Genomic DNA, 114,315 nt, shown 5'->3' with positions numbered 1-114,315 from the left:
GTCTGAAGGTGCAAGAACTGCGACCGACAGGAGTGGAACCGTGGAACCGCATACCGGCACGGCCGGACTCTGCACGGCCGGACCCTGCGCGGCCGAGCCCGAATGGGACGAGGGGCGACGGCGGTTCTCCGCCGACCTGCTGCCCGGCGCGGACGGGCCGGACGCGGCCCTGATGTCCTTCCGGACGGTGGTGTGGGTCGGGTTCGGCGCGTCCGGAGCGGTCACCTCGGTCGACGTTCACGACATCCCGGCCCGGCTCTCCGACCGGATCCCCCGGGTGGAGGGCGACGACGTCCTCGGGCGCTCGGTCGTCGACACCCAGTGGCTCTGGGTGCCGTTCGGCAAGGAGCCGACGGCCCGCCGGCACGCGGGCACCGCCGAGGTGGCGGCCGTGGTGACCGGCGCGGGCCTGGCCCGGCTCACCCTGACCTTCGTCCCGGAAACCCCGGAGGGCTGACCATGGCCGACGGCTACCGCCTGCTCGCCTGCGACCTCGACGGCACCCTGCTGGACTCCGCCGGCGCGCTCCCCGGCGCGGTGTCGGACGCGCTCGGTCGGGCGGTCGCGGCCGGCCTCACCGTCGCGGTGATCACCGCCCGCCCCCCGCGCGACGTGCCGGCCGCGATCCGGGCGGGCATCCCGCCCTCGGCCTACTGGGCGCACGGCAACGGGGCGTTGGTGTTCCGGCCGGGCGAACACCGGCCGAGCCGGCAACTGGTCTTCGACCCGGCGGTGCCGCACCGGCTCTCGGCCGCCCTCGGGGAGGCGTGGCCGGACTGGGCGCTGGCCTTCGACCTGCTGGACGGGACGGTCGTCCAGCCCGGCTTCCCGGAGGAACTGGCCCGGCACTGGAACGGGGTCGAGTGGCGCGGCGGCGTGGAGTCGGCGCGGCCGGTGGTGAAGCTGCTGGCCTGCCCGTTCGCCCCGTTCGGCGTCGAACTCGTGCGCACGGTACAGGAGTTGGTGGGCATCGACGCCGAAGTCACCGCCTCCGGACCGCACTTCCTGGAGCTCGGTCCGCGCGGCACCGGCAAGCACGGGGTGCTGGCCTGGATCGCGGCCGACCTCGGCCTGGACCTCGCCCAGACCGCCGCCGTCGGCGACGGCCTGAACGACTGCGGGATGATCCGGCTCGCGGGCCTCGGCGCCGCCCCGGCCAACGCCCCCGAGGCCGTCCGGAGCGCCGCCGACCGGCTGCTGCCGAGCAACGACGAGCACGCGGTGGCCCACCTGGTGGACCAACTGCTGGGCTGAGCCGGCGGCGGGAGCTCTCAGCAGTCCGGGACGGGATCGGTCTCACTGGAGATGTCGGTGTCCTTCACGAAGCCGAGCCGCCCGTTGTCCGCGACGGTCATCAGCCAGCGGGTCGGGTGCGGGCCGCCGACCCAGGCCTGGTTGTCCTCCTTGCAGTAGAACCAGCTGGGGTCGGTGTTCAGGTAGCCGACGACGGTGTTCGGGTCCGGGTAGAGGTGGTTGTCGCCGACGGTGCCGTAGACCGCGGCGCCGGGCACGTTGTGGCAGTACCACCGGTTGCTCTCCCCGGGCCAGCAGTTGTCGGCCGCCGAGGCGGCGGGCGCGGCCACCACGCCCAGGCTCACGGCGAGGGCGGTGGCGGCAGCGGCGGCGGTGATCCGGGCGGCGCGGACGGTGCTGAACATCTCTCACTCCTGGCGTCGTGCCTGCGAGTCGGTCCGGCCGCAGGGTGCCCGGCGCCCCCGGCGTGTCACACCTGCGCCTCCGGCCGCGCCCCGAACTGTCCGGACTCCGACGGTTCGTGGCCGAACCCCTTCGCTCGCCCGCGCGGACCCCCGGGCGGGTGTTCACCCGCGGCGCCCCAGCGCTCCGGCTCAGCACTTCGCCTCAGTGCTCCGCCTCGGTACTCCGGCTCAGTGCTCCGACGCGCCCTCGGCCGGGTCCAGGGCGAAGGCGACCATCTCCCGGTAGACCGGGGCCGGTGCGTCGTCGGCGGAGTACCAGTCGCCGGGGCCGGTGCGCTCCTCCCAGGCCGACTGCGCGGCGGCGAGCGCGTCCACCAGCTCGGCGGCCAGCCGGCCGGCCTCGTAGAGGTCCTGGTCGGTCGACTGCGAGCTGGCGCCGACGATCTGGCCGCGGATCGCGGCCGAGTGCCCGTAGCGGAACCCGCCGGTGCCGCACAGGTGGGGGTCGGTCAGCACCGCCTCGCCGTAGTTGCGCCCCAGCCGGCGGTGGCCCGCCGCCTTGGCCGCCGCCCGGGGCAGGAAGCGCCGGGCGTCCTCACCGACGGTGATCACCGCCATCACCGAGCGCCCCTCGGGCACCCACGGGCCGGCCGTCGGGTCCAGCAGGACGAAGCCCATGCTCGCCCGGGGGTACGGGTCGCGCGGTGCGGCGGCGGGCGCGGCGGTGTGGTTGCGCCAGACGCTGGCGGCCCGGCGCAGCCCGAGGCCGAGCAGCAGGGCGGCGAACTCCGCGTCGTCGAAGAGGTGTCGGTACGGGTTGTGCCGGTGCTGGGCGCGCACGGCCAGGCCGTGCTCCGAGACGCTCTCCCGGGTGGTCACATCGGCTCCTTCGGCGGGGGTCGGGGCGGTGGACGAGGTCGCGACCGTGGTCGAGTACATCCGTAGCACTCGCAACGTCTCGAAGGTCGCCTTCATCGGCTGGTCGGCGGCCGCGTTCGCGATGGGACCGTACGCGATCAAGAATCCGGGGAAGGTGGACAGCCTGTTCCTCCTCGCCCCGATCTTCCCGCCGCTCGGCCCGCCGAACCCGCCGACCCTGCCGGCGCCGGGCTTCCCCACTCATGTGCTCACCTTGGCGGGCTTCGACCAGGCCTGGCGCAACGAGGTGCACTGCGCGGACCAGCGCGAGCCCGACATGGTCGACGTCGTGTGGAGCGCCCTGATGGACAACGACCCCATCGGCCGCACCTGGGGGCCGGTCGACCCGTCGTCCGGAAAGCCGGTGGGCGCCAGCCGGTACCGGAACTTCGTCACGTGGGGCTGGAACAACACCACGGCGGGGCAGGGGGGCGTGCTCGGCGGGAGCGTGCCCGTGCTGATCGTGCACGGCGAGTTCGACAAGACGGCCAACACGACACCGCCCAGCTCCAACCCGGCACTCGACTTCCACGTCCCCGCGCTCTACGACGCCATCACGGGACCTCAGAAGATCCTGGTCACGGTGAAGTGCGCGGGCCACTCGATGCCCTGGGAGGTCCAGCACGACAACCTGCACAACCTGTCCAAACACTGGCTCGACCAGACCAAGGTCGACGGCAAGACGGAGGGCCGCTTCGAGATGGACGAGAACGGCACCATCAGCCCGGCGCCATGACCCCGCGCAGCGGGGCGTCGGTCCGGCACCCAGCGAGGGCGTAGATGATCCGTCAGGTCAACGCCTCGATGTAGTCCGGTGCGGTGAGGGGGCCGAGCAGGACGGCTCGGGGCGTCTCCATCAGGTCGACGAGTTCCCCGGCCCGGGGGAGCAGCCGTCGGCACTGCTCGGCGAGACGGTCGGGCAGGGCGCGGACCTGCGTGGGGGTCAGCAGTGCCTCGGTCAGGAACCAGCCGGTGTGGGCGAGGGTCTCTTCCAGGCAGAAGAGCAGGCCGAGGTCGCGCAGCAGTGCTCCTCTCGGTCCGCCGTGGCGCCGCTCCTCGGCCTGGAGGGCCTCGGCGGTGGTGCGGGCCAGGTGGGCGTCGGCGAGGAGCAGCGCCAGGTCGTGGTGGTCGTCCCAGGCCAGGGCCGTCGCGGAGTCCTCGCACTCTTTCAGACGGACCGTCAGTTGAGCGTGCAGCAGCCGTTCGCGTGCCCGGAACAGGGCGCCGAACCGGTCCTCGTCCCGGGCGGGGCCGGGTGGTTCCTCGGGAGGGCGGTAGGCGGTGCCTTCGGCCATCGTGCGTGCGGCGTCGAGGGAGATGAGCCGGTTGTCGCCGCACGCCGACTGGAAGGCCGTGGTGAGTGCCTGGTAGTCGATCAGCCGGTTCTCGGAGAAGAAGCCGAGCGCGCCGGCCGCCGAACGGCAGTGGGTCACCGCCTGGTCGGCGAGCCGGTCGACCGCCACCTTGGCCAGGGCGAGTCGGCGCAACACGGCGGGCGGCGGGCCGCTGCCCCGGCCGCCGCCGGCCGGGATGTGCCAGCAGGCGGCGGTCGCCTCGCGGGCCAGCACGGTGGCTGCGTGCGCGGCGGCGGCCGCGCCGAACAACAGCCGTTGCTGGTGGAGCAGTTCGATGGCCGGGCGGTCGCCGGCCCGGCGGTCGGTGGTGACCCGGCGCCGGGCGTGCGGGACGGAGATGGCGACGGCCGCCCGGGCGGCTGCGGCCAGCCCGGCGGTGACCGCGCCGCAGGCGAAGCGGCTCATCGCCAGGCTTCGGCGGGTACGCTCCTCCGGTCCTGCGGCCGGGTCGTGGAAGGCGCCGTCCGCTGCGAGGTGGGCGCCGTCGGCCAGCCAGCGGTGGTGCGGCACCCGGACGCCGTCGAACCGCACCGTGGCGTAGTCCAGCGGCAGTAGGGCGGTGGGCGGTCGGAGCCGGACGGTCACCCCGGCTGCCGGCCCGTGCTCGTCGCTGAGGGCGACGAGGAAGAGGAACACTCCCCGGTCGATGCCGTCCACCAGCAACCGGGCGCTGACCACGGCGAGGCGGGCGAGTCCCTCCTGCCCGACGTTGGCCGGGTACTTCGCGGCCCCGGCGTCGGGGGTGTGCAGGACGAACTCGCCGCTCTCCCGGTCGAGGACGGCTTCGGTCCGGATGCCGGCGCTGCTGTTGCCCCGGCCCAGCTCTGTCATCAGGGCCGCGCCGATCGAGCGGCCGTGGGCGAGTTCGGCGATGTCGGTGTCTGCCGCGCCGTAGTCCAGCGCGGGGCCGATGGTCATGCAGTGGTGCAGGAACATCACGTGGAACAGCCGGGGATCGGCGGCGGCGGTGACTTCGAGCAGTGCTCGCAGCCGGGGCTGGTCGGCCAACAGGGCTTCGCCGCCGCCGAGTTCGGCGGTGATCCGGCGCAGGGCCGGATAGGGCGAGTCGCCCAGCCGTCCGGCGCCGGCTCGCAGGACGGCCTCGGCCAGGGCGTCATGGTCAGGGACGGCAGTCACGTAGAAGGCTCCTCGTCGGCAACGGGACCGGTTGGCGGCCCGGCGGGGGCCCAGGAGTCGATCGCCCGGGCCACCTCGGCGGCGTCATCGGTCAGCATGGTGAAGTGGTCGCCCTGGACGTCCGCCGAGGTGTGCGCGAGCGCCCAGCGGGCGAGGGCGCCGATCCCGTCCAGCGGCTTCCGGGCCCGGACCAGGAGGGTCGGTGCGGCGAGGTCGCCAGGGGTGAGGTCCTCCAGCAGCCGTAGGTAGGCCCCGGTCGCGGTCAGCCGGTTGGGGGTGACCGGTTCGGCCGCGAGCGGCCCGGGCCGGTCGGCCAGCAGGACGAGGACGGCGGGCAGGGTGTCGGTGAGCAGCCGGCGGTCCGGCCAGGCGGTGTCGAGCAGGACGACGCCGGCCGCCGGCCTGCCGAGCCGCTCCAGGTGCTCTCCGAGGGCATGGGCGAGCAGCCCGCCGGAGGAGTGGCCGCACAGCAGGACGGGCGCGGTGCCCGCGTACCGCCGCACGCTCTCCGCGTGCGCGGTGACCAGTGCGTCCACGTCCTGCGGCAGTGGCTCGCCGGCGGCGAAGCCCGGCAGCGGCAGCACCGCCGTCTCCCGGCCGCCGAGGTGGCGGGCCAGCTCCGCGTATTCGTGCGGCCCTCCGGTGGGGAGCACCGACGGCAGGCAGATCAGTGCCGGCCGCTGCCGGTCCGCTCCGGCCGCACGGCCGGGCAGCCGGACGGCGTCCGGCACTGATCCGGGTGCGGCGTCGGCCGGGAAGGACCGCCTCAGCCGTGCGGCGGCCCGCAGCAGCTCGACGGCGACCTCGCCGGCGCCGCTGCGGCAGGCGTGCCGGTACAGGCCGTCCAGACCGTCGGGCAGTTCGCCGTCGTAGTGCTGCCCGCCGCTTCCTTGGCGCAGGGCCTCCAGGCGGGCGGCGAGCAGCCTGGGGGTGGGGTGGTCGAAGACGGCGGTGGCGGGCAGGGGCAGCCCCAGGTCCTGGCTCAGCCGGCCCCGCAGTTCGACGGCGGCCATCGAACCCGCGCCCAGTTCCTGGAAGGTGCTGTCTGCGGGCAGGTGTCGGCTCCCGGTGTGGCCGAGTACGGCGGCCGTGTGCGCCAGGACGACGGCCAGTACGTCCTGCTCGCGTCCGCCCGGATCGGCCGGGGCCTTCGCCGATGCCGCTTGACCATCGGCCTCGTGCGGGGCTTGCCCGCTTCGGCGGGCGCGCGGTTCTGCCGTCAGCCAGTAGTGCTGCCGCTGGAACGGGTAGGTCGGCAGCTCGACCGGGCCCGGCTGGGCGGCGTCGAAGGCCGCGTTCCAGTCGACCGGTGTGCCATCGGCGTACAGCTCCGCCGCCGAGAGCAGGAACCGCTGGGGCCCGTCGGTGTCCCGGCGCAGGGTGGCGACCGTCGTGACGGCGATGCCGGCGGCCTGTGCCGTCTCCTCGACGGCCTGGCCGAGCACCGGGTGGGGGCCGACCTCGACGAACCGGCTGTGGCCCTGCTCCAGCAGGGCCCTGACCGCGCCGTCGAAGCCGACGGTCCGCCGGAGGTTGCGGTACCAGTACCGGGCGTCCAGTCGGGTGGTGTCCAGCGGGCCCGGCTCGACCGTGGAGAAGAACGCCACGGTGCCCGAGCGCGGGGCGATCCCCGCCAAGCGCCCCGTCAGGGCCTCCTGCAGAGGCTCGACCGCCGCGGAGTGCGAGGCGTAGCCGACCGGGAGCAGCCGGGCCCGGAGGCCCTGCCCGGTGAGCTCGGCGACGAGCCCCTCGACGGCGTCGACGCCGCCGGCCACCACCGTGGACCGCGGCGAGTTCTCCGCCGCCACCGCCAGGTCCGCCCGCCCCGCCAGCCGGGCGGCGAGCTCTCGGGCGGGCAGCGCCACCGCGGCCATCCGCCCGGGTGCCAGGCGTCGCACTGCCCGCGCGCGGACCGCCACCACCTTGGCCGCGTCCGTCAGGGACAGCGCCCCGCACACGTGGGCGGCGGCGATCTCACCCTGGCTGTGCCCCACCACCGCGTCCGGGTGGACGCCGAAGGAGCGCCAGAGCGCGGTCAGCGCGACCATGACGGCGAACAGGGCCGGCTGGGCGACGTCGTCGCGCTCCAGCGGGGGCGCCCCCGGCTCGGCGCGGAGCACGGCTTCGAGGGAGAAGTCGACGTGCGGGGCGAGGGCCTGCTCGCAGTCGGCGACGGACCGGGCGAAGACCGGGAAGGCGTCCAGCAGGTCGGCCGCCATGCCGGGCCACTGTGCGCCCTGGCCGGGGAAGACGAAGACCGTCGGCCCCTTCGCCGATGCCCGGCCCCGTACGGTGTCCGCCGACCACCGCCCGGACGCGACGGCGGCCAGGCCGGCCCGCAGACCGTCGCGGTCGTGTCCGACGACGACGGCCCGGTGGCCGAAGGAGGGCCGTGAGCGGGCCAGCGCGGACCCGACGGCGGTCACGTCCGTCCAGGTGGCGCAGTCCGTACCGGCCGCCCCGGCGAGGCGCTGCGCCGTGGCGCGCAGCGCCGGCTCCGTGCGCGCCGACAAGGCCCAGGGAACGGCCCGGCCCGGCGGCAGCCGGACACCGCCCGAGGGCTCCGGCGGGTCGGACGGTTCGGGCGGCTCGGCGAGGATGACGTGGGCGTTGGTGCCGCTGATCCCGAAGGCCGAGACGCCGGCGCGCCGCGGGCGGCCTGAGCGCGGCCAGGGCTGCTCCGTGTGCAACAGCCGGACGGCCTGGGACGCGTCGGCGCCGGGCGGGTCCGCCGGGAGGGCAGGGCCCTGGACGTGGAGGGTGCGCGGCAGCACCCCGTGCCGCAGCGCGAGCACCGTCTTGATCACTCCGGCGACCCCGGCCGCCGCCTGGGTGTGGCCGAGGTTCGACTTCACCGAGCCGAGGTGCAGCGGCTGTCCGCACGACCGGTCCGGGCCGAAGACGGCGGCCAGCGCTCCCGCCTCGACGCGGTCCCCCAGCGGGGTTCCGGTGCCGTGCGCCTCCACGGCGTCGATCTGGTCCGGTGCCAGGCCGGCGTCGGCCAGGGCCCGTTGGATCACCTGCTGCTGGGCGGGCCCGCTGGGTGCGGTGAGCCCGTTGCTGGCGCCGTCCTGGTTGACGGCCGTACCGGCGACCACCGCGAGCACCGGGTGGCCGTGCGCCCGGGCGTCGGAGAGCCGTTCCAGGACGAGCACGGCCACTCCCTCGCCCCAGCCGGCGCCGTCGGCCGAGGCGGCGAAGGCCTTGCAGCGCCCGTCCGGTGCCAGGGCCCGCTGCCGGGCGAAGTCGACGAAGGAGGCCGGGGTGGCCATCACGGTGGCACCGCCGGCGAGGGCGAGGTCCACCTCGCCGCGGCGCAGGGCTTGGACGGCGAGGTGGAGAGCGACCAGGGAGGAGGAGCAGGCGGTGTCCACCGTGAGTGCCGGCCCGGTCAGCCCCAGGTGGTGGGCGAGCCGTCCGGACGCCACGCTCGCGGCGTTGCCGGTGAGCAGGTGGCCGTCGTAGAGCTCGGGGGCCTCGCTGAACCTGGGCGCGTAGTCGGCTCCCATCAGGCCCAGGTACACGCCGCCGCGGGCTCCGCGCAGGGTCGTGGGGGCGGTCCCCGATCGTTCGAGTGCTTCCCAGCCGGTCTCCAGTAGCAGGCGCTGCTGCGGGTCCATGCCCAGGGCCTCGCGGGGGGAGATGCCGAAGAACGCGGCGTCGAAGGCTCCGGCCCCGTGGAGGAAGCTGCCGCCTTGTGCGGTGGTCCGGCCGGGTCGGCCCGGGTCGGGGTGGTAGAGCCGGTCGAGGTCCCAGCCACGGTCGGCGGGGAAGCCGCCGACCGTCTCCCGGCCCTCGCGAAGCAGCTCCCAGAGGTCCTCCGGCGAGTCGACCCCGCCGGGAAAGCGGCAGCCGATCCCGGTGATCACCACCGGATCGTCGGCGGACTTCGCGCTCAGGGGCGGCAGCGCATCCACCGCAGGGGCCGTGCCGACGGCGATCCGCCGCGCCAGCTCCCGGGGGGACGGGTGGTCGAACGCCGCTGTGCTGGACAGCTGCTGCCCCGTCAGCGCCGAGAGTCGCGCCGCCAGCCGGACCGCCCCGGCGGAGTCGAGTCCCCGCGCCCGGAAGGACGTCCGGGAGTCCGCGCCGGGCGCCGCCGTGCCGGTGAGGGCGGCGGTCTCGGCCTCGACCAGTGCGAGTGTCTCGTCGAGGCTCAGCGGGCCCGGCTGGGACGGCCGTTCGCCGGTACGGTGTTCCAGCAGCGGTGCGAGTCGGCCACGTGCCACCTTGCCGGTCGGTGTCACCGGGACTTCGTCGACGATCAGCAGCTCCAGCGGCCACTTGTAGGGGGCGACCCCGGCGCGGGCGAGGTGGGCGTGCACCTGGGCGAGCTCCAGTGTCCGCCCGTCCCGCAGTTCGGCCAGCAGGACGGGGTACTCGCCGAGTCTGGCGTCGGCCCGGCCGGCTACCGCGAGGGCCCTGGGCTGGGGCAGGCCGGCGAGCACCGTCTCCACCTCCGAGGCGGTGAACTTCAGGCCGCCGACGTTGACGAGTTCGGCGTGCCGGCCCCGGAAGGAGAGGGAGCCGTCGGGGTTGCGCAGGGCGCGGTCACCGGTACGCAGCCAGCCGTCCGGTGTGCAGGCCGCCCGGGTCGCCGCCGGGTCGCCGAGATAGCCCCGGAAGGAGTACGGGCCCCGGTACTGGAGCTCGCCGGTCTCGCCGTCGGCACACGGTGTGCCGTCCGGTGCGGCCACCCGGGCCCGGGCGCCGGGAACGGGCCGTCCGATGGTGCGGGCCACGGTCTCCGGCGGGTCGTCCGGCCCGGTGGTGGTGCCCGCGCCCAGCTCGGACATGCCCCACTGCACGACGGTGGCCGCGCCGAGCACCTGGCGGACCCGGGCGGCCAACTCGGCGGGCACGGCGGCTCCGCCGGTCCTGACCTCGCGCAACGCGACCGGGGCGGTGCCGGCCCGGTCGCCGTGCACGAGGTCGCGCAGCTGCGCGGGAACGGCGAACAGGACGCTCGCCCCGCTCTCCCGGGCGGTGCGCTCGAAGGCGTCCGGGCTCCACCGGGGCAGCAGGGCCTGCCGCCCGCCCGTGTGCAGGCTGAGATGGACGGAGAGCAGACCGAAGAGGTGGCTGAACGGGCTCGCGCTGATCAGCGTGTCCGTCGCGGCGGCGCGCCCGTGCCCGGCGACCGCCTCGGCGTTGGCGAGCAGGCCCCCGTGCGCGTGCAGGCAGAGCTTGGGCCGCTCGGAGGTGGTGCCCGAGGACGGCATCAGCATGAACGGGGTGTCCGGTGTCACCGTGGCCGGCCCCGGCCGCCGCCCGGTGTGCCGGCGCACCAGCGCCGCGAAGTCCCCGCCACCGGCGTCCGGGCCGACGAGCAGCAGCCGTTCGAGGTCCGTGGCCCGGGCCGGCCGGGCCCGGTCGGCACCGGTGCCCGGCTGCCCGGCCTGCCGCACCAGGACGCGGGCCCGGGCCCGGGCCAGCAGCGATTCGGCCTCCCGCTCCCCGAGTGCCAGGTGCAGCGGGAGCAGCACCGCACCGAGCTCCGCCACGGCCACGTGCGTGACCAGGAACTCCCAGCAGTTCGGCAGTTGGACGGCCACCACGTCGCCGGCGCCGACGCCGCCCTCCTGGAGTCCGGCGGCCAGCGCCCACGACTGGGCCCGCCAGTGCGACCAGGTGCGGGTGCGCCCTGAGTCGAACACCGCGACCGCGTCGGGGCGTCGTGCGGCCGCCGCGTCGAGCAACCCGGGCAGGGTGTGGCGGTGCGCAGCGCCCTCGGGGGGTTCGACGAGGTAGTCCTCCGTGGTCACGCTCACGCGTCGGCCTTCCGCTCGTGCGGGCGGGCCCCGCCCGGTGCCCGGCGGGCGCGGAGCAGGGAGCCGTCCAGCGGCAGTGGGCTGACGGCCGTCAGGCACAGGTCCGCGGATTCCAGCGGCCCCTCGTTCCCTTCGGCCCGCTCCCGCTCGGCGATCCGGTCGAGCCCGGCGCCCTCCGGCACCGTCACCGCGAAGATCTCCACCTCCCGCCCGCTCCCGTCCGTCGCCGTCACCGGGGCCCGCAGGATTCCGACGTCCAGCCGCTCCGGGGCCGAGCGGATGAACCCGGCGGCTCGCGCGACCAGCGCGAGGTCCACCGGGTCGATCGCCGACCGGTCGACCGTCTGAGTTGACATGCCAATCATCCGTTTCTGTCCTGTCGTTGATCACGGCTATCGGTCGCACGACGGCGGTCCCCTCCGCGCCGCTTCCGAGATCGCGCCGGCCTTCGCTACCGCACACCGCTCGGGTCGGTGGAGGGCGGGCCGAGTACGTCGTCGACGGTCAGGTAGTGGCCCGAGCGATGGTCCGCGGCGCCCCCGGCGAGAGCTGTCACCGCCTCCACCGTGCGCTCGACCGGTGTCCCCCGGCCGTCCCGCAGTTGCTGCCGCAGCCAGTCCCGCTGGCGTGCGTACCACGGGGTGAGGGGGGCGTTGTCCGAGAGGGCCGTCGTGGTCAGTCCGGCTGCGACGATGCCGGGGTGGAGGCTGAAGGCGCTGACCCCGTGGCCGCGTGCCTCGGCGGCGATGTTCTCCATGCACTTGATTCCTGCGGCCTTGGCGACCGAGTACGCCGAGAGCGTGGGCCAGCGGTGCCGGCCGGCCGCGCTGCTGATGCTGATGATGCGTCCGCCGCCCTGCACGACCATGAAGGGCAGGACCGCGTGGGACGCGGCGGCGGTGCTCATCACATTGGCGCGCACGGCGTCCCACCACTGGTCGAGGTCCCCTTCCCAGAACGGGCCGATGGGGCCCTCGGTCCCGGCGTTGTCGATCAGGACGTCGATGCGGCCGAAGCCGTCGACGAGACGTCCGGCCACCGCTGCCGCCGCCCCCGGATCGGAGATGTCCCCGGGCAGGGGCAGCACCTCGGCCCCCTCGGCCCGCAGCTTCTCGGCGAGCTCCAGCACCGCCGGAGCGGTGCGGGCCGTGAGCCCCAGACGGGCCCCGGAAGCGGCGAACGCGGCGGCGAACGCCCTGCCGAGGCCGCCGGTGGCCCCGGTGAGCAGAACCACCGGCCCCTCGGACAATCGAGCGCCGGACGGTGCAGCGGCCGGGGCGGCGGGCAGGAGGGTGAGAGGCGCGGGGTTCAGCTCCTTACGGACTCCGGCGGTCGCCGGCTGCTCACGCAGCGCGGCGCGGTCGAGCTTTCCGCTGGCCAGGACGGGCAGTCGGGGGACGAAGTCCACGCTCCGAGGCACCTTGTAGCGGGCGAGCCGGTCACGGCAGTGGGCCAGCAACTCCTCGGCCGGGACCGGACGGTCCTGGTGGGTGACGATGACGGCGTGCGGGATCTCGCCACGCTTGGGATCGGGGCGGCCCACCACCACCGCCTCGGCCACGCCGGGGTGTTCGCGCAGCGCCTCTTCGACCTCGGCGGGGTACACGGTGTAGCCGTGAGTGAGGATCACATCCTTGCTGCGTCCGGTGAGCGTCACGCAGCCGTGTGCGTCCCGGCGGGCCAGGTCCCCGGTATGCAGCCAGCCAAGGCTGTCGCAGACCGGCACGATGTTCCAGGTACTGACCCGGTGACCCGGGGTGACCTGCGGCCCGCGCACCCACAACTCACCCACCTCGCCGTCCTCCACGGCGTTGCCCTCCGGCCCCGAGACGATCTTCGTCTCCAATCCGGGGACGGGCCTTCCAGCACTGCCCGGGCAGGTTCCCGGGCCGGGGCCCAGGCCCGGGCCCGACAGTTCGGTCATGCCCCAGCTCTCCAGCAGCGGTACGCCGGTCCGCTCCTGCCAGGACCGCCGCAGTTCCGCCGGCGTCTGCTGCCCGCCGGTCAGGCAACGCCGCAGCTGATCGGTGGCGGATCGGGGCGCGGGGGCGGCGAGCAGACTCGCGTACACGGTGGGTACCGCCTCCATGACGGTGACCCGGTGCCGGGCCATCCGCTCGGCCCACCGCTGCGGGTCGAACGCCTCCGGGGTGACGACCAGCGCGGCCCCGGCGAGCAGTGTCGAAGCTGCGACCAGATGACCGTAGGCGTGCGCCATGGGGATGGGCAGCGCGACCACGTCGTCGGCCGTCCGATGCCGGTGCCGCCAGTACTCGGTGGTCAGCCCCAGCGCCAGTTCGGTCAGCAGAAGCGCCTTGGGCCGGCCCGTCGTCCCCGAGGTGTGCATCACCAGACAGGGCGTCTGCGGCCCGCGGGCCGCACCGAGTCGGACCAGCACCTCGGCGGGGCGGTTCGCGGCCGCAGGCGCGGCGGCGGCGACCGGCAGCACCTGGGGCCGACGCTGCGCCGGTCCGTCCACCAGGCGCAGCATGCCCTCCTCACGCTCGGGGGGACAGAGCACGACCCGGGGCCGGGTCCGTTCCAGGACACGGCCGATCTCGGTGTCGGTGAGCGCCGGGTTGAGCGGCACGGCCACCAGGCCGGCCTTGAGCACTGCCAGGTAGGCCGCCAGCCAGGCCGCGCCGTTCGGCAGCAGCAGCGCCGCGTACTGCTCCTCCGACGACGGCCGCTCGACGACCTCCCCGGCCAGCGCGGCCGCCCACGCGTCGAGTTGCGCGTACGAAACGGTCGCGAGGTCGTCGATCACGGCCGGGCGCCCGCCGCCTGATCCGACTGCGGAAAGCAGTGCCTGCCGGAATACGGCCATGGTCAATCGTCCTGTCTGGATTCGGGGATGTCGGTGGCTCGGGGAGCGACCGGCAATGAGGGCGGCCGTATCCCGCCGTTCGACGTGATGGAACGTCAGGGAGTCTCCTTGGCACCGGAGTTATGGCCAGGCACCCGGGCACGTCCAGAGCCGGCCGGGGCCGGTGCCCGCGCTCGTGGCCCTTCCCGGACGGTGTCGCCCATCGATCGCCGACGTGCCTCAACGGTTGGTTTCGGGGCCTCGGTCGATGATCCGGTCGTTGTTCGCGCCCACGTCTTCGATGAGGGTGATCTCCGCGAACTCCGAGACGACATGGATGGGGTAGGTGGGGCCCGCGTCACGGTAGGCGCGCATGCGGTCCAGGTGGTCGTTCTGGAAGAGCACAGTGCGCTCGGGGTGCTCCTCGACCCAGCGCGGGAAGAAGATCACGCCGTGGGAGACGCCCTTGGCCGGCACCAGGGTGACGCAGACGGATGTGCCGGTGGGCTCGGTCCAGGAGATCTTGTAGACGCCGTCGGTGAGGGTCACGAGATCGACCTTCTGGTCCTTGACCCAGCGGCCGCCGACCATGCCGCTGTGGATGCGGTAGTCGATGGTCGTCGCATTCTTGACGTACATCTCGTAGCGCCAGCCGTTGGCGTAGGTGTACTCGAGTCGGCGCCCGACGATTCCGTCGACTGCCGCTGTCTCGGCGCCGGAACGTGTCGCATGCTCTGTCACGGGCTGTCTCCAATGTGGCTCTCTGAGGAGGTCCCAGGGCTGTGCCCTGGAATCGATGACGCTCCGGCGACCGGCTGCACAGCCGATCGGTTGCGTCAGATCTCGGGGAGGTAGGTGTCGCCGAGGTCGTCGAGAAGCGCGGCGGCGCGGCGCACGTCGACGTCCAGGGGCCGGTCCGGGTCGACCGGTGGGATCTCGTCGCTGATCCGGGCGAGGACTTCGGCGCACAGCGGCGCCGTCGGCCGACGAGCTCCCACATGGACCGCCTGACGCAGGGCCACGGCCAGGGATCCGTGCAGCAGCCGCAGCAGTGCTGCGGTGTCCAGGGCGTTGAACGCGGCCTGGGTGCCGAACGGGATCACGTCCTGGTTGTGCAGATTCGTCGGCAGGCTCTGGATCGAGGCCGGTGTCGCGGTGCGGCGCATCGACGCGATGAGCGCCGTGGCCGCCAACTGCACGCCCTGCACGGCGTGCTGACGTCCCGGCTCGGGGGCCAGCATGGGTGGCAGGCCGCCGTTGCGATGAGGGTCGATCAGCAGGTCGAGCTGCCGCTCGGCCAGGTTGCCCAGCTGCACGCCGGCCAGGTTGAGCAGGTCGGCGCTGAACGCGGCCGGCTGGCCGAAGAAGTTGCCACCGTGGGCGACCAGGTCCTGCTCCGCGAAGAACAGCGGGTTGTCACTGATGGCGTTGATGTCGTCCTGCATCACCGCGGCGCAGTGCTCCATCGAGGCGGCGGCCGCGCCGATCAGCTGAGGAGTGCAGCGGATGCTGTACGGCTCCTGCAAGGCGCGCGTGCCCGCAGGAACGTTTCCCTGGAGCAGGTGGCGAAGGTGCTCGCCGACCAGGGCCGTGTGCCGGTGCCCGAAGGCGGCGAGCAGGCTCGGGTCGAGGAAGGCCGCCGAACTGCCCAGGACGTCCACGAGCATGGCCGCGAGGAGCAGCGCACCGCGCAGTGACCGCCGCATGGCCAGGACGGCCAGGGCACCTGCGGCGGCCGTCAGGGACGTGCCGTTGACCAGTGCCAGGGCGTCGCGCCCGTCGAGCTGTACCGGTTCCAGGCCCAGCCGCGCGAGGGCCGCGTCAGCGGTGAGCCGCTCCCCGCCGGTGTAGGCGTGGCCACGGCCCTGTAACGCACGGGCGACATAGGCGAGCGGAATCAGATCGCCACTGGCACCCAGCGAACCCATCCGGGGCACCGCCGGCGCGAAATCCGTGGCCAAGGCGCGGGCCAGAGCCTCCACCGCGTTGAGGGACACGCCGGATCGGCCCTGGCACAGCGAATGCAGCCGCACTCGCATCGCCGCCCGCACCACCGAGGGCTCCAAGTCGGGGCCCTGGCCGGCGATGAGGTGGTTGAGCAGGTTCTCGCACTGCTCTGCCGCGCTGTCCCGTCCGGGGAAGGCGACCAGCGGGCCGAAGCCGGTGGTCGCCCCGTACACGGGCCGACCGCTGTCCAGACAACGGAGCAGGAACTCGCTGCACGACTGGACACGGTCACGCGTGGCGTCGTCGATCGCGATCCGCACCGGCTCACGCGCCTGCTCCACGTCGTGGAGTCGGAGCAGCGGGCCGGGGGGCATCGGCAGTGCCGGGCAGGACTTGTCAGCTACCGAGGTCACGCAGAAGCCTTCCTGTGGGGCGAAGAGCGAGGACTCCCCGAGGCCCCCGGGGACACCCCGGGGCACCGAGCGTCGGACCGGCGCCAGGTTGCGTTTCGGCGCCCGGCGCGACCGGTCCGTAAGCGCGGACGGTTCGGAGGTCGGTCGTCCTGTACCGGTCGTCCTGTACGGGTCGACGACGCTGCCTTTGGGGGGCAGCGCACAGTGATGCCATGCAGGTGGTCGGGGTGACCAGGCGACTCAACGGCTGGTCACCAGTTGCCGTGCGGCGAGCACGGTGATGCGGAGCGCGGAAGATCGAATGGTCATGCGCTCAGGCTAGGAGGCCGCTCCGCCCAACTGATGGCCCGTCATTCCGCTTCACTCGAAGGGGTGAACGGTTCGGGAGGCCGGAGACATCGGCCGAGCCGTTCGACCTGCTCCGCCGCCCGCGCGCCCGGTGGCCACCGCCCCGTGCCGCCGCCGATCACGGGACAGCGCCGAAGCGCCGACACTCCCTAACGGAGCGGCTCGTCGCCCTGGCCGACGAGTACCCACCGAAGGCAGCACCCGTCGACCTGCAGGCTGGGATCGGGGGTTCCGGGCTTCGTGAGGGCGAGTTCGACGAGCTTCTCGATGTGGGTGAGGCGTGACCGCGCCTCGGGAGGTGAACCTCCGATGTGTGCGGGATGAGGCCGAAGAAGCCGGATGCGTCGGGCAGGGCTGCAGCTGAAGGGGGGCCCTGCCGTGCGGCAGGGCCCCCCTTCCAGTAGCTCGGGCGGTTCAGTCGTCCAGGTCGTACGCCACCGTGACCGGGGCGTGGTCGCTCCACCGCTCCGCGTGGGTGTCGGCGCGTTCCACGCGGGCGTCGGTGGCGCGGGCGGCGAGGGCGGGGGTGGTGACCTGGAGGTCGATGCGCCAGCCGGAGTCGTTGTCGAAGGCGCGGCCGCGGTAGGACCACCAGGTGTAGGGGCCGGTGCGGTCGGGGTGGAGGGCGCGGACGACGTCGACGTAGCCGGCCTCGTCGTAGACGCGGGAGAGCCAGGCGCGTTCCTCGGGGAGGAAGCCGGCGGACTTCTGGTTGGCCTTCCAGTTCTTGAGGTCCTCGGGGCGGTGGGCGATGTTCCAGTCGCCGCAGACCACGACCTCGCGGCCGTCGGCGGCGGCGCGGGCGCGCAGGGCGGTGAGGTGGACGAGGAATTCCGCCATGAAGCGTTCCTTCTCGTCCTGGCGCTCGGTGCCGACTTCGCCGGAGGGCAGGTAGAGGCTGGCGACGGTGAGGCCCGGCAGGTCGATTTCCAGGTACCTGCCCGAATTGTCGAATTCCTCGGAGCCGAATCCGATCGTGCTGCGCTGCGGCTCCCGGCGGGACAGGATGGCGACGCCGGCCCGGCCCTTGGCGACCGACGGGGCCCAGAGCGCGTGCCAGCCGTCCAGGTCACGCAGTTCGACGGGCAGCTGCCCGGGTTCGGAGCGCACCTCCTGGAGGCAGATCACGTCCGCCTCGGTGCCGGCCAGCCACTCCACGAAGCCCTTCTTGGCGGCCGCCCGGATTCCGTTCACATTCACACTCGTCACCACGATCACCCGGGCAGCCTACCCATTGGCCGAGGCCGCCCCGCAGCGTGACGCGCGGCCGCGGGCCGTCCCGAAGGGCTGTCGTGAACGTGGCATGAATGTTCGCGACGGTCGCACCAAGCCCTGTCATTGGTCTTGACCATCTCCGGACGGAACACCTAGGGTCGCTTACTGCAAGGACCTTTAATAAAGAAGGACGGATAAAGGCCCGCTCTCCCACCTGCCGCAACAGCGGGCAGCGGGCCCGGGATCCGCCCTCCTTGTCGTAGGGCGGACAAGACCAGGTGGAGGACACGGTGGGGACGACAGGACAGCTTTCGGCGGTGCCGGAACCGAAGTACTGGCACCTGCGCACGGTGCTGCTGCGGGCCATCGACACGGAGTTCTCCACCGGCCAGGTCCTGCCCAACGAGCGCGAGCTGTCCGCCCGCTTCGGGGTGGCCCGGGCGACGCTGCGGCAGGCCCTGGACCAGCTGGAGCTGGAGGGCCGGCTGGTCCGCCGCCGGGGGATCGGCACCCTGATCGCCGCCCCGCGGGTCGGCGTCCCGGTGAACCGGCAGGAGGAGGGCTGGCCCGGCGCCGGCCGCAGCCAGTCCTGGCGCACGGTCGACTGCACCACCGCCCCCGCGTCCGCGCAGCTGGCCAAGGGCCTCGGCATCGCCGAGGGCGCCACCGTGCACACCGTCCGCCGGGTCCGGCTGGTCGAGGGCCGCGCGATGGCCAGCGAGTCGCTGCACGTTCCGGCCTCCGCCCTGCCGCACCTGCCCGGCTTCCGTGCCGAGGGCGACCGCGCCCGCTCGGTGCTGCGCCAGCTGGAGCGCCTGGAGGTCGACGGTGAGTCCCGGGCCGTCGAGCTGGGCGTCGCCGAGGCCGACGAGGCCGTGCTGCTGGAGCGCCCCCCGGGCACCCCGGTGCTGGTCATGACCACCCAGTACGCCGCCGCCGGCCGTCTGGTGGCGCTCGCCGTCTCCACCTACCGCGCGGACACCTGCAAGCTGACCTTCGGCGAGACCGGCCTGGTCGAGGTCACCCCGGTCGGCGCGACCACCGAGGTCCGCACCGCCTCCTGAACCATTTCGCACCCACCCTCAGACAGTGGCCCGGACGCCCGACTGGCGTCCGGGCCACTGTCGTCGACGGCTGAGCCGCACCAGCGGCCGCACCGGCCCGTACCACCCGCCCGCTGGGCGGTACGCCTCACACCCGGGGCGGGTCGACCGCGAAGAGCTGGTCCTCGACGTGGTCCAGGGCGACTCGCAGGGCGCCCATCGAGACGACCTCGGAGCCGAGGGCGGCCAGCGCCACCTCGGGGGCGCGGAGGGTGAACTGGGCGAGGCGTTCGCGCAGCGGTTCGAGCACGCCGTCCAGGCCGGCCGCCCAGCCGCCGATGACCACCAGCTGGGGGTCGATGGCCAGGACCAGGGCCGCGACGCCCTGGACGAGCCGGGTGAGGAAGCGGTCCATGGCGACCTTGGCGACCTCGTCGCCCTCCCGGGCCAGCCGCAGGACCCGGGCGACGGCGGCCTCGTCCAGCGGGTTGAGCGGCTTGCCGGTGGTGGAGAGCAGCCGCTCGGGGGTGACCTCCTGGCCGAGCAGGTGCAGGGCGCCGATCTCGCCGGCGGCGCCGCCGTAGCCGCGGTGCAGTCTGCCGTTGATCAGGGAGCCGGCACCGGGGCTGAGGCCGGCCATCACGAAGACCACGTCGTCGGCGCCGACCGCCGCGCCCTGCCAGTGTTCGGCGATGGCGGCGAGGTTGGCGTCGTTCTCGATCAGGACGGGGCAGCGGAAGGAGCGGCGCAGCCGGGCGCCGAGGTCGAGGCCGGTCCAGCCGGGCATCGCGGTGCCGAGCCGGATGGTGCCCTCGCGGTCGACGATGCCGGGGGTGCCGATGCCGACGGCCCACAGGTTGTCCCGGGAGATGCCCGCCTTGCGCAGCACCTCGGCGACGGCGGTGCGGACGGCGGTGAGCCGGTCCTCGGCCTCCAGGGTCTCGTCGACCGGCTTGAAGTGACTGCCCACCACCTCGCCGGTGAGGTCGGCGAGGATGACCCGGATGTCGTGGACACCGATCTCGATGCCGAGGATGTGCCCGGCCTCGGCGCGGAAGCGGAACCAGCGGGCCGGGCGGCCGCGGCGGCCGGTGCCCTGCTGGCCGTCCTCCCGGGGCTGCTCGACCTCGGCGACGAGGCCGGTCTCGACCAGGCCCTCGATCACGCCCTCGACGGTGGGCCGGGAGAGCCCGGTCTCGCCGACGAGTTGGGTGAGGGTCACCGAGTGGCCGGTCCGCAGCGCCCGAAGCGTGACCGCGGCGTTGATCCGCCGCAGCAGCGAGGAGTCTCCTCCGGTGAGCCGATCCGCCAATGCGATGCCCTTCGCCGTTCGCGCGACTGCCCTGGCGCGCGGTGTCGAGTGCGCGGAGCCCACCGAATGGCCCGCGGGGGTCTGCCCCCGACGTGCGGTACGGGCGACGCTGGGCCGCCTGCACCAGGGCCGGGGGAAGCAGTGGGGAGCCTACCCGGGGACCGTGCCGGGCGGCGAGGATTCCCGCAGCTCACCCGGGCTTCGGTATCGAAATGGTACGGATCGGGTGGCGGTACGTGACCCGGGGCTTCACCCCTCGGGCACGGATGGCCCGCACACCGGGCGCAGCCCCCGTACGGCCCAGCGGGAGCGCACCGACAGCAGCGAGCCGACGCTCAGCCAGGAGCACGCCGAGAACGCGCTGACCACCGAGCCGGCCGAACCGATGGACAGCACGCTGCCGACCGAGCCGATCGAGAGGACGGAGCCGACCGAGCCGATGGACAGCAGCGAGCCGATGGAGCCGAGGGAGGCGATGGAACCGAGCGAGGCCCGGGAGCGGATCGAGCGCACGGGAGCGGGAGCGGCCATGTGCCCGATCGTAGCGCCGGTGCCGGCAGCCCACCCGTGGTCAGGCCACCCGGTGGCAGCCCATCCGCTGTCAGCCCACCCGTGGTCAGGCCACCCGGTGGCAGCCCACCCGCGGTCAGGCCACCCACCGGCAGCCCATCCGCCGTCAGTCCACCCGCCGTCAGTCCACCCGCGCGACGAACAGCCCCTGCCCGAGCAGCCCCATCGGGTGCCCGTCCGCCGGGAGGGTGAGCACCGTCGGGCAGCCCGCGGCGGTGAGGGCGGCCCGCCACTGCGGGGCCGGGTGGCCGGTGAAGCCCCGGGGGTCGCCGGTGATCAGCAGGTCGAGCTGTTCGGCGACGGGGGCGAGCAGCAGCAGCCGGCCGCCGGGGGCGAGCTGGTCGACCAGCGCCGGGGCCTCCTCCTCGGGTCGGCCGGCGGCGGTGGCGACGACGATGTCGTAGCGTCCGCCGTCGGGGGCGAGGTGGTGTTCGGCGTTCTGCCGGGGGCGGGCGGCGAGGGCGCGGGCGACGGCCGTCTCGGTGCCGTCGCGGTCGAGTTCGAGGATCCGCGGTGGCTGCGGCCCGGGGTGGGCCTCGACGGTGGCGCGGACGAGGGATCCGAGGGCGGTGCCGAGGTAGCCGCGGGCGGCGGACCAGCGGACCGGGGCGGCGGCCGGGCGGGGGGCCTCCTCGCCGGTGAGCAGCTTGGGCAGCCGCAGGGCGCCGCGCCGGACCCGGTCGAGGACGGCGGCGGTGCCGAGGCCGTCGGTCCAGCTGTCGACGGCGGGCCGCCAGGCCTCCCGGACCTCGGCGGAGCTGAGTTCGGGGGCGCCGTGGTAGATCGGGCCCTGGGCGCCGCCGTCCCGGCGGGCGATCAGGCCGTGCCGGGCGAGGGCGTCGAGCCAGTGGCCGACCCGGGGGCGCTGGGCGGGGGTGACCAGGGCGGTGGCGAGGAGTTCGGCCTCGGAGCGGCCGTGCCCGGGGTCGGTGAGCACTCCGGCCTGCTGGAGGGTGTGCAGCAGCGCGGTGAGGACGGCCCGGTCGAGGTGGGCGCCGAACTCGGTGAGCTGCCCGGCGGTGATGCCGATGCTGTGCTTCCAGGCGGCGGCGGTGGCGGCCTCGGTGTCGGCGCGCAGCCGGCGGTCGGCGGCTTCGGACCGGCTGTCGGGGGCGCGCAGGTGGGCGAGGACGGCGCCGAGGGCGTCGACGGCGGCGTAGACGTCGTCCTGCCGGGGTTCGGGGCCGACGTGCAGGACGAGCCGGAGGGCGCCGAGGTCGTGGTCGGCGAGGCCGGGTTGCCGGCTGAGCCGCCAGAGCAGGGCGGAGGGCAGGCTGAGGTGGGTGGTGCCGTTGGCGGCGAGGGCGGTGAGCTGCTCGTCGGGCCGCTGGTCGGGGTCGGCGCAGTGCACGGTGCCGCCGGCCAGCAGGGTGGCCAGGGCGAGTTCGACGGCGAGGTCGGTGGCGGGGTGCAGCACGGTGTGCCGGATGGGCGGCGGGCCGAGGACGCCGGCCCAGTGCCGGAGCCGTTCCTCGGCGGCGCGGGCGCTGGAGGGCGGCAGGGCGGCGTGTTCGGCGACGCGCTCGGCGAGGGCCCGGGGCAGGCCGCCCGGCGGGGAGACGCCGAGCAGCAGGCCGATGCCGCTGATCGCGCGTCCGTCGGCGACGACGGCGGGCCGGTCGCCGAACTCGCGCAGCGCGCTGACCAGCGCAGGGGTCGGGGCCAAGGTGATCACTCCGGGGTGCGGGGGAGAAGCCGCACCACTGAACCATGGGTCCGGGCCGGTGAGCGGGGCCTACGGGTAATAATTCCGTAATGATTTTCATATCGGCCAGCCAAGCGGTGGGCGCGATCCCGGCACGAACGCGCCGGAACTGCACATTCCGGAACCGCTGCGCGATCCCTTGACAGGTGGTTCGGGTGCTGGATTACTTGGCCTGGGCTTGCCCTGACCGAACGATCGGTTGGGCCCCGAGCCTCGGCCGACCTGCGGAGGAGCGACGATGACCGGCAGCGCACCCGACCCGGACCGACGCCTGGGCGAGCCGATTCCGCCCGCCCTGCTGGACGCCGGCGAGCGGATGAGCGTCGACGAACTGCGGGCCCACCAGCTCGACCGGCTGCGGGCCACCCTGCGGCACGCCTACGACCACGTCGAGCTCTACCGCCGCAAGTTCGACGCCGCCGGGGTGCACCCGGAGGACTGCCGCACCCTGGCGGACCTCGCCCGCTTCCCCTTCACCACCAAGGCCGACCTGCGCGAGGGCTACCCCTTCGGCATGTTCGCCGTCCCGATGGAGCAGGTCCGCCGGATCCACGCCTCCAGCGGCACCACCGGGCGCCCGACCGTGGTCGGCTACACCGAGAACGACCTCTCCATGTGGGCCGACGTGGTCGCCCGCTCGATCCGCGCCGCCGGCGGCCGACCCGGCCACAAGGTGCACATCGCCTACGGCTACGGGCTGTTCACCGGCGGCCTGGGCGCCCACTACGGCGCCGAGCGGGCCGGCTGCACCGTCATCCCGGCGTCCGGCGGGATGACCGCCCGCCAGGTGCAGCTGATCCAGGACTTCCGCCCCGAGATCATCATGGTCACCCCGTCCTACCTGCTGACCCTGCTGGACGAGTTCGAGAGGCAGGGCCTGGACCCGCGCGCCAGCTCGCTGCGGATCGGCATCTTCGGCGCCGAGCCCTGGACGGAGGAGATGCGGCGCGAGATCGAGGAGCGGCTCGACCTGCACGCCGTCGACATCTACGGCCTCTCCGAGGTGGTCGGCCCCGGCATCGCCCAGGAGTGCGTGGAGACCAAGGACGGGCTGCACATCTGGGAGGACCACTTCTACCCGGAGGTGGTGGACCCGTTCACGGATGACGTGCTGCCCGAGGGGGAGGGCGGCGAACTGGTCTTCACCTCGCTCACCAAGGAGGCCCTGCCGGTCATCCGCTACCGCACCCGCGACCTCAGCCGGCTGCTGCCGGGCACCGCGCGGCCGGCCTTCCGGCGGATGGAGAAGGTGACCGGGCGCAGCGACGACATGATCATCCTGCGCGGGGTGAACCTCTTCCCGACCCAGATCGAGGAGATCCTGCTGCGCACCCCGGGCGTCGCCCCGCACTTCCAGCTGCGGCTGACCCGGGAGGGGCGGCTGGACCGGCTGGCCGTCCGGGTGGAGGCCCGCCCGGAGGCGTCCGCCGAACTGCGCGAGGCGGCCCGGACGGAGATCGTCCGGGCGGTGAAGGACGGGGTGGGCGTGACGGTCGCGGTCGAGGTGGTGGACCCGTACACGCTGGAGCGCTCGGTCGGGAAGATCAAGCGGGTGGTGGACGAGCGGCCGCGCTGAGGCGAGCGCGTTGAGCGCTTGGCCGCGCTGAGGCGACCGCGTTGAGCCCTCGGCCGGGCTGAGGGACGGCGGAGGCGCACGGCTGTCCGGGGGGTGATGCCGTACGCCTCCGCCGTCTACAGAAATGTAGACGCTCAGTGGGCGGTGAGTCCAGCCGTCCGGCGGTGCGCCCGCGCGGACAGCGCCAGCGCCACCCCCATCAGCACCGCGAGCGCCAGGCTGACCGGGCCGGTGCCCAGGCCGATGCCGCCGCGGTCGGCGCCGACGCCCAGCCAGTCCGCGAACGAGGCGCCCAGCGGGCGGGTCAGCACGTACGCCCACCAGAACCCGGCCACCGGGCCCACCCAGCGGGCCCGCGAGGCCACCGCCGGGATCGAGATCAGCACCGCGAAGCCCAGCCCGGCCACCAGGTAGCCCAGGTGCAGGGTGGCCGCCGTCAGGTCGCCCAGCGCCGTGCCCAGCGCGAAGGTCAGCAGCACGGCCGCCCAGTAGAACAGCTCCCGGCGCAGCCCGGTCACCCGGTCGATCGCCAGCGAGCCCTCCACCCGGTGCCAGAGCAGGAACAGCGCCGCCAGCGCCACCGCCAGCGAGCCCGCCGACAGCGCGTACGGGACGCCCAGCGCCACGTGCGCCACGTCGGCGACCATCGTGCCGAACACGCTGACCATGACCACCACGGCCCAGTACAGCCCGGTCACGCAGCGGCGGGTCCGCAGCTGGACCAGGAGGGTCACGGCGAGCAGCAGCCCGGCGGCGGCCACCGCCAGCACGGGGTCGAAGGTCTTGGCGAGGAAGTCGGAGAGGGTCTCGCCCATGCCGGTGGTCAGCACCTTCACCAGCCAGAACCAGCCGTCCACGGACGGGACCTTGCTGGCGCCGGAAGGGGTGGTGCGACCGGGGGCGGGGCGGGTCGTCGTCGCGTGCGCCATGTCAGCCCTCGGAGCCGTCGGAGGTGTCGGAGCCTGCCGAGGAGCCGGCCGAGGCGCGGGCCGGGCCGGTGGTGTTGGACGTCAGCTCGCCGCTGGTGCCGTCCACCGTCACCAGGTGGCGCACGCCGTCCTGGCCGACGACCGTCACGGCCCAGGCGGCGCCACCGCCCTGCTCGGTGACCCGGCGCAGCGACTCGGCGCGGCCGCCGGGGACGGCGGCCTGGGCCTTCTCCAGGGCGGCGGAGGCGCCCAGCGACGGCAGCGCGGCCGGGGCCACACCGCGCCCCTGACCCTGCCCGTGCTGACGGTCGTGCCCGTGCCCCTGCCCCTGCTCGCGCCCCTTCCCGTCCGCGTGCCGGGACCCGTCCGCCTGCCCGTACCCGTGGCCGTCCTCGGACCGGGCCGCCGCCTCGCGGTGCCCGCGCCCGCTCTCCCCGTGCCCCTCATGGGCCACCGCGGCGACCGCCAGCCCGCCCGCACCGAGCAGCGCCACCGTCACCACCCCGGCCGTCAGCCGGCGCTCCCGCCCGGCCGCCCAGGCCCGCAGCCGTGCCGCGCGACGGCGCCGGGGCGTCAGCGGCGGCACCTCGGGGAGTTCCGGCTCCTCGCCGGTCGACGGGGTGACGGGAGACAGGGGATCGGTCATCGGGCGTACTCCTTGCCTGGGAAGTGCTGCGCTGCGCTCCGCGCCCGGCGATCATGGCGGACCGTACCTGAACCCCCGCTTAAGACCGACCGGCACATGGTGAGCAGCGTCGCGACGCCGGTGCACGCACCCCAACGCCGCTCCTTCACCCACTCACCATGTGCCGGTCGGTCTAAGCCCGACCGGCGATCCGAGCCCGGACAAGATCGCTCACGATCACCTGGCACCCTGAACGGATGCACATACTCGTCGTGGAGGACGAACAGCGGATGGCCACCGCGCTGCGGCGCGGCCTGGAGGCCGACGGCCACACCGTCGACACCGCCCACAACGGCCCCGAGGGACTCGCCCTCGCCGAGCGCCACCCCTATGACGTGATCGTCCTCGACATCATGCTGCCCGGCCTCAACGGCTACCGGGTCTGCGCCCGGCTGCGCGCGGGCGGCTGCCGGGCCGGCATCCTGATGCTCACCGCCAAGGACGGCGAGTGGGACGAGGCCGAGGCCCTGGACACCGGCGCCGACGACTACCTCTCCAAGCCGTTCTCCTTCGTCGTCCTGCTCGCCCGGCTGCGCGCCCTGCACCGGCGGATCGACCAGCAGCGCCCCCGGCTGCACACCCTCGGCGACCTCGTGCTGGACGCCAACGCCCGCACCTGCACCCGGGCCGGCACCCCCACCCACCTGACCGCCCGCGAGTTCGCGATCCTGGAGCACCTGGCCGCCCGCGCCGGGACGGTCGTCTCCAAGCGCGAGATCCTCGACCACGTCTGGGACGCCGGCCACGACGCCGACCCGAGCATCGTCGAGGTGCACGTCCACGCCCTGCGCCGCAAGATCGACGCCCCCTTCGGCCGCTCCGCCCTGCAGACCATGCGCGGCGCCGGCTACCGGCTCGACCCGGACGGCGGCTGAGATGCGCCGACTCCCGCACTGGGCGAGCCGGTTCGTGCCCCGTACGGTGCGCGCCCGGGCCACCGCGGCTGCGGGTACGGTGCTGGCCGCCGCGCTCACCCTGGCCGGGGCCGGGCTGCTCGCCGCCGTCCACGCCGACCTGGTCGCCTCGGCCGCCTCCGCCACCCGCCAGCAGGCCGACTCGGTCGCCCAACTCGCCCTCCAGGGACGGCTGCCGGCCGTCCTGCACACCGGGCACGGCACCGACTTCCTCCAGGTCGTCGACGCCCGCGGCACCGTGCTGGCCGCCAGCCCCAACCTGGTCGGCCGCGCCGCCCTCGCCACCGAACCGCGCACCGGCTCGCTCACCACCGACCAGGTCGACCCGCTCTACGACCACCACCGCCAGCGGCTCACCGTCGTCGTCGCCGACACCCCCGGCGGGCCGGTCACCGTCTACGCGGGCGCCTCGCTGCGCGCCGCCGACGAGGCGATGGACATCACCCAGGCCGGGCTGGCCGTCGCCTGCCCGCTGCTGCTGCTCACCGGCGTGGTGGTCACCTGGAAGGTCACCGGGCAGGCGCTGCGGCCGGTGGAGGCGATCCGCGCCGAGGTCGACGCCATTACCGGCCAGGACCTGCACCGGCGCGTCCCCGAACCCGGCACCGCCGACGAGATCGCCCGGCTCGCCGCCACCATGAACGCGATGCTCGACCGGCTGGAGGCCTCCGGCCGCCGGCAGCGGCAGTTCATCGCCGACGCCTCGCACGAACTGCGCAGCCCGCTCGCGGTGCTGCGCACCCAGCTGGAGGTCGCCGACACCCACCCCGACCAGGCCGTCCGCGCCGAACTGGTGCACGGCGCCCTGGCCGACACCGACCGGCTGCAGAACCTCGCCACCGACCTGCTGCTGCTCGCCCGCCTCGACGCCGGCGGCGCCGACGAGCGCCCCCGTCAGCGGATCGACCTCACCGACCTGGTCGCCACCACCGTGCCGGCCCGCCCCTGCGGCCCGCACCGCCGCACCACCGACCTCGCCCCGGACGTCACCGTCGAGGGCATCCCGCTCTGGCTCGGCCGGCTGCTCACCAACCTGCTGGACAACGCCGAGCGGCACGCGGCCGGCACCGTGCACGTCCGGCTGTCCACCGACCCGGCGCGCGGCCTGGCCCTGCTGGACGTCGAGGACGACGGCCCCGGCATCCCGCCCGCCGACCGGGAGCGCGTCTTCGAACGCTTCACCCGGCTGGACGACGCCCGCTCCCGCGACCACGGCGGCACCGGCCTGGGCCTGTCGATCGCCCGCGACATCGCCCGCCACCACCACGGCACACTCACCGTCACCCCCACCCCGGTCGGCGCCCGGCTCACCGCCGCGATCCCCCTTGCGGCCGACCCGGCGGCGGACGCCTGAGCGGCCCTCCGGCGGCCGGTGCCCGAACGGCTGACGCCCGAGCGGCCGATGCCCGAACGACCGACGCCCGAGCGGCCCCGGGACCCGTTCGGCGCAGCAGGGATCGTGGTGACGGCCGATGCTTCCCAGACTCGGAGGACGAGGGGGTGGACTCGACCGGAGAGGCATCCTCATGAGCATCGGGCTTCGTCGCATCCTCGCGGTGACCGCAGTGGTCTCCCTCGGCCTGGGCGCCGCGTCCTGCGGCAGCGCCAAGCAGTCCTCGTCGGGCGGCGGTTCGTCGGGCTCCGCCGCCGGGGGCGCCGGGGCGAGCGGCACCGTGGCGGTGGGGGCGGTGCGGATCGGCCTGCTGCTGCCCGAGAGCAAGACCACCCGCTACGAGCAGTTCGACCGCCCGCTGATCGAGCAGAAGATCAAGCAGCTGGCGCCCCAGGCGCAGATCGACTACTACAACGCCAACCAGGACGCGACCCTCCAGCAGACCCAGGTGGACACCGCCCTCACCAAGGGCGACAAGGTGCTGATCCTGGACGCGGTGGACGCCAAGTCGATCCAGTCCTCCGTCCAGAAGGCCCACGACGCGGGCGTCAAGGTGCTGGCCTACGACCGGCTCGCCCAGGGCCCGGCCGACGCGTACGTGTCCTTCGACAACCACAAGGTCGGTGAACTCCAGGGCCAGGCCCTGGTGGCGGCGGTCGGCGGCAAGTCGGGCGCGGGCGAGATCTTCATGATCAACGGCTCGCCCACCGACCCCAACGCGGCCGACTTCAAGGCCGGCGCGCACAGCGCGATCGACGGCAAGCTGAAGATCGGCAAGGAGTACGACACCCCCCAGTGGGACCCGAACACCGCCAACCAGGAGGCCGCCGCCGCCATCACCGCGATCGGCGGGAGCAATGTGGTCGGCGCCTACTCGGCCAACGACGGCATGGCGGCGGGCGTCGCGACCGCTCTCAAGGCGGCCGGCCTGAGCGTCCCGCTGACCGGCCAGGACGCCCAGATCGACGGCATCCAGCGGATCGTGGCCGGCACCCAGACCATGACGATCTACAAGCCGTTCAAGCCGGAGACCGACACCGCCGGGCAGATGGCCGTCGCGCTGGCCGCCGGCAAGACCCTGGACTCCACCCTGGCGCCGACCACGGTCACCAACGGCAGCGGCAACAAGATGCCGGCCAACCTGATCACCCCGGTCGTCGTCGACAAGAACAACATCAAGACCACCGTGGTCCAGGACGGCCTCTACACCGTCGCCCAGATCTGCACGCCGGACTACGCCGACGCCTGCAAGAGCGCCGGCCTCCAGTAGCCGGCCGCACCGCGACAGCCGGCGGCACCCTCCGAAGCCGGCAGCACCGTCCGAAGCCGGCAGCACCCTCCGAAGCCGAACGGCCCCGCCCCACCATCGGGGCGGGGCAAGGAAGTTGGTCACTGTGGCAGGTGAGACCGTACTGGCCCTGCGCGGGGTCTCCAAACGGTTCGGCGCCGTCCAGGCGCTCACCGACATCGAACTGGAGGTGCACACCGGCGAGGTGCTGGCCCTGGTGGGCGACAACGGCGCCGGCAAGTCCACCCTGGTCAAGGCGATCGCCGGGGTGCACCAGCCCGACGAGGGCGCCATCGAGTGGCAGGGCCGTCCGGTGGGCATCCACCGGCCGCAGGACGCCCAGCAGTTGGGCATCGCCACGGTCTACCAGGACCTCGCGCTGTGCGACAACCTCGACGTGGTCGGGAACCTCTTCCTCGGCCGCGAGATCCGCCGCTTCGGCATCCTCGACGAGGTCGCGATGGAGAAGCGCTCCCGGGCGCTGCTGGACACCCTCTCCATCCGCATCCCCAGCGTGCGGATCCCGGTCGCCTCGCTCTCCGGCGGCCAGCGGCAGGTCGTCGCGATCGCCCGCGCGCTGATCGGCTCGCCCAAGGTCGTGATGCTGGACGAGCCGACCGCGGCCCTGGGCGTCGAACAGACCGCCCAGGTGCTCGACCTGGTCGAGCGGCTGCGCGAGCAGGACCACGGCGTGATCCTGATCAGCCACAACATGGCGGACGTGATGGCCGTCGCGGACACCGTCGCGGTGCTGCGCCTCGGCCGCAACAACGGCGTCTTCGACAAGCGCCACACCAACCAGGAAGAGATCATCTCGGCCATCACCGGCGCCACGGACAACGCCGTGACCCGCCGCAGGGCCCGCGGCCAGGAGGGTTCCCAGTGAGCGACCACAATCCCGGGAGCCTCCCCGGCGACGAACCCGGACGCCACCGCCGCCCGCCGCTGCCCGAGGAGAGCATGCCCACCGGCGGCGTCAACGCGCCCGTCCCGGTGGCCCCGGAGGCCACCCCCGCGGTCGACCCCCGGCTGATCGTCCGCCAGGAGGGCGTCAAGGGCTACCTGGGCGAGTTCCGCCGCCGGATGAGCAGCGGCGAACTGGGCTCGCTGCCCGTGGTGCTGGCGCTGATCGTGATCTGGGCGGTGTTCGGCAGCCTCAACAGCAGCTTCCTGTCCGCCCAGAACCTCTCCAACCTGTCCCAGCAGATCGTCGGCACCGGCATGATCGCGATCGGCGTGGTCTTCGTGCTGCTGCTCGGCGAGATCGACCTCTCGGTCGGCTCGGTCAGCGGACTGTGCGCGGCGATCTTCGCCGTGCTGAACGTCAGCAACGGCGTCAACCAGTGGGTCGCCCTGATCACCGCGATCGTCGGCGGCGCGATCGTCGGCACGATCCACGGCTTCTTCTTCGCCAAGGTCGGCGTCCCCGCCTTCGTCGTCACCCTGGCCGGCAACCTCGGCTGGAACGGCCTGATGCTCCAGGTGCTCGGCGCCAGCGGCACCGTCAACCTCTCCGGCAAGGACATCGTCTCCCGGCTCTACAGCACCATCTACGGCCAGCAGATCGCCGCCTACGGCACCGCGGCGATCGGCGTCGCGCTGTTCCTGTTCGCCTCGCTGATCGACGCCCGCCGACGGCAGGCCGCGGGCGTCCCCTCCCGGCCGGCCGCCGACATCGTGCTGCGCACCGTGCTGCTGGCCGTCATCGCCTTCCTCGCCGCCTACACGCTCAACCAGTACAAGGGGCTGCCGCTGGCCCTGCTGATCTTCCTGATCTTCATCGTGGTGCTGGACTTCGTGCTGCGCCGCACCTCCTACGGGCGGCAGGTGTTCGCGCTCGGCGGCAACATCGAGGGCGCCCGCCGGGCCGGCATCAACATCTCCTGGATCCGGATCAGCGTCTTCGCGATCTGCTCCACCATGGCCGGGATCGGCGGCCTCTTCCTGGCCGCCCAGATCCAGTCCGCGAGCCAGACCTCCGGCGGCGGCAACCTGCTGATGAACGCCATCGCGGCGGCCGTCATCGGCGGTACCAGCCTGTTCGGCGGGCGCGGCAAGACCTGGTCGGCGCTGCTCGGTGCGCTGGTGATCGGCTCGATCCAGTCCGGGATGAACATCCAGGGCCTGAGCAACGCCATCCAGTTCATGATCACCGGCGCGGTGCTGCTGGCCGCCGTCGTGATCGACTCGCTGGCCCGGCGCACCCAGCGGGCGGCCGGCCGGGCCTGAGCGGCACCCGGTGGGCAGTCGGCCGGGCCTGAGCGGCACCCGGCGGGCGGCCGGCCGGGCCTGAGCGGCACCCGGTGGTCCTGACGCCTGCCCTATGCTGCGGGAATGCCGAGTGAGCTGCGAGTTCATCGACCAGGCACCGATCAGGCGTTCATCCTGCGGGAGACCGAACTGACGCCCGTGCCCTTCGTGCCCGAGATCCGCCTCCAGATGGCGCAGGACGCCATCGCACTGTGGGAGACCACCGAGCGCGACCGCGGACTGGCCGGACTGCCGCCGCCGTTCTGGGCGTTCGCCTGGGCCGGCGGGGTCGCGGTCGCCCGCTACGTGCTGGACCACCCCGAACTGGTCGACGGGCGGGCGGTGCTGGACATCGCGGCCGGATCCGGACTGGTCGGGGTGGCGGCCGCGCTGCGCGGCGCGAAGGACGTCCGGGCCGCCGAGATCGACGCCTACGCCGTCGCCGCGATCGGACTCAACGCCGAGGCCAACGGCGTACGGGTGGCCGGTGCACTGGTCGACCTGGTGGACGGCGACGGCGCGCCCGCCGAGGTGGTGCTGGCCGGCGACGTCTTCTACGAACGCGCCATGGCCGCCCGCTTCCTGCCCTTCCTGGAACGGGCCGCCGCCCGCGGCGCCACCGTGATCGTCGGCGACCCGGGCCGCGCCTACCTGCCCCGGGAGCGGTTCACCGCGGTGGCCGCGTACCGGGTGCCGGTGGTGGCGGACCTGGAGGACACCTCGGTCAAGACCACCACGGTGTGGCGGCTCGGCTGACCGTCCGCAGCGCGGAATTCCCGGCGGCGCCGCCGGACAACCCGCTAGACAGGCCGACATGACCGAACAGATCGTGGTGCGCACCGCCGTACCGGAGGAGATGCCCGCCCTGCTCGCCCTCTGGGCCCGGGCCGCCAAGGGCACCAGCATCACCGACGACGCGGCGGGCGTCGCCGCACTGCTCGCCCGGGACCGGGACTGCCTGCTCGTGGCCGCCGCGGCCGAGGACCCGGGCACCCCGCTCGGCACCGTGATCGCCGGCTGGGACGGCTGGCGGTGCCACCTCTACCGCCTCGCCGTCGACCCCGAGCACCGCCGCCGCGGCATCGGCGCCGCCCTGCTGGCCGCCGCCGAGGAGCGCTTCGCCGCCCTCGGCGGCCGGCGGGTCGACGCGATGGTGCTGGACGACAACGCCCTCGGCCACCGCACCTGGCAGGCGGCCGGCTACCACCCGCAACCCCAGTGGAGCCGCTGGGTCAAGCCACTGCCCGCCTGACCACTGCGCACGGCGGCGGTCATGTCCAAGGCCGTCCGACTGATCACCGTCACGGCAGCGTCTTCGGCAACCCGGGGGACCAGCCGCTGGTCGGCAACTGGGGCTGAGCGGGCCGTCCGTGGCCCTCGGGCGGGGACGGCGCCCGCACGCCGTCCGGACGGCCGCCGAGTGCTGGCGGCCGTCCGTCGTGCGTGGTCCGCTGGGGCCGATGCGCGTGCGAACGGTCACGTCGCGTCACTCCGACCCGCCGCCCACCCGACAGGGGACCCCCATGACCATGACCGAGAACGGCCGCAAGCTCGGCTCGCCCGAGGCCGCCGCCGAGGTCCTGGCCGGCCTGACCGACTTCGAGCAGGCCCTCGCCTTCTACCACCAGCACCTGGCCCCGGACACCGCGGTCAACCTCTCCGTCGCCGAGAACGTCCTGCTCTACCGGCACTCGATGGACGCCGAGGTGTTCAAGAAGATCAAGCTGATCCCCGAGCGGAACATCCAGTACACGGCCTCGGCCGGCACCCCGCAGCTGCGCGGGCAGGTCGCCGAGCTGCTCGGCCGGGCCTTCGGGCGCACCGTCTCGCCGGACGACGTGTTCGGCTGCGCCGGGGTCTCCTCGGCGCTGGAGTGCATCGCCTTCGGGCTGATGCGCAAGGGCGCCGGCACGCCCGCGCTCAAGCCGGGGGACGAGGTGCTGATCCCGGCGCCGTACTGGCAGGGCTTCAACTGGTCGTTCGAGGAGCGGCCCAAGCTCAAGTGCGTCCCGGTGAACCTGCCCACCAGCGGGCCGGACCGCTACCGGCTCACCCTGGACCTGATCGTCCAGGCCTACGAGGCGCGCCAGAAGGCCGGCCACCGCCCGCGGCTGCTGGTCCTCACCAACCCGCACAACCCGCTGGGCGTCAACTACGACAAGGCGCTGCTGGAGGAGATCTACGCCTGGGCGATGGCGTACACCGACCTGCACGTGATCTCGGACGAGATCTACTGCCACTCCCAACTCGACAGCTCCAGCACGCCGTTCACCAGCGCGGTGCAGCTGGGCGCGTACTCCGGCTTCGCCGAGCGGATCCACCTGGTGTGGGGCTTCGCCAAGGACTTCGGTCTGTCCGGCTTCCGCACCGGCTTCGTGGTCTCCAAGAACCCCGCCGTGCACCGGGCCATGCTGGGCGGCAACGACCCGGCGGAGAAGACCCACCCGCTGCCCTGGTTCACCCCCTTCGACTCGCTGAAGACGTACGTCATCGGGGAGTTGCTCAGCGCCCACCACAACGGCGAGCACTACACGACGTACGCGATGAAGACGTACCCCGGGCTGCTCAGCGACAGCTTCCGCGCCGTCAAGGGGGCGCTGGACGCGGCCGGGATCAAGTACGTCCACCGGGACGGCGACAACTCGGCGATGTTCTTCTGGCTCGACCTGACCGAGTACCTCGGCAAGCGGGTGGACCGGGAGAACCCCGAGCGGTCGGTGCTCAGCGCGAAGGGGCTCAAGGCGGACGGGCTCGATCCGGACGAGGAGTGGCTGTTCGACTACCTCGCCGTCAAGCCCACCGAGGTCACCCTGCTGCCCGGCGGCGTCATGCACAACCCCGTGCCCGGGTTCTTCCGGCTCTGCTTCACCGCGAGCCCGGCGGCGGACGTGGTGGCCGCCGTGGGGCGGATGGCCACGGCGCTCGGCAAGTTGACCTGACCGGGTGCGGCACCCGGGAGTCTCCCAGGGGTCTCCCGGGGGTCTCCGGGGTGCCGCACGGGCCGCGCTCAGCCGCGCAGGCCGGCCAGCCAGGCCTCGACCTCCGCGGAGCCGCGCGGGAGGTCGGCGGAGAGGTTCTCGTTGCCGTCCTCGGTGACCAGGATGTCGTCCTCGATCCGCACCCCGATGCCCCGGTACTCCTCCGGCACCGTCAGGTCGTTCTGCTGGAAGTACAGCCCGGGCTCGACGGTGAGCACCATGCCCGGCAGCAGCGTCCCGTCGACGTGGTCCTCGGTGCGCGAGTGGGCGCAGTCGTGGACGTCGATGCCGAGCATGTGGCCCGTCCCGGCCAGGGTGAAGCGGCGGTGCAGGCCCAACTCGTACACCTTGTCGGCGGTGAGGTCGCCGAACAGGCCCCAGGCGGTGAGGTGTTCGGCGAGTTCGCGCTGGGCGGCGTGGTGGAAGTCGCGGAAGTCCGCGCCGGGCCGGACGGCCGCGATGCCGGCCTCCTGGGCGGCGTGGACGGCGTCGTAGACCTTCCGCTGGACGTCGGTGAAGCGGCCGGAGACCGGCAGGGTGCGGGTCACGTCCGCGGTGTACAGCTCGTTGGTCTCCACGCCGGCGTCGAGCAGCAGCAGGTCGCCGGGGCGGGCCTGGCCGTTGTTGCGCACCCAGTGCAGGGTGGTGGCGTGCGGCCCGGCGGCGGCGATGGTGCTGTAGCCGACGTCGTTGCCCTCCAGCCGGGCCCGGACGAAGAAGGTGCCCTCGATCAGCCGCTCGGGCGTCGCGGCGTCCGTGCCGAGCACGCGCACCACGTCCTCGAAGCCGCGGGCGGTCGCCTGGCAGGCGAGGCGCAGCTCGGCGATCTCGAACTCGTCCTTGACCAGGCGCAGTCCGGACAGGAAGACCTCGAACTCGGCGTCCCGACCGGTGTTCTGCCCGCCGTTCAGCCCGCTGTTCTGTCCGCTGTTCTGCCCGGTGCTCTGTCCGGCGCCCGCCCGGCCGTCGAGGGCGGCCTCCACCCCGGCGTCGTGCCCGCGCAGCACCCGCACCGGGGCGGTGGCCGCGGCCAGGTCGGTGCGCACGGTGCGGACGTCCCGGCAGGGGAGGCCGAACAGCTTCTCGCTCTCGGTCAGGCTGTTGCGGCGGCCGTCCCACAGCTCGCCGTGGCCGTCCAGCCAGAACTCGCCGCTCTCGATGTCGGAGCGGTTGCGCAGGTAGAGCGCCGCGTGGTGGCCGGTGTCCCCGGCGGGCTCCAGCACCAGGACGGCGTCCTGGGACTGGTCACCGGTCAGGTAGACGTAGTCGGAGGACGGGCGAAACGGGTAGTCGGTGTCATTGGCCCGCACCTTGGGGTTGCCGGACGGCACCACCAGCAGCTCGCCCGGGAAGGCGGCGGACAGCGCGGCCCGTCGGCGCTCGGTGTGGGCGGCCTGCGCGATCGGCTCCAGGCCGTGGCGCTCGGTGTCGGCCCAGCCGTGCTTCATGCTCTCGGCGAGTTCCTCGCTCACCCCGCGCGTGAGGCCGTTCTTGCGGTACTTGATGGGCTCGGTGGGCTGGGCGGGCTCGATGGGCTGGGCGGACTCGGTCACGGCGGACTCTCCAGTCGGGGGCCTGGGTGCGACGCCTCGTCGCGTCGACCTGCCTGGTACGTAACAAGCGTTGTGTACCGTATATCGAACGGGGCCCGAAGAGAAGGGGTCGGTGCCGATGCGGCCGGCGCAGGTCGGGCACGACCTGCTGCTCGACAACCCGGCGGCCGCGCGGGCGGGGTGGCGACGCGAACTGGTCTGGACCGGGTCGCGACGGGCGGTTCCCCATGAGGCAGGATGATCGGCATGACGGACACCCTCAGCTGGCTCGCGGAGCCGGAGTCGATCGCCTTCGGCGGCTACAGCGTGGTCCTGGCCCGTGGTCTGGAGCCCGCGGAACTCGTGGCCCGGATCGCCGCCGAAACCTTTCCCCGGCGCACCGCGCGGCTGCTCGGGCCGTCCACCGCCGAGGACCTGATCGAGGAGCACGAACTCGACCTGATGACCGGTACGGAAGACGTCGCGCTGCGGTACGGGCGGGCCGGCGACCTCGCCTTCGCCGTCGCGTACGGCTACTGGCAGGGCGAGCTGTCACTCCCGGCGTCCGTCTCCCGCGGTGGCGCCGAGGTGTACCACGTCGAGTACGAGGAGGAGAACGGCAAGCCGGTGCCGCCGCGGTTCGACTCCTCGCGGGACGGGCAGCCGCTCTGCTTCTTCAACCTCCACCTCGACGCCAGCTGGGGCCACGACGGCGTCGACGGCGACCCGGCGACGGCCGCCGCGGTGACCGCCGACCTGGCCGCCGCCGGACTGCCCGACCCGGAGCGCAGCGACCAGGACGTCCACCGCAGCTGCCTGGAACTGCTCGGCCGCCGCTTCGGACTGGCCCTGCCGCGCGCGGCCGTGCTGGACGGCGAACTGCCCGCCGTACTGCTGGAGGCCGCATGACGGCGTCGGGGGCGTCCTGGGCGTTCGGCTGCGCCGAATGCTACGGCGAGGACGCGCAGGCGGTGTGGGCGCGCCAGCGCGAGGGCTTCGCGTACGAGGCGGCGGTGGTGGCCGACCCGCACTTCGCCGTCTCCGTCCGCCGCTGCCTGGCCTGCGCCCAGCGCTTCGGCTGGATCCGCACCGAGTTCACCGACTGGTCGGGCGGCGACGACGCCTCCTACCTGACGATCGTGCCGCTGACCGGCCGGGAGGCCACCGCACTGGCCGTCGGCACCCTCGCCCCGCTCGACCTCGGCCCGCTCGGCGAGGGCCGCCGCCACCTCCACCACGACCGGCCGAGCGGCGGCCCGGCCCGACTGCACTGGGCCACCGGGCCGTTCCCGGTCGAGGAGGGCCACTGAGCCGTGGCCGGGTTCGCCGCTCCGCAGGTGGGGGGCGTTGATCGGCTGTCTACCGGCTGCTGCGAGTGTGCGGACGCTTTGTCGGCACGTGAGCAAGGAGCATGAGAAGTGTTTCCAACAGTGGTGACCCGTACGGTGGTCGGCGGCGTGGCCGCCCTCGCGGCGGCGGCCGGCCTCTTCGCCGTGACGGCGGGGGATCCGGTGCGGGACGAGGCACGGGACGGCTCGTCGGCCTGCGGGGGGTCGGCGGACGTTCAGTGCCTGGCGAGCACGGTGGCGTGGAACGGGACGGGGCTGGTCATCCGCCCGAGGTGACCGACCCGTCCGACGTCACCGGCCCGCTGGCGGTGGCCGGCCCGTCCGAAGCGACCGGCCCGTCTCAAGCGACCGGGCCGTCCGAAGCGGCCGGCCCGTCGGCGGTGGCCAGCGCCGACAGCAGTGACCGGGCGTCGGCGGATTCCGGGGCGCCCAGGCCGCTGAGCAGCAGGTGCGCCTGCGCCGCGTGAGCGCGGGCGGCGGACTGGTCGCCGCGGGCGGTCACCGCATGGGCCAACACCAGGTGGGCGAGGGCGCGTTCGCGCTGTCGCCCACCTTGCGTCGCCAGCCGCAGGGCGTGGTCCGCCTCGTCGACGGCCTCCTCGACCCGCCCGAGCAGCCGCAGCACGTCGGCCAGCCGACTGCGGGCCGCCGACTCCCGGTCCAGGTCCCCGGCGGGGCGGGCGCGGTCGACGCAGCGCCGCAACTGTGCGGCGGCGGCGTCGAGTTGGCCCAGCTCCTGGTGGGCGAGGCCGAGGACGTAGTGCACATAGGCCGTCATCGCGGCGTCTGTGGTGCCGGGTCCGGCCAGCAGCCGCCGACAGGTCTCCGCGGCCTCTTCGGCGTGGCCGCTGCGGATGCGGGACAGCGCCGCGTTCGCGGTGCTCGCCAGCTCGCCCGAACGGTGTCCGAGTCGGCGGGCGAGGGCCGCCGCCTGGTCGAAGGCGGTGATCGCCTCCTGGTGTCGGGCCTGGGCCTGGGCGATCAGGCCCAGGTCGTTGAGGGCCTGCCGGTGCACGGCCGGGTCGTCCGCCTCCTGGCAGGCTTGAGCGGCCTGCCGGGCCTGGTCGGCGGCCTCGTCCAGCCGGGCCCGGGCCAGCAGGACGGTCCCCAGCAGGAACCGGGCGCGGCCCTCGGCGGCGCGGTCGCCGCAGGTGACCGCAGCCGTGATGAGGAGGCGGGCCGCCTCCTCCGCCCGGCCGGCGAAGGCGCCGAGGCCGAGCGGGCTCAGGGCGATCAGCAGGTCGACGGCGGAGCGCAGGGTGGCGGCGTCCGGGGTGAGGGTGGCGACGGTGGCGGCGAGCGCCACGGCGCCGGGGGTTTCGGCCCGGGCCCAGCGGCGGGCGTCCGCCAGGTCGGCGAAGACCGGGCGGGTCACCGGCTCACCTTCACCGAAGACGTCGGTGACCGGGTCGCCGGGGACGGCGAGGGCGAAGGCCGTCCGGGCGCGGGTCAGGAGCAGGGCCAGCAGGCTCCGGTGGGAGGCCGCGCGTTCGGTCGCGTCGAGACGCAGGGACGTCCGGCGGGCGAAGGCCCGTACCAGGTCGTGGAAGCGGTAGCGTCCGGCGCCCGTCGACTCCAGCAGCGCCTGGTCCACCAGCGCCTCGGCGAGGCGCTCCGCCTGGTGCTCCGGCAGGCCCAGGACGGCCGCCGCCGAGGCCAGGCCGAGGTCCGGCTCCACCCAGGAGAGGATCCGGAACGCCGTTGCCAGCGGCGGCGGGAGGAGGCGGTAGCTGAGCTGGAAGACCTGCTCGATCGCGGCGATGCCCTCGCGGTCGTCGGCCAGCAGCCGGACGAGCTCGGCGATCGGCTGGTCGGGGGAGGCGACGAGCCGGGCCGCGGCGATCCGTACGGCCAGCGGGAGCCGGCCGCAGGCCTCGACCAGCAGCTCGGCCTGGGCGCGTTGGGCGGATCGGCGGGCCGGGCCGATGACGGAGTCCAGCAGGTCGAGCGCCTCCTGCCCGCTGAGCACGTCCAGCGCGATCCGCCGGACGGACGGAATGCTGGGCAGCGCGGTGCGGCTGGTGACGATCACCGCGCAGTCGGAGGAGCCGGGCAGCAGGGGCTGGATCTGGGCGTCGTCCCGGGCGTTGTCGAGGAGGATGAGCAGCCGCTTGCCGGTGCTGGCGGTCCGGAAGAGCGCGGACCTGCCCGCGAGGTCCTTGGGCACGGCGGACGGGTGGACGCCCAGGGTGGTCAGGAAGTCCGCGAGGAGGTCGGAGGCGCTGGCGGGGACGAGGTCGGCGCCCCGGAGGTCGGCGTGGAGACGGCCGTCGGGGAAGTCGGGCCGCAGGGCGTGCGCGGCGCGCACCGCGAGGGCGGTCTTGCCGACGCCGGCCATGCCGGTGACGGTGATCAGACGCAGGCCGGGGGTGCTGCGGTCGGTGAGGGCACGGGCGATGTCGGCGACGTGCTCCTGCCGACCGGTGAAGTGCGCTGGAGCTTTGGGTAGTTGGTCGGGATCCAGCTCATGACGGAGATCCAGCTCATGACGGAGATCCAGCTCGTGACGGAGGGCGGTGATCTCGGGTCCGGGTTCGATCCCGAGCTGCTCGACCAGCCGGGAGTGCAGCGCGTCGTACACGGCACGCGCTTCGGTCGGGCGGCCGCTGCGGTGCAGGGTGCGGATGAGCAGGGCCTGGAGGCGTTCGCGAAAGGGGTGTTCGGCGGCCAGCGCCTCCAACTCCGGTAGCCGGTCGGCGGAGTCGGAGAGGGAGAGGAGTTCCTCCCGGAGTGTGAGGCGCAGCTCCGAGAGCCGCTGCCGCTCGCGGTCCATCAGCGGGCCGGGCAGGTCGGCGAGCGGTTCGCCGCGCCAGAGGGCGAGGGCTTCGCCGAGGTGTTCCCGGGCCTGCCGGGGGTTCTTCCCGGCCAGTTCGTGGAGCTGCCTGGCCCGCCACAGGTCGATGCGGTCCGGTTCGATCACCAGCCGGTAGCCGCCGGACTGGGAGACCAGGGCGGTCGGATCCAGCAGCTTGCGCAACTGCGAGACGTACGAGCGGAGGGCGACGACGGGCGACCCGGGCGGCTCGTCGCCCCATAAGTCGTCGGTCAGTTGATCGATCGTCACGACCGCGTTGGGGCGCAGGAGGAGGGAGACCAGCACCGACCGCTGCCGAGGCGCCCCGAGTTCGACGGCCGTACCGGCGCGCCGCACCCGCAGCGCGCCGAGTAACGCGAACTCCAGCGGAGCCGGATCACCGACTGGCGGCATGGCGTTCCCCCATGGGACGACGGAATCGGACGGGTCCGAACCCGCCGGCGTCGATACGGCGGTGAAGAACTGCCCTGTGTCCAAGTGGACCTGCGGCGTGGACCTGTGGCCAATGGTAGGTCGACGATGTATTCCGCGGGCCGTCGCCCTGGTGTTCGTCAGGCCGTCGCCCCGCCGTCGTCGTCGAGCGTCGGGTCCTGCCGGTCGGTCACGATGTCGTCCGTCACCTGGAGGTCGCCGCCGAGGCTCACCCCGCTCGGCGACGCCGTCACGGTGACGGCGAGCGGGCCGACGCCCGGCCGGTCCACGGCGGACAGTGCGAAGGTGAGCGTGCCGTCGGTGATGTCCGAGGCGGCCGGGTGACCGTAGTAGGCCTGGGCGCCGCCGGGGTCGCAGCACAGGACGTGGGCGCCGCTCGAACCGTCGGGCCAGGTGAGCACCAGGTGCCGGACGCCGTAGCGCGTGCCGTCCAGGTTCTGGTCGGCGACCAGGCCGGCCAGTGCGGGAGCCTGGACGACGGAGTTCGGCAGGCCGTCCAGGACGGCGGGGGCGATGCAGAGCAGCAGGTGCTCCCCGCAGTCGATCGCGACGGTGGCGCGCTGCTCCGGACTCATCAGGTACAGCTCTCCCGCCGTCAGTTCGGCGAGGACGGCGAAGTCGTCGTCCGTCGCCGCCGACGGGGTGATCGCGGACGCGGCCTGGCCGGCCTCGATGGCGCGGAGGGCGTCGTCGGCCGGCGGGGTGAGCTCGAAACCGGTCTGCCCGCCCCGGTAGGCGATCACCGACAGCGCGAAGGCCGCCTGGTCGCCGACGGCGTCACCGGGCGCCGGCGCGAGCTGGTGCAGGGCCTCCAGGACGTCGGAGCCGGCGATCTGCGAGAGCGTGGCCCAGGCCGACAGCGCGATCAGCGGGTCGCTGTCGGACGCCGCGCCCTGGGCGAGGGGCACGGCGCTGTTGCCGAGGCAGGCGGCGAGCGAGAGCGCGCCGGCGACCACGATCGGGTCGCTGTCCGTCATCGCGCGGCCGACGGCCTGGGCGAGCGCGCCGTCGGGGCTCGGGTCGGTGAGGGAGAGGAGGCTCATGGCGCGCATGCGGTTGGGGTCGTCCCCGGCGAGCGCGCGGGTGAGGAGGTCGGTGCGGTCGTCGTCGTCGAGGGCGGCCAGGAGTGCTGGGTCCAGGCTGTCCTTGGCGGCGATCAGCTGGTCGATGTTCGTGGTCATGGTGGTGTCACCGGCTCTCGACGGGCCTCACGGCTTGACGGCGCAGTGTGACTTCATCTTGTCGGCCTGCGCGGAGGTGATGCCCGTGTTGGCGGCGGGGCTCCGCATGAGGAAGTTGTTGGGGCTGCCGGTGCAGAACGACTGGTCGTCCTCGCAGTGCCGCAGGCCGAGGTAGTGGCCGACCTCATGGGCGAAGGTGTTGCCGCTCTCGGCCGACGGCTCCTGGATCGTGACCACCGGGGTTCGCGGATAGTTCCCGCACTTCACCCGGCTCTTGCCGCAGCTGCCGGGGATGGCGGAGACTCCGGCGAACGCGTCGGTGATCAGGCCGACCACGAAGATGTCGACGCCGTCGTTGCCCACCGACCACAGGTTCGCGAGCTTCTTCGCGTCCGCGTGGCTCCGGATGACCACCAGCCCTCCGGCGGCGCTGGAACTGATGCTGTACTTCCTGACCGTGCCGACCTCGGGCCCGAAGGTGGCGAAGATCGTCTTCATGATCCCCACCGCACTGTCGACCTGTGCCAGCTTCTCGGGGGTGAACCTGTCCTTGCCGACGATGATGACGTTGACATCGAAATGCGGCGCCATGGCGGACTCCGATCCTTGCCCGCCGGACCACCACGACGGCTCGGCTCGGATCTCCAAGTCGCCCGGTTCGACGGCCCGTTGCTTCCATCGTAGGACCTGTGCGAGCGAGCGGCGCGCCCGCGCGGGTGCCACACCCGGCCCGCTCGTGCTCAGGTGGACGGCGGGGGAGGGGTTCCGGGCTGGTCCGGGGGTGTCGGCGCCCGGTCCGCGGCCGCGCTGGCGGCCGCGAACGGCGAGGCCGTGCGCAGCGTCGTGGCGAGGTCGGGATCGGTGGGCGTCATGGCCGCGGTCGCGCCCGCGCTCCGCAGGAACCGCTTGTCGACCTCGGAGGTGACCACCCTGGCCCCGCCGGCTCCGGCCAGCGCCGCTCCCACCAGGGCGGTGACGGTCAGCGTCGCGGAGGGCAGCTCGGGCGGACGCGGGCCGAGCAGGATCGCGTCCTTGAGCGGTCCGTACAGCCCCCAGGTGACCACCGCCGCGAAGGCTCCGAGCAGCATGTTGCCGAGGAATCCGGGCTGGAGGATGCCGGCCTTCTCCTTGGGCCACATGAGCTGGTTGTCGCTCAGCAGGGCATTGACGATTCCGCCGACCGCTCCGGCCGCCGCCACGCAGCCCATGATGGCCCATACGGAGACCGGGGCCGGCCCGGTCGCTGTCAGTGACGCGAGAGGAATCATCACGGCTCCGTCGGGCGGTGGTCCACGGGGATCGGGGGCTCAGCTGCGCGGCCGCGCCGTTGGCTCCCACGGGGTGCCAATCTCCCATGTCACGCTGGGTGATGAAAGTCGATTGCGCCGCCCGGCGTAACCGGATGCGACCGGGCAGGCCCACCGGCCCCGTTGGCAGATGCCCCGTCGGCTGGCAGACTGATTTGCAGACGATGTATTTGCCGGTATGGGCAACCCGGGGCCGGCCTCGCGGCCGTCGACATCGGTCCGAGAGGCCCGCATCCACCCCGATTCGCGACTTCCTCCTCCATCACAGGAGGGCATCATGACCCAACCCGCCTCCGGCGTCACCAGGACCTCCGGCGAGATGGCCGCCGCACTGCAGGCCCTGCTCGCCAGTCTCGTCCAGCAGGCCCTCGGCGCACAGGTGTCGGACAAGAACGGCCAGCCGCTGCGTCAGGTCTGCTACATGCAGTTGCACAACGGCCAGGCGATCAGTCCCAAGGACTACGCCAACCCCTGGGAGCCCGGGGGGACCGTGACATCCACGTCATCGAGCCCGCCCGCGGGCACGGCCCCGCCCGCCGGGAGCAGCCCGCCCAAGCCGGGCCCGCCCGTGCCGGACACCTCGAAGTCGGCCGCGTTCAAGACGGCGAACCTCGTCGACACCCGGCTGCTGGCCACCACGGACGGCACCTTCAGCCCGGGCGCGGACGTGATCAGCACCGCGTACGAGGGCCTGATCATGAAGGCACAGGCCCTGCCCGCACCACCGCCTCCGCAGGCCGTCCAGGACCAGATCGACGCGGCCCGCGGGGTGCTCTACGTCCTCGACGGCAAGGGGCGGAGCACGGGCACCCAGACACCGGCCTTCATCAGGTACCAGAACGAGTCGGTCGCCTGGGCGCAGGCCCGCTCGGACTTCGCCACAGCGGAGGCCAAGGCCAACGCCGACCCCGCCCTGGGGCAGGCCTGGCCCGAGACCTCGGCCGTGTTCCAGCAGAAGGTCGACAACGCCTGGGACGTCTGGCGCGGGGACGACGCCGACGCCATCGAGAACGCGCTGGAGACCGTCGGATCGCAGGGCGGCAGCCTCGGGACCTTCTTCGTGTCCGAGGCCCGGAACCTCTTCAAGGGCTGGAGCGTCGGCCTGGGCCTCGTCGCCGAGCCGACGCCCTACTCGTACGTGGACCCGGCCACCTGGTACGACCCGACCGACCCGGACAACGGCTTCACCACGATCAGCACCGGTGCCAGCGACTGGACTTCCTCCAGTACCGACCAGAGCACCCAGTACGCGAGCAACTGGTACCAGGGCCACAGCGAGTCCTCGGGCGGTGGCGGCGAGGCGATGGTGTACGGGGTCACCTTCGGCCTGGACGTCTCCTCCCAGTCCAGCAGCGATGCCTCGCAGAGCCAGGCCGGGGGCAGCAGCATGGTCGCCTTCAGCGACCAGATGTCGAACATCAGCATCACGTACAGCTACGGCATGTGCACCATCCACCGGCCGTGGCTGCTGTCGGAGCTGTTCCTCATCGACGGCTGGTACCTCCCGGGCGAGCCGGTGAACACGGTCAGCGACGGCACGCTCGACGGCGCGATCAAGATCCAGGACGCCCAGGCCCAGGGCCACGTCGGCCCCGAGGCGCTCCCGATGATCCCCACCCAGTTCATGGTGCTCCGCAATGTGAGCATCACCGCCGACAATTGGGGCGACGCGGGCGACCAGATGAGCCAGTGGTGCCAGAACGCCTCGCAGTCCGACCAGTCCCACGGCAGCAGCGTCAGCGGGAACGTCGGCTACATGGGGTTCGGCGGTGAGGCCCACGAGGCCCACGCGGACGCCTCCGGCCAGGCGTCCGGCTCGGCCGCGGCGGACAACAGCTGGTGGTTCAGCGGGAGTTCCTCGACCGGCACGCTGTCGATCAACGGCTGTCAGATCGTCGGCTGGGTCGGCGAGATCCTGCCCGCCTCTCCGCGCGTCGACGGCATCAACCCGCCGACCGTGGTGGGCGCGACGAGCGCTTCGACCACCCCCGCGGCCGGAGGATGAGGCCGCGCGATGACCACCCCGACCTCCGCCCTCGACCAACTGGGCGCGGCGCTGAACGAATTCATCAACAGTGAGTTCCAGCAGCCGGACGGCGGCCCGGCCGCGCTGGCGTTCCTGCCCGGCGCGGTCGCCGTCCACCCCGACTCCTTCTACCAGTCGGGGGTGGCCAACCCGGCGCTGGTCGGCAACTGGCTGGCCGCGGTCGCCGACCGCGTCGCGCCGGTGCTCCAGGGCCAGATCAGTGCGGTCGGCGCCACCGCGAGCGAGGTCATGACGGCCGTGGCCCAACTCGCCACCCCGACCGCGCCGCTCGGCAGTCCCGCGGCGAACGGTCTGGCCCAGCTGAAGTCGGAGGCCGCCCAGGCGCTGGGACCGGTCGGATCGCCCAAGACCATCCGCACGGCACCGCTCGACTGGTACGACCCCGACCAGGTGGACAACTGGCCGCAGTACCAGCACACCGTCGGCGGCGGTGGCGGCCAGGACTCCGGCGGCCAGGACTCCGGCGAGCAGGACTCCGGAGGGCAGGACCCCGGCGGGCAGGACTCCGGGGGCGCGACCGCCGGCTCCACCCTGTGGAGCTGGCGCCGCGCCGAAACGCTCGCGCCCGCCTCGGGGGACGGGGGTTCGGGGGACGGCGGCTCCGGCGGGAACTCGGACGGGGACTCCGGCGGGGACTCCGGCGGGGACACGGCCCAGGCCGTCGGCGCCTCCTCCCTCACCCTGACCATGAACTACCAGCAGGTCACCCTGTCCCGTTCGACCTGGTGGAACGACGTCCTGCTGAACAGCCCGCTCTGGTGCTTCCCCGGCGAGCGGGCCGGTGCCCTGCTGCCCGGGAGCCGCCCCGCCGGCACGCCCTTCGGCCTGCCCGTCACGATGGTCCTCACCGCGAACGTGCAGATCTCCGGACAGTGGAGCCCGAGCGACCTGGCGGCCGCGAGCACCAGTACCCACTTCGGCCCCTGGCAGCTGTCCGCCCAGCCGTTCGGGGCGGACGGGTCGTCCGCGAGCGACGCGGCGCTGAGCATCCCCGACATGCAACTGATCGCCTTCGTCTGCGAGATGCTCCCCGTCCTGCCACCGGCGAACGACCCGGCCCTGCCCGCTCCACCGCCGCAGTACCAGCCGTTCCCCGGCACCGGGTTCTTCACCGCCGGCCGGCGCAGCCCGATCATCGCCGCGATGCACAACCGGCTGGTCGCCGTCGGCTGCGATCGCTACCGGAGCACGGCCGACGAGGACGACTGGGGCAGTGGGGACGTCGCCTCGTACCAGGCCTGGCAGGTCAAGCTCGGCTTCCAGGGCTCCGACGCCGACGGCGTTCCCGGCCAGTCGAGTTGGGACCGCCTGCAGGTGCCGCTGGTGGCCTGAGCCGACCGGGGCCGGCGGGGCCGCCAGACCCCGGCGGGGCGGCGCCGCTTGACGGCAGGTCCGCTGACGTCACGTCCGCAGCCCCGTGCTCCAGCGGGCTCAGACGCCGTTGAGGGCGTAGCTGCGGAAGGTGGCCAGCAGGGGCAGCACCTCGGTCTTGCTGGGGTCCTCCGTCACGGCGCGCATGGCGTCGATCACCGTGTGGGCGATGACCTTGGTGACGGTGAGGTCGTCGGCGGCGGCGACCGTGCCCCAGGCCTTGAGGGTCTGGGTGAGCAGGGCGCTCATCCGGGCGCCGATGTTGGCGCTGACGGCGTCCGAGAGTTCGGCGATCTCCTCGTCGCTCATGCTGGACCGCAGCCCGAAGGCCAGGGCCATCAACGTGTCCATCGCGTGCTCGCCGTACGCGGCGACCAGCTCCGGCAGCGACCGCTCGTCGGCGCTGCCCGCCGCCAGGGCGGACAGCGCCTCGTCGTCGTCCTTCCACGCCGCCTCCAGGGCGGCCAAGGCCCGGAGGGCCTCGTCCATGCTCAGCCCGTCTGTCATGGGGGCAACGCTATTGAGCCCGAAGTGCCCGGCGCTGCAATTCGGGCCCCGGAATCACCCCATCGAGCGAAGCGGGCGCTATTCCGGCCGATGGAGGTGTGCGAAGTGCTCCGCGTTCCAACTGCCGCCCAGCTCGGGGGCCAGCGAGGCGACGGCCAGGGCCGGGAAGTCCTCGGCCGCGCCCGCCCGTTCCGGCAGGGCGCCGAGCAGCGGGGCGCCGGCCGAGCGGGGCAGGTCGGCGAGGTTGCAGCGTTCGGCGAGACCCGGCTCGGCGGGCCAGGAGCCGACCACGACACCGGCGAGCGGGAGTTCGCGGGCGGCCAGGGCCTCGGCCGTGAGCGAGACGATGTTGAGGGTGCCCAGGCCGGCGGAGGCGATCAGCAGCACCTCGGCGTCGAGGCCGGCGTCCCGTACGGCCCGGGCCTGGTCGGCCAGCGTACGGCCCTGGTCGTCGTAGCGGACGAGGAGCCCGCCCGCGCCCTCGACCAGTACCAGGTCGTGCGTCGCGGCGAGTTCGGCGACCTCGGCCACCACCTCGGCGGGGGAGAGGTACGGCATCCCGGCCCGCCGTGCGGCGGTGTCGGGGGCCAGCGGCTCGGGGTAGCGGACCAGCTCACGAATCGTCAGTTCGCCCGCCAGGCGCCGCACTTCGGCGGCGTCGCCCGGTTCGCCCGGTGCCACGCCGGTCTGTCCGGGCTTGAGCACGGCGACCTTGCGGCCGCCCCGCAGGGCCGCCGAGGCGAGGGCGGCCGTGGCGACGGTCTTGCCAACGTCCGTGTTGGTGCCCGTCACGAACAGGATGCGCGCGTTCATCCGGCCACCGCCGCGGCGGTCACGGCGGCGGCGATCCGTGCCACGTCCTGGTCCTCCGTCACGTAGGGGGGCATGGTGTAGATCAGGTCCCGGAAGGGCCGCAGCCAGACGCCCTCGCGGGCGGCCGCCTCGGTCGCCGCCGCGACGTTCACCGGGTGGTCCAACTGCACGACGCCGATGGCGCCTTGGACCCGCACGTCGTGCACGCCGGGAAGCGAGGCGGCCGGGGCGAGGCCGTCCCGCAGTCCGCCCTCGATGCGCTTGACCTCCACCGCCCAGTCCTGTCCGAGCAGCAGGTCCAGCGAGGCGTTGGCGGCGGCGCAGGCCAGCGGGTTGCCCATGAAGGTCGGGCCGTGGGCGAGGACGGGCATCTCGCCGCGGCTGATGCCGTCGGCGATCTCGCCGCTGCACAGGGCCGCGGCGAGCGTGAGGTAGCCGCCGGTGAGGGCCTTGCCCAGGCACATCACGTCCGGGGAGACGCCCGCGTGGTCGGCGGCGAACAGGGCGCCGCTGCGGCCGAAGCCGGTGGCGATCTCGTCGAAGACCAGCAACACGCCGTGGCGGTCGCAGAGTTCGCGCAGCATCCGCAGGTAGGCGGGGGAGTGGAACTGCATGCCACCCGCGCCCTGGACCACCGGCTCGACGATGACGGCGGCCAGCTCGTCGGCGTGACGCTCCATCAACTCCTCGAACCGCACGGCGTATTCGGGGTCGATCGGGGCGTCGAAACCGGCCGGCGGCTGCGGGGCGAAGAGCTGTCCGGGCAGCACCCCGCCCCACAGGTGGTGCATCCCGCCGTCCGGGTCGCAGACCGACATCGGGTGGAAGGTGTCGCCGTGGTAGCCGCCGCGCCAGGTCAGCAGCCGGCGCTTCCGCGGCCGCCCGGTGGACTGCCAGTACTGCAGGCACATCTTCATCGCGACCTCGACCGCGACCGAGCCGGAGTCGGCGAGGAAGACGTGCTGCAGCGGCTCCGGGGTGATCTCCACCAGGCGGGCGGCGAGCCGGACGGCGGGCTCGTGGGTGAGCCCGCCGAACATCACGTGGCTCATCCGCCCCAGCTGCTCGCGCACCGCCTCGTCCAGCACCGGGTGCCGGTAGCCGTGGATGGCCGCCCACCAGGACGACATCCCGTCGACCAGCTCGGCCCGCCCGCCCGCGACGGGCTCGGCCAGGCGCAGTCGGACGCCCGAGGCGGATTCGACCACGTACGGGGTGACGGTGCCGGGCATCGGCCCGTACGGGTGCCAGACGTGCGCCCGGTCGAGGGCGAGCAGCGTGTCCGTGGACAGCTGGGGCATGGTGAGATCGCTCCGGAGTGTGCGGGAGGGTCAGGCGTTGGGCGCGAGTTCGGTGCCGGCGCCGCGGCGGCGGACCTTGACCAGGTCGTCGCGCAGCTCGTCGTTGGCGCTCTCCGCGACCGCGACCGGGGCCGGGGCTGCGGCCGGGGTGCTCGCGGGCGCGTGCTCGTGCCCGCCGCACGGCCCGCAGCCGCCGCCGCTGCCGCACGCCGAGGCGGCGGTGCCGCAGCCTCCGCCCGCGTGCGCCGCCTCGGCGACGTCGGCGCGGTGGCGGGGCAGGGTGGCCTCGCCGGCGCCCTCGACCTCGAAGCCGGCGTCCTTGATCATGTCGAGGTCGGCCTGCCCGGCCTGGCCCTCGCTGGTCAGGTAGTCGCCCAGGAAGATCGAGTTGGCGATGTGCAGGCCGAGCGGCTGCATGGTGCGCAGGTGCACCTCGCGCCCGCCGGCGATCCGCACCTCGGTGTCGGGGTTGACGAAGCGGACCATCGCCAGGATGCGCAGGCAGCGCTGCGGGGTGAGGTTCCACTCCTTGGCGAGCGGGGTGCCCTCGAAGGGGATCAGGAAGTTGACGGGCACGGAGTCCGAGCCCAGCTCGCGCAGTGCGAACACCACGTCGACCAGGTCCTCGTCGGTCTCGCCCATGCCGGCGATCAGGCCGGAGCAGGCGGACAGGCCGGCTCCGTGGGCCTTCTGGACGGTGTCGACCCGGTCCGCGTAGGTGTGGGTCTTGGTGATGGTGCCGTAGGTGTTCTCGGAGGTGTTGAGGTTGTGGTTGTAGGCGTCGGCGCCGGCCGCCTTGAGCCGCTCGGCCTGGTTGTCGGAGAGCAGCCCGAGGCAGACGCAGATCTCGACCTCGGGGTCGGCGTCCTTGATGGCGGCCATGGTGTCGGTGACCCGGTCGATGTCACGGTCCGTCGGGCCGCGGCCGCTGGCGACCAGGCAGACCCGCTTGGCGCCGCCGGCCACCCCGGCGCGGGCGGCGTCGGCGGCCTGGTCCGGCTTCAGCCAGGTGTACTTGAGGATCTCGGCCTTGGACCCGAGCCGCTGGGAGCAGTAGGAGCAGTCCTCGGGGCAGAGCCCGCTCTTGAGGTTCACCAGGTAGTTGAGCTTGACCCGGCGGCCGAACCAGCGGCGGCGCACCTTGCCGGCCGCGGCGACCACGTCGAGCAGCTCGTCGTCGGTGGTGGCGAGGACGGCCAGGGCCTCCTCGCGGGTCGGGACTTCGCCGCGCAGGCCCTTGGCGGTGAGGGTATCGAGCAGATCCATGGGGCCGATCCTGCCTGCTGGCGCTCGAATGGCGCCAGAGCAAACCCACCAGAAGATCCCCGGAAGGATGTGCCGATTGCCACAGTGTCGAAGCTCACGGCGTCGGCGCTGGTCACGCGCTTGACGATGGCACCGGAGCCCGGTTACCGGCGAGTAGTGCGAGGGTGCGCGGAGCGGTGATCGACAAGGCCCGACCCCGTGACCCACGCCACCCGGCGGGTGCTTAGAATCTGCGCCATGACCACGCAGGGGGAGCGCCCCCCGACTCCGGGAGAGGGCCGCGACGGCCGGGCAGGACAGCGGACCGGCGGGGGGCCGGTCGAGGCGGAACCCAAGCGCGGCCGGCGGCTGACCGGCCGCCGGGCGGTCGGCTGGGTCGTCATGGCGGGCGTGGTCGCGGCCGGCGGATGGATCATCACCCAGCCGACGCCCGGCGACTACATACCCGGGCTGGGCCCGTCCGCCAAGGACGCCGACCGCACGCCCCCGGTGGTGGGCGCCCCGCCGCCGACCACCGACCCCGAGGGCCTCAACGCCGACAGCCTCTTCCCGGCCCAGCGGCCGGTCGACGCCATCGGCTACAAGGCCCGGCGCAACGGCATCCGGCAGGGCGAGAACTGCTCCGAGGTGCTCCAGGACCGCACCCAGGAACTGCTCAAGGACAGCGGCTGCCAGGCATACCTGACGGTCAGCTTCACCGGTGTCGACCACCCGGTGCTCTCCAGCGTCACCCTGCTGCGCTTCGCGGACCAGAACGCCGCCGCCAAGGCCGCCGACACCCTGCGCGACAAGCCCGGCACGGTCGCCTTCATCCTCGCCGACACCAACATCGCGCCCGCGCAGTCCGGCGGCGGCACCAAGCCCGGCGGTGAGCCGCGGATCGAGGCCGTCGGCCACTACGTGACCGTCACCACCTCCCGCGCCGGCGACGGCCGCCCGGCCGGCACCCCCACCCCGGGCACCCCCGCGGCGACCACCCCGGCGCCCGGCGCCTCGGGCACCGGCGGCGAACCGAACCTGGACGAGGCCACCCGCGCGCTGTCCTACGCGGCGGGGCAGCCGTTCGTCTGGATGTAGCCGCCGCGGTGTGACGAACGGCCAGGGGCCCGGCGCGCGATCCGCGCCGGGCCCCTTCCGCGTCCTCGGGCCCGGTCAGCCGCCGAGGTTTAGCCGAGGTCAGCCGCCGAGCCGGTCCACCGCCGTCACCCGCACCACCGCCCGGCCCTCCTCGTCCGAGCCGTACAGGTCGACCTCGGCGCTGATGCCCCAGTCGTGGTCGCCCTCCGGGTCGTCGAAGATCTGCCGGACCTTCCAGGCGGAGTCCTCCTCCTCGATGATCAGCATCTTCGGGCCGCGCGCGTTCGGTCCGGTGTCGAGGTCGTCGTACTCGTCCCAGTACCCGTCCATGGCGTCCGCCCAGCGGTCCGCGTCCCAGCCGTACTCGCCGTCCAGCTCGCCGAGTTCGTTCCAGTGCTCCAGCGCGCACAGCTCGACCCGGCGGAACATCTCGTTGCGCACCAGCACCCGGAACGCCCGCGCGTTCGCGGTGACCGGCGCCGGCTTGTCGTCCAGGGTGACCTCGGCGGTGGCCGCCTCGGTCGGGTTGGCCAGCTGCTCCCACTCGTCCAGCAGGCTGGAGTCGACCTGGCGGACCAGCTCGCCGAGCCAGGCGATGACGTCCTTGAGGTCGTCGGTCTTCACGTCCTCGGGGACGGTCTGCTCCAGCGCCTTGTACGCCCCGGCCAGGTAGCGCAGCACGATGCCCTCGGTGCGGGCGAGTTCGTAGAAGCCGACGTAGTCCGAGAAGGTCATCGCCCGCTCGTACAGGTCGCGCACCACGGACTTGGGCTGCAGCTGGTGGTCGCCGATCCACGGGTGCGCCCGGCGGTACACCTCGTACGCGTGGGTGAGCAGTTCCTCCAGCGGCTTCGGGTAGGTGATCTCCTGGAGCCGCTCCATCCGCTCCTCGTACTCGATGCCGTCGCGCTTCATCTCGCCGATCGCCTCGCCGCGCGCCTTGTTCTGCTGGGCGGCGAGGATCTGGCGCGGGTCGTCGAGGGTCGCCTCGACGACCGAGATGACGTCCATCGCGAACGAGGGCGAGGTCGGGTCGAGCAGCTCGAAGGAGGCCAGGGCGAAGGTGGACAGCGGCTGGTTGAGCGCGAAGTTCTCCTGGAGGTCCAGGGTCAGGCGGACGATCCGGCCCTCGGCGTCCGGCTCCGGCAGCCGCTCCACCACGCCGCCCTCCAGCAGCGAGCGGTAGATGGCGATCGTGGTGCGGATGTGCCGGCGCTGGGCGGCCTTGTCCTCGTGGTTGTCGGTCAGCAGCTTGCGCATCGCCTCGAAGGCGTTGCCCGGGCGGCCGATCACCGACAGCAGCATCGCGTGGCTCACCTTGAACCGGGAGACCAGCGGCTCCGGGTCGGCGGAGATCAGCCTCTCGAAGGTCTCCTCCGTCCAGCCGACGAAGCCCTCCGGCGCCTTCTTCCGCACCACCTTGCGCTTCTTCTTCGGGTCGTCCCCGGCCTTGGCGATCGCCTTGTCGTTCTCGATCACGTGCTCCGGCGCCTGGGCGACCACCTGGCCGACGGTGTCGAAGCCGGCCCGGCCGGCCCGCCCAGCGATCTGGTGGAACTCCCGGGCGCGCAGGATGCGCACCCGCTGCCCGTCGTACTTCGAGAGGGCCGTGAACAGCACCGTGCGGATCGGCACATTGACGCCCACGCCGAGCGTGTCCGTCCCGCAGATCACCTTCAACAGGCCCGCCTGGGCGAGGCGTTCGACCAGCCGACGGTACTTCGGCAGCATGCCCGCGTGGTGCACGCCGATGCCGTGGCGGACGAAACGGGACAGGTTGCGGCCGAACTTGGTGGTGAACCGGAAGCCGCCGATCAGCTCGGCGATGGCCTCCTTCTCCGCCTTCGAGCACATGTTGATGCTCATCAGCGACTGCGCCCGCTCCACCGCCTCCTTCTGGGTGAAGTGCACGACGTAGACCGGCGCCTGGCCGGTCTGCAGCAGCTCCTCCAGGGTGTCGTGCATGGTGGTGCGGCGGTACTCGTAGAACAGCGGCACCGGACGGGTCGCGTTGCGCACCACCGTGGTCGGACGGCCGGTGCGGCGGGTCAGGTCCTCTTCGAAGCGGCGCACGTCGCCGAGCGTCGCCGACATCAGCAGGAACTGCGCCTGCGGCAGCTCCAGCAGCGGGATCTGCCAGGCCCAGCCGCGGTCCGGCTCCGCGTAGAAGTGGAACTCGTCCATGACGACCTGGCCGATGTCCGCCCGCGCGCCGTCCCGCAGCGCGATCTGGGCCAGCACCTCGGCCGTGCAGCAGATGATCGGCGCGGTCGGGTTGACGCTCGCGTCGCCCGTCATCATGCCGACCTGCTCGGTGCCGAACATCTTCACCAGGTCGAAGAACTTCTCCGACACCAGCGCCTTGATCGGCGCCGTGTAGAAGGTCCGCTGCCCCTCCGCCAGCGCCGCGAAGTGCGCACCCGCCGCCACCAGGCTCTTCCCCGAGCCGGTCGGCGTCGCCAGGATCACGTTGTTCCCCGAGACCAGCTCGATCAGCGCCTCCTCCTGCGCCGGGTACAGCGTGATCCCGCGTTCCTCCGCCCAGGCTGCGAACGTCTCGTACAGCGCGTCGGGGGTGGCGGGCTTCGGCATCAGATCAAGGAGGGTCACCGGGCTATCTTGCCTGCTCGCCGCCACCCCGGGCAAAGCCCGGTGGCGGGGGTGGCGGCGGGACGGCGAGGCAGGGGAATCGCAGCGGACCATCAGCCGCACCGTGCCGTCGCGGAAGAGCCGGCCCCGGGCGCCGCTGCCGACAACCCGTGCGGGCGGCGACAGGAACACCCCCGCCGAGTTGTGCCGAGTCGCACATTGCCGCCATCTCGCGGGGCGTGCCAGAGTGCCGGGCATGTCCCGACCCCTTGTTTCCCAGAACCGCCCCGCCGCCCCGCCCGCCCCCGGCCACGTCTTCGACTGGCTCGACGAGGCCGCCGGGCTGCGGGCCGACGCCGGGCTGACCCGCCGGCTGCGCAGCCGGGGCGCCCAGGACCAGGTGCTGGACCTCGCCGGGAACGACTACCTCGGGCTGACCAGGCACCCGGCGGTGACCGCGGCGGCCGGGGAGGCGGCGCTGCGCTGGGGCGGGGGGTCGACGGGCTCGCGGCTGGTCACCGGGACGACCGCACTGCACACCGAACTCGAAGCGGAACTGGCCGAGTTCTGCGGGGTGGAGGCCGCGCTGGTGTTCTCCTCCGGGTACACCGCGAACCTCGCCGCGCTCACCGCGCTGACCGACCCGGACACCCTGATCGTCTCCGACGCCTACAACCACGCCTCGCTGATCGACGGCTGCCGGCTCGCCCGCGCCGACGTCCACCGCGCCCCGCACAGCGACCCGGCGGCCGTCGCCGAGGTGCTCGCCGGGCGGGAACAGCGGCGGGCGCTGGTGGTCACCGACTCGGTGTTCTCAGTGGACGGCGACGCGGCGCCGCTGCGCGGACTGTCCGAAGCCGTCCGGGCGTACGGCGCCGCGCTGCTGGTGGACGACGCGCACGGCCTGGGCGTGCTCGGCCCCGGCGGGCGCGGCGCCCTGGCCGCCGCCGGACTCGCCGGGGAGCCGGACACCGTCGCCACCGTGACCCTCTCCAAGTCCCTCGGCTCCCAGGGCGGCGCCGTCCTCGGCCCGCGCCGGGTCATCCGGCACCTCACCGAGACCGCCCGCACCTTCATCTTCGACACCGGCCTCGCCCCGGCCGCCGCCGGCGCCGCCCTCGCCGCCCTGCGGCTGCTGCGCGCCGAACCCCGGCGCGCCGACCGCGCCCGCGAGGTCGCCCGTACCCTCGCCACCCGGCTCACCGCCGCCGGCCTGCACGCCTGCGAGCCGGACGCGGCCGTCGTCTCGGTCCGCGCCCCCGGCCCGGAAGCCGCCGTCACCTGGGCCGCCGACTGCCTCCGCGCCGGCCTCGCCGTCGGCTGCTTCCGCCCCCCGTCCGTCCCGGACGGCATCTCCCGACTGCGCCTCACCGCCCGCGCCGACCTCACCGACACCCAGATCACCGAGGCCGTCCGGACCATCACCCGCCTGGCCCCGGCCGGTGCGCGGGCCTGACGGCGGGGCCCGGCCCGGGCTCGATCAGGGCGTGAGGTCGATGACTCGCACGTGCTGGCCGACCCACCGGCCGGGCTCGACGGTCGCGACGACCGCACCGGACGGACGCTCCGGGGTGGGGGCGGCGGCGTGGCGGGTGTGGGCCTGGGCCCAGGTGGTGTCACCGGCCACGGCCAGCGCGGCCGAGAGGTCGAGATCGAGGACGGTGACACCGGGAAGGGCCGCCAGGTGCTCGGCGGTGCCGGGCCGGGCGCGGTCGGCCTCCACCAGAGCGCACGCCGGTGCGTAGAGGTACCAGCCCGGCTCGGCGTGCGCCCGGTGGATGAGCCGGGACGCCAGCAGGTTGCCGCGGCCGGCCGCGACCATGGCCGTGTCGTCGAGGACGACGTGCAGTTCGGTCACCGGATCTCCGCCTCGGCCAGGCGCCGGTCCAGCTCGGCGTCCAACTGCTGGGTGTGCGCGGGGTCCGGGTCGTAGCCGTTCCAGGCCTTGAGGGCCGCGCGGGCCTGTTCGGCGCGCTCGGCCCGTTCGGCGGGGGTGAGCAGGGTCTCGGCGAGGTGGGCCAGGTAGGCGCGCAGCGAAAGGTGCTCGGCGGCCGCGATCTCGGAGAGTCTGTCGCGCGCCTCGACGGGAATTCGAACGTTGGCATCGGCCATGGGGTGCTCCCTTCGGTCGCATCCAGGGTACGGGTACGCACCCGTACCCGCCAGTCCGCAGGGTTGCCCGCCGCAGCCGTAGGGCCCGCCCTACGGCTGGCCGAGCACCAGCAGTGCCTCGGCGCCCACCGGCCGGTAGCCCGCAGCCTGGAAGGCGCGGACGCTGGGGGCGTTGCCGGGGGCCTGCTGGGCCCAGACGGTGTCGCCCTCGGGCAGCAGGTGGCGGGCGGCGGTGGCCAGGGTGCGGCCGAGGCCGCGGCCCTGGGCGGTGGGGTCGACCTCGACGGCCGTCTCCCACCGGCCGGCCACGCCGCGGCCGAGGATGAGCACGCCGCCGTCGGCCTCGTACACCCGGACGTCCTCGCGGTAGCGCAACGCCCTTACCACTCGGGGGTGTCGGCGGTCCTCGACCGGGGTGAGCGGCAGCGGCGGCGGGCCGGGGAGGCGGCCGGCGACGGAGAGCAGGTCGATGTTGTTGACGGTCCGTCCGGTCCGCTGGGCGAGGGCGGTCAGGAACGGCGGGCAGAGCGGCGCGGACAGCGGGTCGCCGGGGTCGGCGGCGAGGGCAGCCCGCACCCAGTCGGGGTCCTGGTCGGTGAACACCACGGCGTGGGCGGCGAAGGCGATCACCCCGGCCTCGCGCGGCGAGGGCTGGGGCAGCACCGTCACCGTCCCGTCCGGCGGCGGGAACACCCCGCCCGCCGCGTCCGCCAGGATCTCCGCCAGCCCCCGTGTGCCCATCGCGATTCCCTTTCCGTCCCGGTCGATGATCGCCAGCCTAAGACCGGCGCCACACCAACCGGTAACGCCAGAACAGCAGTTGCCGGAGCGTGAACCCCGGAAGCCACTGCCCGGCGGACGCCCGCACCTCGGCGAGCGTGGTGGGAGAGGGCCTAAGTCGCCTTCTTGCGGGCCCGGCTGGGCTGTACCCGGGGCGGTTCGCCGGCGGCCTTGGGGTGGTCGGGCGGGTAGGGGAGTTCGCCGAGGCCCTCGTCGTGGAGCTGCTTGTCGTACAGCTCCAGGAGGGCGTCCAGCCGGTAGGCGTGGTCCGCCATCTCGGCGTTGAGGTCGCCGAGTTCGGCGAAGCGGGCGGGGACGGTGCGCAGGTCGAAGTCCTCGGGGGAGGCGTCGTCGAGTTCGTCCCAGCGCAGTGGGGTGGAGGCGGTGGCGCGGGGGCGGGCGCGCAGGGAGTAGGCGGAGGCGATGGTGCGGTCGCGGGCCATCTGGTTGTAGTCGACGAAGATGCGTTCGCCGCGTTCCTCCTTCCACCAGGCGGTGGTCACCCGGCCCGGCATCCGCTGTTCCAGGACCCGTCCGAGGGCGATCACCGCGTGCCGGCCGTCGGTGAAGGTCCACTCGGGGACGAGCGGCACGTAGACGTGCAGGCCGCGCCCGCCGGAGGACTTGGGCCAGCCGCGCAGTCCGTGTTCCTCCAGCAGGGCGCGCAGTTCGTGGGCGGCGCGGACGGCGTCGTGGAAGTCGGTGCCGGGCTGCGGGTCGAGGTCGATGCGCAGTTCGTCGACGTGGTCGGTGTCGCCGCGCCGGACCGGCCAGGGGTGGAAGGTGAGGCAGCCCAGGTTGGCGGCCCACAGGACGGCGGCGGGCTCGGTGGGGCAGATCTCGTCGGCGGAGCGGCCGCTGGGGAACTCGATCCGGGCGGTGGGCAGCCAGTCCGGCAGGCCCTTGGGCGCGCGTTTCTGGTAGAAGAACTCGCCGTCGACGCCGTCGGGGAAGCGCTGGAGGGTGGTGGGCCGGTCCCGCAGGCCGTGCAGCACCCCGTCGGCGACGGCCAGGTAGTACTGTGCGACGTCCAGCTTGGTGAAGCCGCGCTCGGGGTAGTACACCTTGTCCGGGTTGGACAGCCGGACGGTGCGCCCGGCGACTTCCAGTTCGACGGCTGAGCCCATGGCTCCCACGCTAAGGGCGCCGCGCCCGGCGCGCGCCCCGAGCCCGTTGGGGTGAGGCTGGGAATCATGGACCTGCCCGTGATGCCGCCGGTGGCGCCGATGCTCGCCAAGTCGGTGGCCAGGATCCCGCCGGGGATGCAGTACGAGGCCAAGTGGGACGGCTTCCGCAGCATCGTGTTCCGCGACGGCGACGAGGTCGAGTTGGGCAGCCGTACCGGCAAGCCGCTGACCAGGTACTTCCCCGAACTGGTGGAGGCCTTCCGGCGGGAGCTGCCGCCGCGCTGCGTGCTGGACGGCGAGGTGGTGATCGCCCGGGACGGGCGGCTGCGCTTCGAGGAGCTGCTGGAGCGGATCCACCCGGCGGCGAGCCGGGTGAGAATGCTCGCCGAGCGCACGCCCGCCTCCTTCGTGGCCTTCGACCTGCTCGCCCTCGGTGACGACTCGCTGCTGGACGAGCCGCTCGCGGTGCGCCGCCCGGCCCTGGAGGCGGCGCTCGCCGACGCCGCCGACCCGGTGTTCACCGCCCCCGCCTCGACCGACCGGGAGCAGGCGCAGAGCTGGTTCGCCGAGTACGAGGGCGCCGGGCTGGACGGGGTGGTGGCCAAGCCGCTGGACCAGCCGTACCGCCCGGGCGAGCGGAGCATGTTCAAGATCAAGCACGAGCGCACCGCCGACTGCGTGGTGGCCGGCTACCGCGAGCACAAGAGCGGCCCGGTGGTCGGGTCGCTGCTGCTGGGCATCTACGACGACGGGCGCAGGCTCCAGCACGTCGGTGTCTGCGCCGCCTTCTCGATGGCCCGGCGCCGCGAACTGGTGGAGGAACTCGCCCCGCTCAGGATGGACGACCTCTCCCAACACCCCTGGGGCGCCTGGGCGGAGGAGTCCGCGCACGCCGAGGGCCGGCTGCCGGGGGCGGTCAGCCGCTGGACCGGTGGCAAGGACCTGTCGTGGATCGCGCTGCGCCCCGAGCGGGTGGTCGAGGTGGCGTACGACCACATGGAGGGCACCCGCTTCCGGCACACCGCGCAGTTCCGTCGCTGGCGGCCGGACCGCACGCCGGAGAGCTGCGGGTACGGGCAGTTGGAGGAGCCGGTCTCGTACGACCTCGGCAAGGTGCTGGGGATCTGAGGTGCCGAGGATCTGACGGGACGTCGTGGGCCCGCCCCGGTCGACGCCGGGACGGGCCCACGACAACTCACCGCAGCCGACTCACCGCAGTCGACTCGAAGCGGTCAGGCCCGCACCGTGGTCGGAGCGCTGCCCGTCGGCGAGGGCGCGCCGCTCCGGGAGGTGGTGGCCGACGGGGAGCCGGACGCCGTGCCCGAGCCGGGGGCTGACGGCGAGGCGGTCTCCGCCGGGAGCGCGTAGACGTGGTTCGGCGAGATGATCTTGGTGATCTCGTTCGCGAACAGCGTGGACGGCTCCTGGCCCTGGGAGATCACATCCGTGTTGAGCAGCAGCACCAGGGTGGCCTGGGCGTCCGGCATGTACACCGCGACGCTCTCGAAGCCCGGCATCGAGCCGTTGTGCCCGATCCACCCGCCGTTGTTGAACAGCCCGAAGCCGTAGGTGACGCCGGGGTCGCCGGTCGGCAGGGTCTTCAGGCGCTCGGTCTGGCTGGCCGGGCTGATGATGGCGCCGGTGGCCATGGTCTTCGCCCAGCTCTCCAGGTCGCCGAGCTGGGTGATGACGGCCCCGGCGGTCCACGCCCAGGACGGGTTCCAGTTGGTGGAGTCCTGGATCGACCCGTCCGGCGTCTGGTTGGTGTAGCCGTGGGCGTGCGGGTCGGGGAGGGTCCCGTCGCTGGGGAAGCTGGTCTTGCTCAGCGAGGCCGGCGTGAACACCTGGGCCTGGAGGAAGTCACCGGCGCTCTGCCCGCTGACCTTCTCGATCAGCTTGCCCAGCAGGATGTAGTTGCTGTTGCTGTACTGGAACTTGGTGCCGGGCGGGAACATGGCGGGGTGCTTGTAGCCGTAGGCGAGCAGCTGGTCCGGGGTGAACACGTGGTTCGGGTCGTTGATCAGGGTGTTCACGAAGTCCGGGTCGGAGCTGTACGGGAAGAGCCCGCTGCGCATCTCGCCGAGCTGGCGCACGGTGATGCCGTCGCCGCCGGGGACGCCGTCCACGTACTTGGAGATCGGGTCGTCCAGGCCGACCTTGCCCTGGTCCACCAGCCGCAGCACGGCCGTCGCGGTGTAGGTCTTGCTCTCGCTGCCGATGCGGGTGAACAGCCCGGCGTCCATCGGGGTGTTGGCGGTCTTGTCGGAGACGCCGAAGGACTTCTGGTAGGTGCCGTTCGGCGTGAGGATCCCGACCGAGATGCCGGGGACGGCGTTCTGCTTCAGCACCCGCTGGATCGCGGCGTCCAGCTGGGCGGTGACGGCGGGGGTCAGCGGCACCACCGCGTTCGAGGAGGCGCTGCCCGAAGCGGTCGCGGACGGGCTGAGCGCCGCCGGCTCGGCGGTGACCGCCGGGTCGGCGGCCTGCCCGCCCGACTTCGAGTCGCCGGAGCAGGCGGAGACGGCGAGCAGCCCGGTCAGGGCCAGGGCGGCGGCGGTCGCGCGGGCGACGGAACCGCGGGCGACGGAACCGCGGGCGACGGAACGGGGTGCGGCCGCTCGCGGCCGTCGGATCTTGGTCATGTGTCGAGAGCGCCTCTCTGGGGCGGACGGCCCTTGGCGAAGGGCCCCGGAGCGCTGCTCCACGGGGCCGTCGGGGGGATCGTCGTCACCGTAAGCACCGGCCTCGAACGCCCGCGCGCCGGTGGCGGCCGGGCTGGCCCGAACGGACCCAACGCCCACCCGAGTGGCCCCCGCCGCTCCCGCCCCGCTGGCGGACCGTTGTCAAGTACCCCGGTGGCACGGCCGGTTGGTGTCGCGACCGGTGCCCCGCGCTCGGCCGGACGGGTGAGCACCGGCATGCCGCAGCCGCCTCCGGGCCCAGCTCGGGCACGATCGTTTAGCCCAGCTGTGGTCGCCCTTAAGAATTCCTCGATGGACCGCACCCCCTCCCACCAGGCAGATTTCTGCCTGCCGGAGCGTGCCCGTGAGGAGCGGCCGAACCGCGCCCCCTCGGCCTGCCCCACCTCCGGAGGCCGCCCCGATCAGCACGTCAGGAGCCGTCGCCCGTGAAGGCACTCGTCAAGCAGAACGCCGAGCCCGGCCTCTGGATGATCGACGTCCCGAAGCCCGAGATCGGGCCCGGCGAGGTGCTGATCAAGGTGCTGCGCACCGGCATCTGCGGCACCGACCTGCACATCCGCAAGTGGGACGGCTGGGCGCAGCAGACCATCAAGACCCCGCTGGTGCTCGGCCACGAGTTCGTCGGCGAGGTCGCCGAGCTCGGCGCCGGTGTCGCGGACATCGCGATCGGCGACCTGGTCAGCGGCGAGGGCCACCTGGTCTGCGGCAAGTGCCGCAACTGCCTGGCCGGGCGCCGCCACTTGTGCCGCAACACCATCGGCCTGGGCGTCAACCGGGACGGCGCCTTCGCCGAGTACGTGGCCCTGCCGGCCTCCAACGTCTGGGTGCACCGGGTGCCGGTCGACCTCGACGTGGCCGCGATCTTCGACCCCTTCGGCAACGCCGTGCACACCGCGCTGTCCTTCCCGCTGGTCGGCGAGGACGTGCTGGTCACCGGCGCCGGCCCGATCGGCATCATGGCCGCCGCCGTCGCCAAGCACGCCGGCGCCCGCAACGTGATGATCACCGACGTCTCCCCGTACCGCCTCGACCTGGCCCGCCGGGTCGGCGTGACGCTGGCGCTCAACGTCGCCGAGCACACCATCGAGGAGGGCCAGCAGAAGCTGGGCCTGCGCGAGGGCTTCGACGTCGGCCTGGAGATGTCCGGCCGCCCCGAGGCGATGCAGTCGATGATCGCCAACATGACCCACGGCGGCAAGATCGCCATGCTGGGCCTGCCGGCCGAGGACTTCCCGGTGGACTGGGCCTCGATCGTCACCTCGATGATCACCATCAAGGGCATCTACGGCCGCGAGATGTTCGAGACCTGGTACGCGATGTCCGTACTGCTGGAGGGCGGCCTGGACCTCAGCCCGGTGATCACCGGCCGCTACGCCGCCACCGAGTTCGAAGCCGCCTTCGACGATGCCGCGAGCGGCAACTGCGGCAAGATCATCCTCGACTGGACCGCCTGAGCTCCGCCGGAGTCCTGCCGAGTCCCGCCCGAGTCCTGCCTGAGTTCCGCCCGAGCCCTGCCTGGGCCCGCCGATCCGCCGATCCGACGCTCCGCCGTCACGACTAGGAGTCTGCCCGTGTTCGACAACGTGCGCGCCGACATCGCCACCACCCTCGACGAGATCCGCGAGGCCGGCCTGTTCAAGCCGGAGCGGGTGATCGGCAGCCCGCAGAGCGCCGAGGTCACCGTCACCTCCGGGGGCCGCCCCGGCGAGGTGCTGAACTTCTGCGCCAACAACTACCTCGGCCTGGCCGACCACCCCGAGGTGCTCGCCGCGGCCAAGGACGCCCTGGACCGCTGGGGCTACGGCATGGCCTCGGTGCGCTTCATCTGCGGCACCCAGGACGTGCACAAGGAGCTGGAGGACCGCCTCTCGGCCTTCCTCGGCCAGGAGGACACCATCCTCTACTCCTCCTGCTTCGACGCCAACGGCGGCGTCTTCGAGACCATCCTCGGTGCGGAGGACGCCGTCATCTCCGACGCGCTCAACCACGCCAGCATCATCGACGGCATCCGGCTCAGCAAGGCCCGCCGCCACCGCTACGCCAACCGCGACCTGGCCGACCTGGAGCAGCAGCTCAAGGAGACCCAGGACGCCCGCCGCCGCCTGATCGTCACCGACGGCGTCTTCTCGATGGACGGCTACGTCGCCCCGCTGCGCGAGATCTGCGACCTGGCCGACCGCTACGACGCCATGGTCATGGTCGACGACTCGCACGCCGTCGGCTTCGTCGGCGCCGGCGGCCGGGGCACCCCCGAACTGCACGGCGTGATGGACCGGGTGGACATCATCACCGGCACCCTGGGCAAGGCGCTCGGCGGCGCCTCCGGCGGCTACGTCGCCGCCCGCCGGGAGATCGTCGCCCTGCTGCGCCAGCGCTCCCGCCCGTACCTGTTCTCCAACTCGCTGGCCCCGGTGATCGCGGCCGCGTCGCTGAAGGTGCTCGACCTGGTCGAGCAGTCCAACGAGCTGCGCGAGCGGCTGGCGGCCAACACCGCGCTGTTCCGCTCGAAGATGACCGAGGCCGGGTTCGAGATCCTGCCGGGCGACCACCCGATCGCCCCGGTGATGATCGGCGACGCGGCGAAGGCGGGCCGGCTCGCCGAACTCCTGCTGGAGCGCGGCGTGTACGTGATCGGCTTCTCCTACCCGGTGGTCCCGCACGGCCAGGCCCGGATCCGGGTCCAGCTGTCCGCGGCGCACTCCACCGAGGACGTCGAGCGCGCGGTCGCGGCTTTCGTGGACGCCCGCGCCGCGATGGAGGGCTGACCGCCCCGGACCGCCGGGCCCGGGCAGGGCCCGCACAGGCTGCCCGCGGGCCGGACCGCTCGGAACCGGACCGGCCCGCGGGCTCACAACCGCCGTGCGGCAGTGGCGAATCGATTCGCCCCCGCCGCACGGCCACCAAACCACCTGCCCCACCCTCCCGCTACGGAGGTGGGACGCCGGCCCGTACCGGTGTCCCACCTCCGTTCGCGGTTTCCGGGGTCCTTCGGGGAGGGGCGTCCGGGGGCGACCGTACGTTACCGGCCAGTAATTTGGCTGATCACCACCTCCTCTGAGGAGGCGTCAGATCCCTAGGCTCACCATGATCACATCGGGTGAACTGAGGGAGCAGAGCGTGATGGCACGACCCCACCGGACCGGCGGACAGCTGACGGGCGGACAGCGGGCGGCGAGCGCCGTCCTGGCCCTGGCGCTCGGGTTCGGGGCGGGGATGGCGGCTCAGCCCGCCGTCGCGGCGCCCGCGTTCGAGCCCGCCGCATCCGCCGCATCCGCCGGCGCCTCGGCGTTCGGCGGTTTCCGGCTGGCGGACATCACCGCCCGGGACGGCGTCGTCCTCAAGGCCGACGTGTTCACCCCGCCCGCCGGGACGCCGGGGGCGGACGCCCGGGGGCGCTACCCGGTGGTGGTGCAGCCGGCCAGCTGGGGGCAGAACGACCTGGAGTACGTCGCCCAGGGGCACAAGTTCGCCGCCGCCGGGTACGTCGTCGTGACGTACACCGTCCGCGGCTTCTGGGGGTCGGGCGGGGAGGTGGACGTCGCCGGGCCCAAGGACGTCGCCGACATCTCCACGGTGATCGACTGGGCGCTCGCCCACACCCAGGCCGATCCGGACCGGGTCGGCATGATCGGCCTGTCGCTCGGCGGCGGCCTCACCCTCCTCGGCGCCGCGTTCGACCGGCGGATCAAGGCCGTCGCCTCGCTGAGCGGCTGGGCCGACCTCACCGACGCGCTGTACAGCGGGCAGACCCGGCACACCTCCGCCGCCAACCGGCTGGCCACCATCGAGGGCCTGACCGGCCGCAAGAGCCCGGAGTTCGCCACCGCCCTGGACGACCTGTTCGCGGACCACGACCTGCCCGCGGTGGTCACGTGGGCGGACGTCCGCTCGCCCGCCACCTACCTGGACCGGATCAACGCCAACGGTGCCGCGGTCTACCTCGCCAACGGCTGGAGCGACAGCTTCTTCAACCCCGGCCAGATGACCGACTTCTACCAGCGGCTGACCGTGCCCAAGCGCCTGGAGCTGCGGCCCGGCGACCACGCCAGCCAGGAGTTCACCGGCCTGCTCGGCTTCTCCAACGCCACCTGGGACAACGCCCGCGGCTGGCTGGACCGCTACCTCAAGGGCTCGCCCGGCGCGAACGACCAGGCGCAGGGCGTGGACCTGGAGGTCCGGCCGAGCGGCGCCCACGAGGCCTACCCGGACTGGCGCTCCGTCGCCTCCCGCACCGAGCGGCTGAGCTTCGGCGACAGCTCCACCGTCCGCGGCGACCAGCCGTCCGGTGCGAGCGGCGGCGTCGTGCTGCTCTCCGGCCTGGTCGACCAGTGGCTGCACCAGCCGCCGACCGTCCTGGTGCCGCTGCTGGACCGGGACGCCGCCGCCGTCCGGCAGTCGGAGCCGTACCGGCAGGGCCTCTCGGTGCGCGGGGCCGCCCGGGTGCACACCACCGTGACCGGCTCCGCGCCGCAGGGCACGGCCGTCGCGTACCTCTACGACGTGGACGCCCTCGGTGTCGGCCGGCTGATCGCCCACGCCCCGCAGAGTTGGTCCGGCCGGCCGGTCGGTCAGCCCTTCCCGCTGGACGTCACGCTGTTCCCCGCCGCCTACGACCTCCCGGCCGGGCACCGGCTGACCCTGGTGCTCGGCACCCACGACGACCTGTACGGCGGCGAGACGCCGAAGGGCAGCACGGTGACCTTCGGTCCGGCGGAGGTCTCCCTGCCGGTGCGATGAGGTCCCGGTCCTCCTCCCCGGCCGGACGGGGCCCCGGCGCGGGGAGGAGGGGGCGGGCCCGAGGTCAACAGCTGGGATGGATCCGATCGGAAACTACGTCAACTGTTGTAATCGAAGGGGAAGCTGGGCCGGACGACGGGCCGGTCACAGCCGGCGCAGGAACACGTCCAGGTGGCCGCTGGTGTCGCCCGGGACGAGGTTGGCGTCCTCGGCCGTGAAGACGACGGTGTCGCCGGTGGCGTCGACGTACGGGCTGTCGGAGCCGCCGGTGCTCTGCCCGCCGTCCCGGGTGGCGGTGACCCGCTCGATCCGGCCGGTCTGGAGGTCCCGGCGGAAGACGTCGTTCTGCCCGTTGGTGTCGCCGGGCACCAGGTCGTCCGCGCCGGAGTCGAAGTAGACCCAGCGGCCGTCGGCGGTCATGGCCGGGTCGTAGGCGCCCTCGGTGGTCGTGGTGCCGGGCAGGGGGGTGTTGACCAGGGTGGTCCGGCCGGTGGCCAGCTCCCGGACGTAGAGGTCCATCCGGATGCCGTGGGTGCCGGGCCGCCCGACGCCGTAGACCGGCAGGCCGTAGAGGGCGAAGCGGCCGTCGGGACTGATCCGGGCGTCGTTGCCGCTGCCGGTCAGCGCGCCGGTGGCGTCCAGGCTGGCGCCGGTGATCCCTCCGGTGTCGGCCTTCCAGACGAAGTACGGGTAGAACAGGGGGCCGGCCAGCCCGGCCGCCGCCGGGGCGGTGGCGGGCGCGGCCGGGACGAGGTTGGCCGCCCGGGAGGTGAAGCCGACGGTGGCGCCGTCCGCGCTGATGGTCGGGCGGAAGGAGTTGTTGTCGGCAGGCTCGCCGTCGATCCCGGTGGTGATCAGCCGGGTGGTGTGGGTCCAGCGGTCGGTGACGAACACGTTCTGCTTGCCGCGGTGCACGCCGGGGGCCAGGTCGGTGCGGTCGGAGGCGAAGGCGACGTAGCGGCCGTCCTGGCTCAGCGACGGGTTGACGGCGCTGCGGATGGACTCGTCGTCGGAGGTGGCGAGGGTGCCGGTGGAGATCGGTTCGGTGCGGCCGGTCCAGCGGTCGCGGACGTAGACGTCGCTCCGGTGCCTGGCCTGGCCGGGCAGCACATTGGTGGCGGCGGTGCTGAAGGCGACGTAGCGGCCGTCGCCGCTGATCGAGGCGTCCGTGGTGGCGGCGTTCAGCCGGGAGCCGTCGGCGGCCACACTGGCCCGCTCCAGGTGCCCGTTGCGCAGGTCCCGGACGTAGACGTCGCCGCCGTTCGGGGCGCCGTCGGGCAGCAGGTCGGTCGCGGTCGAGGAGAACAGCGCGGACCGGCCGTCGGCGCTCAGCCCGAGCGCGTACGAGGGGCCGTTTAGCTGCTCGCCCTTGCCGCCCTCGCTGACCCGGGCGGTGTCGCCCTTGGGTGGCCGGGCCTCGGCGGCCGGCATCACGGCGCCGGCCGCGAGGGCGGCCAGCAGCACGCAGGCGGCACGGGCCAGGCTGCGGCGGGAACGCGCGGTGGTCATGGATCATCCTCCCCAGATGACGAGTGCCGGGCCCGCGGCTGCCCAGGGCTGCCCGCGGACCGGCTCGGCCACGAGCCAAGCGCCGATCGAGCGCGACGGTCAACGGCGCCCGGCGATCTCGCCCCGAAATACGCCACCGGTGGTACTGCTTCGCGAGCCGGCCCCGAGAACCGGACCGAGCCGGCCCCGGACCGCTCCCGAAGCGGCCGCGAGCCGGCCCCGAGCCGGCCCCGACGGTCCACTCGGCGACGCTGGCAGAATTGGCCCTGTGATCGACGCACGACGGCTGCGGACCCTCCGGGCCGTGGCGGACCACCGCACCGTGACCGCCGCGGCGGCCGCCCTCTACCTGACCCCCTCCGCGGTCTCCCAGCAGCTGGCCGCCCTGGAGCAGGAGACCGGGCACCACCTGCTGGCCCGGGAGGGCCGGGGCGTGCGGCTGACCGCCGCCGGGGAGATCCTGCTCGGCCACGCGGACGCGGTGCTCGCCCAGCTGGAGCGCGCCGAGGCCGACCTCGCCGCCTACAGCGCGGGCGTCGCGGGCGAGGTCACCGTGGCCTCCTTCGCCACCGGCATCTCGCACGTGCTCGCCCCGGCGATCGGCCTGCTCGCCGGGCACGCGCCGGGGGTGCGGCTGAAGGTCCTGGACGCCGAGGGCGACGCCAGCCTGCCGATGGTGCTGGACGGGCGGGCCGACCTCGCGGTGGCCGTCGAGTACCGGGGCGCCCCGCGCGCCGACGACGCCCGGCTGACCAGGGTCCCGCTGTACGCCGAGCCCTTCGAGGCGGTGCTGCCGCTGGCCCACCCGCTGGCCGCCGAGTCCGGGCCGCTCGCGGTGGCCGCGCTGGCCGGCGAGCCGTGGATCGGGCCCTACCCGGGCAACCCCTGCCACGACGTGGTCCTGCTGGCCTGCGAGCACGCGGGCTTCCAGCCGCGCCTGCTGCACTCCTCGGACGACTTCCGGGCCGTGGTGGCGCTGGCCTCGGCCGGGGCCGGCGTCGCGTTGGTGCCGCGCTCGGCGCTGCGCGGGGTGGACCTGGCCCGGGTGGCGGTCCGTCCGGTCGACAGCGAGCTGGCCACCCGCCGGGTCTTCGCCGCCGTCCGGGCCGGCGCCGACGGCCACCCGCTGATCCGCCCGGTGCTGGACTCGCTCGCCGAGGCGGCCGCCGAGGGCGCCTGACCCGCGGGGCGACACCCCCTAGGGGCGCGGCTGCTGGGCCACCCGGCGCGGGGTCGCGGCGCCCTCGGCGGGGTGGGGCATGCGTTCGATCGCGGAGATCAGCGAGGACCGGGCCACGCCGTGGGCGTCGGCGACGGAGACCAGCCGGCGCAGCTGGTCGGAGAGGCCCGCGACCTCGGTCGGCCCGGATCCGGAACGCGCGACGACGATGATTCCGCGGCCCCGGCCGAAATCGATCAGGCCTTTCGCGCGCAATTTCCGCAGGGCCCGCAGCACGGTGTTCCGGTTGACTCGGAAATTCGCCGACAAAGCGCTCGCCGAAGGCAGCGACTCACCTTCGGCGTATTCCCCCCGTTCGATCGACCACTGGAGCCGACGTTCGATCTGGACGTGCAGTGGGGATTGCGAGCCCGTCAACGCAATGCTCATGTCATCGATGGTAACCGGTTTGGTTTAGGGGGAGTCAAGTACCGGTCGGGGCGGAACCGGTGGGACGGGACGGAACCCGACAAGCGGTGGGCGCAATTCCGGATCGGCCCGACCGGTTCCGCCGGCCGTGGCCCCGGGCCCCGGTCGAAGACCTCCACGGACAGTGAGAATGGTGCCAATGGAACCATCCCCGCCGGATGGCGGGGGTTTCCCCGGAGCGCCGCGTTCCGGCTGTGCGGGGAATCCCGTGATTCCGCCGGACAACCCCTCCGGACGGTCGGACGGCCCGGTCCGGGGCGGTCCTGACGCTCCGTAGCCACCGGCGGATCATGGTTGCTTCCGGTTCGAACTGTGCCTACGTTCTGTCCTGTGCGGCCCGGACGGAGCCGCCCCACCGAATCCGTCGGATGGACAACGGGGAGATGACGTGAATGACTTCGCGAGGACCACGGCGGCCGCCGGAAGCGAACCCGCCTGGACCCGCGCACTGGACCGTCTCGGCCGGCTGACACCCCGCGAGCGCGAGGTATTCGTGATGCTCGCCGAGGGCCTGAGCAACCATCAGATGGCGGCCCGGCTGCAGGTCACCGAACGCACCGTACGGGCCCATCTCACGGCCGTACTGGAAAAACTCGAACTCGAATCCCGGCTCTCCGGCTGCCTCGCCTCCTATGCCCACCTCATCGCACCCGAGCGGACCCGGCAGGCACCCGCCGCCTGAATCCCGGAAACCGTGGGACTGTCGTCGGCGACAATAGCCACGGAAAGCTGGCCGGGACATCATCGAATCGCGGGGGAGAAGCCCCCGGACCCCTCCGGGAAACCGGAGTGGGCGGATTCGAAGGGAATTCACGATGTCCGACAACGCATTCGACCTGGACGCCCGCATCAGCTCGCCGGTCCAGGGTGGCGGCCAGCTGCCCACGCCGTCGATCAGCAGTCTGGCCACCCGCACCGTCTGCACCCGGATCGGCTGCAAGGTGACCTCGACCTGTGTCTGCACCAGCCTGTGCACCTCGGGCTTCTGCTCGAACCCGTCGCAGGACTGACATCCGGTGAGGTGACGGGTGCTGCCGTGGATTCAGGACACGGCAGCACCCGTCCGCCCATTCTCGCGCCGGGCCGTCCGAAAACTCCAGGGCCGTCACAGCGCCGGCCCGCCACGGCCTCCGAGGCCACCGCTCCGAGGCCACCACTCCGAGGCCACCGCTCCGAGGGAGAACGCATGCACACCGTCCGGGAAACCGGCGAACCGCCCGTCCGTACCCCCGACGCCCCGCTCGCCGAACGGGTCCGCGACGCGGTGCGCCTCGTGGTGTCCCGGACCGCGACCACCGACCAGTGGGCCGAACTCGCGCTGCGCGCCGCCGACCAGGCCGCCGTACCGATGGGCTGGTACCCGCCCAGCCTGAGCCACGGCCAGGCCGGCCTCGCCCTCCTCCACCTGTACGCCGCCCGGGCCGGCCTCGGCGACCGCGAGCACGCCCACGGCCACATCCGCGAGGCGGTACTCGCCACCCAGGTCGAACCGCTCTCCGGCCCCGGCCTGTTCGGCGGCACCGCCGGCCTCGCCCTGGCCCTGGCCGACTGCGCCGAGGACGAACCCCGCTTCCGGCCCAGCCTGCTGCGGCTGTACGAGCAGCTCGCCGAGCAGGCGATCGCCACCGAGTGGCCGGCCGACGGGCAACCGGTCAGCGACTCCGACTACGACCTGGTCAACGGCGCGGCCGGCGTGCTGGCCTGCCTCACCGCCCCGGCCGAGCCGAGTCCAAGGGTCCGCGAGGCCGCCGCCGTGCTGCTCGACCGGCTGATCCGGCTGGCCGGCCCCGACCGGCCGGAGGGCACCCCGCCGGGCTGGCTGCTGCGGCCCGAGGTCTACCCGCCGGTCGGCGACTACCACCGGCAGTACCCGCACGGCTACCTCAACCTGGGTGTCTCCCACGGCGTGCCCGGGGTGGCCGCCGCGCTCGCCGTCGCCTGGGCGGCCGGCCACCGCCGCCCCGGCCAGCGCGAGGCCCTCGCCGCGCTCACCGGCTGGCTGCTGCGCCACCGGCTGACCGACGACCAGGGCCCGCTGTGGGCCAACGGCGTCCCGGTCGACGAGCACGGCGCCGAGCGGCCGCTCGCCCACTGCCACGACCAACTCGCCTGGTGCTACGGCACCGCCGGGATCGCCGCCGCCCTGCTCACCGTCGCCGACGCCACCGGGGACGCCGGACTGCGGGCCACCGCCGTCGAGGCCTTCGAGGCCGCACTGCGCCGCGCGGCCGGCGCCGAACTGCGCGCCCCCACGCTCTGCCACGGCCTGGCCGGACTCGTCATGCTCGCCCGGGAGTTCGCCCCGCACAGCGCGGCCGCCCGGGGTGCGCTGCCCGGGCTGCTGGAGCGGCTGCTGGCGTACGCCGACCCCCGGCACCCGGTGGTGTTCGCCGACGAGGACCTCCCCGGCAACACCGTGGACGACCCGGGGCTGCTGTCCGGCGCCGCCGGCGTCGCCCTGGCCCTGCTGGCGGCCCTCGCGCAGCAGCGGCCCGCCTGGTTCCGCGTCTTCCTGGGGCGGTGAGCCGGGTGTCCCGCTACGTCGCCGCCGACTTCTTCCTGTTGCGCGCCCCCGCGCTGCCCGTCGACACCTACCACCGGATCACCGCCGACCCGGACCGCACCCGCGCCGAACTGCTCGCCCTCGCCGAGGACCCGGAGGTCCGCCGGGCGCTGCTGGTGGCCAGTGAGGACCTGGTGGCCGCCCTGGAGCGGCTCGACCGGACGGACGAGCGCCGCACCCGGCGCCTGCACTCCCGGCTGCTGCGCTACCTCACCCGGATGTCCACCCGCCCCACCCCGTTCGGGGCGTTCGCCGGCGTCGCGATGGGCGAGTTCGGCGAGCGCACCACCGCCCGGCTGGGCAGCCCGGCGATCCGCGACACCCGGGTCCGGGGCGACCTGGAGTGGCTGTTCGCGCTCATCCACCGGCTGGAGGGCGACCAGGCCCTGCTGCCCCACCTCGACGTGGTCGCCACCTCCACCGCGCACCCGGCCGGGGACCGCATGGTGCTGCCGTTCACCGAGGTGCACGGCAAGGAGGACAAGCGGGCCGTCCGGATCCGGGCCACCGAGCCGGTCCGGCTGGTGCTGCGGGCCGCCGCGGCGCCCGTCCCGTACCGGCGGCTGGTCGCGGAGCTGACCGACGCCTTCCCGGCGGCCGGGGAGGGGGCCGTCACCGGTCTGGTCCGTCAGCTGTGGGAACTCGGCTTCCTCGGCAGCGACCTGCGCCCGCCGCAGACCGAGGCCCGCCCGGAGGAGTACCTGCTGAAGAAGGTCACCGGCCTGCCCGGGGCCGAGGCCGTCGCCGAGGGCCTGCGCGCCGTGGTCGAGCTGACCCGCACCGCCCACGACGTCGCGGGACTGCGCGCCCTGAGCGCCGCCCAGAACGCGCTGGTGCCCGAACACCGCGGCCGCACCTACCAGTTGGACGCCACCGTCGACCTGCGCACGCCCACCCTGAACCGCGCCGTCGGCGAGGCCGCCGCCGAGGCCGTCGACGTGCTGCTGCGGCTGGCCGCCGCCTCCGGCACCGACCACCAGCACCTGGCCCGCTACCGCGAGGAGTTCGTCGAGCGCTACGGCGCCGGCGCCCGGGTGCCCGTCCTGGAGGTGCTCAGCGCCGACGCCGGCCTGGACGCGCCGCCGCTCTACTCCCAGCCCGGCCGCGCCTTCGACCTGCCGCCCACCACCAGCCCGCCGGACACCGCCCGGTACGACGCCGCCCTGCTGGACCTCGCCCAGGAGGCCTGGTGGGAGCGGTCCTTCGAGATCGAGCTGACCGACGCCCGGCTGGACCGGCTGGCCCCGCCCGGCCGCACCACCGCCGGGCCCGTCCTGCCGGTGGTCGACGCCTACCTGAGCATCGAGGCCGCCGACCGGGACGCGATCGACCGCGGCGAGTGGCGCGCCGTGCTGCGCTCCGACGGCATGGCCCAGGGCGGCCGCACGTTCGGTCGCTTCTTCGACCTGCTCGGGGTCGGCGCCGTCGAGCGGCTGCGCGACTACGCCCGGCGCGAGGAGGAGCTCTTCCCCGACGCCGTCCACGCCGAACTCGCCTTCCAGCCGACCTGGGGCCGGGCCGCCAACGTCGCCGTCCGGCCGCGGATCCGGCCGTACGAGATCCCGGTCAACAGCACCCCGTCGGTGCCGCCGGACCGGGTCGTCCCGCTGGACGACCTGCTGCTCGGCGCCACCGAGGGCCGGCTGTACCTGTGGTCCCGCCGGCTCGGCCGGGAGGTGGTCGTCGCCCAGCACCACATGCTCAGCCCGCTGATCGCCCCCGACGTGGCCCGGTTCCTGCTGGAGGTCTCCTACGACGGGTACGTGCTGCCGGTCGCCTTCGGCTGGGGCCGGCTCGCCCGGGCGCCGTTCCTGCCCCGGGTGGTCCGCGGCCGGGTGGTGCTCCGCCCCGCCCAGTGGCGGCTGACCGCCCGCGACCTCGCCGACCCGGCCGGCTGGCGGGCCCGCTGGAACGTCCCCCGGCACGTCTACCTGGTCGAGGACGACAACCGGCTGCTGCTCGACCTCGACCACCCGCAGACCCTGCCCGAACTGCGCGCGGCGCTCGAACCGGGCGCGGCGCTGACCTTCCAGGAGCTGCTGCCGGCCCACGACCGGCTCTGGCTGACGGACGTCCACGGGCGGCGCCACCACGAGGAGATCGTCGTCCCGCTGATCGTCCGGGAGGCCGCCTCGGCCGCCCGCCCGCCGGTCGGCGACCGCACCACCGCCCCCGTGCCGCGGCACCTGCCCGGCGGCGAGTGGTCGTTCCTCCAGGTGTACGCCGGCCCGGAACGCCAGGACGAGATCATCACCGGCCCGCTGCCCGAGCTGGTCGCCGGACTGCGCGCCGAAGGCCTGCTGGACCGCTGGTTCCACCTCCGGTACGCCGACCCCCACCCGCACCTGCGGCTGCGGGTGCGCAGCACCGACGCGCCCCGCACGCTCGCCCGGCTGCTCGCCTGGGGCCGTGAGCTGGTCGCCCGGGGCCTGGCCCGGGACCTCGCGGTGGCCTCCTACGCGCCCGAGGTCGCCCGCTACGGCGGCGCCGACGCCTATGACGCCGTCGAGCGGCTCTTCGAGGCCAACAGCGAGGCCACCGCCGGGCTGCTCGCCCTGAACCCCGGGCTGCGGCCCGAACCGCTGCTGGTCGGCGCCGTCGACCTGCTGTACGCCCAGTGGGGCGTCCCGCTGTCCGCCCGCGCCGACCTCGCCCCCGGTGGGCGGGCGGAGGAGGAGGCCGTCCGGCGGGCCTTCCGCGCCGACCGCGACTACCTCTGTGAGCTGCTGCGGCCCTGGCCGCGCCGCCCGCACCAGGAGGGCGCCCGGCACCGGCAGCTGCTCGCCGGGGCCTTCGCCGCCCAGCGGCCCGCCGCCCGGGCGGCCGCCGAGGCGGTCCGGGCGGCCGCGGCGGCCGGCCGGCTGGTCGGCAGCGAGCGGCGGATCCTCGCCAGCCTCGCCCACCTCCAGGTCAACCGGCTGCTGCCGATCGACCTGGCCCGCGAGGACCGCGCCTACGGCCTGTGGCGGCACACCCTGCGCGCCGTCCGCGGTCGGCTCGCCGCCGAGGACGGCCACCGCGGCACCGAACCGACCGGACCGGAGGACGGCCGATGACCTGGCTGCGCGTCATCACGCTGTTCTGGCGGCTCAGCCCCGGCAAGGTCACCGGCTACGCGCTCTGCACCGTCCTGAACGCCGCCGTCCCCGGCCTGCAGATCGCGCTCACCGCGCAGGTCGTGCAGAGCGTCGCGGACGCCGTCGGCGGCCAGGCCGGAGCCCGCGACGACGCCCTGCGGGCCGGCTACCAGCTGCTCGCCCTCGCCCTGGCCGGCCACCTGCTCGGCGTCGCCGTCCAGTACCTGGACTCGCTGCTGCGGCTGGAACTCACGACCAGCATCGGCGAGCAGGTGATGCGCAAGGGCATCACCCTGGACCTCCAGCAGTACGAGGACGCCGACGCCTACGACAAGCTCCAACGGGCCTTCCAGGAGAGCAACGGCGGCCGGGTCTACCAGCTGTTCGCCGAGATGCTGGAGGCCACCCGCGAACTGGTCACCCTGCTGTCCGTCAGCGCCGTGCTGTTCGCCTGGAGCCCCTGGGTGGCGCTGGTCATCCTGGCGTCCCCGATCCCCTCGGTGGTCGCCCACATGGCGTTCAGCCACAAGGTCTTCGAGATCGAGTACGCCCGCACCGCCGACCGCCGACGGCTGTACTACTACCAGTACCTGACCACCACCGACCACTCCTTCAAGGAGGTCCGGCTCTTCCAGCTCGGGCCCTACCTGCTGGACCGCTACCGGGAGTTGGTCCGCCGCTTCTTCCGGATCGACCGCGGGGTGGCCCGCCGCCAGTCGGTCGTCGTCGGCGGCTTCGGCCTGCTGAGCGTGCTGGCCTCCTCCGGCGCCCTGCTGTGGGCGATCCGGGACGCCGCCGACGGCAGCCGGGTCGGCGAACTGGCCGGTTACCTCCAGGCCATCGGCACCGTGCAGGTCGCCGCGCACGGACTGCTGCTCGGCGCCGCCTCCCTCTACAAGGACACCCTGTTCCTCGGCAACCTGTTCGGCTTCCTGGACCTCCCGGAACGCCGGATCGCCGGCGGCGACCGGCCCTTCCCGGCCACCCTGCGCGAGGGCATCGAGTTCCGCGACGTCAGCTTCCACTACCCCGGCACCGACCGGCCCGTCCTGGACCGGCTCAGCTTCCGCATCCCGGCCGGCTCCTGCGTCGCCCTGGTCGGCCAGAACGGCGCCGGCAAGACCACCATCGTCAAACTGCTGACCCGGATGTACGAGCCGACCGGCGGCCGGATCCTGATCGACGGCGTCCCGATCGAGGAGTACGACGTCGACGACCTGCAGCGGAACATGGGCGTGATCTTCCAGGACTTCATCCGCTACGAGATGAGCGTCCGCCACAACATCGGCTTCGGCCGGGTCGAGTCGCTGGACGACCTCGGCAGGGTCCGGCAGGCCGCCGGGTCGGCCGGGGCCGCCCCCGTCGTCGACACCCTGCCCGGCGGCTACGACACCATGCTCGGCCGGCACTTCGAGGAGGGCCACCAGCTCTCCGGCGGCCAGTGGCAGAAGATCGCGCTGTCCCGGGCGTTCATGCGCAGGGCCCCGATCGTCGTCCTGGACGAGCCGACCGCCGCGATCGACGCCGAGGCCGAGGCCGAGATCTTCGGCAGGCTGCGCGACATCGCGGGCGAGTCCACCTCCCTGGTCATCGCCCACCGCTTCTCCACCGTCCGGATCGCCGACCGGATCGTCGTCGTCGCGGACGGCCGGCTGGCGGAGGAGGGCACCCACGACGAACTGCTCAGGGCCGAGGGCCTCTACGCCCGGCTCTTCCGCCTCCAGGCGTCCGGCTACCTCACCGACGCGGCCCCGCACTGACCACCCGAAGCCGCCCCGCGCCACCTCACCGACGCGGCCCCGCACTGACCACCGAAGCCGCCCCGCACCGAAAGCCCGCCGATGCCCATCTCCGTCGTCCTCCCGGTCATGCCCACCGACCCGGCCCAGCTCGTCCCGTACGCCGAACTCGTCCGGGACGGCCGGGCGGCCCGACTGTGGCAGGGCCAGTCGCTGCGCCTGGAGACCCACCAGGCCTTCGCCTACCTGGCCGGCCTCGGCCACCGGGTGCCGGTCGGCACCGCCGTCGCCCTGATGCCGCTGCGGCACGAACTCGACGCCGCCCTCCAAGCCCGCTCACTGGCCCGGCTGACCGGCCACCGGACGGTCCTGGGCCTCGGCCCGGGCGCGGCCGACTTCGTCGCCCAACTGCGCGGCGCGCCCTACCCGCGCCCCGGCGAGGCCGCCGCCGGGTACCTGCGCACCGTCCGCGCGCTGCTCGCCGGAGCCTCCCACGGCGGCCTGCCCGAGGAACTCGACCACCCCGGTGTGGAGTTGGGCCTCGGTGTGCTCCGGCCGGCGCTGGCCCGGGTGGCCGGGCGGGAGGCCGACGCGGCCATCACCTGGCTGACCCCGCCCGGGTACCTGCGGGACACCCTCGGCCCGGCGCTGGCCCGGGGCGCGGCCGAGGCGGAGCGGCCGGTGCCCCGGCTGGTCACCGTCGTCCACGCGGCCCTCGACCGCCCCGGGCGCAACCCGTACCGGCTCGCCTACGACGCCGCCCACGTCCACCTGGCCTCGCCGCACTACAGCGACATGCTGCGCCGGGCCGGGCTGCGGGTGCACCCCGCCAGCCCCTCGCTGGGCGCCCGGGCCCTGGTCGACTCCGGCACCTTCGTCCACGGCGACGCCGCGGCGGTGGCCGCCGGCCTGGCGGAGTACGCCCGGGCCGGGGTGGACGAGGTGGTGGTCAACGTCGCGGGCGTGGCGATCGCCGAGGGGGCGGAGGCGGCGCTGGCGGACCTGGGGGCGATCCTCGACGCCGTTGGCCCGGCGCTGCGCTGACTGCCCGTCAGCTCTCGGTTTCGCGAGGGCGGACGGTCGAAGGGGCACGGTCGTTCGCGTAGGATCGGTCGTCCGGGCCGGGAGTGACGTCCGGGCCGGGAGTGACGTCCGGGCCGGGCGAGACGTCCGGGCCGGGGCGAAGGGGCGGACGAAGGGGTGGACGTGAGCAGGGACGTGACGGACTGGCTGGCCGCGAACGCCGTCCCGCTGGCCGGCCTGGACGCCGGCCGCCCAGCCGAGGACCTGGCGCCGCTGCGCCGGGTGCTGGCCGGGGTGGAGGTCGTCGGGCTCGGCGAAGCCACCCACGGGACGGCCGAGTTCTTCCGGCTGAAGCACCGGCTGCTCGAATTCCTGGTCCGCGAACTCGACTTCGGAGCCCTGGCGATGGAGGCCAGCGCGGCCGACGCCGAGGCCGTGGACGGCTACGTCCGGTACGGCGCCGGCGATCCGGTGGTCGCCCTCGACCGGCTGGGCTTCTGGACCTGGAAGACCTACGAGGTGCTCGCCCTGGTCGAGTGGCTGCGCGAGCACAACCGCGCGCTGCCCGAGGCCCGGCGGGTGCGCTTCGTCGGCATCGACCCGCAGCGCAGCGCCGGCTCCGCGGCGGAACTCCACGCCTTCCTCCGGCAGGTGGCGCCCGAGCGGGCCGCCGCCGTCCACCACACCCTGCGGGCGATCGGCGACAGCACCCCGGCCGGGCACCCCGACGGGGCGGCTGAACTGGTGGCCTGTGCAGGGCAGTTGCTCGAAGAACTGGAAGAGCGTCGGGAGGACCACGCGGCCCGGGCCGGCGCCGCCGCCACCGACCGGGCGCTCGCCCACGCCCGCAACCTGGTCCGGGCCGCCGACCTGGCCGGCCGGCCGCCGCTGGGCACCGACGGTGCCGTCGAGGAGGGCTCGCTGGCCGCCCGCGACCGCCACATGGCCGAGGCCGTCGCCGAACTCCACGACACCACCGGGCTGAGGACGGCCGTCTGGGCGCACAACAGCCATGTGATGACCGGCCGGTACGCGGCCGGCGTCCCGGCGATGGGCCACCACCTGCGCGAACGCTACGGCGACGGCTACTACGCCCTCGGCCTGCTGCTCGGCAAGGGTGCCTTCCGGGCCCGTACCGGCTCCACCCGCGCCCGCCCGCCGCACCGCCACGGCATCGGCAGCGGCGGACCGAAGTCCGTCGAGGGCCAACTCGCCGCCGCCCACCGCGACGACCACCTGATCGACCTTCGCGCCGCCCGCGGTGAGCCCGCCGTCGAAGCCTGGCTGGCCCAACGGCACTACCTGCGCAGCTTCGGCGCGGGCGTGCCCCGCTTCACCTACCGCTTCGAACTCGCCCCGACCGTACTGGCCGAGGAGTACGACGGCCTCGGCTACGTCCGCCGCTCCACCTGCTCCCGCCCCCTGCCGCTGCCCCCGGAGCCGGGCGGCCGCTGACCACCGCCCCCCGCGCGGGCCGTCGCCGCTCCGCCGCCCCGGACCGTGCGCAGGCCGCCCCCGGCGGCCCGGTAGGGTCGGGCCCGGAGTTCGTACGCGTCCGGGGAGGGGAGGGGAGGTGCCATGACGGTCGCCGTCTGGGGGGCCGTACGACGGCCGCCGCGGGCCTTCCTGTGGTCGGCCTGGCCGCTGCGCGCCTGGGCGTTCCTGCTGACCGGCACCCTCCAGGGCGTCGTGGTACTGCTGCTGACGGTCGCGCTGCTGCTGATCGGGGCCGGGCTGTCGCTGGTCGGGATCGGCCTGCTGGTGCTGGCCGGGGTGGCCGTGCTCGGGGTGCCGCTCGCCGCGCTGGAGCGGCGCCGGCTGCTGCTGGTCGAACCCGTGCCGCTGCCCGACCCGCACGGCTCGCTGCCCGGCGCGGGGGCACCGGCCTGGCTGCGGACCAGGCTCCGGGAGCGGGCCACCTGGCGCGAACTGGCGTACCTGCTGGTCCAGTCCGTGCTGTTCACCGCGAGCGGCCTCGGCTTCCTGGCGCTGCTCGGGTTCTCGCTGATGCTGCTCTCCACGCCGGTGGTCGTCTGGGCGATCAGCCCGGACACCGTGATGCTGATCCCGGGCCGGCCGATCACCCACTCGCTCGCGGCCCTGCCCGGCAGCGCCGTCGGACTGGTCGGACTGGTGCTCTCCGCCTACGCCGGTGCGCTGCTGGCCGGCGCCCAGGTGTGGACGGCGCAGCTGCTGATCGCCGCCCGGGAGGAGGACCTCGGCCGCCGGGTGGTCGAACTCACCCGCTCCCGGGCCCGCCTGGTGGACGCCTTCGAGGCCGAGCGGCGCCGGATCGAGCGCGACCTGCACGACGGCGCCCAGCAGCAACTGGTCGCCCTGAGCATGACCCTGGGCCTGGCCGAACTGGAGCTGCGCGGGCAGCACCCGGGCGCGGCCGAGCTGGTCACCCGGGCCCGCGGCGAGGCCCGGCAGGCCCTGGAGCAGCTGCGCACCCTGGTGCGCGGGATCCACCCCCAGGTGCTCACCGACCACGGACTGCCGGCGGCCGTCGCCGAACTGGCGCTGCGCCACCCGATCCCGGTCACCGTGGACCTCGACCTGCCGCACCGGCTGCCCGGCCCGGTGGAGACCGCCGCCTACTTCACCGTCACCGAGGCGCTCACCAACGCCGCCAAGCACAGCGGCGCGGCGGAGATCGCCGTCGAGGGCGCGATCCGGGGCGGGAAGCTCGTGCTGCTCGTCACCGACGACGGCCGTGGCGGGGCCGATCCCGCCACCGGCGCCGGCCTCCAGGGGCTGGCCGACCGGGTGGCCATCCTGAGAGGACGACTCATCGTGACCAGCCCGGTCGGCGGACCGACCCGACTGCGCCTGGAGGTCCCGTGCTCCGGGTAGTGCTCGCCGAGGACGCCGTCCTGCTGCGGGCCGGCCTGGTGGAGCTGCTGGGGCGGGTCGGGCACCGGGTGGTCGCCGCCGTCGGGGAGGCGGGGGAGCTGGCCCGGGCCGTGGACGCCGAGCGGCCCGACGTCGTCATCACCGATGTGCGGATGCCGCCGGACTTCCGGGACGAGGGGCTCCGGGCCGCCGTCGAACTGCGCTCCCGGCACCGCGGGTTGCCCGTCCTGGTGCTCTCCCAGTACGTGGCGACGGCGTACGCGACCCAGCTGTTCGGCGCGGACGCGGCCACCGACGGCGGTCTCGGCTACCTGCTCAAGGACCGGGTCGGCGAGGTCGCCGACTTCCTCGACGCGCTGGAGCGGGTGGCGGACGGGCAGACCGTCCTGGACCCGGAGGTGGTGCGGGTGCTGCTCGGGCAGCGCACCGCCGACGAGCCGCTGAAGCGCCTCACCCCGCGCGAGCGGGAGGTGCTGGGGCTGATGGCGGAGGGGCTCAACAACCAGTCGATCGCCCGGCGGCTGACCGTCACCGAGGCCTCGGTGGTCAAGCACTCCGGCAACATCTTCATGAAGCTGGACCTCGACCCGGTGGAAGGCAACCGGCGGGTGCTGGCTGTGCTGGCGCACCTGCGGGGCCGGCCGGTCACCCCACCGGCGGGACAGTGGCCGAGCGAAGGTCCACCCCGGGCGTGAGCAGCCGGTTGAGCCGCTCCGCCGAGGCGTCCCAGGACCACTGCCCGGACACCCACGCCCGGCCGCGCCGCCCGAACTCCCGAGCCCGGTCCGGGTCCAGCAGGGTCGCGGTCAGGGCCTCGGCCACGGCCCGGACGTCCCGGCCGTCCACCACGCTCCCGGTCCGGCCGTCCAGCACCGCGTCCGGTGCGCCGCCGGAGTCCCCGGCCACGACCGGCAGGCCGCTCGCCGCGGCCTCCAGGAAGACGATGCCCAGGCCCTCGGCCTCCAGGCCGGCCCGCCTGGTGCGGCACGGCATGGCGAAGACGTCCGCCGCCGGGTAGTACCGGGCCGTCGACGTGTGGTCCCGGCCGCCGGTGAACACCACGGATCCCGGGGCGAGTTGGCTCGCCAGCCGGCGCAGCCGCGGTTCGTCCGGGCCGTGCCCGACGATCAGCAGGACGGCGTCCGGCACGCTCCGGCGGATCAGCGGCAGCGCCCGGATCAGGGCGTCCTGGCCCTTGCGGGGCACCAGCCGGGACACGCAGAGGATCACCCTGGCGTCGCCCAGCCCGTACCGGGCGCGGACCGCCCGGCGGTGCTCGGCGGAGGGCCGGAACAGCTCGGCGTCCACACCGGGGACGAGCCGCACCAGCCGGGCCCGCGGCCCGAGCGCCGGGGCGATCCTGCGGCGGGTGTACTCGCCGAGGTAGGTGACGGCGTCGACGTGGTCGCCGATCCGGCGCAGCAGTCGGCGGGCGAGCGGGGCGCGGGCCCACCAGATCTCGTGGCCGTGGGTGGTGGCGACGCTGCGTTCGACGCCGCCCCGGTGCAGCGCGGGTGCCATCGCGGCCAGTGGGGCGGCGGCCCCGAACCAGACCCGGTCGCAGCCGTGGGCGCGGGCGATCTCCACGGCCCGGCGGGTGGTCCGGGGGGTGGGCAGCAGGGTGCGGCTGCGGTCCCGGACCACCGGGAAGGGCAGGGCGGCGTCGTGGGCGGCGGCGCCCGGCTCGCGGGAGGTGTAGACCACCACATCGTCGCCGGGGACGCGCACCGCCATCGCGTGCACGAAGGTCTCGATGCCGCCCTGCCGGGGCGGGAAGTCGTTGGTGACGATCAGGGTGGTGCCCATGGGGTGTCGGTGCCTCGCATCCGGAGGGGCCCGGCGGTCGTCGCCGGGCCGGGGGAGAGCCACAGGGAAAGTGGCGCCCCGCCATTGCAGCCGCCGGAGGCCGGTGCCGTCATGACGTCCAGGTCGAGATCCGGTGGTCGGGTTTCCCCTACCATCCGTGCGCCGGGGCCCCGTTGGGCGCCGCCCGGGCTCGGGCCCGGAGCGGCCGGGCCGCGGCCGCGTAGGGTGGCCGGGAACGAAGACCGGCCGCACCCCAGGAGCACTCATGACCTCGACCGCTGTCCCCGCCGGCCCGCTGCCGGTCGGGGTGATCGGACTCGGCGACATCGCGCAGAAGGCGTACCTGCCGGTGCTGACCGCCCTGCCCGGACTGGACCTGCGGCTGATGACCCGGGACCGGGCCAAGCTGGACCGGCTGGGGGAGGCCCACCGGGTCGACGCCGGGCGGCGGTTCACCGACCTGGGCGCGCTGATCGACAGCGGCATCCGGGCCGCCTTCGTGCACGCGGCCACCGACCAGCACGTGCCGATCGTCGAGCGGCTGCTCGGCGCCGGGGTGGACGTCTACGTGGACAAGCCGCTGGACTACACCGTGGACGGCGCCCGGAAGCTGGTCGACCTCGCCGACCGGACCGGCCGTTCGCTGATGGTCGGCTTCAACCGGCGCCACGCGCCCGGCTACGCCCAGGCCCTGGAGCGCCCGCGCGACCTGATCGTGCTGCAGAAGAACCGCGAGGGCCTCGCCGAGGCGGCGCGTTCGCTGGTCTTCGACGACTTCGTGCACGTGGTGGACACCCTGCGGTTCCTGGTGCCCGGCGAGATCGAGCACGTGGACGTCCGGGCCCGCAAGGACCGCGAGGGCCTGGTGGAGCACGTGGTGCTCACCCTCGGCGGGGAGGGGTTCACCGCGCTGGGCATCATGAACCGGGTCTCCGGCTCCACCGAGGAGGTGCTGGAGGTCTCCGGCGGCGACTCCAAGCGCGAGGTGCGCAACCTGGCCGAGGTGATCGACCACCGCGGCCAGCCCACCGTCCGGCGGCGCGGCGACTGGGTCTCGGTGGCCCGCCAGCGCGGCATCGAGCAGTGCGTGCTGGCCTTCCTGGACGCCGTCCGGGCCGGGAAGACCCTGGACGCGCATGACGCGCTGCGCACCCACGAGCTGTGCGAGCTGATCGTGGAGCGGATCGGGTAAAGCCGGGCAAAGCCAGGGTCAAGCTGGCTGAAAGCTGGGTGAAAGCTGGAAGGAGCCTGGGAAGCGACTGAATTGACGCTTCCGCAGGTCATCCGGCCGGAACCGACAGTTCATTGACGAGGTCTTGTCGGGGCATTTTCTACGCGCGTATCTTGAGGTCGCCGCGGGGGGCGGGTGCCGCCTCCCGTGCTCTCCCCACCTTCCTTCTACGCGAGTAGCGTCCGCTGCCCGAGCTAGGAGCCATGCCCCGGTGACCACCGCCCCCGCCCTCCGCCCCCGCAGGGCCGCGCTGCTGCGCGCCGCCATCGCCCCCGCCGCGCTGGCCGTCTCGCTGGTGCTCGTCCCGCTCCCGGCCGCCAAGGCCGCCGGCGCGCCCGCCGCCCCGCCCGCGCCGACCGAGGCCGGCCCGCTGCGGATCCACGACATCCAGGGCACCACCCGGGTCTCCCCGCAGGCCGGCAAGCCGGTCACCGGCGTGCCCGGAATCGTCACCGGCGTGCGGGCGTACGGCAGTTCCAAGGGATTCTGGCTCCAGGACCCGAACCCGGACGCCGACCCGGCCACCAGTGAGGGCATCTTCGTCTACACCGGCGGAAACCCGACCGTGAAGGTCGGCGACTCGGTGCTGGTCAGCGGCAAGGTCACCGAGTACTACCCGAACTACTCGGGCGGCTCGCAGTCCGTCACCGAACTCAGCGGCCCCGCCGTCACGGTGCTCTCGGCCGGCCACCCGCTGCCCGCCCCCGTGGTCGTGGACACCCGCGACATCCCCGGCAGCTACGCCCCGCCGGCCGGGCCCGACGGCAGCATCGACGCCACCCGGCTGAACCCCGAGAAGTACGCCCTGGACTTCTACGAGTCGCTGGAGGGCATGCTCGTCCAGGTCAAGGACGTCCGGGTGATACAGGCGACCGACAAGTACAACGAGCTGTGGGTCGCCGCCGACCGGCAGGACCAGCGCAGCAAGCGCGGCGGGGTGCTCTACGAGTCCTACCGCGAGCCCAACGTCGGCCGGCTGATGGTGCAGCAGCAGGCCGCCGTCTCCCAGCAGCCCTTCCCGGTGGCCAACGTCGGCGACGAGCTGACCGGCACCACCACCGGCCCGCTGGACTACAACCAGTTCGGCGGCTACACCCTGGTGGCCGGCACCCTGGGCACGCTCAGGGACAACCACCTCCAGCGTGAGGTCACCGCCCAGCCGAGCGAGCGCGAACTCACCATCGCCACCTACAACGTGGAGAACCTGGCCGCCACCAACCCGGACGCCAAGTTCGCCCAGCTGGCCCAGGGCATCGTCACCAACCTGCGCTCGCCCGACATCGTCGCCCTGGAGGAGATCCAGGACGACAACGGCGCCAAGAACGACGGCACCGTCGACGCGAGCCAGACCGTCGCCAAGTTCCTCGCCGCGATCAAGGCGGCCGGCGGCCCCGCCTACGACTGGCGCTCGGTCGACCCCCAGGACGGCAAGGACGGCGGCGAGCCCGGCGGCAACATCCGCCAGGTCTTCCTGTTCAACCCCCAGCGGGTCTCCTTCACCGACATCCCCGGCGGCAGCGCCACCACCGCCGTCGGCGTCACCGGCACCGGCGCCACCGCCGCGCTCACCGCCTCGCCCGGCCGGATCGAGCCGGCCGACGAGGCGTGGACCAACAGCCGCAAGCCCCTGGCCGGGCAGTTCTCCTTCCGCGGCCAGAAGGTCTTCGTGATCGCCAACCACTTCAACAGCAAGGGCGGCGACCAGGGCATCGACAGCCGCTTCCAGGCCCCGACCCGCGGCTCCGAGGTGCAGCGGCTCCAGCAGGCCACCGTCGAGCAGGCCTTCGTCGCCAAGCTGCTGGCCGCCGACAAGGAGGCCAAGGTCGTCTCGCTCGGCGACTTCAACGACTACCAGTTCTCGCCCGCGCTGAGCGCGCTCACCAAGGGCGGCGTGCTGCGCGACCTGGTGAACGAGCTGCCGGAGACCGAGCAGTACTCCTACGTCTACCAGGGCAACTCGCAGGTGCTCGACCACGTCCTGGTCAGCCCCGAGGTCGGCTACGCCAAGTACGACGTGGTGCACATCAACGCCGAGTTCGCCCAGCAGGCCAGCGACCACGACCCGCAGGTGGTCCGGATCAGGCCCTGACCTGAGCTGCGGTTATCCTGCCTCCGTCGCCGGTGACCACCGGCGGCGGAGGCAGGATCGCACCACGGGGGCGGGCATGGAGTACCGGATCGAGCGGATCGGGCGCGAGGACTGGGAGCGGCTGCGCACCATCCGGCTGGCCCAACTCCTCGACACCCCTCTGGCGTTCGGTGAGACCCACGCGTACGCGCTGCTCCAGGGCGAGGGCAACTGGCGGGCCCGGACGGACTGGCTGAACGAGCCCGGCCGGATCGGCCTGGTCGCGGTGGACGAGGCCGGCGAGTGGGTCGCGACCATGCTCTCGATCCCCAGCCGCAAGACCGCCACCGTCGACCTGATCGGCGTCTGGGTCGACCCGGCGCACCGCGGCCGCGAGCGCGGCGTCGCCGACGCCCTGCTGGACGCGGTGCTCGCCTGGGCCCGGGAGGGCGGCGCCGAGTGGATGCTGCTCGGCGTCCACGAGGCGAACGACCGCGCCGCCGCCTTCTACCGGCGGCGCGGCTTCACGTACACCGGCGGCGAGACGCCGTACGTGCTGGACGAGAGCGCCCGGATCCTGGAGATGGTCCTCCCACTGGTGTAGGCAGGGTGGCTCAGCCGGTCACGTACTCCGCCAGGTGCTCGCCGGTCAGCGTCGAGCGGGCCGCGACCAGCTCGGCCGGGGTGCCCTCGAAGACCACCAGACCGCCGTCGTGCCCGGCGCCCGGACCGAGGTCGATGATCCAGTCCGCGTGCGCCATGACCGCCAGGTGGTGCTCGATCACGATCACCGACTTGCCGGAGTCCACCAGCCGGTCCAGCAGGCCGAGCAGCTGCTCGACGTCCGCCAGGTGCAGCCCGGTGGTCGGCTCGTCCAGGACGTAGACCCCGCCCTTGTCCGCCATGTGGGTGGCCAGCTTCAGCCGCTGCCGCTCACCGCCGGACAGCGTGGTCAGCGGCTGGCCGAGGCTGACGTACCCGAGTCCGACGTCGGCGAGCCGCTCCAGGATCCGGTGCGCGGCCGGCAGCTTCGCCTCCCCGTCCCCGAAGAACTCCTTCGCCTCGGTCACCGGCATCGCCAGCACCTCGCTGATGTCCCGGCCGCCCAGCCGGTACTCCAGCACCGAGGCCTGGAAGCGCTTGCCCTCGCAGTCCTCGCAGGTGCTGGCCACCCCGGCCATCATCGCCAGGTCGGTGTAGACCACGCCCGCGCCGTTGCAGGTCGGGCAGGCACCCTCCGAGTTGGCGCTGAACAGGGCCGGCTTGACGTCGTTCGCCTTGGCGAAGGCCTTGCGGATCGGGTCGAGCAGCCCGGTGTAGGTGGCCGGGTTGCTGCGCCGGGAGCCCTTGATGGCGCCCTGGTCGACCGAGACCACGCCCTCGGCCGCCGCCCCCGACCGTCGACACAGCGAGCCGTGGATCAGCGAGCTCTTCCCGGAGCCGGCCACGCCGGTCACCACGGTCAGCACCCCGAGCGGGACGTCCACGTCCACGTCCCGCAGGTTGTGGCTGTTCGCGCCGCGGATCGCCAGCGTCCCGGTGGGCTTGCGCACGTCCTCGCGCAGCGCCGTCCGGTCCGCCAGGTGGCGGCCGGTGACCGTACCGCTCTCGCGCAGCCCGGCCACGCTGCCCTCGAAGCACACCGAGCCGCCCGCCGCGCCCGCCCCGGGGCCGAGGTCCACCACGTGGTCGGCGATCGCGATGGTCTGCGGCTTGTGCTCCACCACCAGCACCGTGTTGCCCTTGTCCCGCAGCCGCAGCAGCAGGTCGTTCATCCGGCTGATGTCGTGCGGGTGCAGCCCGGTGGTGGGCTCGTCGAAGACGTACGTGGTGTCGGTGAGCGAGGAGCCCAGGTGGCGGATCATCTTGACCCGCTGCGCCTCGCCGCCGGACAGGGTGCCGGACGGCCGGTCGAGGGAGAGGTAGCCGAGGCCGATCTCCACGAAGGCGTCCAGCGCCTGCTGGAGTGCGGAGAGCAGCGGCGCCACCGAGGACTCGTCCAGTGCGCGGACCCAGTCCGCCAGGTCGCTGATCTGCATCGCGCAGGCGTCGGCGATGCTGATGCCGGCGATCCTGGACGATCGGGCGGCCGCGCTCAGTCGGGTGCCCTCGCAGTCCGGGCAGGCGGTGAAGGTGACGGCGCGCTCCACGAAGGCGCGGATGTGCGGCTGCATCGCCTCCTTGTCCTTGGACAGCATGGACTTCTGGATCTTGGGGATCAGGCCCTCGTAGGTGAGGTTGACCCCGTTGACCTTGACCTTGGTGGGCTCCCGGTACAGGAAGTCCTGGAGCTCCTTCTCGGTGTATTCGCGGATCGGCTTGTCCGGGTCGAGGAAGCCCGAGTTGGCGTACACGCCGACCGTCCACCAGCTGTCCACCTTCCAGCCGGGGATGGTGATGGCACCCTCGGCGATCGACTTGCCGTCGTCGTACAGCTGGGTGAGGTCGATGTCGGAGACGCTGCCGCGGCCCTCGCAGCGCGGGCACATGCCGCCGGTGATGCTGAAGCTGCGCCGCTCCTTGACCGTCTTGCCGGCGCGCTCCACGGTCACCGCGCCGGCGCCGCTGATCGAGGGGACGTTGAAGGAGAAGGCCTTGGGGGAGCCGATGTGCGGGGTGCCGAGCCGGCTGAACAGGATGCGCAGCATCGCGTTGGCGTCGGTCGCGGTGCCGACGGTGGAGCGCGGGTCGGCGGCCATCCGCTGCTGGTCGACGATGATCGCGGTGGTCAGCCCCTCCAGGACGTCCACCTCGGGGCGGGCCAGGGTGGGCATGAAGCCCTGGACGAAGGCGCTGTAGGTCTCGTTGATCAGCCGCTGCGACTCGGCGGCCACGGTGTCGAAGACCAGCGAGCTCTTGCCGGAGCCGGACACCCCGGTGAACACCGTCAGCCGGCGCTTGGGGAGGTCGACGCTGACGTCCTTGAGGTTGTTCTCGCGTGCCCCGTGCACGCGGATCAGGTCGTGGCTGTCGGCGGCGTGCGGCTCGGCCATCGTGGTCTTCGCTCCGTGTCTCTCTGGCGGTTCGGTGGGTGGCATCCCCCGGGCGGGTGGCGTCCCGGGTGGGTGGCGTCTCGGGTGGGTGGGGTTCGGGTGGGGGCCGTTCGGCGGGCCCGGCCCAGGCGGGGCTGGAACAGGGGGGGGAGGGGGAGGGGGGGGGGGGGGGGGGGGGGGGGGGGGGGGGGGGGGGGGGTTTGGGGGGGGGGGGGGGAGAGGGGGGGGGGGGGGGGGGCGGCCCCGGGGCGGGGTCAGCGCACTTCGTTGAAGCGGACCATGTTGCCCGCCGGGTCGCGGAAGGCGCAGTCGCGGACACCGTACGGCTGGAGCGTCGGCTCCTGGACGAGCTCGGCGCCGCCGGACTTCAACCGGTCGAACACCCCGTCCAGGTCGGAGGTGGCGAGCACCACCCGGGCGTAGGTTCCCTTGGCCATCATCTCGGTGATGGTACGCCGCTCGTCCTCGGTGATGCCCGGGTCCGCGAACGGCGGCTCCAGCACCAGCGACACGCTCGGCTGGCCGGCGGGCCCGACGGTGATCCACCGCATCGGGCCGCCGCCGACGTCCTGGCGGACCTCGAAGCCCAGCAGGTCACGGTAGAAGGCGAGCGAGGCCTCCGGGTCGGTGTGCGGGAGGAAGGTCCAGTGAATGCTGATGTCGTTCATGACCGCAACGCTAGGCGCGGCCCCCGGGCGGGCGCTTCTCGAAAACTGATCGACCCCGGGGAGCGGCGGAGGTGATCTCCGCTCCCCGGGGTCGATGGTCAGGCGCGCCCGCGTGCGCTGCTCAGGCGTGGCCGCTCAGGCGCGCCCCCGTACGCCGCTCAGGCGCGGCAGCGCAGCATCTCCAGCGGAGGGTGGGCGAGCACGTCCGCCCAGAAGTCCTCGCCGTACTCGCGCAGGCCCTCCTCGGAGATCCCGAGCGGCACCCACTCCAGCTCGGAGAACCCGGCCTCGCTCAGCGACTCCTGGTAGACCTCGCGGCGCGGGACCGTGCCGAGGATGCTGATCGGCTGCGGGTCGAGCAGCGCGGTGACCTTCACCCGCGGGCCGGTCTCGACGTGGTCACCGGTCGGCTCGCAGCGGAACCCGTACTGCTCCAGGGACGCGCAGTCGAAGGCGTAGTCCGGCTTCTGGGCGAAGACGTAGAACTCCCCGCCCGGCACCAGGCTGCGGTGGATGTTGCGACACATCCGGTCCAGCGACGCGCGGTCCTCCGCGTAGTTGAGGCACTGCACCGCCAACGCCACATCGAACTGCCGCTCCAGCGGCCGAAGTTCGGCCACGTCGCCGACCTCGTAGCGCACCCCCAGCGGCTCGCGCTGCTCGAACGACTCCGCGGCGGCGATCATCTCGGTGGAGATGTCGACCCCGAGCACCTCCGTCGCACCGCGCCGCCGGACCTCGCGGCTGTAGAAGCCCGTCCCGCAGGCCAGGTCGAGGACGGCCTTGCCGCGCACGTCCCCGACCATGGCGAGGAAGCTCGGCACCTCCCCGAAACGCGTCAGTGGCAGGGCCTTGAAGCCCTCGAACGCCTCGCCGATCCCGTCGTACTGCTGCACGCCCATCGTGTGCTCCTCCCGTGTCTGACGACCTGACGGGAAGTCTTCCGCAGCGCCGCGGACCGCCTGTACTGGCAGAAGCCACGAATCAGCGGCGCCGTGCGAGGTGCACGGTGATGTCCGCGTCCAGTCGGACGCGCTCCGGCAGCGCCGCCAGGATCCGGCGCAGCACCTCCGCCCGGGCGGACTCCGGCAGGACGAGATAGGCCGAGACGGTCGACAGATGGCCGACGTACTCCGCCGCGGTCACCGTCAACCGCCGTACCAGTACGGCCTGTCGGACGTCGTCGAAGTGCTCGGAGCGCGCCAGCTCGGTGCCCGGCCACTGCAACTCCCGCTCCGGCGGCGTCCCGTCCGGGGAGGGCAGGTCGTCGCTCTCCAGGAACGGCGCCCGGGCCTCGCGGACGGCCTCCGCCACCGCCGGATCGGCGATCTCCACCGGGCCGCCGACGTTGGCGAACACGCCGCCGGGGCGCAGCAGTTCGGCCATCCGCCGGCACCGGCCCGCCGGCTGGGTCCAGTGCAGTGCGGCGGCCGCGTACACCAGGTCGTACGGCCCGTCCGGGGGCAGCTCCTCGAAGGCCGCCCGCAGCGTCCGGACGTTCCCCGGGGCGTGCCGGCGCAGTTCGGCGAGCATCGCGCCGTCCGGTTCGGTCGCGGTGACGGCCACGCCGCGCCCGGCGAACAGCCGGGTGGCCTTGCCGGTGCCGGCGCCGATCTCCAGGGCGGTCCGCGGCGGCCCGCCGGCGTACTCCGCGACCAGGTCGAAGAGTTCCGCGGGATACCCCGGCCGGTACCGCTCGTAGGCCTCCGCGACGGGCCCGAAGCTCAGCGCGCGATCAGTCATTCCGGGCCTCCGGCAGGGCCAGCCACTCCTCCCAGCTGAGGTCGCGCCCCAGGAACCGCGGCTGCCGGAACGGCCAGTCGGCGGCGATCCACCGCGGCACCAGCGCGTCCAGCGCCTCCTCCACCTCGCTGCCGACCAGCTCGTCCACCACCCACCAGGCGATCTCCCCGTCCGCCCCGGCCCGCTCCGGCGGATCGAGGTACACGCACCCGCGCACCGCCGTCTCCGCGCCGTCCAGCAGCACGTAGTTGAACGACTGGTGCGCGGCGATCTCCCGCTCGTGCCGCGCCAGGTCCACCCGGTTGGCCTCGGCCGTCATGCTCTCCGCCGGCCAACCCCAGGCCGGCCCGAAGATCCCGAAGAGCCGCTCCCGCGACCCCATCACGGCCGGATAGTCCATCGGCGCATCCGCCTCCCGGATCGGCCGCAGGTGGTACGCCCCGCCGAGCAGCGGCACATGGACGGGGTGGACGAAGTCAGCAGGAAGCCAGGTCATGCCGCCGAGGCTATCCGTGCACCCGCCGTGACCGCACCGGATATCCGGCGCCCGGCCCGGCGGCCGCTCCGCCGCGACGTCGCCCCGCCCCGTCTCCGTCGTACCCCGTCGGGTACGTCAGATGGTCCAGTCGACGGGGTAGTTGACGATCGGGGTGAACGTCACGCCGACCGCCTCCGCCTCCGCGCGCGCGTCGACGACCATCTCCTTCAGGTGGTCCAGCTGCGCCGCGTGCTCTTCCGAGTCCCAGACGCTGACGTGGACGGCCGAGCCCTCCGGCGAGACGCCCGCGTAGAAGTGGATGAGCCCCGGCAGCCGCCGGACGGCCGGGATCAGGTACTCCGAGGTCCTGGTGTTCATCGCGTCGACCTCTTCGAACCGGCCCGGGTCGAAGGTGGCACGCGAAATCCGGAAGTGCGCACCCGCGGGCAACGACTCGGTCACGATGATCCCCCGTCTCTCGATGAACTGCGTCCCGGGAACCCTACCGCCCTGGCCCCGCCGGAGGGCATCGATGTCCGCATCCCCGGCCGCGGTCCCGGCGTGAAGAAAGGCGTGAAGAAACAAGCAGGCATGATTGCTTTTTTCTCCGGCCGGTGCCACGCTGCTGCCCGGTGGCCCGCGTGTGGAGTGCCGCCAACCCACCGGCAGGGGAGGCGTATTGGCGCGCGCGAGCTCGGTACTGCGGATCGGCAATGCCTCCGGGTTCTACGGGGACCGCTTCGCGGCGGTGCGGGAGATGCTCACGGGCGGGCCGCTGGACGTGCTCACCGGGGACTACCTCGCCGAGCTGACCATGCTGATCCTGGCCCGGGACCGGCTGAAGGACCCGTCGCTCGGGTACGCCCGGACGTTCCTGCGGCAGATGGAGGAGTGCCTCGGGCTGGCCCGGGAGCGGGGCGTACGGATCGTGGTGAACGCGGGCGGCCTCAACCCGGCCCGACTCGCCGAGCGGCTGCGGGAGTTGGCGCAGCGGCTGGGCGTCCCGACGGCCGTCGCCCACGTCGAGGGGGACGACCTGCTGCCGCGCCGGGCCGAACTCGGCCTGCCCGAGCACCTGTTGGCCGCCAACGCCTACCTCGGCGGCTTCGGCATCGCCGCCTGCCTGGCCGAGGGCGCGGACGTGGTGGTCACCGGCCGGGTGACGGACGCCGCGCTGGTGGCCGGTCCGGCGATCGCCCGCTTCGGCTGGACCGCCGCCGATCTGGACGCCCTGGCCGGGGCGGTGGTGGCCGGGCACGTCCTGGAGTGCGGGGCGCAGGCCACCGGCGGCAACTACGCCTTCTTCCGCGAGCACGACGTGGACCACCCGGGCTTCCCGCTGGCCGAGCTGCACCCCGACGGCTCCAGCGTGATCACCAAGCACCCCGGCACCGGCGGGGCCGTCACCGTCGGCACCGTCACCGCCCAACTCCTGTACGAGACCGGCGGACCGCACTACCTCGGCCCCGATGTGACCGCCCGGCTGGACAGCGTCCGGCTCACCGAGGACGGCCCGGACCGGGTGCGGATCGACGGGGTGCGCGGCGAGGCCCCGCCGCCCACCCTCAAGGTCGGCCTCAATCGCCTCGGCGGCCACCGCAACGAGGTGGTCTTCGTCCTCACCGGCCTGGACATCGAGGCCAAGGCCGCCCTGGTGCAGCGCCAGTTCGCCGCCGCCCTGCCGCCCGAGGCCGGCCCGGCCGAGCTGCGCTGGACCCTCGCCCGCACCGACCATCCGGACGCCGGGACCGAGGAGGCCGCGTCCGCCCTGCTCCGGCTGACCGCCCGGGACCGGGATCCGGCCAAGGTCGGCCGTGAACTCGGCAAGACCGCCGTGGAGTTGGGCCTTGCCGGGTATCCGGGCTTCCACCTCACCGCCCCGCCCGGCCCGGGGGCGCCGTACGGGGTGTTCACGGCGGCGCAGGTGGACGCCAAGCTGGTCGAGCACACCGCGGTGCTGTCGGACGGCCGCCGGATCACCGTCCCACCGGCCCCGGTGACCTCCCAACCGTCCACTGTGTCGGAGGAGTTGCCCGAACCCCTGCCCCCCGGACCGACCCGCCGCGCCCCGCTCGGCCTGGTGCTCGGCGCCCGCAGCGGGGACAAGGGCGGTGACGCCAACCTGGGTCTCTGGGCCCGCACCGAGGACGGCTGGCGCTGGCTGGCGCACACCCTCACCGTCCACTGGCTGCGCGAACTCCTGCCAGAGGCGGCCGAGTTGCCCGTCAGGCGGCACCTACTGCCGAACCTCAGAGCGGTCAACTTCACCCTCACCGGCCTGCTCGGCGAGGGCGTCGCCGCCCAACACCGCTTCGACCCCCAGGCCAAGGCCCTGGGGGAGTGGCTGCGTTCGCGCCACCTCGACATTCCGGAGGTTCTGTTGTGACCGCCCTGCCTACCCGCGTCGACCCGGCCGGGGCCGAGTACGCGGAGCACCGTGCCGCGATGATCGCCAAGTTGGCGGAGCTGGACGCCGAGCACGCCAAGGCGTTGGCCGGCGGCGGGCCCAAGTACGTGGAGCGGCACCGGAAGCGGGGCAAGCTGCTGGCCCGGGAGCGGATCGAGCTGCTGGTGGACCAGGACTCGCCGTTCCTGGAGCTGTCCCCGCTGGCCGCCTGGGGCAGCGACCACCCGGTGGGCGCCGCGCTGGTGACCGGGATCGGGGTGATCGAGGGCGTGGAGTGCGTGATCACCGCCAACGACCCGACGGTGCGCGGCGGCGCCAGCAATCCGTGGACGCTGCGAAAGGCCCTGCGGGCCAACGAGATCGCGCTGCACAACCGGCTCCCGCTGGTCAACCTGGTGGAGTCCGGCGGGGCGGACCTGCCCAGCCAGAAGGAGATCTTCATCCCCGGCGGCGCCCTGTTCCGCGACCTCACCCGGCTGTCCGCGGCCGGGATCCCCACGGTGGCCGTGGTGTTCGGCAACTCGACGGCCGGCGGCGCCTACGTGCCGGGCATGTCGGACCACACCGTGCTGGTCGGGGAGCGCGCCAAGGTGTTCCTCGGCGGCCCGCCGCTGGTGAAGATGGCCACCGGCGAGGAGGCCGACGACGAGTCGCTGGGCGGCGCCGAGATGCACGCCCGTACCTCCGGGCTGGCCGACCACTTCGCGGTGGACGAGGCGGACGCGATGCGGATCGCCCGCCGGATCGTCGCCAGGCTGGACCACCGCAAGCCGGGCCCGGGCCCGGACCGGCACGCCGAGCCGCCCCGGTACGACGAGGAGGAGCTGCTGGGCATCGTCCCCGGCGACCTCAAGGTGCCCTTCGACCCGCGCGAGGTGATCGCCCGGATCGTCGACGGCTCCGACTTCGACGAGTTCAAGCCGCTCTACGGCACCAGTCTGGCCACCGGCTGGGCCCGGCTGCACGGGTACCCGGTGGGCGTCCTGGCCAACGCCCAGGGCGTGCTGTTCAGCGCAGAGTCCCAGAAGGCCGCCCAGTTCATCCAGTTGGCCAACCAGCGGAACACCCCGCTGCTGTTCCTGCACAACACCACCGGCTACATGGTCGGCCGGGACTACGAGCAGGGCGGCATCATCAAGCACGGCGCCATGATGATCAACGCCGTGGCCAACTCCAGGGTGCCGCACCTGTCGGTGCTGCTGGGCGCCTCCTACGGGGCCGGTCACTACGGCATGTGCGGCCGGGCCTACGAGCCGCGCTTCCTGTTCTCCTGGCCGAGCGCCAAGTCCGCGGTGATGGGCCCGCAGCAGCTCGCCGGGGTGCTGTCGATCGTGGCCCGCCAGTCGGCCGCCGCGAAGGGGCAGCCGTACGACGAGGACGCCGACGCGGCGGTCCGGGCGATGGTCGAGCAGCAGATCGAGGCGGAGTCGCTGCCGGTCTTCCTGTCCGGCCGGCTGTACGACGACGGCGTGATCGACCCGCGCGACACCCGTACGGTGCTGGGCCTGTGCCTGTCCGCGATCCACAACGCGCCGGTCGAGGGCGCGCGTGGCTACGGCGTCTTCCGGATGTAGGGGAACCCCAGATGATGATCACCAATCTGCTGGTCGCCAACCGCGGCGAGATCGCCCGCCGGGTGTTCCGCACCTGCCGGGAGCTGGGCATCGCGACCACCGCCGTCCACTCCGACCCGGACGCCGGCCTCCCGCACGTGCGGGAGGCCGACGCGGCCGTCCGGCTGCCCGGCGCCGCGCCCGCCGACACCTATCTGCGCGGCGAGCTGATCGTCCGGGCGGCTCTCCGGGCCGGCGCGGACGCCGTCCACCCGGGATACGGATTCCTGTCCGAGAGCGCCGAGTTCGCGCGCGCCGTGCAGGACGCCGGCCTGGTGTGGGTGGGCCCGCCTCCGGCCGCGATCGCCGCGATGGGCTCCAAGACCGCTGCCAAGCGGCTGATGGCCGAGGCCGGGGTGCCCGTGCTGGCGGCGCTCGCCGAGCCGGCCGAGGCGGACCTGCCGGTGCTGGTGAAGGCCGCGGCGGGCGGTGGCGGCCGGGGCATGCGGGTGGTCCGGCGGCTGGCGGACCTCCCGGCCGAGCTGGCGGCCGCCCGGGCCGAGGCGGCCAAGGCCTTCGGCTCCGACGAGGTGTTCTGCGAGCGCTACCTGCCCACCGGCCGGCACGTGGAGGTGCAGCTGCTGGCCGACGCCCACGGCACGGTGTGGGCGGTGGGCGACCGCGACTGCTCGGTGCAGCGGCGGCACCAGAAGGTGATCGAGGAGGCCCCGGCGCCCGGGCTGCCGCCGCGGCTGCGGGCCGAGCTGCACGCGGCGGCGGTGGAGGCGGCCCGGGCGATCGGCTACCGCGGCGCCGGCACCGCCGAGTTCCTGCTCGCCGAGGACGGCCGGTTCTACTTCCTGGAGATGAACACCCGGCTGCAGGTGGAGCACCCGGTCACCGAGGCGGTCACCGGGCTGGACCTGGTCGCGCTCCAACTGGCCGTCGCCGAGGGGGAGAAGCTGCCCTCGGCCGTCCCGCCGCCGGCCACCGGCCACGCGATCGAGGCCCGGCTGTACGCGGAGAGCCCGGCCAAGGACTGGCAGCCCGCCACCGGCACCCTGCACTGGCTCGAACTGACCTCGGAACACCAGGAGTTCACCGGTACCGGGCTGCGGCTGGACTCCGGCGTGGAGTCCGGCAGCGAGATCACCCCGCACTACGACGCGATGCTCGCCAAGGTGATCGTCCGGGCGCCGACCCGCGCCGCGGCGGCCCGCCGGCTGGCCGACGCGCTGGCCCGGGCCCGGATCCACGGCCCGGCCACCAACCGGGAGCTGCTGGTCCGGGCGCTGCGGCACCCGGCCTTCCTGGCCGGGCGGGTGCACACCGGCTTCCTCGCCGAGCACGCGGCCGAGCTGACCGCCCCCGACTCCGCCGGCCTGAGCCGGGCCGCCCTGGCCGCAGCCCTCGCCGACGCGGCCGGCCGTGACGGCGCGCTGCCGTCCGGCTGGCGCAACCTGCCCTCCCAGCCCCAGTCCAAGCGCTACCGGGCCGCGGACGGAGCCGAGTTCGAGGTCCGCTACCGGCGGACCAGGGCCGGCCTGGAGGCCGCGGACCACCCGGACGTCGAACTGGTCGAGGCCCGGCCCGGCCACGTGGTGCTGCGCGAGGGCGAGGTCCGGCGCCGCTACGACGTCGCCCGCTACGGCGAGCAGGTGTACGTGGACGCCCCGACCGGCAGCACCGCGCTCACCGCCCTGCCGCGCTTCCCCGACCCCACCGCCCGGACCGACCCCGGGGCACTGCTCGCCCCGATGCCCGGGACCGTCCTGCGCACCACCGCCGCCGTCGGCGACACCGTCACGGCGGGCCAACCGCTGCTGGTGCTGGAGGCGATGAAGATGGAGCACCGCGTCACCGCCCCCGCCGACGGCACCCTGGTCGAACTGCGCGTCACCCCGGGGCAGCAGGTGCAGCTCGGCGCCCTGCTCGCCGTCGTCAAGTCCCCCGAAGAGGCCTGAGCACCCCGGAAGAAGCCTGAGCACCCCCGGAACGCTCGACAACACCCTGAGCCGCCCGAGCACGCCCCCGAAATCCGAACAGAGGAAGGACCCGGATGTCGACCATCGGCAGTCAGCTCCTCGAAACGCCCGAACGCACCGCCCTGCGCAAGGCCGTCGGCGACCTCGGCCGCCGCTACGGCTCCGCCTACTACCTCGCCAAGGCCCGGGCCGGCGAACCCGCCGAGGAGCTGTGGGCGGACGCCGGCAAGGCCGGCTACCTGGGCGTCAACCTGCCCGCCGAGTACGGCGGCGGGGGCGGTGGCATCAGCGACCTCGCCATCGTCCTGGAGGAACTGGGCACCGCCGGCTGCCCGTTGCTGCTGCTGATCGTCTCGCCGGCGATCTGCGGCACGGTGATAGCCCGGTACGGCACCGAGGAGCAGAAGCGGCGCTGGCTGCCCGGACTGGCCGACGGCAGCCGCAAGATGGCCTTCGGCATCACCGAGCCGGACGCCGGCAGCAACTCGCACCGGATCTCCACCGTCGCCCGCCGGGACGGCGAGGACTGGCTGCTGACCGGCCGCAAGGTGTTCGTCTCCGGCATCGACCACTCGGACGCGGTGCTGTTCGTCGCCCGTACCGAGGACGCGCGGACCGGCAAGCTCAAGCCCTGCCTGTTCGTCGTCCCGCGCGAGACCCCCGGTTTCGAGTACCGGGCGATCCCGATGGAACTGGTCGCCCCCGAGAAGCAGTTCCAGGTCTTCCTGGACGACGTCCGGCTGCCCGCCGACGCCCTGGTCGGGGACGAGAACGCCGGCCTGCTCCAGCTGTTCGCCGGCCTCAACCCGGAGCGCATCCTGACCGCCGCGTTCTCGCTCGGCCTGGCCCGCCAGGCGCTCGGCAAGGCGGTGGAGTACGCCAAGGCCCGTACCGTCTGGTCCACCCCGATCGGCGCCCACCAGGGCCTGGCGCACCCGCTGGCCCAGTGCGCGGTGGAGATCGAGCTGGCCCGGCTGATGACCCAGAAGGCCGGGCTGCTCTACGACGCGGGCGAGGACCTGGCGGCCGGGGAGGCCGCCAACATGGCCAAGTACGCCGCGGGGGAGGCCGCCGCCCGGACGGTCGACCAGGCGGTGCAGACCCTCGGGGGCAACGGCCTCACCCAGGAGTACGGCCTGGGCGCGCTGCTGGCCGCCACCAGGGTCGGCCGGGTCGCCCCGGTGAGCCGGGAGATGGTGCTCAACTTCGTCGCCCAGCACACTCTGGGCCTGCCCAAGTCCTACTGACCCCGGGAGGGGCGGGGGGAGTGGGCGGCGCGGGCGGAGGTGTCACCGCACGCCGGTCAGGTGCGCGAACACCACCGTGTTGGCCTCGTAGCCGGTGCGCCGGTCGAACTTCCCGCCGCAGGTGATCAGCCGCAGCTCGGCCCGCTCGGTGGGGCCGTAGACCAGGGCGTCCGGGAAGTCCTGCTTGGGGAAGACCCGCACCTCGTCCACGGTGAACACCGCGGTGTGCCGGTCCTTGCGGGTCACCTCGACGGTGTCGCCGGGGCGCAGCAGTCCGAGCCGGTAGAACACGGCCGGTCCGGTGTGGTTGTCGGCGTGCCCGACGACCAGCGCGTTCCCGGCGGCCCCGGGCGTGGTGCCGTCCCGGTACCAGCCGGCCAGGTTGCGCTGTTCCATCGGCGGGGTGTTCAGCGCCCGGGCGGCGGTCAGTCCGAGGCCGGTGACCGGGGCGTCGACCTTGATCGAGGGGATCCGGATCCGGGTGGGCGCCGAGGCCGGCAGCGGCGGGTGGGCGGGCGCCGGTGCCGGGCTGGGCCGGGCGGCCGGTGACGGCACCGCGGCCGGCCGGACGGCGGCGGGCGAGGCGGCGGACGCGGGCGGCAGCGGCGGCCCGTCCCGGCCGGTGGTGCCGTCGTGGAGCAGCCAGGCGCCGCCCGCCGCCAACGCGAGCGCGGCGACCCCGGCCCGCCAGGGGCCGGAGCCGCCGCGCGGCGCGCGGGAGGCGCGGTCAGGACTCGGCATTGCGCCCGGGCCGGCGGCGCATCGCGCGGATGCCCAGGCCGCCCGCGCCGAGGACCAGCGCCAGGCCGCCGAGCACCTCGGCGGTGTCGGCGCCGGAGGTGCCGCCGCCACCGGTGCCCACCCCGCCGTGCGGGCCGCCGCTGGGCGAGGCGCCGGGCGAGTGGCCGGGGGAGACCGAGGGCGAGTGGCTCGGCGAGCCGCTCGGGGACGTGGACGGCGAGGAGGAGGGCGACGGGGAGGAGGTGGCGCAGGAGATGTCGAAGACCTTCTGCTTCGCCGCGCCGCTCTCCCCCACGAACGTCCATTCGAGCTTGTAGTGCCCGTCCGGGAGGGTGAGATTGCCGGTGTGCCCGGTGCCGCCGACGATCGTGATCGACCCGGACAGCACCTGGGCGGTGCCGGTCGGCGGCTGCTGCTCGATCGTCCAGCTGACCAGCTGGATGGTGTCGAAGTTGAAGGCGTCCAGGTAGAACACGCAGACCTTGGGCTGGTCGCTCTGGTCGTTCACCGGCGTGGTGCTCTCGTGGATCTTGACGTCGCCGTTGTCGCCCGGCGCGGCGAAGGCGACCGGGGCTCCGCCGAGTGCGAGCACGGCCGCGACGCTGGCGGCGGTGAGCAGACGGCGGGCGGACGGCAGGGTGGCGGAGGTGGGTCTCACAGCGGGTGCTCCAGGGTCCGGGGCCGCACCCGGGGGCGGGCGGCCGTGGTGCACACCGTCCGGTCGAGCGCCCCCGGGAGCAACTGTGCCACGCGTGCCCCACCCCGGGTTCCCCACAATGGCCCAGCCACCGCCCTGACTGTCCGTATGCTCCTGAACGCGCCCCGCTCCACCCGTACTCGCCGGTTTAGTTGCTGCGTCAACTTCCTTACTGGAGGCTTACCTTGGTGTTCCGAAGCGAGTTCCCGGACGTCCCCGTCATCGACCTGCCGATCCATGACGCGGTGCTGGAGGCCGCCGCCCGGTACGGCGATCGGCCGGCCCTGATCGACGGCATCACCGGCGAGGAGGTCAGCTACGCGCGGCTCGCCACCTCCGTCGAGCGGGTCGCGGCCGGACTGGCCGAGGCGGGGGTGCGCAAGGGCGAGGTGGTGGCCCTGTTCAGCCCCAACTCGGTGGTCTACCCGATGGCCTACTACGGCACCAGCCGCACCGGCGCCACCGTGACCACGGTCTCCTCGCTCAGCACCCCCGGCGAACTGGCCGGCCAGCTCGGGGACAGCGCCGCCCGCTGGCTGATCACCGTCTCCCCGTTCCTGCCGACCGCGCTGGCCGCCGCCGAACTGCTCGCCGCCGCCGGCCGCCCGCTAACCGAGATCATCGTGCTGGACGGCGCCGAGGGCCACCGCTCGCTCGCCGACCTGCTGGCCGCCACCGGCCCCGCCCCCGAGCCCGCCATCGCCCCGGGCGAGGACGTCGCCGTGCTGCCGTACTCCAGCGGCACCACCGGCCTGCCCAAGGGCGTGATGCTCACCCACCGCTCGATCGCCACCAACCTGGCCCAGACCGACGCCCTCTACCGCCCCTCGGTGGGCGAACGGGTGCTCGCCGTGCTGCCCTTCTTCCACATCTACGGCCTGACGGCGCTGCTCAACCAGCCGCTGCGGTGCGGCGCCACCGTGGTCGTGCTGCCCCGCTTCGACCTGGAGCAGTTCTGCGGCGCGATCGAGCGGCACCGGGTGCAGGGCCTGGTGGTCGCCCCGCCGATCGTCCTCGCCCTGGCCAAGCACCCGGTCGTGGACCGCTTCGACCTCTCCTCGGTCGACTACCTGCTGTGCGCCGCCGCCCCGCTGGACCAGGACCTCGCCGAGAGCTGCGCCCGCCGGCTCGGCCTGCCCCACCTGCTCCAGGGCTACGGGATGACCGAGCTGTCCCCGGTCACCCACGTGGTCTCGCCGACCGAGCAGGACCCGGTGTCCGGCTCGGTCGGTCGGCTGGTCCCCTCCACCGAACTGCGGGTCGCCGCCCTGGACGGCTCCGGCGACGACCTCGGGCCCGGCGAGCAGGGCGAGCTGCTGATCCGCGGCCCGCAGGTGATGAAGGGCTACTTCGGCCGCCCCTCCGAGACCGCCGCCATGGTCGACGCCGACGGCTGGCTGCACACTGGCGACATCGGCTACGTCGACGGGCGCGGCTACCTCTTCGTGGTGGACCGGGTCAAGGAGCTGATCAAGTACAAGGGCTACCAGGTCGCCCCCGCCGAGCTGGAGGCGGTCCTGCTCGGCCACCCGCAGATCGCCGACGCCGCCGTGATCGGCGTCCGGGACGCCGACGGGACGGAGTGCCCCAAGGCCTTCGTGGTCCGCGCCCCGGGCAGCGGCCTGACCGCGGAGGAGGTCACCGGCTACGTGGCCGGGCACGTCGCCCCCTACAAGAAGGTGCGCGCGGTCGAGTTCGTGGACGCCGTCCCCAAGTCCGCGGCCGGCAAGATCCTCCGCCGCGAACTGCGCGCCCGCGAGGCCGCCCGCACCGGGGCGGCGGTCACCTGAGCGGCAGCCCGGGACCCGGCGGCCGAAGACCGGGGCCGGTCTGTGAGGATCGACCCGCCGCGCCCCGACCGGAACAGACCCCATCGATACAGGAACCGCCACCCGCCATGACCAGCCACCCCGCCGTCCGCACCCCCCAGCAGGACCGCAGCCGCGCGACCCGGGCCCGGCTGCTCGCGGCCGCCGTGGACTGCCTGGCCGAGCTCGGCTGGCAGGGCTCCACCGTTACCGTGGTCGCCGAACGGGCCGGCGTCTCCCGGGGCGCCGCCCAGCACCACTTCCCGACCCGCGAGGACCTCTTCACCGCGGCCGTCGAGCACGTCACCGCCGAGCGGCTGGCAGCCGTCCGCGCCCACGCGGACGACCTGCCGGCCGCCGGCCCCGACCGCACCCGGGCCGTGGTCGACATGATCGTCCGCCTCTACACCGGCCCGCTGTTCCGCGCCGCCCTCCACCTGTGGACCGCGGCCGCCACCGAGGACGGCCTGCGCGAGCGGATCGTCGCCCTGGAGGGCCACGTCGGCCGGGAGGCCCACCGGGCCGCCGTGGAGTTCCTGGACGCCGACGAGACCCGCCCGGGCGTGCGCGAATCGGTGCAGGCCACCCTCGACCTCGCCCGCGGCCTCGGCCTGGCCAACCTGCTCACCGACGACAGCCCTCGACGTTCCGGAGTGATCCGGCAGTGGGCGGGCGTTCTGGAGAGTACGCTGCGGCCGGTACGCCCATGACGCCCGTACAACCGAGCGACCGGACGCCCCCTGACCAAGGGGTCGCCGGGCGGCCGATGTCCGTGCAGTCTGGAGAAGAAACCCGGCCGGCACCGACCGCGAGGCCCGTCCGGCCGGGCACGAGCCGAACCGGGGTGCTGCCTGAATGCACGGACAAGAGTGGGACGCGACCGACGCCGGCCCCGCGCCGGACGGTGACCCCGCACGCCCCGAGGGCCACCGACTCGTCCCGCTCGCCACGGTCCTGGTGCAGGCCGACGGTCTGATCCTGCACTGGAGCGAGGACGCCGAGGCGCTGCTCGGCTACACCGCGGCGGAGGCCCTCGGCAGCTACGCCGCCCAGCTGCTCACCGACGAGAGCGACCGCGCCGCCGTGCTCGCGATCTTCCAGCGGATCCTGTCCGGTGCCGACACCTCCTTCGTCTTCCCGGTCCGCCACCGCGACGGCCACAAGGTCGAGCTGGAGTTCCGCACCTACCCGATCGCCGGCCCGGCCGGCACCCTGCTGCTGCTCGCCACCGCCTCGGACACCCGGGCCGTCCACGCCATCGAGGCCGACCTCGCCGTGCTGGACGGCATCTTCGGCCGCTCCCCGATCGGCATGGCCGTGTACGACACCGAACTGCGCTACGTCCGGCTCAACGAGGCCCTCGCCCGGATGAACGGCGTCCCGGTCGCCGCCCACCTCGGCAGACGGATATCCGCCGTCCTGCCCGGCCTCAACGGCGCCGAGATCGAACAGACCATGAGACAGGTCCTCAAGACCGGCAAGCCCGTGGTGGACGCCCGCTCGCACGGCCGCGTCCCGGGCGACCCCAAGCGGGACCGCGCCTGGTCCGCCTCCTACTTCCGGCTGGAGGACTCCACCGGCCGGGTCTTCGGCGTCTGCTCCTCGATCATCGACGTCACCGAACGCTTCCAGGCCGAGGCCCGGGCCGCCCGCGCCCAGGAGCGCCTGGCCACCATCGCCGAGGCCACCGCCCGGATCGGCACCACCCTCGACCTCCAGCGCACCGCCGAGGAACTGATCGAGGCGGTCGTCCCCCGATTCGCCGACTTCGCCACCGTCGACCTGCTGGAGCCGGTGCTGCGCGGCGCCGAGCCCACTCCGATCCCCTCCGACCGGACGGTCACCCTGCGCGCCGTCGCCGTCGGGGAGAACTACGAGAGCGGCCTGGCCCACGCCGTCGACGTGGTCGGCGAGACCTCCGAGTACGCCCCCGACCGCAGCTACACCCAGTGCCTGCGCAGCGGCCGCCCGCTGCTGCGCGCCCACGTGGACGAGGAGGTGCTCCGCGGCCTGGTCTCCAGCGAGGACCGGGTCGCCCCCGGGATCGCGGCCGGCATCCACTCGTACCTGATGGTGCCGATCACCGCCCGGGGCATGGTGCTCGGCGGCTCCGAGTTCATCCGGATGCGCAACCCCGAGCCCTTCAACGACGCCGACGTCGCGCTCGCCGAGGAGCTCGTCGCCCGCACCGCCCTCGCCCTCGACAACGCCCGGCTCTACCGCCGGGAGCGGGAGACCGCCCTCACCCTCCAGCGCAGCCTGCTGCCGCAGGAGATCCACCGCACCCTCGGCCTGGAGATCGCCTACCGCTACCTGCCCAGCAGCGTGGTCAGCGAGGTCGGCGGCGACTGGTTCGACGTGGTGCCGCTGTCCTGCGGGCGGGTCGCCCTGGTGGTCGGCGACGTGATGGGCCACGGCATCCGGGCCGCCGCCACCATGGGCCAGCTGCGCACCGTCGCCCGCACCCTCGCCACCCTCGACATGCCTCCCGAGCAGGTGCTCACCCGGCTGGACGAGACCGCCTCGGGGATCGGCGAGGGCCAGTTCGCCACCTGCATCTGCGCCGTCTACGACCCGCTGGAGCGCACCCTCCAGATCGCCTCGGCCGGGCACCTGCCGCCGGTCTGGGTCGGCACCGACGGCGCCGCCCGCAGGATCGAGGTGCCGCCCGGCGTTCCGCTGGGCGTCGGCGGGGTCGCCTTCGAGTCCATCGGCTTCACCCTCCCGGAGGGCGCCATGCTCGCCCTCTACACCGACGGCCTGGTCGAGCGGCGCGGCCAGGACCTCGACCACGGCATCGACCTGCTCGCCCGCACCCTGGCCGGGCCCGGCCGGACGCTGGAGGAGAGCTGCGACGCGGTGATCGGCGCGCTGGTCACCGACGGGACCGAGGACGACATCGCGATGATCATGGCCCGGGCGCTGCCGGTGCCCGCCGACCGGATCGCCACCCTGCCGCTCACCGGCGGCGGCAAGCTCCCCGGCCGGGCCCGCCGCTTCACCCGCGCCACCCTGGAGGCCTGGGGCCTGAACGCGCTCTCCGACTACGCCGAACTGCTGGTCAGCGAGCTGGTCACGAACGCCCTGCTGCACGCCGAGGCACCGCGCCGGCTGCGACTGTTCCGCGACCGGGTGCTCACCCTCGAGGTCTCCGACGCGGGCGGCCAGACGCCGCAGCTGCGCCCCTTCGCCGAACAGGACGAGGGCGGGCGCGGGATGTTCCTGGTCAGCGAGCTGGCCCAGCGCTGGGGCAGCCGGCTGACCAGGGACGGCAAGGTGGTCTGGGCCGAGCTGGAACTGCCCTTCGGGGTCTCGTAGCCTTCCGTACGTGTGAGAACGGCCGTTCCCGGATCGGGGAACGACCGTTCTCACCTCTTTGCGTCCTTCCGCGTGCACCCGGTCCTTCCGCGTGCACCCGGTCCTTACACGTGCACCTGCGGCCGCTCCGGCTCGACCGCCGCGACCTGCTCGGCCGTCGTCGTCGGCCCGGACAGCCCGCGCAGCAGCAGCCAGGCCAGCACGCCCGCACCGACCAGCAGCACCCCGGCCAGCAGCCCGGCGCTGTTCATGCCCTGCACGAAGGCGTCCCTGGCGCTCGCCAGCAGCGGCTGCGCCACCTCCGGCGACAGCCCGTGCGCCGTCTCCACGGCCGCGCCCAGCGACTCCCCGGCCCGGGCGGCGGCCTCCGGGGAGGCCCCGGCCGGGACGGCCAGCCCGTTGGCGTAGATCGAGCCGACCACCGAGCCGACCAGCGCGATGCCGAGCGCGGTGCCCAGCTCGTACGCCGTCTCGGAGACCGCCGAGGCGGCCCCGGCCTTGTCGGCGGGCGCGGCGGTCAGTACCAGGTCGGCACCGAGCGTGTAGACCACGCCCTCGGCGGTGCCGGTGATGAGGAAGGAGACGGCCAGCAGCAGATAGCTGGTGTCCTGCTGCAGCCAGCCCAGCGCACCCGCGGCCAGACCCATCGCCAGCAGGCTGACGGTCAGCGCCTTGCGGGCGCCGAAGCGCCGGGCGATCCGGGCGGTGAGCAGCCCGCCGGCCACCGAGCCGGCGAAGGCCGGCAACTCCGCCAGACCCGCCTGGAGCGGCTCGTACCCGCGCACCAGCTGGAGGTACTGGGAGACCACGAAGATCACGCCGGACAGGCCGACCAGGGAGATCAGCGAAGCCGTGACGGCGGCGGTGAACCGCCGGTCGCGGAACAGCCGGACGTCCAGCAGCGGGGTCTCCAGCCGCAGCTGGCGGCGGACGAACAGGGTGAGCGCGGCCGCACCCAGCAGGAAGGTGACCGGGACGTCCCAACGGGCCACGCCATGGGCGGCGGCCTCCTTGATCGCGTAGACCGCGCCGATCACCCCGGCCATCGACAGCACCACGCTCAGCACGTCCCAGCGGCCCGGCTTCGGGTCCTTGGACTCCGGCAGCAGCCAGGCGCCGAACACCAGCAGCAGGAGCAGCACCGGGATGTTCAGCAGGAACACCGAACCCCACCAGAAGTGCTCCAGCAGCAGCCCGCCCACCACCGGCCCGAGCGCGGCGCCGGCGGTGGCGGCCGCGCCCCAGATGCCGATCGCGGTGGCCCGCTCCCGGTCGTCCGGGAACAGGCTGCGGATCAGCGAGAGGGTGGAGGGCATGATCGTCGCCCCGGCGACGCCGAGCAGCGCCCGGGCCAGGATCAGCCAGCCCGGCCCCGGCGCGTACGCGGCCAGCAGCGAGGCGGCGCCGAACGCGGCGGCCCCGGTCAGCAGCAGCTTCTTGCGGCCGATCCGGTCGCTCAGGGCGCCCATGCTGACCAGCAGGCCGGCCAGTACGAAGGAGTAGGAGTCGCCGATCCAGAGCAGCTGGGTGCCGCTGGGGCGCAGCGTCTCGCTGATGGAGGGGATGGCGAGGGAGAGCACGGTCGCGTCGAGGGCGACCACGGTGACGGCCAGCACCAGGACGGCGAGGCCGGTCCAGCGCTGGCGAACGGTCAGGGGAGGGGTCCTACTCATGGTGTATCGGTTTCCGGTTTCCGGTCCGAGGTGCTGTGGGTGGGGGGCGTGGGGACGGAGGCCTCCGGCCGGCGCAGCGCACCGCCGAGGAACAGCTCGGCGAGCGAGAAGGCGGCGTCGCGCGGGGCGAGCCGGCCGTCCTGGATGGCCCAGCCGATGCCGGCCACCAGGTCGAAGAAGGCCTCGCTCAGCCAGGCGGCGCTCAGCTCGATCCGGAAGGCGCCCTCGCGCTGCCCGCGCAGGAAGAGCGCGTGCAGCCGGTCGATCTGGACCTCCCAGAGGTCGTTGATCTCGTCGTTGTCGTAGAGCTGGTTCTCGCCGGCCAGGAAGGCGCAGAGCATGGCGTCCGGGACGGCGGCGTCCACCAGCCGGCGCAGCGCGGCCTCGGCGTCGCCGTCCTCGATGGCGGCGGTGTCCAGGGCGGCGGCGAAGCGCTGGAGGCCGAGCAGGCCGACCTCGCGGATCAGTGCCTCGCGCCCGGGGAACAGCCGGTGCAGGGTGGCCCGGCTGATGTGCGCGGCGCGGGCGATCTCGTCCAGGTGGGCGGTGGGGCGGCGGGAGAGCACGCCGACGGCGGCTTCCAGCACGGTGTCGCGGTCGGTGGCCATGATTCGAGTGTAGTCCATATGAGACATGGATGTCTCAGAACTATCCCGAGGCTCTCATCTGCATCGTTTGCGTCATCTGCATCACCGGCGGAAGGCCTCCGGAACAGCGAAAACCGGGGACGGCTGGTGTGCCGTCCCCGGTCGGGGTGGTGCGCGCAGTGCGGCCGGTGCCGCCGCGCTCAGCTCTGGTTGTAGAACCCGGTGTCGTCCATCGGGCGGTCGATCACCATCACCTCGACGTCCGCCGGGGTGAGCAGGAAGACCCGGCGGGCGATCCGCTCGATGCCCCCCCTGGTGCCGAAGATCAGGCCGGAGGCGAAGTCGACCATGCGCTTGGCCTCGGCCTCGTTCATCTCGGTGAGGTCCATCACCACCGGGGTGCTCGCCCGGATGTGCTCACCGACCGTGCGGGCCGCCTCGAAGCCCGTCGGCCGCAGGGAGACGATCTTCGCGGGCGCGGGGACGGCGGGAACCGTCTCCTGATCCACCCACTCGTCGTCGTACACCGCGGCCGGGTAGTTCCCGGAGGGCATCAGCCACCCGTTGTGGTGCTCGTCGCGAAGTGCTCCCATGCCGCGCCTCCCTGCCTCGTCCCGTCTGGTCCCCCGGGGGTGGACGGTGTCCTTCTTGACACGTCATCCACTCGTCGGAACTGTCCGAGTATCGCACTGTTCACCGGTCCCGTGCCCGCTCGCGGCCCCCGTACGAGTCGTGCCGCGCCGGAAAACCGGGCGGACCCGGGCAAAAGAGAGCGACGCGGCGCAGCGCCGTACGGTTGCGCGCGTAGACCATATCGGTCGCGGTCACCGCGTAATTGACCTTCCGTCAACAATGCGGAAACGATTTCACTCGCCGGTCGAACCGTCCACCAGTTCGCGCAGCAAATCCGCGTGGCCGTTGTGTCGCGCGTACTCCTCGATCATGTGGACGAGGATCCAGCGGAGCGTCACTTCCTGGTCCTGGCGCAGCCGCTTGCCGACGGTGTCCAGCGGCAGGCCGGCCGACGCGCGGCGGGCGCCCTCGATCTCGGCGCGCCAGGTGGCGAAGTCGGCGGCCACGTCGGCGGAGTCGACGTTGTCGAAGTCGCCGTCGGGGTCGGCCTCGGTCCAGTAGCGGCCGGTGGCGATCTCGGCGCCGAGCAGGATGCCCTGGAACCAGTGCCGCTCGACCTCGGCCATGTGCCGGACCAGGCCGAGCAGCGAGAGCGAGGACGGCGGGACGGAGCGCAGCCGCAGCTGGTCGTCGGTCAGGCCCGCGCACTTGAGGGCGAGCGTGCTGCGGTGGAAGTCGAGCCAGGCGGTGAGCATGGCGGCCTCGTCGGCGGCCATCGGCGGGTCGACCCGCGGGGTGAGTTCGGTCATGCCGGACATCCTGGCCACCGACGGGCGCGGGCGCGACCGGTTTGTGGGGCGCCGCGGGGCGCGGGTGGACCTGCGGTCACTGGGCCTGGGCCTGGCCCCGGCGGCGGGCGGCGGCGGCCCGCCAGAGGCCGACCAGGCTGCCGAGCACCAGCAGGGCGATCACCCCGGCCGAGACCAGGAAGGCCGCCGAGCCGGGCCGGTCCGCGCTGGCGGCGGCGACCACGTACACGGCGGTGGTCGGGACCACGCCGATCGCGGTGGCGCACAGGAAGGGGAGGAACCGCACCCCGGAGAAGGCGGCGCCGTAGTTGCCGGCCTGGAACGGCAGGCCGGGCAGCAGCCGCAGCACCAGCACGCTGCGGAAGCCCTGCTCGGTGAAGCGCTGGTCAAGGGCGCCGAGCACCTTGCCGCGCAGATGGGGCTTCAGGGCCTCGCGGCCGAGGCCCCGGCCCAGGGCGAAGGCCAGTGCCGCACCCAGGGTGGTGCCGAGCACGGCGAGCAGCACGCCCTGCTGGACGCCCAGCAGCAGCCCGGCGACGGCGTTCAGCGCGGGGCGCGGCACGAAGGCCAGCGTGCCGACGGCGTAGACCAGGGCGAACAGCGGCGCGAACCAGTAGCCGGGCATCCGGTCCGCCAGCCCGCCGGAGAGCAGGTCCGTCGGGCTCCACATCAGCAGCGAGCCCGCGCACGCGCCCAGCAGCAGGACCAGCAGGCCGAACCGCCACCAGGGCGAGCGGGCCGGGCGCGGCTCCTCCGCCGGCTCGGCGGGTCCGGTGGCGCTCGGCGCGGGGGGCGTGGTCAGGGCTGCGGGCACCGCCCGAGCCTAACCGGTCCCGGTGGCGGGCCGGGGTGGGGAGCGGGCCGGAACCGAGGGACCCGGCTATCCGTGGCGCGGGGCGGTCCGTCGGTGGATCGGCCCGCCGGGGGCGTACCAGCCGGCCTTCTTGCGGACCGCGGGGCTCGGGTCCTGCGCCTGGGACGCCTGGAGGGCGGCGGCGGCCCGGGGGTCGGTGTGGGCGAACTTGCCGACGAGCTCGGCGGCCCGGGTGCGGACCCGGGGGTCGGGGTCGGCGGCCAGGTGCCGCAGGGCCGGTTCCAGCACCCGGTCCGCGCCCGGTGCGCAGGCGTCGTCCTTGCACCGGTCGCAGGCGAGGGCGTGGAACGCGGCGATCCGCACCTCGGCGTCCGGGTCGTCGGCCATGGCGATGAGCAGGCCCATGGACTCGGTGTCGACCAGGTGGTCCAGCAATCGGCAGCAGCCCTCCCGGACGGCCGCGTCGTCGTGGGACAGTCCCGCGCGGATGGCGCCGAGCGCGGCGTCCGCGCGCCGGAGCAGTTCCCGGTAGGCGGCCACGGTGCGCTGGGGGTCACCCAGGCAGGAGACCAGGGCTTCGTTGTCGGTCCTGACGAATCCGAGCATGACGGCAGTGTCGGACCGCACCGGCCGTACGGGCAACGGGATTTCGCGCGGGGCCTGACGGGCACGCCGACGCCGGTGGTCGCCTCGGGCGGGAAGGCGGCGAACCCGGTGGCGTCGGCCGAGGTCAGGGTCGGGTCGGCGGCCTCGGCCGGCGGTGGCCACCGGGCGGGGCTGAGGCGGGCGGTGCGGCGTCCGGGGCGTGGCGGATGGAACGGGAATCCCCTCGTGGATCGCGAGGACCGCCGGGCACTGGAGGGCGCCCGGCGGTCGGCGATATCAGCGGGAACGGTCCGTGGAATTCCCGCTCATATCGTGGAGAGGTCTTTTCCGGAAGGGTTGTTCGGTGACATGGCGGGCACGTCGCCGCCCGCCGCTTCCGTCGGGAAGTCCGGCTCGGCCCGGCGCAGGGCCCCGGCGCTGAGCACCAGGGCGAAGGCGAGCAGGGTGACCAGGCCGAAGGAGACGGTCAGCGAGGTGGCCTGGGCGAGGGCGCCGATCACGGCGGGGGCGATCAGACCGGAGGTGTAGGTGACGGTGGCGACGCCCGCGATGGCCTGGCTGGGGTTGCGGCCGATCCGGCCGGCGGCGGCGAAGGCGAGCGGGACGATCACCGCGACCCCGACGCCGATCAGGGCGAAGCCCGGGATGGCCAGCGCCGGAGTGTCGGCGGCGACCACGAGGAGGCCGCCGAGGGTGGCGACCGCCCCGCCCAGCCGGGTGGCGCGGACGGCGCCGATGCGGCGGACCACGGCGTCCCCGGCGAGCCGGCTGACGGCCATGGTGAGCGAGAAGGCGGTGTACGAGGCGGCGGCGACGGTGGCCGAGGCGCCGGTGATGTCCTTCAGGTAGACGCCGCTCCAGTCCATCGAGGCGCCCTCGCCGAACACCGCGCAGAAGCCGACCAGGCCGATCACCAGCGAGCTGCGCGGCGGCAGGGCGAAGTGCGGGGGCGCCTCGGCCTCCGCGTGGGCGCGCAGGTCGGGCAGGCCGCGGCAGACCGGCTGGGCGAGGGCGAGCAGGACGAGCGCGGTGACGGCCAGCTGGAGCCGGGCGTCGAGGTCGAGGTGGGCGGACAGGATGCCGAAGCCGGAGGCCAGCAGGCCGCCCGCGCTCCACATCCCGTGCAGTCCGGACATGATCGAGCGGCCGAGGCGCTGCTCGATCTCCACGCCCTGGGCGTTCATCGCGACGTCCGCCATGCCCGCCGTGGCGCCGTACACCAGCAGCACCGCGCAGAGCGCGGGCAGCGAGGGGGCGAGCGCGGGCAGGGTCAGGGCCAGGCACCAGAGCGAGATCAGCCCGCGCACCGCGGCCCGGCCGCCGTAACGGTGGACGAAGCGCCCGGCCAGCGGCATCGCCAGGGAGGAGCCGATGGCGGGCATCACCAGGGCGAGGCCGAGCTGCCCGGGGGAGAGGTCCAGGCGGTCCTGGATCCACGGGATGCGGGTGACGAAGGTGCCGCCGACGGCGCCGTGCACGCCGAAGACCAGCGCGATGCTCAGCCGTGAGCGGCGTGGTTCCGCGAGTGGTTCGAGGGTGGTGGCGGTCATATGGCGGTTCCCTCCGGGCGGATGGTCCGAACGGTTCGATAAACTATCAGGAAGGGACCCTGATAGAAACACTCTGGAAGGATGATCGCTTATGACCACCGCGCGTACGGCCACGCCGAGCACCGCCCGGGCGATCAACGACCGGCTGGCGCTCAACCTCCTGCTCGAACAGGGTCCCCTGACCGCGACCGAGCTGCGCGACCTCACCGGCCTCTCCAGGCCGACCGTCGCCGACCTGCTCGACCGCCTCCAGCGGACCGGCCTGATCGCCCTCGCCGGCGAACGCGGCGAACAGCGGCGCGGCCCCAACGCCCGGCTCTACGCGCTGGTCGCCTCCCGCGCCCACATCGCCGCCTTCGACGTCCGCGAAGGCGGGGTCAGCCTGGTCGTCGCCGACCTCGCCGGGCGCACCCTCGGCACCGCCGAGGTCCCGGTCGAGGGCGCCGGCACCCCCGACACCGCCGCCGCGATCGTCCGCACCCTGCGGGAGACCGCCCGCGCCGCCGGCGTCGACCGGCTGCACACCGTCGCCGTCGGCGCCCCCGGCCTGGTCGACCCCGCCACCGGCCGGCTGCACAGCACCGGCCAGCTCCCCGGCTGGCACGCCGAACTCCTCACCGCACTGGGCGAGTTGCCCGACACAGAGGTGATCCTGGAGAACGAGGTCAACCTGGCCGGCCGGGCCGAGTACCGGGTCGGCGCCGCCCGCGACCGCGACACCTTCGTCCTGATCTGGCTCGGCCACAGCGTCGGCGCCGCCGTCATCCTCGACGGGCGGCTGCGCCGCGGCTTCTCCGGCGGCACCGGCGAGATCTGCTTCCTGCCCGTCCCCGGTGCCACCGGACTGCCCAGCGCCGACAGCTGCGAGGGCGGCTTCCACGGCCTGGTCGGCAGCGCGGCCCTGTGCGCCCTCGCCCGCCGCCACGGACTGCCCACCGGTCCGGCGGACGACGCGGCCGCCGCCGAGGCCGCCGTCCGCGCCGCGCTGGCCGCCGGGGCGGCGGGGGCGCCGTTCCTGGACGAGCTGGCCGAGCGGATCGCGCTCGGCGCGGCCAGCGTCTGCGTGGTGCTCGACCCCGGCTGCCTGGTGCTCGGCGGCGAGATCGGCCGGGCCGGCGGCGCCGAACTGGCCGGCCGGGTGGAACGGCGGCTGGCCCGGCTCTCCCCGCTGCACACCGAGGTGCGGGCCGGCACGGCGGGCGGCGGCGCGGTGCTCGCCGGGGCGGTGCTCACCGCGGGGGACGCCGTGCGGCGGGACCTCTTCGGGGAGCCGTAGGCCGTTTCCCGCCGACGTCCCCGGTACGGCAGGATGGCGGCCGGGGGGCGCGTACCCCGTACCTCGAACCATCGTCAGGAGACGCAGATGGGCCAGCCCGACGTGCCGGTCAACCCGTACCGCATCGGTGAGGCGGCCGCGCTGCTCGGCGTCAGCGCGGACACCATGCGGCGCTGGGTGGACGCCGGGAAGCTCGCCGCCGTGCGGGACGAGCACGGGCACCGGATCATCCCCGGGGCCGAACTCGCCGCCTTCGCCCGCGAGCTGGCCCGGCCGGAGATCGCCGAGGCCGAGGGTCGGCCGTCCTCGGCGCGCAACCGCTTCCCCGGGATCGTCACCGAGGTGCGGCTCGGCGACGTGGCCGCGCAGGTGGAGGTCCAGGCCGGGCCGTTCCGGGTGGTGTCGCTGATCAGCCGGGACTCGGTGGAGGAGCTGAACCTGGTGCCGGGCGCACCCGCCACGGCGGTCATCAAGTCGACCAATGTGATGATCGAACGGCGCTAGCCGTTCCCTGCGCGTTCTTCGAAACGAGAGGCCCGGATGCCTTCCCCGAACCCGCCGCACCAGCCGCACCTGCCGACCACCCAGGCCGCCGTCCTGGCGATCGAGGTCGTCGCCGCCCGGCACGGACTGGCCGTCCGCGCCCAGCACGACATCGGCGGCGACCAGACCTTCGCCGGACTGGTCGGCCAGGACGACGGGGCGGACGCCATCCCGCACGAGGCGCTGCTGGAGTTCGGCGGGAGCCCGGTGACCACCGTCCGGCTGTTCACCCACGACGAGGCCGTGGTGACCGTCGAGGGCATCGCCTTCGATGTCCCGCGCGACAGCGTCCCGGCCTTCCTGAACTCGGTCTGGTCCGGTCTGGTGCACGTCAAGGCCCGGACCTTCCCGCCCGCCACCACCCTGATCGTCACCGTCCCGGGTGAGCCCGGCTACCGCGAACCGGTCGGTCTGTACGGCCTCACCCCCTGGCTCTCCGGAAGGATCCGATGACCACCCCCGCCGACCGCCGGCCGGTGCTCGCCGTCGCCCACCGCGGCGACCCCTACCGCCACCGCGAGAACACCCTGGCCTCCGTCGAGTCCGCGCTCGCCGCCGGGGCCGACGCCGTCGAGGTGGACGTCCAGCTGACCCGCGACAAGGTGCCGGTGCTGCTGCACGACCGGACCCTGGAGCGGCTCTGGGGCGACCCGCGGTCGATCGGCCGGGTCACCACCGAGCAGCTGGCCGACCTGCGCCAGGGCGAACTGGCCGTCCCCACCCTCGCCGAGACGATCAAGACCGTCGCCGCCGCGAACGGCCGCCGGCTGCTGATCGACCTGGACGAGCCCGGCCCGGCCGCCGCCACCTGGGACGTCGTCACCGGACTCGGCGCCGAGGACCTCGTCGCCTTCTGCGGCCCCGCCACCGCCATGCTCGCCGTGCGCGGACTCAGCCGGGACGCCGAGATCGCGCTCACCTGGAAGCAACCCCGGATGCCCGCGCCCGCCCTGCTGCGCGACCTGCGCCCGCGCTTCCTCAACCCGCCCTTCGGCCTGGTCACCCCCGCCTTCGTGGCGGCCGCCGCGGACGAGGGGCTCGCCGTCTCCACCTGGACCGCCGACCTGCGCCGCACCATGCGCCGGCTGCGCGACACCGGGGCCGTCTCCATCACCAGCAACCGGATCTCCGTCCTGCGCTCGGTGCTGGACGGCCGCCGGTGACGGTGCTCGGCCCCCGGGCCCTGGGCCGCGCCCTGCTGGCCCGTCAGCACCTGCTCGCCCGCACCGACCTGGCGCCCCTCGACGTCATCCACCACCTCGGCGGACTCCAGGCCCAGGCCGTACCGCAGCCGCCCTACCTCGGACTGCTCTCCCGGCTCGACGGGTTCACCCCGGACGGGCTCAGCACCCTGCTCGAACAGCGGGCCGCGGTCCGGATCGCGCTCCAGCGCGGCACCATCCACCTGGTCACCGCTGAGGACTGCCTGGCCCTGCGCCCGCTGCTCCAGCCCGTCCTCGACCAGGCGCT

The 114,315-nt window shown here is 73.8% G+C and carries 96 protein-coding genes (1 of these 96 running past the window's edge); 49 read left to right on the top strand and 47 right to left on the bottom strand.

Annotated elements, in window-relative coordinates; genetic code table 11:
• The first annotated feature begins 40 nt into the window (after positions 1-40).
• Together ACZ47G_RS05865 and ACZ47G_RS05860 are read left to right on the top strand one after the other, a co-directional pair.
• Positions 41-457: a hypothetical protein gene (locus tag ACZ47G_RS05865; protein ID WP_465740222.1), complete on the top strand. Its 417-nt coding sequence runs from the start codon at positions 41-43 to the stop codon at positions 455-457.
• Positions 458-459: 2 nt separating this feature from the next.
• Entirely contained in the window at positions 460-1,254 is a 795-nt protein-coding gene (locus ACZ47G_RS05860) for an HAD hydrolase family protein (protein WP_465740221.1), read from the top strand.
• A 17-nt stretch (positions 1,255-1,271) separates the two neighbouring features.
• Here ACZ47G_RS05860 and ACZ47G_RS05855 read toward each other — a convergent pair whose 3' ends face one another.
• Together ACZ47G_RS05855 and ACZ47G_RS05850 are read right to left on the bottom strand one after the other, a co-directional pair.
• Complete coding sequence (locus ACZ47G_RS05855) at positions 1,272-1,658, bottom strand: hypothetical protein (RefSeq protein WP_465740220.1); 387 nt, start codon at positions 1,656-1,658, stop codon at positions 1,272-1,274.
• A 228-nt stretch (positions 1,659-1,886) separates the two neighbouring features.
• On the bottom strand, positions 1,887-2,537 hold the full coding sequence (locus tag ACZ47G_RS05850) for a hypothetical protein (RefSeq protein WP_465740219.1): 651 nt from the start codon (positions 2,535-2,537) through the stop codon (positions 1,887-1,889).
• Between the two features lie 28 nt (positions 2,538-2,565).
• Between ACZ47G_RS05850 and ACZ47G_RS05845 the strand changes: the two genes are divergently transcribed.
• Positions 2,566-3,312, top strand: coding sequence for an alpha/beta hydrolase family protein (locus ACZ47G_RS05845; protein ID WP_465740218.1), 747 nt, complete (start codon positions 2,566-2,568; stop codon positions 3,310-3,312).
• Between the two features lie 52 nt (positions 3,313-3,364).
• Here the strand turns inward: ACZ47G_RS05845 and ACZ47G_RS05840 are convergent, their stop codons facing one another.
• The 7 genes from ACZ47G_RS05840 to ACZ47G_RS05810 form a co-directional block, all read right to left on the bottom strand.
• Complete coding sequence (locus ACZ47G_RS05840) at positions 3,365-5,068, bottom strand: acyl-CoA dehydrogenase (protein WP_465740217.1); 1,704 nt, start codon at positions 5,066-5,068, stop codon at positions 3,365-3,367.
• Positions 5,065-10,839: a type I polyketide synthase gene (locus ACZ47G_RS05835; RefSeq protein ID WP_465740216.1), complete on the bottom strand. Its 5,775-nt coding sequence runs from the start codon at positions 10,837-10,839 to the stop codon at positions 5,065-5,067. Before ACZ47G_RS05835 ends, ACZ47G_RS05840 begins: the two co-directional genes overlap by 4 nt.
• Positions 10,836-11,195 carry a hypothetical protein gene (locus ACZ47G_RS05830; protein WP_465740215.1) on the bottom strand — a complete coding sequence of 120 codons (360 nt, stop codon included), beginning with the start codon at positions 11,193-11,195 and terminating at the stop codon, positions 10,836-10,838. The genes ACZ47G_RS05835 and ACZ47G_RS05830 overlap by 4 nt, the downstream gene beginning before the upstream one ends.
• Before the next feature lie 95 nt (positions 11,196-11,290).
• Entirely contained in the window at positions 11,291-13,666 is a 2,376-nt protein-coding gene (locus tag ACZ47G_RS05825; protein WP_465740214.1) for an SDR family NAD(P)-dependent oxidoreductase, read from the bottom strand.
• Positions 13,667-13,885: 219 nt separating this feature from the next.
• Complete coding sequence (locus ACZ47G_RS05820; protein ID WP_465740213.1) at positions 13,886-14,386, bottom strand: phenolic acid decarboxylase; 501 nt, start codon at positions 14,384-14,386, stop codon at positions 13,886-13,888.
• Between the two features lie 95 nt (positions 14,387-14,481).
• Complete coding sequence (locus ACZ47G_RS05815) at positions 14,482-16,005, bottom strand: HAL/PAL/TAL family ammonia-lyase (RefSeq protein WP_465740212.1); 1,524 nt, start codon at positions 16,003-16,005, stop codon at positions 14,482-14,484.
• A 762-nt stretch (positions 16,006-16,767) separates the two neighbouring features.
• Positions 16,768-17,562 carry an exodeoxyribonuclease III gene (locus ACZ47G_RS05810; RefSeq protein WP_465740554.1) on the bottom strand — a complete coding sequence of 265 codons (795 nt, stop codon included), beginning with the start codon at positions 17,560-17,562 and terminating at the stop codon, positions 16,768-16,770.
• 296 nt (positions 17,563-17,858) lie between these two features.
• Here ACZ47G_RS05810 and ACZ47G_RS05805 point away from each other — a divergent pair, with 296 nt between their 5' ends.
• Entirely contained in the window at positions 17,859-18,632 is a 774-nt protein-coding gene (locus tag ACZ47G_RS05805) for a GntR family transcriptional regulator (RefSeq protein ID WP_465740211.1), read from the top strand.
• Positions 18,633-18,759: 127 nt separating this feature from the next.
• Here ACZ47G_RS05805 and ACZ47G_RS05800 read toward each other — a convergent pair whose 3' ends face one another.
• The 3 genes from ACZ47G_RS05800 to ACZ47G_RS05790 form a co-directional block, all read right to left on the bottom strand.
• Entirely contained in the window at positions 18,760-19,923 is a 1,164-nt protein-coding gene (locus tag ACZ47G_RS05800) for an ROK family protein (RefSeq protein WP_465740210.1), read from the bottom strand.
• 249 nt (positions 19,924-20,172) lie between these two features.
• Positions 20,173-20,454 carry a hypothetical protein gene (locus tag ACZ47G_RS05795; RefSeq protein ID WP_465740209.1) on the bottom strand — a complete coding sequence of 94 codons (282 nt, stop codon included), beginning with the start codon at positions 20,452-20,454 and terminating at the stop codon, positions 20,173-20,175.
• Between the two features lie 160 nt (positions 20,455-20,614).
• Positions 20,615-22,159 carry a hypothetical protein gene (locus ACZ47G_RS05790; RefSeq protein ID WP_465740208.1) on the bottom strand — a complete coding sequence of 515 codons (1,545 nt, stop codon included), beginning with the start codon at positions 22,157-22,159 and terminating at the stop codon, positions 20,615-20,617.
• A gap of 277 nt (positions 22,160-22,436) precedes the next feature.
• Here ACZ47G_RS05790 and paaK point away from each other — a divergent pair, with 277 nt between their 5' ends.
• Positions 22,437-23,774: a phenylacetate--CoA ligase PaaK gene (gene paaK, locus ACZ47G_RS05785; protein WP_465740207.1), complete on the top strand. Its 1,338-nt coding sequence runs from the start codon at positions 22,437-22,439 to the stop codon at positions 23,772-23,774.
• A 134-nt stretch (positions 23,775-23,908) separates the two neighbouring features.
• Here paaK and ACZ47G_RS05780 read toward each other — a convergent pair whose 3' ends face one another.
• Positions 23,909-24,703 carry a COG4705 family protein gene (locus ACZ47G_RS05780; protein ID WP_465740206.1) on the bottom strand — a complete coding sequence of 265 codons (795 nt, stop codon included), beginning with the start codon at positions 24,701-24,703 and terminating at the stop codon, positions 23,909-23,911.
• Between the two features lies 1 nt (position 24,704).
• Positions 24,705-25,349 carry a PepSY domain-containing protein gene (locus ACZ47G_RS05775; RefSeq protein ID WP_465740205.1) on the bottom strand — a complete coding sequence of 215 codons (645 nt, stop codon included), beginning with the start codon at positions 25,347-25,349 and terminating at the stop codon, positions 24,705-24,707.
• Positions 25,350-25,585: 236 nt separating this feature from the next.
• On the opposite strand from ACZ47G_RS05775, the gene ACZ47G_RS05770 reads away from it, so the two are divergent.
• The 8 genes from ACZ47G_RS05770 to ACZ47G_RS05735 all read left to right on the top strand — a co-directional run bounded on the left by ACZ47G_RS05770 (position 25,586) and on the right by ACZ47G_RS05735 (position 34,172).
• Positions 25,586-26,263: a response regulator transcription factor gene (locus tag ACZ47G_RS05770; RefSeq protein WP_465740204.1), complete on the top strand. Its 678-nt coding sequence runs from the start codon at positions 25,586-25,588 to the stop codon at positions 26,261-26,263.
• A 1-nt stretch (position 26,264) separates the two neighbouring features.
• Positions 26,265-27,656 carry a sensor histidine kinase gene (locus tag ACZ47G_RS05765; RefSeq protein WP_465740203.1) on the top strand — a complete coding sequence of 464 codons (1,392 nt, stop codon included), beginning with the start codon at positions 26,265-26,267 and terminating at the stop codon, positions 27,654-27,656.
• 172 nt (positions 27,657-27,828) lie between these two features.
• Positions 27,829-28,965 (top strand): sugar ABC transporter substrate-binding protein, encoded by a 1,137-nt coding sequence (locus ACZ47G_RS05760; protein WP_465740202.1) that lies wholly within the window; start codon positions 27,829-27,831, stop codon positions 28,963-28,965.
• A 124-nt stretch (positions 28,966-29,089) separates the two neighbouring features.
• On the top strand, positions 29,090-29,869 hold the full coding sequence (locus ACZ47G_RS05755) for an ATP-binding cassette domain-containing protein (protein ID WP_465740201.1): 780 nt from the start codon (positions 29,090-29,092) through the stop codon (positions 29,867-29,869).
• Positions 29,870-29,943: 74 nt separating this feature from the next.
• Complete coding sequence (locus ACZ47G_RS05750; RefSeq protein ID WP_465740553.1) at positions 29,944-31,212, top strand: sugar ABC transporter permease; 1,269 nt, start codon at positions 29,944-29,946, stop codon at positions 31,210-31,212.
• 105 nt (positions 31,213-31,317) lie between these two features.
• Positions 31,318-31,989 (top strand): class I SAM-dependent methyltransferase, encoded by a 672-nt coding sequence (locus ACZ47G_RS05745; protein WP_465740200.1) that lies wholly within the window; start codon positions 31,318-31,320, stop codon positions 31,987-31,989.
• Between the two features lie 58 nt (positions 31,990-32,047).
• Positions 32,048-32,485 carry a GNAT family N-acetyltransferase gene (locus tag ACZ47G_RS05740; RefSeq protein ID WP_465740199.1) on the top strand — a complete coding sequence of 146 codons (438 nt, stop codon included), beginning with the start codon at positions 32,048-32,050 and terminating at the stop codon, positions 32,483-32,485.
• A gap of 271 nt (positions 32,486-32,756) precedes the next feature.
• Positions 32,757-34,172: a pyridoxal phosphate-dependent aminotransferase gene (locus ACZ47G_RS05735; RefSeq protein ID WP_465740198.1), complete on the top strand. Its 1,416-nt coding sequence runs from the start codon at positions 32,757-32,759 to the stop codon at positions 34,170-34,172.
• 68 nt (positions 34,173-34,240) lie between these two features.
• On the opposite strand, the gene ACZ47G_RS05730 is transcribed toward ACZ47G_RS05735, so the two are convergent.
• On the bottom strand, positions 34,241-35,764 hold the full coding sequence (locus tag ACZ47G_RS05730) for an aminopeptidase P family protein (RefSeq protein ID WP_465740197.1): 1,524 nt from the start codon (positions 35,762-35,764) through the stop codon (positions 34,241-34,243).
• A 246-nt stretch (positions 35,765-36,010) separates the two neighbouring features.
• Between ACZ47G_RS05730 and ACZ47G_RS05725 the strand changes: the two genes are divergently transcribed.
• The 3 genes from ACZ47G_RS05725 to ACZ47G_RS05715 all read left to right on the top strand — a co-directional run bounded on the left by ACZ47G_RS05725 (position 36,011) and on the right by ACZ47G_RS05715 (position 37,368).
• Positions 36,011-36,652, top strand: a complete 642-nt coding sequence (locus tag ACZ47G_RS05725) for a hypothetical protein (protein WP_465740196.1) — start codon at positions 36,011-36,013, stop codon at positions 36,650-36,652.
• On the top strand, positions 36,649-37,053 hold the full coding sequence (locus ACZ47G_RS05720; protein ID WP_380459689.1) for a hypothetical protein: 405 nt from the start codon (positions 36,649-36,651) through the stop codon (positions 37,051-37,053). The genes ACZ47G_RS05725 and ACZ47G_RS05720 overlap by 4 nt, the downstream gene beginning before the upstream one ends.
• A gap of 108 nt (positions 37,054-37,161) precedes the next feature.
• The gene (locus ACZ47G_RS05715; protein WP_465740195.1) at positions 37,162-37,368 is read left to right on the top strand and encodes a hypothetical protein; all 207 of its coding nucleotides are present in this window, start codon (positions 37,162-37,164) and stop codon (positions 37,366-37,368) included.
• A gap of 64 nt (positions 37,369-37,432) precedes the next feature.
• Here ACZ47G_RS05715 and ACZ47G_RS05710 read toward each other — a convergent pair whose 3' ends face one another.
• The 4 genes from ACZ47G_RS05710 to ACZ47G_RS05695 form a co-directional block, all read right to left on the bottom strand.
• Positions 37,433-40,300 (bottom strand): AfsR/SARP family transcriptional regulator, encoded by a 2,868-nt coding sequence (locus ACZ47G_RS05710; RefSeq protein WP_465740194.1) that lies wholly within the window; start codon positions 40,298-40,300, stop codon positions 37,433-37,435.
• A 158-nt stretch (positions 40,301-40,458) separates the two neighbouring features.
• Positions 40,459-41,520, bottom strand: coding sequence for a hypothetical protein (locus ACZ47G_RS05705; protein WP_465740193.1), 1,062 nt, complete (start codon positions 41,518-41,520; stop codon positions 40,459-40,461).
• A 27-nt stretch (positions 41,521-41,547) separates the two neighbouring features.
• Positions 41,548-42,111 carry a zinc-dependent metalloprotease family protein gene (locus ACZ47G_RS05700; RefSeq protein ID WP_465740192.1) on the bottom strand — a complete coding sequence of 188 codons (564 nt, stop codon included), beginning with the start codon at positions 42,109-42,111 and terminating at the stop codon, positions 41,548-41,550.
• Positions 42,112-42,260: 149 nt separating this feature from the next.
• Positions 42,261-42,719, bottom strand: coding sequence for a hypothetical protein (locus ACZ47G_RS05695; RefSeq protein ID WP_465740191.1), 459 nt, complete (start codon positions 42,717-42,719; stop codon positions 42,261-42,263).
• A gap of 385 nt (positions 42,720-43,104) precedes the next feature.
• Between ACZ47G_RS05695 and ACZ47G_RS05690 the strand changes: the two genes are divergently transcribed.
• Both ACZ47G_RS05690 and ACZ47G_RS05685 read left to right on the top strand, forming a co-directional pair.
• Positions 43,105-44,832: a hypothetical protein gene (locus ACZ47G_RS05690; RefSeq protein WP_465740190.1), complete on the top strand. Its 1,728-nt coding sequence runs from the start codon at positions 43,105-43,107 to the stop codon at positions 44,830-44,832.
• Between the two features lie 9 nt (positions 44,833-44,841).
• Positions 44,842-46,206: a peptidoglycan-binding protein gene (locus ACZ47G_RS05685; RefSeq protein ID WP_465740189.1), complete on the top strand. Its 1,365-nt coding sequence runs from the start codon at positions 44,842-44,844 to the stop codon at positions 46,204-46,206.
• 99 nt (positions 46,207-46,305) lie between these two features.
• Here the strand turns inward: ACZ47G_RS05685 and ACZ47G_RS05680 are convergent, their stop codons facing one another.
• The 4 genes from ACZ47G_RS05680 to bioB form a co-directional block, all read right to left on the bottom strand.
• Positions 46,306-46,752 (bottom strand): hypothetical protein, encoded by a 447-nt coding sequence (locus ACZ47G_RS05680; protein ID WP_465740188.1) that lies wholly within the window; start codon positions 46,750-46,752, stop codon positions 46,306-46,308.
• Between the two features lie 78 nt (positions 46,753-46,830).
• Entirely contained in the window at positions 46,831-47,565 is a 735-nt protein-coding gene (gene bioD / locus ACZ47G_RS05675) for a dethiobiotin synthase (RefSeq protein ID WP_465740187.1), read from the bottom strand.
• Positions 47,562-48,866, bottom strand: coding sequence for an adenosylmethionine--8-amino-7-oxononanoate transaminase (locus ACZ47G_RS05670; protein WP_465740186.1), 1,305 nt, complete (start codon positions 48,864-48,866; stop codon positions 47,562-47,564). Before ACZ47G_RS05670 ends, bioD begins: the two co-directional genes overlap by 4 nt.
• A 30-nt stretch (positions 48,867-48,896) precedes the next feature.
• Positions 48,897-50,132 (bottom strand): biotin synthase BioB, encoded by a 1,236-nt coding sequence (gene bioB, locus ACZ47G_RS05665; protein ID WP_465740185.1) that lies wholly within the window; start codon positions 50,130-50,132, stop codon positions 48,897-48,899.
• 237 nt (positions 50,133-50,369) lie between these two features.
• On the opposite strand from bioB, the gene ACZ47G_RS05660 reads away from it, so the two are divergent.
• Positions 50,370-51,209, top strand: a complete 840-nt coding sequence (locus ACZ47G_RS05660; protein ID WP_465740184.1) for a hypothetical protein — start codon at positions 50,370-50,372, stop codon at positions 51,207-51,209.
• A 99-nt stretch (positions 51,210-51,308) separates the two neighbouring features.
• Here ACZ47G_RS05660 and ACZ47G_RS05655 read toward each other — a convergent pair whose 3' ends face one another.
• Positions 51,309-53,801: a DEAD/DEAH box helicase gene (locus ACZ47G_RS05655; protein WP_465740552.1), complete on the bottom strand. Its 2,493-nt coding sequence runs from the start codon at positions 53,799-53,801 to the stop codon at positions 51,309-51,311.
• Positions 53,802-54,054: 253 nt separating this feature from the next.
• Between ACZ47G_RS05655 and ACZ47G_RS05650 the strand changes: the two genes are divergently transcribed.
• Positions 54,055-55,254, top strand: a complete 1,200-nt coding sequence (locus ACZ47G_RS05650) for an 8-amino-7-oxononanoate synthase (RefSeq protein WP_465740183.1) — start codon at positions 54,055-54,057, stop codon at positions 55,252-55,254.
• A gap of 24 nt (positions 55,255-55,278) precedes the next feature.
• Here the strand turns inward: ACZ47G_RS05650 and ACZ47G_RS05645 are convergent, their stop codons facing one another.
• From ACZ47G_RS05645 to ligD, 4 genes are all read right to left on the bottom strand, one after another.
• On the bottom strand, positions 55,279-55,647 hold the full coding sequence (locus ACZ47G_RS05645; RefSeq protein ID WP_465740551.1) for a PIN domain-containing protein: 369 nt from the start codon (positions 55,645-55,647) through the stop codon (positions 55,279-55,281).
• Positions 55,648-55,652: 5 nt separating this feature from the next.
• Positions 55,653-55,910 (bottom strand): hypothetical protein, encoded by a 258-nt coding sequence (locus ACZ47G_RS05640; protein ID WP_465740182.1) that lies wholly within the window; start codon positions 55,908-55,910, stop codon positions 55,653-55,655.
• A gap of 90 nt (positions 55,911-56,000) precedes the next feature.
• Positions 56,001-56,651, bottom strand: a complete 651-nt coding sequence (locus tag ACZ47G_RS05635; protein ID WP_465740181.1) for a GNAT family N-acetyltransferase — start codon at positions 56,649-56,651, stop codon at positions 56,001-56,003.
• 152 nt (positions 56,652-56,803) lie between these two features.
• Positions 56,804-57,817 carry a non-homologous end-joining DNA ligase gene (ligD, locus tag ACZ47G_RS05630; protein WP_465740180.1) on the bottom strand — a complete coding sequence of 338 codons (1,014 nt, stop codon included), beginning with the start codon at positions 57,815-57,817 and terminating at the stop codon, positions 56,804-56,806.
• 66 nt (positions 57,818-57,883) lie between these two features.
• Between ligD and ACZ47G_RS05625 the strand changes: the two genes are divergently transcribed.
• Positions 57,884-58,945, top strand: coding sequence for an ATP-dependent DNA ligase (locus tag ACZ47G_RS05625; RefSeq protein ID WP_465740179.1), 1,062 nt, complete (start codon positions 57,884-57,886; stop codon positions 58,943-58,945).
• Between the two features lie 104 nt (positions 58,946-59,049).
• Here the strand turns inward: ACZ47G_RS05625 and ACZ47G_RS05620 are convergent, their stop codons facing one another.
• Positions 59,050-60,459 carry a serine hydrolase domain-containing protein gene (locus ACZ47G_RS05620; protein ID WP_465740178.1) on the bottom strand — a complete coding sequence of 470 codons (1,410 nt, stop codon included), beginning with the start codon at positions 60,457-60,459 and terminating at the stop codon, positions 59,050-59,052.
• A 485-nt stretch (positions 60,460-60,944) separates the two neighbouring features.
• Between ACZ47G_RS05620 and tdh the strand changes: the two genes are divergently transcribed.
• The 3 genes from tdh to ACZ47G_RS05605 all read left to right on the top strand — a co-directional run bounded on the left by tdh (position 60,945) and on the right by ACZ47G_RS05605 (position 65,256).
• The gene (tdh, locus tag ACZ47G_RS05615; protein WP_465740177.1) at positions 60,945-61,973 is read left to right on the top strand and encodes an L-threonine 3-dehydrogenase; all 1,029 of its coding nucleotides are present in this window, start codon (positions 60,945-60,947) and stop codon (positions 61,971-61,973) included.
• 117 nt (positions 61,974-62,090) lie between these two features.
• Complete coding sequence (locus tag ACZ47G_RS05610; RefSeq protein ID WP_465740176.1) at positions 62,091-63,284, top strand: glycine C-acetyltransferase; 1,194 nt, start codon at positions 62,091-62,093, stop codon at positions 63,282-63,284.
• Positions 63,285-63,639: 355 nt separating this feature from the next.
• Positions 63,640-65,256: a CocE/NonD family hydrolase gene (locus ACZ47G_RS05605; RefSeq protein ID WP_465740175.1), complete on the top strand. Its 1,617-nt coding sequence runs from the start codon at positions 63,640-63,642 to the stop codon at positions 65,254-65,256.
• Positions 65,257-65,400: 144 nt separating this feature from the next.
• Here ACZ47G_RS05605 and ACZ47G_RS05600 read toward each other — a convergent pair whose 3' ends face one another.
• Positions 65,401-66,765, bottom strand: coding sequence for a TolB family protein (locus tag ACZ47G_RS05600; RefSeq protein WP_465740174.1), 1,365 nt, complete (start codon positions 66,763-66,765; stop codon positions 65,401-65,403).
• 268 nt (positions 66,766-67,033) lie between these two features.
• On the opposite strand from ACZ47G_RS05600, the gene ACZ47G_RS05595 reads away from it, so the two are divergent.
• Entirely contained in the window at positions 67,034-67,945 is a 912-nt protein-coding gene (locus ACZ47G_RS05595) for a LysR family transcriptional regulator (protein ID WP_465740173.1), read from the top strand.
• Between the two features lie 18 nt (positions 67,946-67,963).
• Here ACZ47G_RS05595 and ACZ47G_RS05590 read toward each other — a convergent pair whose 3' ends face one another.
• Positions 67,964-68,374 carry a GntR family transcriptional regulator gene (locus ACZ47G_RS05590; protein WP_465740172.1) on the bottom strand — a complete coding sequence of 137 codons (411 nt, stop codon included), beginning with the start codon at positions 68,372-68,374 and terminating at the stop codon, positions 67,964-67,966.
• Positions 68,375-68,801: 427 nt separating this feature from the next.
• On the opposite strand from ACZ47G_RS05590, the gene ACZ47G_RS05585 reads away from it, so the two are divergent.
• The 9 genes from ACZ47G_RS05585 to ACZ47G_RS05545 all read left to right on the top strand — a co-directional run bounded on the left by ACZ47G_RS05585 (position 68,802) and on the right by ACZ47G_RS05545 (position 80,366).
• A complete protein-coding gene (locus tag ACZ47G_RS05585) occupies positions 68,802-69,095 on the top strand; it encodes a helix-turn-helix domain-containing protein (protein WP_465740171.1) in 294 nt (97 codons plus the stop codon).
• 133 nt (positions 69,096-69,228) lie between these two features.
• Complete coding sequence (locus tag ACZ47G_RS05580) at positions 69,229-69,423, top strand: FDLD family class I lanthipeptide (RefSeq protein ID WP_380459732.1); 195 nt, start codon at positions 69,229-69,231, stop codon at positions 69,421-69,423.
• 176 nt (positions 69,424-69,599) lie between these two features.
• Positions 69,600-70,937 (top strand): lanthionine synthetase C family protein, encoded by a 1,338-nt coding sequence (locus ACZ47G_RS05575; RefSeq protein WP_465740170.1) that lies wholly within the window; start codon positions 69,600-69,602, stop codon positions 70,935-70,937.
• 5 nt (positions 70,938-70,942) lie between these two features.
• Positions 70,943-74,032 carry a lantibiotic dehydratase gene (locus ACZ47G_RS05570; RefSeq protein WP_465740169.1) on the top strand — a complete coding sequence of 1,030 codons (3,090 nt, stop codon included), beginning with the start codon at positions 70,943-70,945 and terminating at the stop codon, positions 74,030-74,032.
• A complete protein-coding gene (locus tag ACZ47G_RS05565; protein WP_465740168.1) occupies positions 74,029-75,813 on the top strand; it encodes an ABC transporter ATP-binding protein in 1,785 nt (594 codons plus the stop codon). Before ACZ47G_RS05570 ends, ACZ47G_RS05565 begins: the two co-directional genes overlap by 4 nt.
• An 81-nt stretch (positions 75,814-75,894) precedes the next feature.
• Positions 75,895-76,836 carry an LLM class flavin-dependent oxidoreductase gene (locus tag ACZ47G_RS05560; RefSeq protein ID WP_465740167.1) on the top strand — a complete coding sequence of 314 codons (942 nt, stop codon included), beginning with the start codon at positions 75,895-75,897 and terminating at the stop codon, positions 76,834-76,836.
• Between the two features lie 162 nt (positions 76,837-76,998).
• Positions 76,999-78,270, top strand: a complete 1,272-nt coding sequence (locus ACZ47G_RS05555) for an erythromycin esterase family protein (protein ID WP_465740166.1) — start codon at positions 76,999-77,001, stop codon at positions 78,268-78,270.
• Between the two features lie 123 nt (positions 78,271-78,393).
• Positions 78,394-79,671 carry a sensor histidine kinase gene (locus ACZ47G_RS05550; protein ID WP_465740165.1) on the top strand — a complete coding sequence of 426 codons (1,278 nt, stop codon included), beginning with the start codon at positions 78,394-78,396 and terminating at the stop codon, positions 79,669-79,671.
• Positions 79,659-80,366, top strand: coding sequence for a response regulator transcription factor (locus tag ACZ47G_RS05545; protein ID WP_465740164.1), 708 nt, complete (start codon positions 79,659-79,661; stop codon positions 80,364-80,366). The genes ACZ47G_RS05550 and ACZ47G_RS05545 overlap by 13 nt, the downstream gene beginning before the upstream one ends.
• On the opposite strand, the gene ACZ47G_RS05540 is transcribed toward ACZ47G_RS05545, so the two are convergent.
• On the bottom strand, positions 80,317-81,477 hold the full coding sequence (locus tag ACZ47G_RS05540) for a glycosyltransferase family 4 protein (RefSeq protein ID WP_465740163.1): 1,161 nt from the start codon (positions 81,475-81,477) through the stop codon (positions 80,317-80,319). The genes ACZ47G_RS05545 and ACZ47G_RS05540 overlap by 50 nt on opposite strands.
• Before the next feature lie 295 nt (positions 81,478-81,772).
• Between ACZ47G_RS05540 and ACZ47G_RS05535 the strand changes: the two genes are divergently transcribed.
• The 3 genes from ACZ47G_RS05535 to ACZ47G_RS05525 all read left to right on the top strand — a co-directional run bounded on the left by ACZ47G_RS05535 (position 81,773) and on the right by ACZ47G_RS05525 (position 85,380).
• Positions 81,773-82,669: a Gfo/Idh/MocA family protein gene (locus ACZ47G_RS05535; RefSeq protein ID WP_465740550.1), complete on the top strand. Its 897-nt coding sequence runs from the start codon at positions 81,773-81,775 to the stop codon at positions 82,667-82,669.
• 250 nt (positions 82,670-82,919) lie between these two features.
• Entirely contained in the window at positions 82,920-84,797 is a 1,878-nt protein-coding gene (locus tag ACZ47G_RS05530) for an endonuclease/exonuclease/phosphatase family protein (RefSeq protein WP_465740162.1), read from the top strand.
• Positions 84,798-84,873: 76 nt separating this feature from the next.
• Positions 84,874-85,380, top strand: a complete 507-nt coding sequence (locus ACZ47G_RS05525; protein WP_465740161.1) for a GNAT family N-acetyltransferase — start codon at positions 84,874-84,876, stop codon at positions 85,378-85,380.
• Positions 85,381-85,390: 10 nt separating this feature from the next.
• Here the strand turns inward: ACZ47G_RS05525 and ACZ47G_RS05520 are convergent, their stop codons facing one another.
• The 6 genes from ACZ47G_RS05520 to ACZ47G_RS05495 form a co-directional block, all read right to left on the bottom strand.
• Positions 85,391-87,769, bottom strand: a complete 2,379-nt coding sequence (locus ACZ47G_RS05520; RefSeq protein ID WP_465740160.1) for an ATP-binding cassette domain-containing protein — start codon at positions 87,767-87,769, stop codon at positions 85,391-85,393.
• A gap of 254 nt (positions 87,770-88,023) precedes the next feature.
• Entirely contained in the window at positions 88,024-88,437 is a 414-nt protein-coding gene (locus tag ACZ47G_RS05515; RefSeq protein ID WP_465740159.1) for a VOC family protein, read from the bottom strand.
• A gap of 158 nt (positions 88,438-88,595) precedes the next feature.
• Entirely contained in the window at positions 88,596-89,339 is a 744-nt protein-coding gene (locus tag ACZ47G_RS05510; protein WP_465740158.1) for a class I SAM-dependent methyltransferase, read from the bottom strand.
• An 82-nt stretch (positions 89,340-89,421) separates the two neighbouring features.
• Positions 89,422-90,180: a class I SAM-dependent methyltransferase gene (locus tag ACZ47G_RS05505; RefSeq protein WP_465740157.1), complete on the bottom strand. Its 759-nt coding sequence runs from the start codon at positions 90,178-90,180 to the stop codon at positions 89,422-89,424.
• Entirely contained in the window at positions 90,173-90,676 is a 504-nt protein-coding gene (locus ACZ47G_RS05500; RefSeq protein WP_465740156.1) for an N-acetyltransferase, read from the bottom strand. Before ACZ47G_RS05500 ends, ACZ47G_RS05505 begins: the two co-directional genes overlap by 8 nt.
• 117 nt (positions 90,677-90,793) lie before the next feature.
• A complete protein-coding gene (locus tag ACZ47G_RS05495; protein WP_465740155.1) occupies positions 90,794-91,120 on the bottom strand; it encodes a hypothetical protein in 327 nt (108 codons plus the stop codon).
• 217 nt (positions 91,121-91,337) lie between these two features.
• On the opposite strand from ACZ47G_RS05495, the gene ACZ47G_RS05490 reads away from it, so the two are divergent.
• From ACZ47G_RS05490 to ACZ47G_RS05475, 4 genes are all read left to right on the top strand, one after another.
• Positions 91,338-93,044, top strand: a complete 1,707-nt coding sequence (locus ACZ47G_RS05490) for an acyclic terpene utilization AtuA family protein (RefSeq protein WP_465740154.1) — start codon at positions 91,338-91,340, stop codon at positions 93,042-93,044.
• A complete protein-coding gene (locus tag ACZ47G_RS05485; RefSeq protein ID WP_465740153.1) occupies positions 93,041-94,639 on the top strand; it encodes an acyl-CoA carboxylase subunit beta in 1,599 nt (532 codons plus the stop codon). The genes ACZ47G_RS05490 and ACZ47G_RS05485 overlap by 4 nt, the downstream gene beginning before the upstream one ends.
• A 14-nt stretch (positions 94,640-94,653) precedes the next feature.
• Positions 94,654-96,582: an acetyl/propionyl/methylcrotonyl-CoA carboxylase subunit alpha gene (locus ACZ47G_RS05480; protein ID WP_465740549.1), complete on the top strand. Its 1,929-nt coding sequence runs from the start codon at positions 94,654-94,656 to the stop codon at positions 96,580-96,582.
• Between the two features lie 95 nt (positions 96,583-96,677).
• The gene (locus ACZ47G_RS05475; protein ID WP_465740152.1) at positions 96,678-97,850 is read left to right on the top strand and encodes an acyl-CoA dehydrogenase family protein; all 1,173 of its coding nucleotides are present in this window, start codon (positions 96,678-96,680) and stop codon (positions 97,848-97,850) included.
• Positions 97,851-97,892: 42 nt separating this feature from the next.
• Here the strand turns inward: ACZ47G_RS05475 and ACZ47G_RS05470 are convergent, their stop codons facing one another.
• Together ACZ47G_RS05470 and ACZ47G_RS05465 are read right to left on the bottom strand one after the other, a co-directional pair.
• Positions 97,893-98,591, bottom strand: coding sequence for a class F sortase (locus ACZ47G_RS05470; protein ID WP_465740151.1), 699 nt, complete (start codon positions 98,589-98,591; stop codon positions 97,893-97,895).
• A complete protein-coding gene (locus tag ACZ47G_RS05465) occupies positions 98,578-99,249 on the bottom strand; it encodes a hypothetical protein (protein WP_465740150.1) in 672 nt (223 codons plus the stop codon). Before ACZ47G_RS05465 ends, ACZ47G_RS05470 begins: the two co-directional genes overlap by 14 nt.
• Before the next feature lie 224 nt (positions 99,250-99,473).
• Here ACZ47G_RS05465 and ACZ47G_RS05460 point away from each other — a divergent pair, with 224 nt between their 5' ends.
• The 3 genes from ACZ47G_RS05460 (at position 99,474) to ACZ47G_RS05450 (ending at position 104,414) form a co-directional block, all read left to right on the top strand.
• Positions 99,474-101,078: a 4-coumarate--CoA ligase family protein gene (locus ACZ47G_RS05460; RefSeq protein WP_465740149.1), complete on the top strand. Its 1,605-nt coding sequence runs from the start codon at positions 99,474-99,476 to the stop codon at positions 101,076-101,078.
• 107 nt (positions 101,079-101,185) lie between these two features.
• Positions 101,186-101,806 (top strand): TetR/AcrR family transcriptional regulator, encoded by a 621-nt coding sequence (locus tag ACZ47G_RS05455; protein ID WP_380455016.1) that lies wholly within the window; start codon positions 101,186-101,188, stop codon positions 101,804-101,806.
• 145 nt (positions 101,807-101,951) lie between these two features.
• Positions 101,952-104,414 carry a SpoIIE family protein phosphatase gene (locus ACZ47G_RS05450; protein WP_465740148.1) on the top strand — a complete coding sequence of 821 codons (2,463 nt, stop codon included), beginning with the start codon at positions 101,952-101,954 and terminating at the stop codon, positions 104,412-104,414.
• Between the two features lie 104 nt (positions 104,415-104,518).
• Here ACZ47G_RS05450 and ACZ47G_RS05445 read toward each other — a convergent pair whose 3' ends face one another.
• The 7 genes from ACZ47G_RS05445 to ACZ47G_RS05415 form a co-directional block, all read right to left on the bottom strand.
• A complete protein-coding gene (locus tag ACZ47G_RS05445) occupies positions 104,519-106,087 on the bottom strand; it encodes an MFS transporter (RefSeq protein ID WP_465740147.1) in 1,569 nt (522 codons plus the stop codon).
• Positions 106,084-106,695, bottom strand: coding sequence for a TetR/AcrR family transcriptional regulator (locus ACZ47G_RS05440; RefSeq protein ID WP_465740146.1), 612 nt, complete (start codon positions 106,693-106,695; stop codon positions 106,084-106,086). Before ACZ47G_RS05440 ends, ACZ47G_RS05445 begins: the two co-directional genes overlap by 4 nt.
• A 179-nt stretch (positions 106,696-106,874) precedes the next feature.
• A complete protein-coding gene (locus tag ACZ47G_RS05435) occupies positions 106,875-107,267 on the bottom strand; it encodes a cell division protein SepF (RefSeq protein ID WP_465740145.1) in 393 nt (130 codons plus the stop codon).
• A 273-nt stretch (positions 107,268-107,540) separates the two neighbouring features.
• Positions 107,541-108,056 carry a DinB family protein gene (locus ACZ47G_RS05430; protein ID WP_465740144.1) on the bottom strand — a complete coding sequence of 172 codons (516 nt, stop codon included), beginning with the start codon at positions 108,054-108,056 and terminating at the stop codon, positions 107,541-107,543.
• A gap of 76 nt (positions 108,057-108,132) precedes the next feature.
• Positions 108,133-108,870: a TVP38/TMEM64 family protein gene (locus ACZ47G_RS05425; protein ID WP_465740143.1), complete on the bottom strand. Its 738-nt coding sequence runs from the start codon at positions 108,868-108,870 to the stop codon at positions 108,133-108,135.
• A 66-nt stretch (positions 108,871-108,936) separates the two neighbouring features.
• Entirely contained in the window at positions 108,937-109,476 is a 540-nt protein-coding gene (locus tag ACZ47G_RS05420; protein ID WP_465740142.1) for a HEAT repeat domain-containing protein, read from the bottom strand.
• 305 nt (positions 109,477-109,781) lie between these two features.
• Positions 109,782-111,026: an MFS transporter gene (locus ACZ47G_RS05415; RefSeq protein WP_465740141.1), complete on the bottom strand. Its 1,245-nt coding sequence runs from the start codon at positions 111,024-111,026 to the stop codon at positions 109,782-109,784.
• A gap of 91 nt (positions 111,027-111,117) precedes the next feature.
• Here ACZ47G_RS05415 and ACZ47G_RS05410 point away from each other — a divergent pair, with 91 nt between their 5' ends.
• The 5 genes from ACZ47G_RS05410 to ACZ47G_RS05390 all read left to right on the top strand — a co-directional run.
• Positions 111,118-112,302, top strand: coding sequence for an ROK family transcriptional regulator (locus tag ACZ47G_RS05410; protein ID WP_465740140.1), 1,185 nt, complete (start codon positions 111,118-111,120; stop codon positions 112,300-112,302).
• Positions 112,303-112,389: 87 nt separating this feature from the next.
• Positions 112,390-112,806, top strand: coding sequence for a TOBE domain-containing protein (locus ACZ47G_RS05405; RefSeq protein WP_188306630.1), 417 nt, complete (start codon positions 112,390-112,392; stop codon positions 112,804-112,806).
• 36 nt (positions 112,807-112,842) lie between these two features.
• Positions 112,843-113,298, top strand: coding sequence for a hypothetical protein (locus ACZ47G_RS05400; RefSeq protein ID WP_465740139.1), 456 nt, complete (start codon positions 112,843-112,845; stop codon positions 113,296-113,298).
• Positions 113,295-114,008, top strand: coding sequence for a glycerophosphodiester phosphodiesterase (locus ACZ47G_RS05395; protein ID WP_465740138.1), 714 nt, complete (start codon positions 113,295-113,297; stop codon positions 114,006-114,008). Before ACZ47G_RS05400 ends, ACZ47G_RS05395 begins: the two co-directional genes overlap by 4 nt.
• Positions 114,005-114,315: the beginning of a winged helix DNA-binding domain-containing protein gene (locus ACZ47G_RS05390; RefSeq protein WP_465740137.1), read on the top strand. Its footprint extends 817 nt past the window's final position; the window shows 311 of its 1,128 coding nt (coding positions 1-311); the start codon lies at positions 114,005-114,007; its stop codon lies beyond the right edge, outside the window. Before ACZ47G_RS05395 ends, ACZ47G_RS05390 begins: the two co-directional genes overlap by 4 nt.

This window comes from Kitasatospora sp. NPDC030952, from assembly GCF_055571335.1.
The sequence above is the reverse complement of the archived record's forward strand: the minus strand, read 5'-3'. Positions and strand labels throughout refer to the sequence as shown.

Coding starts and splice junctions, on each gene's coding strand:
- ACZ47G_RS05860 (WP_465740221.1), top strand. CDS start 460: ATGGCCGACGGCTACCGCCTGCTCGCCTGCGACCTCGACGGCACCCTG.
- ACZ47G_RS05855 (WP_465740220.1), bottom strand. CDS start 1,658: ATGTTCAGCACCGTCCGCGCCGCCCGGATCACCGCCGCCGCTGCCGCC.
- ACZ47G_RS05830 (WP_465740215.1), bottom strand. CDS start 11,195: ATGTCAACTCAGACGGTCGACCGGTCGGCGATCGACCCGGTGGACCTC.
- ACZ47G_RS05825 (WP_465740214.1), bottom strand. CDS start 13,666: ATGGCCGTATTCCGGCAGGCACTGCTTTCCGCAGTCGGATCAGGCGGC.
- ACZ47G_RS05795 (WP_465740209.1), bottom strand. CDS start 20,454: ATGGCCGCTCCCGCTCCCGTGCGCTCGATCCGCTCCCGGGCCTCGCTC.
- paaK (WP_465740207.1), top strand. CDS start 22,437: ATGACCGGCAGCGCACCCGACCCGGACCGACGCCTGGGCGAGCCGATT.
- ACZ47G_RS05780 (WP_465740206.1), bottom strand. CDS start 24,703: ATGGCGCACGCGACGACGACCCGCCCCGCCCCCGGTCGCACCACCCCT.
- ACZ47G_RS05775 (WP_465740205.1), bottom strand. CDS start 25,349: ATGACCGATCCCCTGTCTCCCGTCACCCCGTCGACCGGCGAGGAGCCG.
- ACZ47G_RS05770 (WP_465740204.1), top strand. CDS start 25,586: ATGCACATACTCGTCGTGGAGGACGAACAGCGGATGGCCACCGCGCTG.
- ACZ47G_RS05765 (WP_465740203.1), top strand. CDS start 26,265: ATGCGCCGACTCCCGCACTGGGCGAGCCGGTTCGTGCCCCGTACGGTG.
- ACZ47G_RS05760 (WP_465740202.1), top strand. CDS start 27,829: ATGAGCATCGGGCTTCGTCGCATCCTCGCGGTGACCGCAGTGGTCTCC.
- ACZ47G_RS05750 (WP_465740553.1), top strand. CDS start 29,944: ATGCCCACCGGCGGCGTCAACGCGCCCGTCCCGGTGGCCCCGGAGGCC.
- ACZ47G_RS05745 (WP_465740200.1), top strand. CDS start 31,318: ATGCCGAGTGAGCTGCGAGTTCATCGACCAGGCACCGATCAGGCGTTC.
- ACZ47G_RS05740 (WP_465740199.1), top strand. CDS start 32,048: ATGACCGAACAGATCGTGGTGCGCACCGCCGTACCGGAGGAGATGCCC.
- ACZ47G_RS05735 (WP_465740198.1), top strand. CDS start 32,757: ATGACCATGACCGAGAACGGCCGCAAGCTCGGCTCGCCCGAGGCCGCC.
- ACZ47G_RS05725 (WP_465740196.1), top strand. CDS start 36,011: ATGACGGACACCCTCAGCTGGCTCGCGGAGCCGGAGTCGATCGCCTTC.
- ACZ47G_RS05720 (WP_380459689.1), top strand. CDS start 36,649: ATGACGGCGTCGGGGGCGTCCTGGGCGTTCGGCTGCGCCGAATGCTAC.
- ACZ47G_RS05710 (WP_465740194.1), bottom strand. CDS start 40,300: ATGCCGCCAGTCGGTGATCCGGCTCCGCTGGAGTTCGCGTTACTCGGC.
- ACZ47G_RS05705 (WP_465740193.1), bottom strand. CDS start 41,520: ATGACCACGAACATCGACCAGCTGATCGCCGCCAAGGACAGCCTGGAC.
- ACZ47G_RS05700 (WP_465740192.1), bottom strand. CDS start 42,111: ATGGCGCCGCATTTCGATGTCAACGTCATCATCGTCGGCAAGGACAGG.
- ACZ47G_RS05690 (WP_465740190.1), top strand. CDS start 43,105: ATGACCCAACCCGCCTCCGGCGTCACCAGGACCTCCGGCGAGATGGCC.
- ACZ47G_RS05685 (WP_465740189.1), top strand. CDS start 44,842: ATGACCACCCCGACCTCCGCCCTCGACCAACTGGGCGCGGCGCTGAAC.
- ACZ47G_RS05680 (WP_465740188.1), bottom strand. CDS start 46,752: ATGACAGACGGGCTGAGCATGGACGAGGCCCTCCGGGCCTTGGCCGCC.
- bioD (WP_465740187.1), bottom strand. CDS start 47,565: ATGAACGCGCGCATCCTGTTCGTGACGGGCACCAACACGGACGTTGGC.
- ACZ47G_RS05670 (WP_465740186.1), bottom strand. CDS start 48,866: ATGCCCCAGCTGTCCACGGACACGCTGCTCGCCCTCGACCGGGCGCAC.
- bioB (WP_465740185.1), bottom strand. CDS start 50,132: ATGGATCTGCTCGATACCCTCACCGCCAAGGGCCTGCGCGGCGAAGTC.
- ACZ47G_RS05660 (WP_465740184.1), top strand. CDS start 50,370: ATGACCACGCAGGGGGAGCGCCCCCCGACTCCGGGAGAGGGCCGCGAC.
- ACZ47G_RS05655 (WP_465740552.1), bottom strand. CDS start 53,801: ATGCCGAAGCCCGCCACCCCCGACGCGCTGTACGAGACGTTCGCAGCC.
- ACZ47G_RS05650 (WP_465740183.1), top strand. CDS start 54,055: ATGTCCCGACCCCTTGTTTCCCAGAACCGCCCCGCCGCCCCGCCCGCC.
- ACZ47G_RS05640 (WP_465740182.1), bottom strand. CDS start 55,910: ATGGCCGATGCCAACGTTCGAATTCCCGTCGAGGCGCGCGACAGACTC.
- ACZ47G_RS05635 (WP_465740181.1), bottom strand. CDS start 56,651: ATGGGCACACGGGGGCTGGCGGAGATCCTGGCGGACGCGGCGGGCGGG.
- ligD (WP_465740180.1), bottom strand. CDS start 57,817: ATGGGCTCAGCCGTCGAACTGGAAGTCGCCGGGCGCACCGTCCGGCTG.
- ACZ47G_RS05625 (WP_465740179.1), top strand. CDS start 57,884: ATGGACCTGCCCGTGATGCCGCCGGTGGCGCCGATGCTCGCCAAGTCG.
- ACZ47G_RS05620 (WP_465740178.1), bottom strand. CDS start 60,459: ATGACCAAGATCCGACGGCCGCGAGCGGCCGCACCCCGTTCCGTCGCC.
- ACZ47G_RS05605 (WP_465740175.1), top strand. CDS start 63,640: ATGGCACGACCCCACCGGACCGGCGGACAGCTGACGGGCGGACAGCGG.
- ACZ47G_RS05600 (WP_465740174.1), bottom strand. CDS start 66,765: ATGACCACCGCGCGTTCCCGCCGCAGCCTGGCCCGTGCCGCCTGCGTG.
- ACZ47G_RS05590 (WP_465740172.1), bottom strand. CDS start 68,374: ATGAGCATTGCGTTGACGGGCTCGCAATCCCCACTGCACGTCCAGATC.
- ACZ47G_RS05580 (WP_380459732.1), top strand. CDS start 69,229: ATGTCCGACAACGCATTCGACCTGGACGCCCGCATCAGCTCGCCGGTC.
- ACZ47G_RS05575 (WP_465740170.1), top strand. CDS start 69,600: ATGCACACCGTCCGGGAAACCGGCGAACCGCCCGTCCGTACCCCCGAC.
- ACZ47G_RS05565 (WP_465740168.1), top strand. CDS start 74,029: ATGACCTGGCTGCGCGTCATCACGCTGTTCTGGCGGCTCAGCCCCGGC.
- ACZ47G_RS05560 (WP_465740167.1), top strand. CDS start 75,895: ATGCCCATCTCCGTCGTCCTCCCGGTCATGCCCACCGACCCGGCCCAG.
- ACZ47G_RS05550 (WP_465740165.1), top strand. CDS start 78,394: ATGACGGTCGCCGTCTGGGGGGCCGTACGACGGCCGCCGCGGGCCTTC.
- ACZ47G_RS05540 (WP_465740163.1), bottom strand. CDS start 81,477: ATGGGCACCACCCTGATCGTCACCAACGACTTCCCGCCCCGGCAGGGC.
- ACZ47G_RS05525 (WP_465740161.1), top strand. CDS start 84,874: ATGGAGTACCGGATCGAGCGGATCGGGCGCGAGGACTGGGAGCGGCTG.
- ACZ47G_RS05520 (WP_465740160.1), bottom strand. CDS start 87,769: ATGGCCGAGCCGCACGCCGCCGACAGCCACGACCTGATCCGCGTGCAC.
- ACZ47G_RS05515 (WP_465740159.1), bottom strand. CDS start 88,437: ATGAACGACATCAGCATTCACTGGACCTTCCTCCCGCACACCGACCCG.
- ACZ47G_RS05510 (WP_465740158.1), bottom strand. CDS start 89,339: ATGGGCGTGCAGCAGTACGACGGGATCGGCGAGGCGTTCGAGGGCTTC.
- ACZ47G_RS05505 (WP_465740157.1), bottom strand. CDS start 90,180: ATGACTGATCGCGCGCTGAGCTTCGGGCCCGTCGCGGAGGCCTACGAG.
- ACZ47G_RS05500 (WP_465740156.1), bottom strand. CDS start 90,676: ATGACCTGGCTTCCTGCTGACTTCGTCCACCCCGTCCATGTGCCGCTG.
- ACZ47G_RS05480 (WP_465740549.1), top strand. CDS start 94,654: ATGATCACCAATCTGCTGGTCGCCAACCGCGGCGAGATCGCCCGCCGG.
- ACZ47G_RS05475 (WP_465740152.1), top strand. CDS start 96,678: ATGTCGACCATCGGCAGTCAGCTCCTCGAAACGCCCGAACGCACCGCC.
- ACZ47G_RS05470 (WP_465740151.1), bottom strand. CDS start 98,591: ATGCCGAGTCCTGACCGCGCCTCCCGCGCGCCGCGCGGCGGCTCCGGC.
- ACZ47G_RS05455 (WP_380455016.1), top strand. CDS start 101,186: ATGACCAGCCACCCCGCCGTCCGCACCCCCCAGCAGGACCGCAGCCGC.
- ACZ47G_RS05450 (WP_465740148.1), top strand. CDS start 101,952: ATGCACGGACAAGAGTGGGACGCGACCGACGCCGGCCCCGCGCCGGAC.
- ACZ47G_RS05445 (WP_465740147.1), bottom strand. CDS start 106,087: ATGAGTAGGACCCCTCCCCTGACCGTTCGCCAGCGCTGGACCGGCCTC.
- ACZ47G_RS05440 (WP_465740146.1), bottom strand. CDS start 106,695: ATGGCCACCGACCGCGACACCGTGCTGGAAGCCGCCGTCGGCGTGCTC.
- ACZ47G_RS05435 (WP_465740145.1), bottom strand. CDS start 107,267: ATGGGAGCACTTCGCGACGAGCACCACAACGGGTGGCTGATGCCCTCC.
- ACZ47G_RS05430 (WP_465740144.1), bottom strand. CDS start 108,056: ATGACCGAACTCACCCCGCGGGTCGACCCGCCGATGGCCGCCGACGAG.
- ACZ47G_RS05420 (WP_465740142.1), bottom strand. CDS start 109,476: ATGCTCGGATTCGTCAGGACCGACAACGAAGCCCTGGTCTCCTGCCTG.
- ACZ47G_RS05415 (WP_465740141.1), bottom strand. CDS start 111,026: ATGACCGCCACCACCCTCGAACCACTCGCGGAACCACGCCGCTCACGG.
- ACZ47G_RS05410 (WP_465740140.1), top strand. CDS start 111,118: ATGACCACCGCGCGTACGGCCACGCCGAGCACCGCCCGGGCGATCAAC.
- ACZ47G_RS05405 (WP_188306630.1), top strand. CDS start 112,390: ATGGGCCAGCCCGACGTGCCGGTCAACCCGTACCGCATCGGTGAGGCG.
- ACZ47G_RS05400 (WP_465740139.1), top strand. CDS start 112,843: ATGCCTTCCCCGAACCCGCCGCACCAGCCGCACCTGCCGACCACCCAG.
- ACZ47G_RS05395 (WP_465740138.1), top strand. CDS start 113,295: ATGACCACCCCCGCCGACCGCCGGCCGGTGCTCGCCGTCGCCCACCGC.